This is a genomic window from Paenibacillus sp. 276b (assembly GCF_900107875.1).
GTDB classification, from domain to species: Bacteria; Bacillota; Bacilli; order Paenibacillales; family Paenibacillaceae; genus Paenibacillus; species Paenibacillus marchantiae.
Genome location: NZ_FNRR01000003.1, coordinates 576715 through 692057, shown reverse-complemented (window position 1 = coordinate 692057; position 115343 = coordinate 576715). Strand labels below are relative to the sequence as shown.

The 115343-nt window shown below is 45.2% G+C and carries 99 protein-coding genes and 1 pseudogene (2 of these 100 only partly in view); 71 read left to right on the top strand and 29 right to left on the bottom strand.

Going from position 1 to position 115343, the window contains the following annotated elements; genetic code table 11:
* From BLV50_RS19015 to BLV50_RS18925, 19 genes are all read left to right on the top strand, one after another.
* Nucleotides 1–1412, top strand: partial view of an oligopeptide ABC transporter substrate-binding protein gene (locus tag BLV50_RS19015; RefSeq protein ID WP_063567374.1) — the 3' portion only. 415 nt of this gene lie to the left of the window's left edge; the window shows 1412 of its 1827 coding nt (coding positions 416–1827); its start codon lies beyond the left edge, outside the window; it ends in the stop codon at nt 1410–1412.
* A gap of 251 nt (nt 1413–1663) precedes the next feature.
* The gene (locus BLV50_RS19010) at nt 1664–2554 is read left to right on the top strand and encodes a D-alanyl-D-alanine carboxypeptidase family protein (RefSeq protein WP_090809400.1); all 891 of its coding nucleotides are present in this window, start codon (nt 1664–1666) and stop codon (nt 2552–2554) included.
* Nucleotides 2555–2719: 165 nt separating this feature from the next.
* Complete coding sequence (locus tag BLV50_RS19005; RefSeq protein ID WP_256337998.1) at nt 2720–5140, top strand: S9 family peptidase; 2421 nt, start codon at nt 2720–2722, stop codon at nt 5138–5140.
* 234 nt (nt 5141–5374) lie between these two features.
* Nucleotides 5375–6967, top strand: coding sequence for an MFS transporter (locus BLV50_RS19000; protein WP_090809395.1), 1593 nt, complete (start codon nt 5375–5377; stop codon nt 6965–6967).
* 320 nt (nt 6968–7287) lie between these two features.
* Nucleotides 7288–8322 (top strand): LCP family protein, encoded by a 1035-nt coding sequence (locus BLV50_RS18995; protein ID WP_063567370.1) that lies wholly within the window; start codon nt 7288–7290, stop codon nt 8320–8322.
* 185 nt (nt 8323–8507) lie between these two features.
* On the top strand, nt 8508–8933 hold the full coding sequence (locus BLV50_RS18990) for a CBS domain-containing protein (RefSeq protein WP_063567369.1): 426 nt from the start codon (nt 8508–8510) through the stop codon (nt 8931–8933).
* Between the two features lie 264 nt (nt 8934–9197).
* Nucleotides 9198–9500 carry a MazG-like family protein gene (locus BLV50_RS18985; RefSeq protein WP_024629547.1) on the top strand — a complete coding sequence of 101 codons (303 nt, stop codon included), beginning with the start codon at nt 9198–9200 and terminating at the stop codon, nt 9498–9500.
* A 5-nt stretch (nt 9501–9505) separates the two neighbouring features.
* Nucleotides 9506–10417 (top strand): DUF2232 domain-containing protein, encoded by a 912-nt coding sequence (locus tag BLV50_RS18980; RefSeq protein WP_063567400.1) that lies wholly within the window; start codon nt 9506–9508, stop codon nt 10415–10417.
* Nucleotides 10418–10428: 11 nt separating this feature from the next.
* Nucleotides 10429–12417, top strand: a complete 1989-nt coding sequence (locus BLV50_RS18975) for a DHH family phosphoesterase (protein WP_063567368.1) — start codon at nt 10429–10431, stop codon at nt 12415–12417.
* Nucleotides 12414–12857 carry a 50S ribosomal protein L9 gene (gene rplI, locus BLV50_RS18970; protein ID WP_024629550.1) on the top strand — a complete coding sequence of 148 codons (444 nt, stop codon included), beginning with the start codon at nt 12414–12416 and terminating at the stop codon, nt 12855–12857. The genes BLV50_RS18975 and rplI overlap by 4 nt, the downstream gene beginning before the upstream one ends.
* 1 nt (nt 12858) lies before the next feature.
* Entirely contained in the window at nt 12859–14220 is a 1362-nt protein-coding gene (dnaB, locus tag BLV50_RS18965) for a replicative DNA helicase (protein ID WP_024629551.1), read from the top strand.
* Between the two features lie 444 nt (nt 14221–14664).
* Complete coding sequence (locus BLV50_RS18960) at nt 14665–15951, top strand: adenylosuccinate synthase (protein WP_090809393.1); 1287 nt, start codon at nt 14665–14667, stop codon at nt 15949–15951.
* Nucleotides 15952–16176: 225 nt separating this feature from the next.
* The gene (locus BLV50_RS18955; protein ID WP_072733924.1) at nt 16177–16962 is read left to right on the top strand and encodes a dermokine domain-containing protein; all 786 of its coding nucleotides are present in this window, start codon (nt 16177–16179) and stop codon (nt 16960–16962) included.
* Nucleotides 16963–17568: 606 nt separating this feature from the next.
* Entirely contained in the window at nt 17569–19101 is a 1533-nt protein-coding gene (locus tag BLV50_RS18950) for a peptidoglycan DD-metalloendopeptidase family protein (protein WP_063567365.1), read from the top strand.
* Between the two features lie 261 nt (nt 19102–19362).
* A complete protein-coding gene (gene yycF, locus BLV50_RS18945; RefSeq protein ID WP_062327757.1) occupies nt 19363–20085 on the top strand; it encodes a response regulator YycF in 723 nt (240 codons plus the stop codon).
* Complete coding sequence (gene walK, locus BLV50_RS18940) at nt 20085–21935, top strand: cell wall metabolism sensor histidine kinase WalK (protein ID WP_063567364.1); 1851 nt, start codon at nt 20085–20087, stop codon at nt 21933–21935. Before yycF ends, walK begins: the two co-directional genes overlap by 1 nt.
* Nucleotides 21919–23199 carry a YycH family regulatory protein gene (locus BLV50_RS18935; RefSeq protein ID WP_090809392.1) on the top strand — a complete coding sequence of 427 codons (1281 nt, stop codon included), beginning with the start codon at nt 21919–21921 and terminating at the stop codon, nt 23197–23199. Before walK ends, BLV50_RS18935 begins: the two co-directional genes overlap by 17 nt.
* 223 nt (nt 23200–23422) lie before the next feature.
* Entirely contained in the window at nt 23423–24166 is a 744-nt protein-coding gene (gene yycI / locus BLV50_RS18930) for a two-component system regulatory protein YycI (protein ID WP_090809390.1), read from the top strand.
* Nucleotides 24167–24172: 6 nt separating this feature from the next.
* The gene (locus BLV50_RS18925; RefSeq protein WP_062327768.1) at nt 24173–24979 is read left to right on the top strand and encodes an MBL fold metallo-hydrolase; all 807 of its coding nucleotides are present in this window, start codon (nt 24173–24175) and stop codon (nt 24977–24979) included.
* On the opposite strand, the gene BLV50_RS18920 is transcribed toward BLV50_RS18925, so the two are convergent.
* Complete coding sequence (locus BLV50_RS18920; RefSeq protein ID WP_053781978.1) at nt 24948–25160, bottom strand: hypothetical protein; 213 nt, start codon at nt 25158–25160, stop codon at nt 24948–24950. The two genes, BLV50_RS18925 and BLV50_RS18920, sit on opposite strands and share 32 nt — an antisense overlap.
* 737 nt (nt 25161–25897) lie before the next feature.
* On the opposite strand from BLV50_RS18920, the gene BLV50_RS18915 reads away from it, so the two are divergent.
* The 5 genes from BLV50_RS18915 (at nt 25898) to BLV50_RS18895 (ending at nt 30155) form a co-directional block, all read left to right on the top strand.
* Complete coding sequence (locus BLV50_RS18915; protein ID WP_072733921.1) at nt 25898–27175, top strand: S1C family serine protease; 1278 nt, start codon at nt 25898–25900, stop codon at nt 27173–27175.
* Between the two features lie 299 nt (nt 27176–27474).
* Nucleotides 27475–27996, top strand: a complete 522-nt coding sequence (locus tag BLV50_RS33555; protein ID WP_256337992.1) for a hypothetical protein — start codon at nt 27475–27477, stop codon at nt 27994–27996.
* Between the two features lie 324 nt (nt 27997–28320).
* Nucleotides 28321–28488 (top strand): CxxH/CxxC protein, encoded by a 168-nt coding sequence (locus BLV50_RS18905; RefSeq protein WP_063870633.1) that lies wholly within the window; start codon nt 28321–28323, stop codon nt 28486–28488.
* Between the two features lie 296 nt (nt 28489–28784).
* The gene (gene rlmH / locus BLV50_RS18900; protein WP_072733920.1) at nt 28785–29264 is read left to right on the top strand and encodes a 23S rRNA (pseudouridine(1915)-N(3))-methyltransferase RlmH; all 480 of its coding nucleotides are present in this window, start codon (nt 28785–28787) and stop codon (nt 29262–29264) included.
* Between the two features lie 417 nt (nt 29265–29681).
* Nucleotides 29682–30155 carry an Ig-like domain-containing protein gene (locus BLV50_RS18895; protein ID WP_090809388.1) on the top strand — a complete coding sequence of 158 codons (474 nt, stop codon included), beginning with the start codon at nt 29682–29684 and terminating at the stop codon, nt 30153–30155.
* A gap of 341 nt (nt 30156–30496) precedes the next feature.
* On the opposite strand, the gene BLV50_RS18890 is transcribed toward BLV50_RS18895, so the two are convergent.
* The 5 genes from BLV50_RS18890 to BLV50_RS18870 form a co-directional block, all read right to left on the bottom strand.
* Nucleotides 30497–30949 carry an esterase gene (locus tag BLV50_RS18890; protein WP_079697008.1) on the bottom strand — a complete coding sequence of 151 codons (453 nt, stop codon included), beginning with the start codon at nt 30947–30949 and terminating at the stop codon, nt 30497–30499.
* Nucleotides 30950–31207: 258 nt separating this feature from the next.
* Complete coding sequence (locus tag BLV50_RS18885) at nt 31208–32017, bottom strand: AAC(3) family N-acetyltransferase (protein ID WP_090809386.1); 810 nt, start codon at nt 32015–32017, stop codon at nt 31208–31210.
* 213 nt (nt 32018–32230) lie between these two features.
* Nucleotides 32231–33568, bottom strand: a complete 1338-nt coding sequence (locus tag BLV50_RS18880; RefSeq protein ID WP_090809384.1) for an MFS transporter — start codon at nt 33566–33568, stop codon at nt 32231–32233.
* Nucleotides 33569–33597: 29 nt separating this feature from the next.
* Nucleotides 33598–34314, bottom strand: coding sequence for a purine-nucleoside phosphorylase (deoD, locus tag BLV50_RS18875; protein WP_063565775.1), 717 nt, complete (start codon nt 34312–34314; stop codon nt 33598–33600).
* Between the two features lie 209 nt (nt 34315–34523).
* On the bottom strand, nt 34524–35267 hold the full coding sequence (locus BLV50_RS18870) for a GntR family transcriptional regulator (RefSeq protein WP_090809382.1): 744 nt from the start codon (nt 35265–35267) through the stop codon (nt 34524–34526).
* 257 nt (nt 35268–35524) lie between these two features.
* Between BLV50_RS18870 and BLV50_RS18865 the strand changes: the two genes are divergently transcribed.
* Together BLV50_RS18865 and BLV50_RS18860 are read left to right on the top strand one after the other, a co-directional pair.
* A complete protein-coding gene (locus tag BLV50_RS18865; RefSeq protein ID WP_090809380.1) occupies nt 35525–37648 on the top strand; it encodes a 5'-nucleotidase C-terminal domain-containing protein in 2124 nt (707 codons plus the stop codon).
* A 195-nt stretch (nt 37649–37843) separates the two neighbouring features.
* On the top strand, nt 37844–38182 hold the full coding sequence (locus BLV50_RS18860; RefSeq protein WP_063565778.1) for a hypothetical protein: 339 nt from the start codon (nt 37844–37846) through the stop codon (nt 38180–38182).
* Nucleotides 38183–38273: 91 nt separating this feature from the next.
* Here BLV50_RS18860 and BLV50_RS18855 read toward each other — a convergent pair whose 3' ends face one another.
* Nucleotides 38274–38996: a YheC/YheD family protein gene (locus BLV50_RS18855; RefSeq protein WP_090809378.1), complete on the bottom strand. Its 723-nt coding sequence runs from the start codon at nt 38994–38996 to the stop codon at nt 38274–38276.
* A gap of 226 nt (nt 38997–39222) precedes the next feature.
* Here BLV50_RS18855 and BLV50_RS18850 point away from each other — a divergent pair, with 226 nt between their 5' ends.
* The 5 genes from BLV50_RS18850 to BLV50_RS18830 all read left to right on the top strand — a co-directional run bounded on the left by BLV50_RS18850 (nt 39223) and on the right by BLV50_RS18830 (nt 45876).
* Nucleotides 39223–39756, top strand: coding sequence for a YceI family protein (locus BLV50_RS18850; protein ID WP_072733914.1), 534 nt, complete (start codon nt 39223–39225; stop codon nt 39754–39756).
* Nucleotides 39757–39988: 232 nt separating this feature from the next.
* A complete protein-coding gene (locus BLV50_RS18845) occupies nt 39989–41086 on the top strand; it encodes a bifunctional glycosyltransferase family 2/GtrA family protein (protein ID WP_090809376.1) in 1098 nt (365 codons plus the stop codon).
* Nucleotides 41086–43377 carry a glycosyltransferase family 2 protein gene (locus BLV50_RS18840; RefSeq protein ID WP_177031217.1) on the top strand — a complete coding sequence of 764 codons (2292 nt, stop codon included), beginning with the start codon at nt 41086–41088 and terminating at the stop codon, nt 43375–43377. Before BLV50_RS18845 ends, BLV50_RS18840 begins: the two co-directional genes overlap by 1 nt.
* A gap of 206 nt (nt 43378–43583) precedes the next feature.
* Nucleotides 43584–45242, top strand: a complete 1659-nt coding sequence (locus BLV50_RS18835) for a hypothetical protein (protein ID WP_218135408.1) — start codon at nt 43584–43586, stop codon at nt 45240–45242.
* A gap of 133 nt (nt 45243–45375) precedes the next feature.
* Nucleotides 45376–45876 (top strand): GNAT family N-acetyltransferase, encoded by a 501-nt coding sequence (locus tag BLV50_RS18830; protein WP_079697015.1) that lies wholly within the window; start codon nt 45376–45378, stop codon nt 45874–45876.
* Nucleotides 45877–45974: 98 nt separating this feature from the next.
* On the opposite strand, the gene BLV50_RS18825 is transcribed toward BLV50_RS18830, so the two are convergent.
* Nucleotides 45975–46736, bottom strand: coding sequence for an SDR family oxidoreductase (locus BLV50_RS18825; RefSeq protein WP_079697016.1), 762 nt, complete (start codon nt 46734–46736; stop codon nt 45975–45977).
* A 16-nt stretch (nt 46737–46752) separates the two neighbouring features.
* Nucleotides 46753–47139 (bottom strand): MerR family transcriptional regulator, encoded by a 387-nt coding sequence (locus BLV50_RS18820; RefSeq protein WP_072733908.1) that lies wholly within the window; start codon nt 47137–47139, stop codon nt 46753–46755.
* Between the two features lie 240 nt (nt 47140–47379).
* Between BLV50_RS18820 and BLV50_RS18815 the strand changes: the two genes are divergently transcribed.
* The 3 genes from BLV50_RS18815 to BLV50_RS18805 all read left to right on the top strand — a co-directional run bounded on the left by BLV50_RS18815 (nt 47380) and on the right by BLV50_RS18805 (nt 50851).
* Nucleotides 47380–48519 carry a 5-methyltetrahydropteroyltriglutamate--homocysteine S-methyltransferase gene (locus BLV50_RS18815; RefSeq protein WP_090809370.1) on the top strand — a complete coding sequence of 380 codons (1140 nt, stop codon included), beginning with the start codon at nt 47380–47382 and terminating at the stop codon, nt 48517–48519.
* A 293-nt stretch (nt 48520–48812) separates the two neighbouring features.
* Nucleotides 48813–50024, top strand: a complete 1212-nt coding sequence (locus tag BLV50_RS18810; protein ID WP_256337991.1) for a sensor histidine kinase — start codon at nt 48813–48815, stop codon at nt 50022–50024.
* Between the two features lie 17 nt (nt 50025–50041).
* Nucleotides 50042–50851 carry a GNAT family N-acetyltransferase gene (locus BLV50_RS18805; protein WP_063565789.1) on the top strand — a complete coding sequence of 270 codons (810 nt, stop codon included), beginning with the start codon at nt 50042–50044 and terminating at the stop codon, nt 50849–50851.
* A 111-nt stretch (nt 50852–50962) separates the two neighbouring features.
* Here BLV50_RS18805 and BLV50_RS18800 read toward each other — a convergent pair whose 3' ends face one another.
* Together BLV50_RS18800 and BLV50_RS18795 are read right to left on the bottom strand one after the other, a co-directional pair.
* Complete coding sequence (locus BLV50_RS18800; protein ID WP_079697019.1) at nt 50963–51820, bottom strand: hypothetical protein; 858 nt, start codon at nt 51818–51820, stop codon at nt 50963–50965.
* Nucleotides 51821–51964: 144 nt separating this feature from the next.
* Nucleotides 51965–53434 carry a hypothetical protein gene (locus BLV50_RS18795; protein WP_090809368.1) on the bottom strand — a complete coding sequence of 490 codons (1470 nt, stop codon included), beginning with the start codon at nt 53432–53434 and terminating at the stop codon, nt 51965–51967.
* Between the two features lie 303 nt (nt 53435–53737).
* On the opposite strand from BLV50_RS18795, the gene BLV50_RS18790 reads away from it, so the two are divergent.
* Entirely contained in the window at nt 53738–54187 is a 450-nt protein-coding gene (locus BLV50_RS18790; RefSeq protein WP_064641496.1) for an RrF2 family transcriptional regulator, read from the top strand.
* 114 nt (nt 54188–54301) lie between these two features.
* The gene (locus BLV50_RS18785) at nt 54302–54946 is read left to right on the top strand and encodes a nitroreductase family protein (RefSeq protein ID WP_079697020.1); all 645 of its coding nucleotides are present in this window, start codon (nt 54302–54304) and stop codon (nt 54944–54946) included.
* Nucleotides 54947–55159: 213 nt separating this feature from the next.
* On the opposite strand, the gene BLV50_RS18780 is transcribed toward BLV50_RS18785, so the two are convergent.
* Complete coding sequence (locus BLV50_RS18780) at nt 55160–56251, bottom strand: GntR family transcriptional regulator (RefSeq protein ID WP_072733904.1); 1092 nt, start codon at nt 56249–56251, stop codon at nt 55160–55162.
* Between the two features lie 396 nt (nt 56252–56647).
* On the opposite strand from BLV50_RS18780, the gene BLV50_RS18775 reads away from it, so the two are divergent.
* From BLV50_RS18775 to BLV50_RS18740, 8 genes are all read left to right on the top strand, one after another.
* Nucleotides 56648–58264 (top strand): xylulokinase, encoded by a 1617-nt coding sequence (locus tag BLV50_RS18775; protein ID WP_090809367.1) that lies wholly within the window; start codon nt 56648–56650, stop codon nt 58262–58264.
* A gap of 3 nt (nt 58265–58267) precedes the next feature.
* Complete coding sequence (locus tag BLV50_RS18770; protein ID WP_063565793.1) at nt 58268–58963, top strand: L-ribulose-5-phosphate 4-epimerase; 696 nt, start codon at nt 58268–58270, stop codon at nt 58961–58963.
* Nucleotides 58964–59234: 271 nt separating this feature from the next.
* Nucleotides 59235–60659: an L-arabinose isomerase gene (gene araA, locus BLV50_RS18765; RefSeq protein WP_090809365.1), complete on the top strand. Its 1425-nt coding sequence runs from the start codon at nt 59235–59237 to the stop codon at nt 60657–60659.
* A gap of 193 nt (nt 60660–60852) precedes the next feature.
* A complete protein-coding gene (locus BLV50_RS18760; protein WP_090809452.1) occupies nt 60853–61623 on the top strand; it encodes an AAC(3) family N-acetyltransferase in 771 nt (256 codons plus the stop codon).
* 331 nt (nt 61624–61954) lie between these two features.
* Nucleotides 61955–63649, top strand: a complete 1695-nt coding sequence (locus BLV50_RS18755) for a histidine kinase N-terminal 7TM domain-containing diguanylate cyclase (RefSeq protein WP_090809364.1) — start codon at nt 61955–61957, stop codon at nt 63647–63649.
* Between the two features lie 450 nt (nt 63650–64099).
* On the top strand, nt 64100–64735 hold the full coding sequence (locus tag BLV50_RS18750) for a hypothetical protein (RefSeq protein ID WP_090809363.1): 636 nt from the start codon (nt 64100–64102) through the stop codon (nt 64733–64735).
* On the top strand, nt 64735–65832 hold the full coding sequence (locus BLV50_RS18745; protein ID WP_090809362.1) for a 7-cyano-7-deazaguanine synthase: 1098 nt from the start codon (nt 64735–64737) through the stop codon (nt 65830–65832). Before BLV50_RS18750 ends, BLV50_RS18745 begins: the two co-directional genes overlap by 1 nt.
* Nucleotides 65833–65910: 78 nt before the next feature.
* Nucleotides 65911–66663, top strand: a complete 753-nt coding sequence (locus tag BLV50_RS18740; RefSeq protein WP_256337990.1) for a TatD family hydrolase — start codon at nt 65911–65913, stop codon at nt 66661–66663.
* Between the two features lie 131 nt (nt 66664–66794).
* Here the strand turns inward: BLV50_RS18740 and BLV50_RS18735 are convergent, their stop codons facing one another.
* The 3 genes from BLV50_RS18735 to BLV50_RS18725 form a co-directional block, all read right to left on the bottom strand.
* A complete protein-coding gene (locus tag BLV50_RS18735) occupies nt 66795–67481 on the bottom strand; it encodes a hypothetical protein (RefSeq protein WP_090809358.1) in 687 nt (228 codons plus the stop codon).
* Between the two features lie 11 nt (nt 67482–67492).
* A complete protein-coding gene (dgt, locus tag BLV50_RS18730; protein WP_090809356.1) occupies nt 67493–68929 on the bottom strand; it encodes a dGTP triphosphohydrolase in 1437 nt (478 codons plus the stop codon).
* A gap of 318 nt (nt 68930–69247) precedes the next feature.
* Complete coding sequence (locus BLV50_RS18725) at nt 69248–69589, bottom strand: helix-turn-helix domain-containing protein (protein ID WP_090809354.1); 342 nt, start codon at nt 69587–69589, stop codon at nt 69248–69250.
* A 219-nt stretch (nt 69590–69808) separates the two neighbouring features.
* On the opposite strand from BLV50_RS18725, the gene BLV50_RS18720 reads away from it, so the two are divergent.
* The 4 genes from BLV50_RS18720 (at nt 69809) to BLV50_RS18705 (ending at nt 74202) form a co-directional block, all read left to right on the top strand.
* On the top strand, nt 69809–70612 hold the full coding sequence (locus BLV50_RS18720) for a hypothetical protein (RefSeq protein WP_090809352.1): 804 nt from the start codon (nt 69809–69811) through the stop codon (nt 70610–70612).
* A gap of 185 nt (nt 70613–70797) precedes the next feature.
* The gene (locus BLV50_RS18715) at nt 70798–71955 is read left to right on the top strand and encodes a WXG100 family type VII secretion target (RefSeq protein ID WP_090809350.1); all 1158 of its coding nucleotides are present in this window, start codon (nt 70798–70800) and stop codon (nt 71953–71955) included.
* Between the two features lie 21 nt (nt 71956–71976).
* Nucleotides 71977–72381, top strand: a complete 405-nt coding sequence (locus BLV50_RS18710) for an Imm7 family immunity protein (protein WP_090809349.1) — start codon at nt 71977–71979, stop codon at nt 72379–72381.
* Between the two features lie 315 nt (nt 72382–72696).
* Nucleotides 72697–74202, top strand: a complete 1506-nt coding sequence (locus BLV50_RS18705; protein ID WP_072733897.1) for a malate:quinone oxidoreductase — start codon at nt 72697–72699, stop codon at nt 74200–74202.
* Nucleotides 74203–74287: 85 nt separating this feature from the next.
* Here the strand turns inward: BLV50_RS18705 and BLV50_RS18700 are convergent, their stop codons facing one another.
* The gene (locus BLV50_RS18700) at nt 74288–75367 is read right to left on the bottom strand and encodes a hypothetical protein (RefSeq protein ID WP_072733896.1); all 1080 of its coding nucleotides are present in this window, start codon (nt 75365–75367) and stop codon (nt 74288–74290) included.
* 414 nt (nt 75368–75781) lie between these two features.
* On the opposite strand from BLV50_RS18700, the gene BLV50_RS18695 reads away from it, so the two are divergent.
* Both BLV50_RS18695 and BLV50_RS18690 read left to right on the top strand, forming a co-directional pair.
* Nucleotides 75782–77881 carry a TerD family protein gene (locus tag BLV50_RS18695; RefSeq protein ID WP_090809450.1) on the top strand — a complete coding sequence of 700 codons (2100 nt, stop codon included), beginning with the start codon at nt 75782–75784 and terminating at the stop codon, nt 77879–77881.
* A gap of 293 nt (nt 77882–78174) precedes the next feature.
* Nucleotides 78175–78372 carry a hypothetical protein gene (locus BLV50_RS18690; protein WP_064641520.1) on the top strand — a complete coding sequence of 66 codons (198 nt, stop codon included), beginning with the start codon at nt 78175–78177 and terminating at the stop codon, nt 78370–78372.
* Between the two features lie 126 nt (nt 78373–78498).
* Here the strand turns inward: BLV50_RS18690 and BLV50_RS18685 are convergent, their stop codons facing one another.
* Together BLV50_RS18685 and BLV50_RS18680 are read right to left on the bottom strand one after the other, a co-directional pair.
* Nucleotides 78499–80115 carry an extracellular solute-binding protein gene (locus BLV50_RS18685; RefSeq protein ID WP_090809344.1) on the bottom strand — a complete coding sequence of 539 codons (1617 nt, stop codon included), beginning with the start codon at nt 80113–80115 and terminating at the stop codon, nt 78499–78501.
* A gap of 18 nt (nt 80116–80133) precedes the next feature.
* A complete protein-coding gene (locus BLV50_RS18680) occupies nt 80134–82482 on the bottom strand; it encodes an AraC family transcriptional regulator (protein ID WP_090809342.1) in 2349 nt (782 codons plus the stop codon).
* Nucleotides 82483–82737: 255 nt separating this feature from the next.
* Here BLV50_RS18680 and BLV50_RS18675 point away from each other — a divergent pair, with 255 nt between their 5' ends.
* Together BLV50_RS18675 and BLV50_RS18670 are read left to right on the top strand one after the other, a co-directional pair.
* Nucleotides 82738–85314 (top strand): S-layer homology domain-containing protein, encoded by a 2577-nt coding sequence (locus BLV50_RS18675; protein ID WP_371129270.1) that lies wholly within the window; start codon nt 82738–82740, stop codon nt 85312–85314.
* Nucleotides 85315–85625: 311 nt separating this feature from the next.
* Nucleotides 85626–86243 carry a hypothetical protein gene (locus tag BLV50_RS18670; RefSeq protein WP_072733891.1) on the top strand — a complete coding sequence of 206 codons (618 nt, stop codon included), beginning with the start codon at nt 85626–85628 and terminating at the stop codon, nt 86241–86243.
* Nucleotides 86244–86264: 21 nt separating this feature from the next.
* Here BLV50_RS18670 and BLV50_RS18665 read toward each other — a convergent pair whose 3' ends face one another.
* A complete protein-coding gene (locus tag BLV50_RS18665; protein WP_079697036.1) occupies nt 86265–86732 on the bottom strand; it encodes an anthrone oxygenase family protein in 468 nt (155 codons plus the stop codon).
* A gap of 134 nt (nt 86733–86866) precedes the next feature.
* Between BLV50_RS18665 and BLV50_RS18660 the strand changes: the two genes are divergently transcribed.
* From BLV50_RS18660 to BLV50_RS18630, 7 genes are all read left to right on the top strand, one after another.
* Entirely contained in the window at nt 86867–87397 is a 531-nt protein-coding gene (locus BLV50_RS18660) for a GrpB family protein (RefSeq protein WP_090809340.1), read from the top strand.
* 102 nt (nt 87398–87499) lie between these two features.
* On the top strand, nt 87500–88465 hold the full coding sequence (locus tag BLV50_RS18655) for an SMI1/KNR4 family protein (RefSeq protein ID WP_072733888.1): 966 nt from the start codon (nt 87500–87502) through the stop codon (nt 88463–88465).
* A 535-nt stretch (nt 88466–89000) separates the two neighbouring features.
* On the top strand, nt 89001–90626 hold the full coding sequence (locus BLV50_RS18650; RefSeq protein ID WP_090809338.1) for a rhamnogalacturonan lyase B N-terminal domain-containing protein: 1626 nt from the start codon (nt 89001–89003) through the stop codon (nt 90624–90626).
* A gap of 241 nt (nt 90627–90867) precedes the next feature.
* Nucleotides 90868–91683: an SDR family NAD(P)-dependent oxidoreductase gene (locus tag BLV50_RS18645; RefSeq protein ID WP_090809336.1), complete on the top strand. Its 816-nt coding sequence runs from the start codon at nt 90868–90870 to the stop codon at nt 91681–91683.
* Between the two features lie 40 nt (nt 91684–91723).
* Nucleotides 91724–92458: an SDR family NAD(P)-dependent oxidoreductase gene (locus BLV50_RS18640; protein WP_079697041.1), complete on the top strand. Its 735-nt coding sequence runs from the start codon at nt 91724–91726 to the stop codon at nt 92456–92458.
* Nucleotides 92459–92525: 67 nt separating this feature from the next.
* The gene (locus BLV50_RS18635) at nt 92526–92951 is read left to right on the top strand and encodes a MarR family winged helix-turn-helix transcriptional regulator (protein WP_064641542.1); all 426 of its coding nucleotides are present in this window, start codon (nt 92526–92528) and stop codon (nt 92949–92951) included.
* Between the two features lie 24 nt (nt 92952–92975).
* Nucleotides 92976–93350 carry a winged helix-turn-helix transcriptional regulator gene (locus BLV50_RS18630; protein WP_063565814.1) on the top strand — a complete coding sequence of 125 codons (375 nt, stop codon included), beginning with the start codon at nt 92976–92978 and terminating at the stop codon, nt 93348–93350.
* A 60-nt stretch (nt 93351–93410) separates the two neighbouring features.
* On the opposite strand, the gene BLV50_RS18625 is transcribed toward BLV50_RS18630, so the two are convergent.
* Together BLV50_RS18625 and BLV50_RS18620 are read right to left on the bottom strand one after the other, a co-directional pair.
* Nucleotides 93411–94481 (bottom strand): SDR family oxidoreductase, encoded by a 1071-nt coding sequence (locus tag BLV50_RS18625; RefSeq protein WP_090809334.1) that lies wholly within the window; start codon nt 94479–94481, stop codon nt 93411–93413.
* Between the two features lie 251 nt (nt 94482–94732).
* Entirely contained in the window at nt 94733–95230 is a 498-nt protein-coding gene (locus tag BLV50_RS18620; protein WP_079697042.1) for a DinB family protein, read from the bottom strand.
* A 167-nt stretch (nt 95231–95397) separates the two neighbouring features.
* On the opposite strand from BLV50_RS18620, the gene BLV50_RS18615 reads away from it, so the two are divergent.
* Nucleotides 95398–96753, top strand: coding sequence for a sensor histidine kinase (locus BLV50_RS18615; RefSeq protein ID WP_256337989.1), 1356 nt, complete (start codon nt 95398–95400; stop codon nt 96751–96753).
* 37 nt (nt 96754–96790) lie between these two features.
* Here the strand turns inward: BLV50_RS18615 and BLV50_RS18610 are convergent, their stop codons facing one another.
* A complete protein-coding gene (locus BLV50_RS18610) occupies nt 96791–97549 on the bottom strand; it encodes an MBL fold metallo-hydrolase (RefSeq protein WP_090809330.1) in 759 nt (252 codons plus the stop codon).
* 206 nt (nt 97550–97755) lie between these two features.
* On the opposite strand from BLV50_RS18610, the gene BLV50_RS18605 reads away from it, so the two are divergent.
* From BLV50_RS18605 to BLV50_RS18590, 4 genes are read left to right on the top strand one after another with little or no spacing between them, the layout of a single operon-like run.
* Entirely contained in the window at nt 97756–98352 is a 597-nt protein-coding gene (locus BLV50_RS18605; protein WP_090809328.1) for a TetR/AcrR family transcriptional regulator, read from the top strand.
* Nucleotides 98353–98377: 25 nt separating this feature from the next.
* Nucleotides 98378–98746, top strand: coding sequence for a DUF4180 domain-containing protein (locus BLV50_RS18600; RefSeq protein ID WP_090809326.1), 369 nt, complete (start codon nt 98378–98380; stop codon nt 98744–98746).
* 53 nt (nt 98747–98799) lie between these two features.
* Entirely contained in the window at nt 98800–99282 is a 483-nt protein-coding gene (locus BLV50_RS18595) for an SRPBCC family protein (protein WP_090809324.1), read from the top strand.
* Nucleotides 99283–99332: 50 nt separating this feature from the next.
* Nucleotides 99333–100457 (top strand): SGNH/GDSL hydrolase family protein, encoded by a 1125-nt coding sequence (locus BLV50_RS18590; RefSeq protein ID WP_090809322.1) that lies wholly within the window; start codon nt 99333–99335, stop codon nt 100455–100457.
* Between the two features lie 112 nt (nt 100458–100569).
* On the opposite strand, the gene BLV50_RS18585 is transcribed toward BLV50_RS18590, so the two are convergent.
* Nucleotides 100570–101103: a dihydrofolate reductase family protein gene (locus BLV50_RS18585; RefSeq protein ID WP_371129267.1), complete on the bottom strand. Its 534-nt coding sequence runs from the start codon at nt 101101–101103 to the stop codon at nt 100570–100572.
* Nucleotides 101104–101177: 74 nt separating this feature from the next.
* On the opposite strand from BLV50_RS18585, the gene BLV50_RS18580 reads away from it, so the two are divergent.
* The 5 genes from BLV50_RS18580 to BLV50_RS18560 all read left to right on the top strand — a co-directional run bounded on the left by BLV50_RS18580 (nt 101178) and on the right by BLV50_RS18560 (nt 104717).
* Entirely contained in the window at nt 101178–102077 is a 900-nt protein-coding gene (locus BLV50_RS18580; protein WP_079697048.1) for a helix-turn-helix transcriptional regulator, read from the top strand.
* Between the two features lie 259 nt (nt 102078–102336).
* Nucleotides 102337–102603 (top strand): CD3324 family protein, encoded by a 267-nt coding sequence (locus BLV50_RS18575; RefSeq protein WP_063565824.1) that lies wholly within the window; start codon nt 102337–102339, stop codon nt 102601–102603.
* A 159-nt stretch (nt 102604–102762) separates the two neighbouring features.
* Nucleotides 102763–103308, top strand: coding sequence for a GNAT family N-acetyltransferase (locus BLV50_RS18570; protein ID WP_090809320.1), 546 nt, complete (start codon nt 102763–102765; stop codon nt 103306–103308).
* Between the two features lie 245 nt (nt 103309–103553).
* Nucleotides 103554–104111 carry a class I SAM-dependent methyltransferase gene (locus BLV50_RS18565; RefSeq protein WP_090809318.1) on the top strand — a complete coding sequence of 186 codons (558 nt, stop codon included), beginning with the start codon at nt 103554–103556 and terminating at the stop codon, nt 104109–104111.
* Between the two features lie 27 nt (nt 104112–104138).
* Nucleotides 104139–104717 (top strand): hypothetical protein, encoded by a 579-nt coding sequence (locus BLV50_RS18560; RefSeq protein ID WP_090809316.1) that lies wholly within the window; start codon nt 104139–104141, stop codon nt 104715–104717.
* On the opposite strand, the pseudogene BLV50_RS18555 reads toward BLV50_RS18560, so the two are convergent.
* The 3 genes and pseudogenes from BLV50_RS18555 to BLV50_RS18545 form a co-directional block, all read right to left on the bottom strand.
* Nucleotides 104712–104813 (bottom strand): annotated as a pseudogene (locus tag BLV50_RS18555) (hypothetical protein); the annotation flags it as partial. The gene BLV50_RS18560 and the pseudogene BLV50_RS18555 sit on opposite strands and share 6 nt — an antisense overlap.
* 149 nt (nt 104814–104962) lie before the next feature.
* Nucleotides 104963–106780: an AbfB domain-containing protein gene (locus tag BLV50_RS18550; protein ID WP_256337997.1), complete on the bottom strand. Its 1818-nt coding sequence runs from the start codon at nt 106778–106780 to the stop codon at nt 104963–104965.
* A 287-nt stretch (nt 106781–107067) separates the two neighbouring features.
* Nucleotides 107068–108513, bottom strand: a complete 1446-nt coding sequence (locus BLV50_RS18545) for a DEAD/DEAH box helicase (protein WP_063565829.1) — start codon at nt 108511–108513, stop codon at nt 107068–107070.
* 692 nt (nt 108514–109205) lie between these two features.
* On the opposite strand from BLV50_RS18545, the gene BLV50_RS18540 reads away from it, so the two are divergent.
* Both BLV50_RS18540 and BLV50_RS18535 read left to right on the top strand, forming a co-directional pair.
* The gene (locus BLV50_RS18540) at nt 109206–110144 is read left to right on the top strand and encodes a macrolide 2'-phosphotransferase (RefSeq protein WP_090809312.1); all 939 of its coding nucleotides are present in this window, start codon (nt 109206–109208) and stop codon (nt 110142–110144) included.
* 36 nt (nt 110145–110180) lie between these two features.
* A complete protein-coding gene (locus BLV50_RS18535) occupies nt 110181–110873 on the top strand; it encodes a hypothetical protein (protein WP_090809310.1) in 693 nt (230 codons plus the stop codon).
* Between the two features lie 118 nt (nt 110874–110991).
* On the opposite strand, the gene BLV50_RS18530 is transcribed toward BLV50_RS18535, so the two are convergent.
* The 3 genes from BLV50_RS18530 to BLV50_RS18520 all read right to left on the bottom strand — a co-directional run.
* Nucleotides 110992–113277, bottom strand: a complete 2286-nt coding sequence (locus BLV50_RS18530; RefSeq protein WP_090809308.1) for a 5'-nucleotidase C-terminal domain-containing protein — start codon at nt 113275–113277, stop codon at nt 110992–110994.
* Between the two features lie 179 nt (nt 113278–113456).
* Nucleotides 113457–114500 (bottom strand): NAD(P)/FAD-dependent oxidoreductase, encoded by a 1044-nt coding sequence (locus BLV50_RS18525; RefSeq protein ID WP_064641577.1) that lies wholly within the window; start codon nt 114498–114500, stop codon nt 113457–113459.
* Nucleotides 114501–114534: 34 nt separating this feature from the next.
* Nucleotides 114535–115343, bottom strand: the 3' portion of a protein-coding gene (locus tag BLV50_RS18520; RefSeq protein WP_090809306.1) for an ABC transporter substrate-binding protein. The gene runs 166 nt beyond the window's last position; only the last 809 of its 975 coding nucleotides appear in the window; the start codon falls outside the window, past its right edge — the gene reads right to left on this strand; its stop codon occupies nt 114535–114537.

Sequence of the window (115343 nt, the reverse complement as noted above, 5' to 3'; positions counted from 1 at the left end):
TGACCATTCGTGATAATGTAAACTGGCATGATGGCAAGCCTGTAACGGCTGAAGATTTGCAGTTTGCTTATGAAGTTATCGGTAACAAGGCTTATGATGGTCCACGTTACGATTCCAACTTTACAAGTGTAGTAGGTATGGATGATTATCACGCTGGAAAAGCAAAAACGATCTCTGGGATCAAGGTTCTTAGCGAAAAACAAATCAGCATTACGTACAAGGAATCTACACCTTCCTTGCTGACAGGTGGCGTATGGACATATCCACTGGCTAAACATATCTTCGGTGATATGGATGTAGCGAAAATGTCTTCTTCCAAAGAAGTACGTGAAAAACCAATCGGTTTTGGTGCATTTAAAGTGGAAACAATCACTCCAGGTGAGTCTGTAACTTTCGTTAAAAACGATGACTACTGGCGTGGAGCTCCAAAACTGGACAAAGTGACTTTGAAAGTAATCAACCCAACAACGGTTGTTCAAGAATTGAAATCTGGCGGGGTAGACCTCGTGGATTCATTCCCGACAGATCAATATAAAGACAATGCCAATATGTCCAACGTTGAATTCCTGGGTGCAATCGATCGTGCTTACACCTATATCGGTTTCAAACTGGGCACATGGGATGCTGACAACGGCAAAGTTGTAACAAATGCTGAAGCAAAAATGGGAGATAAGAATCTGCGTAAAGCCATGTGGATGGCTGTAGATAACGATCAAGTGGGCAAACGTTTCTATAACGGTCTGCGTTGGAATGCAACAACATTGATTCCGCCGTCTCACCCAGAATTCCATGATTCTAACAATCCGGGTGTTGCATATGACCCAGAAGCAGCGAAAAAATTGCTGGATGAAGCAGGTTACAAACTGGATGGTGAATTCCGTACGAAACCGGACGGTTCCCCACTTGAAATTAACTTTGTATCGATGACAGGTGGCGACACAGCTGAACCACTGGCACGTTACTACGTTCAATCGTGGGCAGCAATCGGTCTGAAAGTAAACCTGGAAATGGTAGAGTTCAACAATTTCTATGACCGTGTAGGTAACACAGGTAAAGATGATCCAAATATTGATGTATATCAAGCTGCTTGGGGCGTAGGTATTGACGTAGATCCAGCAGGTCTGTATGGCCGTGATGCACTGTATAACTTCTCCAGATTCTCTAGCGAAGAAAATGACAAATTGCTCGCACAAGGTGTATCTGCTGAAGCGTTTGATGTAGACAAGCGTAAAGAGATCTACAACCAATGGCAGCAGTACATGGTTGATGAAGTTCCTGTATTCCCGACATTGTACCGTGCTGTTGTAGCACCGGTTAACAAACGTGTAATGAACTATGCGATTGGTGACGGAACAGGTTTATATCTGAATGACATTCAAGTTAATGCAGATAAAGCGGTTGTAGCAGAGTAATAAAATAGCATTAGCAACAATAAGGATTGGGGTCCTTTTAAGAATTCGGTTGCTAGATCTAATTGAAAAGATTCTTCTAGGTATGAATAGAAAAAGTCTTGTAAAACATGGATTCCGTACACTCTGGCATGGGGGTATGGGGTCCATGTTTTTTTGGTAACAAAAAAATAAAAAAAATTTAACTTTTTTTATAAAAATTGCAGACAAAATGCCTCTTCACTTCGTCTATATCTGTAAGAGGTGATTTTCCGATGAAAAAATGGTGGATACGGGCAGGAATGCTGCTGGCTCTACTGGTTATTATATATTTGGGTGTAAAACCGGACATGCTGGTGGGCAAACCGGGGATTAAAGCTGAATCTGCTGTATTAATGGATATGAACTCTGAGCAGATTCTAATCAACTTTAACGGTTCCGAAGAAATTGCAACGGCAGGAATCAGTAAATTGATGACAGAACTACTTGTAATGGAGGCCGTGATTAACGGAGAGTTGCGTTGGGACGACCCTGTTAATATCAGCTTGTATGCAAGCTCAGTAGGTGGCAGCCACCTGGGTTTGAAACAAGGGGAGCAATTCACTGTGCAGGAGCTATTCCAGATTGTAGCCGTCTATTCCGCGAATGATGCCGCTATTGCTCTGGCTGAACATATCAGTGGGACAGAGCAGACTTTTGCACAAAAGATGAATGAGAAGGCAACCGAGATCGGACTGTCTGACAAGACGGTGTTTACGAATGCAACAGGTTTAAGTGAAAAACTACTTGGTCCGAGTCATCCGAAGGAAATACAAGGGCAGACCGTAATGACCGCCGTAGATGCATGCAAGCTTGCACGTTATCTGCTGAATAACTACCCCGAAATATTGAGAGTTTCCAGCCAAATGCAGGTGTCGATGCACCAAAAAGGAATGTACATGAGCAACACCAACTGGATGCTGTCCTCTATTGGCGGACCCTATGCTTACGATGGAAACGATGGATTGAAGACCGGATATGATGAGGATTCCGGCTATCACTTCGTTGGAACGGCTGAGCGAAATGGCAAGCGACTGATCTCCGTTGTACTGGGTTCGGATAGTCGTGAGGGACGTTTTATCGAGACACGAAAGCTATTCAATTATGGTTTTTCCAGTTCAAAGTAAGGGTTATTCGAAATTTACATGACATGTTACACAATCAATGCTCTGGGATGGAAATTCGAGGGGTGTTCTACGCTGTTAACCTATGGTGGATCATGGTAAAATGATTTACGTATAATTCCAAATTATCGTGTAATTCACTTTAAAGGGGGAAATAACTTGAACGTAGTGAGTAAAAAAGTATATGCTCTCACGCTTACCATGGCGATGTCAATCGCTCTGATTCAACCAGCGGTCCAGGCTGCAGAATCGGTGAAGCCTACGGCGACAGTCGCTGAATCCATTGCTTCGAAAGCAACACAGACACTACAGCAAATGGGATACATAGATGGCACAACAGATGGAATGAAAGAGTCACAAACGCCAATTACTCGTGCTCAGGCCGCAATCATCCTGCAGCGTGTACTTAAACTGGATGCTCCAGCGTCTCTTACAGGTTTTGCAGATGTATTGGCTAAGGATGAAGCTGCTCCTGCCATTTACGCACTGAAGCAAAGTGGTCTTATTCAAGGGCAAGCCAAAGGATATGCACCAGATGCACCTCTCACAAGAGCACAGATGGCATCGTTGTTTACTCGGGCATTTGAACTGAAGGATAATGGCATTCAGGTTGTATACAGTGATATGGCGCAGATTCCAAAGGTACATACGGAGGATGCAATTCGTCTGAAGCAGCATTTTATTATTGAAGGCAGTGCGTTTAACGCCAAAAATTCAGTGACCCATGGTGAGTTTGCTGATGCGCTGTACCTCGCTCTTGGACTTGATGTGCAGTCAGAAGGTCTAACACCTCTGGAAGACTTCTTCAAACAGCCGGCTCAAGCAGGATTCCAGATGTCTCCGGATGGTAAACATCTGGCTTACATGGAGCCTTGGAACAACCGAATGAATATCGTGGTGAAACAGAATGGTCAGGACAAGTCGGTACGTATCACGAGTGAGACTGAACGCAGTATAGCGGGATTTGTATGGGCGACAAAGGATAAGCTGTTGTATGTAAAGGATGAAGCAGGGGATGAGAACTATCATATTTATGTAACGGATATTGATGGTAAGAACAGCAAGGATCTGACGCCATACCCGAATACAAGAGCGATCCTGGTAGACTCCCTGGAGAATATTCCGGATGAAATTCTAGTAGGTATGAACAAACGTGATCCACGGATCTTTGACGTGTACCGGATTAACATCAAGACAGGTGAGGCTGTACTTGCTGCAGAGAACCCGGGCAATATTACTGGATGGCTTACGGACCATGAGGGTAAAATTCGTGTGGCCATATCGAGTGATGGTAATGTCTCTTCGTTAATGTATCGTGAATCAGAAGATAAACCATTTGAGAATTTGATGACCACCAAGCTCGGAGAAACATTTGCTCCAGTGATGTTCACGTATGATAACAAAAACATCTATGCTGTATCCAATTTAGAGCGGGATAAAACAGCGATTGTCGAATATAGCCCAAGCAGCAAAAAAGTAACGAAAACCATCTATGAAAACAAGGATGTGGATGTATCCAGTTTCGTTCCTTCTAAAGAAAAAGGCACAATCCTTGCAGCTGTCTATGAGACGGACAAGGTTAACTATGAATACTTCGACAATGATTTCAAAAAATTGATGCAGGATATCCAGGCGAAAGTTCCGGGTAAAGAAGTAAGCATTTCAAACATAAGTGAAGAAGGTCAGGTTCTGTTCGTTGCGTATAGCGATAAATCCATGGGTACGTATTACTTCTACGATTCCAAGACAGGTAAGCTGGATAAATTAGCTGACGCCGCACCTTGGATTGATGAGAGTAAAATGTCGGATGTAAAACCCATTACGTACAAGTCACGTGACGGTTTAACCCTTCATGGTTATCTGACGCTCCCGCAAGGAGCCGAGGCTTCCCAATTGCCACTGGTTGTTGTTCCGCATGGTGGACCATGGGCCCGAGACTCATGGGGCTTCAATCCCGAAATTCAATTTCTCGCAAGCCGTGGTTATGCCGTACTACAGGTGAATTTCCGTGGCTCTACTGGATACGGTAAGGAATTCCTGGATGCGGGCAACAAAGAGTGGGGTAAAGCGATGCAGGACGATCTCACAGACGGCGTAAATTGGCTGGTTGAAGAGGGAACGGTTGATGCGAAGCGTGTAGCTATCTACGGTGGATCTTATGGTGGATATGCAGCTCTGGCAGGACTGGCATTCACACCAGAAGTCTATGCAGCAGGAATTAGCTATGTTGGACCATCCAATCTGTTCACGCTGCTGGATTCACTGCCACCTTACTGGGAGTCGGAGCGCAACATGTTCTATGAACGTATGGGTGATCCGGAGAAAGACAAGGAGCTGCTGACAGCTGTCTCACCACTGTTCCATATCGACCAGATGAAAGCCCCATTGTTCGTGGTCCAGGGCGCAAATGATCCGCGTGTGAAACAGGCTGAGTCTGATCAGATCGTGGAGGCTCTGCGCAAACGTGGAGTAGATGTGCCATATATGTTAAAAGCCAATGAGGGACATGGCTTCGGCAATGTTGAAAATCAATTGGATTTGTATCGTGCAATTGAGAAATTCCTGAATCGCCACTTGATGCAGCAATAGTAGTTAAGTTCAACAATAAAACCGTCCCACGGGTTCCATCGAACCTGAGGGACGGTTTTATTTGGTGGAGCAGGGAATTGAATGAGGTATCCAAGCATATTAACAAATTGACATATGTAATTATTCTGTTTTAAAATGACCAGTGAGTCATTATTGTTCGGTTCGGTTTAATATATATGTATCATTACAGCCTTACGCTACTGGATTGCAATCTGATCGAGGAGGAAACATGTAATGCAAAAACAAATGAAATGGCCGCTTATCCTATTTGCTATCGGGGTGTTTATGGCTGCGCTGGACAACGGGATTATTACGTCGTCTCTGACGACTTTAAATGCGTCGTTTGGCGTGTCGCCGACGTGGGGAGCATGGACAATCACGCTTTATACGCTCGGACTTGCGGTGAGTGTGCCCATTGCAGGTAAACTCTCCGACCGTTATGGACGCAAGAAGCTGTTTCTTATTGAAGTGGCTTTGTTCGGAATTGGATCTTTGCTCGTTGCACTAAGCACATCGTTTACGTTTTTCCTGATTGCTCGTGTCGTCCAGGCGTTGGGTGGTGGCGGGATTTTTATCATAGCGAGCTCTTATGTATTAAGCAAGTTCCCAGCGGAGCGTCAGGGCACAGCCTTGGGTCTTCTGGGAGGTATGAACGGGGTTGCGGCGATTCTAGGGCCGAATATCGGTGCTTTTATCCTCGACATTACGGGGAATTGGCATTGGTTGTTCTTAATCAATGTACCGATCGCCATTTTGCTGTTTATTGCAGGCATCCGTTATATTCATGAAGAACAGGAGCTGAGCCGTAAGGCGGTGGACTGGAGTGGTATCGCGGTCATGACGCTGGGTGTGCTCAGTCTGATGTACAGCTTTAGCAATCTGGATGGCGTAAATATGCTGCAAAGTCTTGGCTCACCGATGTTCTATGGCTTCTTCCTGGCAGGTGTGGTCATTCTGGTTCTCTTCTACTTTCTTGAAAAAAGGCTGGAAGGATCACAACGTGAACCTGTTGTATCTACACAGCTTCTGGGCATTGCGTCCTTTCGTTGGACGCTGCTGATTGCCTTTTTCTCAGGAGCCATTCTGGCATCCGTGATCTTCATTCCAGGTTTTGTTGAGCAATACCTCGGGGTATCCAACACAGCCTCCGGCTACTGGTTTACACCGCTTGCTCTGGCTTCAGGCATTGGTGCAGGTGGTGGCGGTTATCTGGTTGACCGCAAAGGGCCAATCTGGACGTTATCTGTAGCCGGATTGCTGTCGGCTATCGGCTTCCTGCTCTTCCCGCTGTGGGTAGAGCATATCTGGCAATTCGTGATTGCGAGTGTACTTGTGGGGATTGGCTTCGGTATGATGCTGGGAGCTCCAGTGAACGTGCTCGTTACTGAGCAAGCGGGTGAGAACAACAAGGGCATTGCGGTAGCGACCAGTTCCTTGTTCCGTCAGATGGCTATGGCGATCGCGCCAACCATTTTTGCCGGTTTCCTGGCTCGTGCCTTCTCCAACCTGGGCTCCAATATTCAGCAGGGTCTCACAGATCAGGGCATCCAGGTGCCGCCCGAAGCGCTTCAACAATATGCGTCTGGCGGCGGTGCAGCTTCAGGAAGCGATATTTCCAGATTAACCGAAGGACTATCCCAAATTCCTGATCCGGGCATTCGAGATGTGTTGCTACAGGCTCTTCATCAGACAATCGGCGAGGGTTATAGTGGACTGTTCTGGTCTGCGGTTATTTTCAGTGTACTCACGCTGGTCGCTGCGTTTATTACAGGGCGACAGCGTCATAAAGAGAAGAGGAATCGGGTGGAGACAGCATCAACAAACTGAATGGATGGACATTCCACATGAAGAGAACAGTGCACCTTTTGCCAGTAAAAAAGGAGCACTGTTCTTTTCAATTTAACCGTATTGTAACTTTTCATCATCCAGCAATGATTACAATAGAACGAGCGTGAGCGGCGTTTTCTTTTGAGATAGAGAAAACTTCAGAGAACACCGTGTCACAAGCCATTGCGCACGTTTAATGGTAATTATATAAGTTGAACGGATCATTAACACTGTACCGTTGCGGGGTCAGGATAAGTTAAATTCAACTTATATAGTAGTAGTATCGAATTTCATTTTGACAGTGAAGAAGGAATCGATGGATGACAAGCAGAACTAAAGATAAGAAGAAGAAGAGAAGAAAAGGTCTATATATAACGCTCGTATCGCTCGTTGTTTTGTTAATCGGGGGCTATTTGTTTCGTCAGCAGCTTGCTGTAGCGGCCTTCGATCTGTTTCTCGCTGGTTCAGTTGAAGACCAATTGTCTCGTTCCTATGTCCCTCAGGAGGGCAACAATACGCCTGACCCAACAGTATATCGCAAAGAACCGTTCTCGGTATTGCTGCTAGGCTCAGACAAACGTGCCTATGAGAAAACACGTGGGCGCTCAGACACGGTTATCTATGCCGTTGTTCGTCCGAAAGAATCCCGCGTACTCCTGGTATCCATACCTCGTGACACCTATGTGCAGATTGTTGGACGTGATGCCAACAAGGATGGTGAGGATGATTATGACAAGCTCGCGCATGCCTACGCCTTCGGTGGGGAGAATATGTCTATCAATACGGTGGAGAAATTTCTCGATGCGGATGTAGGTTATTATGCAACGATTAACTTTGACGGGATCAAAAAAGTCGTTGATGCACTTGGTGGCGTGAAGCTGCCGATTGATGAGGACATAGTGAACAAGAACCCGGAACATGTGCAGTTCACAATAGAAGGCGGTAAGCCGATCTATGACGGGCAGGAAGCACTTTACTATGTAAGATACCGTGAGGATAGCGATTTTAATCGCACCAAGCGGCAGCAGATTTTCCTGAATGCCATGGCGAATGAGATGCTTAATCTGAACGCCATCAGCAAAATTCCAGAATTGATTCAGATTATGGGAGACAGTTTCCAGACGGATATGCAGCCTTCATTCATTATTGATCTGGCCAAACAGGTACTGACTCAGGAAAAACCGCAAATCTCAAGCTTCACTATTTTGGGCGAAGGAATGCGGAAAAACGGAATTTATTATGGCAAGGCAGATGAGAAAGACGTCCAATATGCCAAAGAGCTGATTAACAACTGGATGGATGAGTCGACCCCAGCCGGTGAAGTGATGATTCCTGACCGGCAGAAGATCGAATAACCAATTCCATACAGACGTTATGTTTTAGACAAGGATCAGCAGTGCGTTTATTGGCGGGCTGCTGTTTTTTTTACTTTGTAGAAGGAATCATGTCCTTTTGGAACATCTTGCGTTCTAATGCGTACTATGTAAGTTGAATGTAATAAGCTGACTGATGAAATTTCACAAGGAGGATACGTAAGGGTATGAACATCGCATTTTTTTTGCTGCCCAAACAAGAAGTTACGTGCGTAACGTCGGATTCTACTCTGCGGCAGACGTTGGAACGGATGGAATATCATCGGTTCACGGCGGTGCCCATTTTGAATAAGGAAGGCAAGTATATCGGCACGGTTACCGAAGGTGATCTGCTGTGGTATATGAAGAACGCCGAGGGAAAGATTACATTTGAAAACGCTTCAAAATTCCTGCTTAAGGACGTTCCACTTCGGCTGGATATCAAACCGGTATCCATTGAAGCCAACATGGAGGATTTGATTAATCTGGCGAAAGTGCAGAACTTTGTGCCGGTTGTCGATGATATGGAGCGCTTCATCGGGATCGTAAGACGGAGTCAGATTATTGAGTATTGCGAGGGTATTGTAGCCAAGGAATCCATGAAAGTGAAGTAAGTCGAAACAAAATTCGATATTGATGCAACTGCGTGGATAATCACAGCCGTCCGGTATCATGTTAAACTTAAGAAGAGCTGAACAAGAGCGAACTTAAATGAATTTTCGACAAGATAAAATACGAATTCGTTGTACGGGGTCCCCGCAAAGTACCTGAGATAAGTTTCGGAGGACTTCTCCGCTTTTTGGGGTAATTTTGCGGCCCCCCTTTTTATGCTATAATGGAGAATAAAGCTTTTTCGGGGGAGAGTGACTTTCGCCAATATGCCTAAAGAACTGGATGTAGCCAAACGCGCTAAAGTGATTGAATGGCTTAAAACCGAAGTGCTTGATCAGGTATCCCGATTATTCAAAGCGTTATGGGAAGGCAGTACAACCCGAATCGGGGACAGTCTCGCCAGTTTGATGATGAGTAGTTACATATTGGGCCGCAGGCTCGGTATTCCTTTCAAGGATCTGGATGCACTGCTTGTTGAGAAATTGAAAAAGCATAAACAGGAAGGTCACCAGTTGGAAGATTGGTACCAAGATATTTCCGCGCTAGAAGATCACATGCGTAAGAGGTGAATTTGTTGAAATTTAGCTTTAAATCAGCTGTCTGGAGCGTAGTTTATCTGCTCTTGCTACTTTCGCTGTTAACTCCTTTATCGGTTTTGGCCATATTTTTCATGATGATACCTGGAGTTATTTTGTTTGCTTCATTACCGGTAAAATCATTTATATGGCATCTCGTCCCAGTGGCGATCATTTTGGTCATATTTAGTCCGATTTATTTGTTATTACTGCTTTTGTTCACCCTGCCCGCCATTGTTATGGGCAATGCTTACAAGAAAAAGAAATCGGCCCTGTTCGCCCTAATGGCAGGAAGTGGAGCCATGCTGGCCGAGTATCTGTTGCTCCTGTTGATTGGAAGTGTAATCTTCCAATTTGATTTGTCGAGTTATATTGATGATGTGGTCAGATTGACGATTGAACCCCTGACGAATACATCCAGTCAGATGGTAAATGGGTTTGTATGGACACCTGAAATGACTCAGGATGTCGCAAGACAGACGCAGCTTATGATTCCATTCGCCTTGGTGGTCACGTCTCTGGTCATGGCTCTAATCACACATCTCATTGCACGTCCGATTCTAAACGTAATGGGCGTGGTTGTACCGAAATTTCCACCTGCGCGTGAATGGCGTATGCCGCGTGCCCTGATCTGGTATTACTTCCTGGCATTGTTGTTCGAAGTGATATCCAGGCAGAGTGACGGAACGTACTGGACCATGATCGCCATGAACTTGTCGCCTCTAATCAATTTGGGCTTCATGATTCAAGCCATCGGATTCTTCTTCTTTCTCTCACATGCAAAGAAATGGAATCCGGTTGTACCGTATTTGCTGGCGGCAGCAGTCTTCTTCATTGGACCGCTGCGGATTATCGGGATTATCGATCTGGCGTTCCCGCTTCGCGAGGCAATATCGAAACCAAAACGATAGGGTGATGAGTCATGCCTAAATTTCTGAAGAAACGCTGGCACGGCTACTATACCGTATGGGCGTTCATACTGCTGCTTCTGCTTGTTATGTTCGTGACCATCTACAACTGGACGCTTGGTTTGATTAGTCTGATACTGGCTTCGGCGCTGGGAATCGTCATGATTAAGGCGGAGCTCGCATTCCGTCGTGAGCTTAACGACTACATTAATGGCCTTTCCATTCGGATCAAACGAATGGAGGGGGAAGCGGTCAGCATGCTCCCATTCGGTATTGTGCTGTACAGCGAAGATCGTACCGTAGAGTGGCATAATCGCTTCGTCGCGGATATGTTCCAAGAGAAGACGATGGTAGGTAATCCGCTGCAAAATTTGTTTCCCAAACTTCCTCAACCGAAGGAAAAAAAGGATGGGACCAAGGAGCCGTCTAAGGAGCTTCACGACGAATTCCAATTGGATGATCGATATTATGGAGTTATTCATAATCCGCAAGAGCGGTATGTATATGTTTACGAGATTACGGAGCTAGCCATTCTTCGTGATAAATATGAGAATGAACGCATGGCACTGGGCATTCTGGTTCTCGATAACCTGGACGAAGCAGCCCAGGGCATGGACGACCAGCAGCGGACTGCGCTGATTGCCCGTGTAACAAGCGAGATTACGTCTTGGGCGAAACGGTATGAGGTATACCTGCGCCGCCTCTCTTCTGATCGTTATCTCATGATGTTGAATTATAAGTCTTTGCAGGAACTGGAGCAGAGCCGATTTGTCATCCTGGATGAAGTCCGGGAGATGACGGCTGATCTTAAGGTGCCGATGACACTAAGTGTTGGACTGGCATTTGGCTCGGATACCATCAGTGAGATGGGAGAATTGGCTCAGTCCAGTTTGGATATGGCACTTGGCCGTGGTGGTGATCAGGCTGCCGTAAAATCTGGACAGCGGTTGTCCTTTTACGGTGGAAAGTCCAACGCGGTGGAGAAACGTACTCGGGTAAGAGCTCGGGTTATCGCACATGCATTGCGTGATCTGATGCAGGAGAGTGACCGAGTGATTATCATGGGTCACAAAATGCCTGATATGGATGCGATTGGCGCGTCTATTGGGGTATGGAAAGCGGCGAGTCTGTACAATGTGGAGGCACGAATTGTACTGGATGGACCCAACCCTTCCATTGAACGCATGATGGAACAGGTGAATAAGGATGAGAAGCTGTCCAAAGCCTTTGTGTCGCCGGAACAGGCAACCCAGATGATGACGGAGCATACGCTGCTTGTTGTTGTCGATACACATAAGGCATCCATGACAATGGAGCCGAAGCTGGTTCAATCCGCTACGCGTGTCGTGGTTGTGGATCACCACCGTCGGGGTGAAGAATTCATTAACGATGCAGTTCTGATCTATCTGGAACCATATGCTTCTTCGGCAGCAGAATTGGTGACTGAGCTTCTCCAATATATTCATGACAAGGTACAATTCACTCCACTGGAAGCGACGGCGTTATTAGCCGGGATTACGGTGGATACGAAGCATTTTGCACTCCATACGGGATCGAGAACGTTTGAAGCGGCAGGCTTCCTGCGTCGCAGTGGTGCAGACACCATTATGATCCAGCGGCTGATGAAAGAAGATCTGTCAGAATATATTGCTAAGGCAGAAATCATAAAGCATGCTAAAATGGTATACGGGAACATTGCGCTGGCGGTCACGGACCCTGGCAACAAGATTCCACAGATGATGATCGCCCAAGTGGCGGACACATTGCTTAATATGACCGACGTGGTCGCTTCATTTGTCATTAGTGAACGCCCGGATGGACTGATTGGCATCAGCGCGAGATCGCTGGGGCGCATGAATGTTCAGGTGGTCATGGAACGACTGGGCGGTGGCGGACATTTGACGAATGCTGCCGTGCAGCTTGAAGGAACGCTTGGAGAGGCGGAAAAACGGCTGACGAACGTACTGGCTGAAATCGAAAAGGAAGAGGGTTTGTTCGAATGAAAGTCATTTTTATAAAAGATATGAAGGGTCAAGGCAAAAAAGGACAAGTGAAGGAAGTGTCCGAGGGATACGCACAGAACTTCCTTCTGCCACGGGGAATCGCACGTCCAGCAACAGACGGTAACATGAAAACACTGGACAACCAGAAGGCAGCGGAAGACAGACGTAAACAGGAAGAGAAAGCAGAAGCGGAAGCTCTGGCTAAAAAGCTGGAAGCTGAAGTGACTGAACTGAAAGCAAAATCCGGCGAAGGCGGCCGTCTGTTCGGTGCAATCACGAGCAAACAAATCGCAGAAGCTCTGGCAGCGAAAGGTCTGAAAGTCGACAAACGCAAAATTGAACTGGACGAGCCTATTCGCACACTCGGCGTAACGCAAGTCACCGTCAAGGTTCACCCTGAAGTGAAGGCTACCTTGAAAGTACAGGTAACGGAGGAGTAAGATGGGCGGCGAAATGTTATTCGACCGGATTCCCCCACAGAACCTGGAAGCCGAACAGGCCGTGCTGGGTGCAATCCTGTTGCAGGGCGAAGCCCTGATTACAGCGATGGAACGGGTGCAAACCGAGGATTTCTATGATAAACCCCATCAATTAATTTTTGAAGCGATGATCCAGCTCGGCGAGGGAAATCAACCGATTGACCTCGTGACACTGACTTCGCTACTGAAGGATAAAGGCGAGCTTGAGGACATCGGCGGCGTCAGTTATCTGGCGAAGCTGGCTCATGGTGTTCCGACTGCCGCGAACGTGGATTATTACGCTCAGATTATCGAAGAGAAATCCATGCTGCGTCGCCTGATTCGTACAGCTACGCAAATTGTGAGTGAAGGATACACGGGCGGTGAGGATGTCGCGGCTATGCTTGGAGAAGCAGAGCGGCGCATTCTGGAGATTTCCAACCGACGTTCCAGTAGCGGTTTTATAGCCATTCAGGATGTTCTGATGGAAGTATTCGACCGTGTGGAGACGTTGCATCAGAACAAGGGCACCACAACGGGCATTCCGTCCGGGTTCATCGATCTGGACAAGATGACCGCCGGATTCCAGCGGAGTGACTTGATTATTGTAGCGGCACGTCCATCTGTAGGTAAGACCGCCTTCGCCCTGAATATCGCTCAGAATGTAGCCATTCGGGCGCAGGAGACAGTTGCGATATTCAGTCTGGAGATGTCAGCCGCACAGCTCGTACAGCGTATGATCTGTGCAGAGGCCAATCTGGATGCGGGTGTCATGCGTATGGGTGACTTTAAAGGCGATGAAGATTGGCAAAAGCTGACGATGGGCATTGCAGCCTTGAACGAAGCTAATATCTACATTGACGATACACCAGGGATCACCGTAGCTGACATTCGTGCTAAATGCCGTCGTCTCAAGAAAGAGAAAGGCCTTGGCATGATTCTGATCGACTACCTTCAACTGATTAGTGGACGTGGTAAAGCCGGCGAGAACCGTCAACAAGAGGTATCCGAGATCTCACGTACCCTGAAACAGATTGGCCGGGAACTGGAAGTTCCGGTTATTGCCCTGTCTCAGCTGAGCCGGGGTGTAGAGCAACGTCAGGATAAACGTCCGATGATGAGTGACTTGCGGGAATCGGGTTCGATCGAGCAAGATGCCGACATCGTTGCGTTCCTGTACCGGGATGACTACTATAACCAGGAAACCGAGAAGAAAAACATTATCGAGATTATTATCGCCAAACAGCGTAATGGTCCGGTGGGTACGGTGGAACTGGTCTTCCTGAAAAACTTTAATAAATTCGTTAACTACGAGCGGGCACATAATGATGCCTTTGCCATGTAGGGGACAGGCACAGACTGCTTCGATAGGGAAGTGAAATTGTCTGTCCCCGACATCAACCATTAGATCATATGAACTCATAAATACGTTGTGAATACGACATATAGCGTTGGATTTAAACGCGTAGCGTAAAACCGGGGTTAGCCGTCAAGCAAGCTTTGACTGGCTTCGCCGGTTTCTTGCGTCGCAATATGGAGTCAATTCCGAACATTAGAGTTTGACTATATCTAATTGTTCGCCATTTGATTTGACTTTGAAAAAAGGGACTGGTACACTAGTACTGCTGCGTTAAAGCAGCGAAAACCTTCCCTTGGATGTAAACCGAGGGGGATTTTCACTGTCCGTTAGCACGCTTCTCCGCTGGTAATTTCACTTCAAATTCCTGCCGAGATAGAGGACGGACAGACCAATACAAAGGTGCGCAAGGCACCCACGGAGGTATGTACTATGTCAACGGTAGTTGTAGTGGGAACGCAATGGGGAGACGAAGGTAAAGGCAAGATTACGGATTATTTGGCGGAATCCGCAGACGTGGTTGCTCGTTACCAAGGTGGTAACAATGCAGGACACACGATTCTGATCGATAACAAAAAATATAAATTGACGATGATTCCATCGGGTATCTTCTACACAGACAAAGCATGTGTAATTGGTAACGGTATGGTTATCAACCCGAAGGCACTCATCGAAGAAATTAACTATATTCATGACAATGACTTTACGACCAAAAACCTGTCCATCAGCGAACGCGCACACATCATCCTGCCATATCACATGGTATTGGATGCATTGGAAGAAGAGAGCAAAGGCCCGAACAAAATCGGTACAACAGGCAAGGGAATTGGCCCATGTTACATGGACAAATCAGCTCGTATCGGTATTCGTATGGTTGATCTGCTTGATGCGGAAGAGTTCGAACTGAAACTGCGTCATTTGGTAAAAGAAAAAAACCGTATAATCGAGCAAGTCTATGGCGGCGAGCCTGTAGATGTAGAAGAAATTCTGAAAGATTACCTGGGATATGCAGAAATTCTGCGTCCTTATGTGCGTGATACATCAGTAGTGCTCAATGAATACATCGATGAGGACAAAAAAGTATTGTTCGAAGGCGCACAAGGCGTTATGTTGGATCTTGATCAAGGAACTTATCCATTCGTTACTTCATCCAATCCGTCTGCAGGCGGCGTATGTATCGGTTCTGGCGTTGGCCCAGCCCGTATTCAGCAGGTTATCGGTGTGGCTAAAGCCTATACAACACGTGTAGGAGATGGTCCTTTCCCGACAGAATTGCATGATGCAATTGGTGACCAAATTCGTGAGACCGGACATGAGTACGGCACTGTAACTGGACGTCCGCGTCGCGTCGGCTGGTTCGACAGTGTTGTTGTTCGCCACGCTCGTCGTGTTAGCGGAATCACGGGTCTGTCCCTGAACTCCCTGGATGTAATGACCGGTCTGGAAACGGTGAAAATCTGCACAGGATACAAATTCCGCGGCGAGGTTATCACTCACTATCCGGCAAGCCTGAAAATGCTGGCAGAATGTGAAGCGGTATACGAAGAGCTTCCGGGCTGGAGCGAAGATATCACAGCAGCGAAGAAGCTGGAAGACCTGCCTGTGAACACACAGAACTATGTAAAACGTGTTTCCGAACTGACAGGCATTCCAATTGCCATCTTCTCTGTAGGTCGTAACCGTGAGCAAACGAATCAGGTTCTTCCTATCTACGAATAAGCAGCTAGGTTAACTCGGCAATACGAAGTAAACGTTCATCCAAATGATATGCCTATATAGGCATCATAGAGCCCCAGTTATCGCTTAAATAGCGATGGCTGGGGTTTTTCGCACGCCTTCCTGATATAATCCCCGGATTTCCGTCAATACTGGTTAACAGTAGACTCATAGATCCTGAAACATCGAATGTGATATGGGGTCGGAAAACGGAGGGAGAGAACGGGAATGAAGTTGCTTCAATGGTTCATTAAAATATTGCTTACCGTGATGCTGGTCAGTTCACTGACCCTGCTGACAACCGGATTAATCGTTCAGTCATATGTAAAATCGCTGCTGGCGAGTTTCAATATTCAGTGGGAAGGCCAGCCCATGGGGTTAACGGCCATGTTTCAGGGTGCATTAGGTGGTAAGTCCGGTGAAGAGAAGAAGCCGGGAACGGGCACGACAGATCAGCCGGCAGGAGCGGAGGAGGAACACGTTCCAGAAGATGCGATATCTGTCATGGGCAATGGAACAGAAAGTGGAGAAACAGGCGCGAATACAGGCAACAGCTCTGAACAGGGTACGGGAACAGACGATGGTCAAGGAGCAGGCTCAGGAACGGATTCTTCTGCTACGGGATCTAGCCCAGGGGGCAGCTCAGGCACGGGAACAGACGCAGATGCTGGCACAAATGCGGGTAGTGATTCTGGGACAACGCCTGGCAACAGTACAGCATCGGGCAACGGATCAGGTACGAATTCCAATGGCACGCCTTCTTCAGGGAATGATGAGATTGTAGTATCTCCGGATGACATCACAGGCAAGAAGGACAAGCTGCCGTTGGAGGAAAAAGAAAAGATTTTCAGTCTGCTGATGAACAAGCTGCCCCAGAAAGAGATGCAGCAAATCTCAGGCGCCATGGAAGGCGGCCTGACTGAGCAGGAGCTGCGGGATATTGAGCAGGTGATCTCCAAGTATCTGACGAGCGAAGAATACGATAATCTAATGGAAGTCCTTCAGGCGGAATAAACTAAGTTCACATAGGGAATTCCGTAAATCTGCGACCCTTTGCTGAATATTCATAAAGGAATCAGAAAATCGAATCCTGAGCGATAAATTAGAGAAATTTAATTCATTAGGCCATTCTAGAAATGAAATAAAAGCAGAAATTGGTTAGCATATAATCCAGCCAATATGAGGCACTCTATAGCAAGAGTTTAACGAAATCCCTCACCAGAGATGATCTGACGAGGGATTTCAGTTTGTATTTTTATGAAAAAGAAAACACATATCGGTGGGTCTTAGAACCTAGTCTTAAAAAATGATCAAAAGTACATAGTATACCTGAAGTAGAGGCGGTATGGGGGAGAATATTGATCTGCCATCTTATGGATAATACAGGAAAACCAAGCGTGGCGCGGCTTTGCGCTATGACGTGTACAGTTGAAATGAGTGTAAAACCTGTGTTAAAGTATACGGGTGTGATAAAAGGTTAAAATTTTGACACTTTTACGAGCGCAGCTAAAGTCCTGATTTGCGGACACCCGAATACAAATATCGACAAGCATGGGACAGACACAGTGGGTGATGTCTTGACAGAAATGCGAACTGAGAAGTGCTGAAAAGGAGAGAATCATGAAAGGTTTCAGAGGCATACGCCAACCGGGCAAGAACCGGGAACACGAACAATCCGGGGAACACCGGACGGCCGAAGACAAAAACAACATGAGCATGTCCAACTTCAGTAGTAATAAAAAGCGCGTTCTGGCCTCGCGCAAATGGATCATTACAGCAGCATGTGGTTTATTTATCGCTGCATCGATCGGATTCGCAGGCAAACAATACGTTGCTGCAAACACCGTCCCATATTATAAAGTGATGGTTAAAGGAAATGAGATTGGCACCATCACGGATGAGACGCAATTACAGAAATTATTTGCAGACAAAACCGAGGAATTCCAAAATAAATATCCAGAAGCGGAAATGGTGCTGAACACAGATGGCATCACGACCGAAACCATTAAAGCATACAAACCCGTAGTGAACAGCGATGAGACGCTGGACAAGCTCGGCGACATGCTTACCGCCTATGCCAAGGGTGTAGAGCTCAAGGTAGACGGTGAAGTAATCGGCATTGTGAAGGATCAGGCAACAGCAGACGCGATTCTGGAACAAGTGCAGAACAAGTACATATCGGCATCGGCTGTGCGCAGTTCGCTCAAGACGAAGTCGGTATCGGCAAACTCATCGAAGAAAGCCGAGGGGCCGAGTACTACGCTGAAGTCGGTGGGCATCAAGGAAGATGTAGCGACAGATGTGGTGAAGGCTGATCCAAACAAAATATGGGATGTATCCGAGGCGGTTGAAGCTTTAACCGTTGGTAAAGACGCGCCTGTAACTTATGTGGTGCGTGAAGGAGATACGATCTCTTCCATTGCTGCCAAATACGAAATTACGCAAAGTGAGATTCGCAAACATAATCCGGGCATCAAAGAAACGTCGCTGCAAATTGGGGACGAGCTTACACTGACGGTGCCAAAGCCAGCTGTTACCGTTAAATCAGTTGAGCAGGTGGTTGAACAGATCGAGATTAAACCGCAGGTGGAAGTACGCAAAAGTGCTGAGCTCAAAGCAGGCACAACCAAAGTGGTGCGTCCAGGTCAAAGCGGTCTAAAAAGCATGCAATATCGGATAACGAAGGAAAATGGTGAAGTCGTTCAGGAGGAATGGCTTGGCCAGGAAGTCATCAAATCAGCGGTTACTGAAGTAGTTCTGAGTGGAACCAAAGTGGTCGGTGAAGGTACAGGTGAATTTGCTTGGCCGGTATCGAACGCTACGATGAGCAGCAGCTTTGGACAACGATGGGGTCGCCAGCACAAAGGTGTCGATCTTGTCGGTAACCGGGACGTGAAAGCGTCTGATGAGGGCGTGATTACTTTTGCAGGACAGAAGAGTGGTTATGGCAATGTTATTATTATTAACCATCGTAATGGATACGAAACACTTTATGGGCACTTGAACAGCATTGGTGTTAAGGTTGGTCAAGTCGTCGAAAAAGGTGAGAGCATCGGCGTCATGGGTAATACGGGCCGTTCGACCGGAACGCATCTGCATTTCGAGATTATCAAGAACGGAACGGTGGAAAATCCGTTGACATACTTGAACTAGATATATCAATCCAGGGCAAGGTTGGCAGTTGATGCTGACCTTGTTTTTTGCTGCTGTAAAAATTTTTCAGTTTGGGCTGCACATTGGCCCTGATCGGGATGTGACGGTGCTTCAGGTATGTTAAACTATAGACTATAGGCAACAAGCCATATGATATGAACTATATTCAATGAAAACGTAGGAAACACAATTTATATAAGTTGATTAAGAGAGATAGACCGCTAAGGCGGATCAAGCAGGATATAGGGGTGAAGACAGCCGATGCAGGGGAAGATTTTGGTGGTGGACGATGAACAGCCCATTGCGGACATTCTGAAGTTTAATTTGGAAAAAGAGGGGTACGAGGTCATCTGCGCATTTGATGGCATTCGTGCGGTTGAATTGGCGTTATCCGAGAAGCCGGATCTGATGCTGCTGGACCTGATGCTGCCAGGTAAGGATGGTATGGATGTTTGCCGCGAGGTGCGTGCCCATCTGGAGATGCCGATCATTATGCTGACTGCAAAGGATGGCGAGATCGACAAGGTGCTCGGTTTGGAGCTAGGTGCGGATGATTACGTGACGAAGCCATTCAGTACGCGCGAGCTGCTCGCCCGGGTGAAAGCACAGATGCGCAGACGGCAGAAGCCTGCCATTACGGCTGAAGCGCCGGAAGACGAAGAGAAACAGGTCATGCGTTTATTTGATTTGGCGTTTGATATGGACATGTATACAGCTTACAAAGGCGGCGAACCGCTGGATCTGACCCACCGTGAGTACGAACTTCTCTATTATATGGCGAAGCATTCCGGCAAGGTCATGACACGTGAACATCTGCTGCAGGCGGTATGGGGATATGAATATTTCGGGGATGTACGTACCGTTGATGTTACGATTCGTCGTCTGCGTGAGAAGATTGAGGAGAACCCGAGCAAACCGGAAACGATTCTGACTCGCCGCGGGCTGGGTTATCTCGTGCGCAGTCCCAAAAGCGTGGGGATATAATGGGGCGTTTCTCGCGATTTTCGTTCTTTCGAACGATTCAGGCGAAACTGATTATTATCTATGTACTGCTGATTCTGATTGCGATGCAATTGATCGGCGTTTATTTTGTGAGTGCGATGAAGAACTCGCTGACCAGCAACTTCACTGAGGATTTGCAGGCACGGGCTGAGATGCTGTCTGTGCTTGTGGGAGAGACGATGGCTGGTGGAGAAGCCGAGGCTGGCGAGGACAAAACGGAAAACCTGCGTGTGTTGGTAAACAACCTGTTCAACATTAACGGCGCCGAAATTCAGGTGCTGGATGCCAGCGGCAAAGTGCTGACCACCTCGCTAAGTTCCCATTCAGACTATGTTGGACGCAAAAACACCCAGACCGTTGTCAGCCGTGCGCTTCAAGGCATTCGGGACAATGAGGAATATATCGTGGACGAGGATAATGTTCGCAAAAAGGTCGTTGCCAAGCCGGTGCTGTCCGGCGGCAAGATTATCGGCGCGGTCTACATCGCCGCCTCGATGAATGAGTTATATGCCACAATGGAGGGCATTAACAAGATTTTTATCTCCGGCATTTTGATTGCCTTGGTATTAACCGCAGTGCTTGGTGTCATTCTGTCACATACGATAACGCAGCCGATCAAGGAGGTTACCCGAAGGGCGACGGCGGTCGCAGAAGGAAACTTTGATCAGCAGACCCCTGTATTCGGAACGGATGAGATTGGACAGCTTAGCCGGGCATTTAACTATATGACGAGCAGGCTCCGGGATGCACTCTCCCAGAACGAAGAGGAGAAGGAGAAGCTCACGTCCATTCTGACCAACATGAGTGATGGCGTGGTGGCCACGGACGAATATGGCAAAGTCATTCTGGTGAACCGCCGTGCCAGCAGCATTCTGGGCATGCGTCCGGCGGACATTGAAGGAAGGCATTTTGCGGTATTGCTGGGCATTGATCCGGAAGATGCGGAAGCGTTAGCGAGTGGATTTACGGGTTCGACGCTGCTTCAGATTGCGCCTGCGGGACAGGAAGATCCCGTTGTCATCCGCATGACGTTTACACCGGTTCATCGCCGGGAGCTAGGCATTACAGGTACGATCGCTGTGCTTCAGGACGTTACGGAGCAGGAAGAACTGGAAGCTTCACGGCGTGAATTCGTGGCGAATGTCTCTCATGAGCTGCGTACACCGTTGACCACCATCAAGAGCTACGCAGAAGCGCTGGATGATGGAGCTCTGGAAGATCCGCAGCTCGCTGGGAGATTCGTTGGAGTAATCCAGAATGAGACGGAGCGTATGATTCGCTTGGTTACGGATTTGCTGCATCTGTCCAGGCTCGATTCCAAGGAAGCGATGCTGCGCAAACAGCCAACCGACATCATGGAGATGTTGGAAGAAGTGTCGGATCGTTTTTCGTTTCAGATGCATCAGAAGGATATTCAATCTGTGCTTTCTGTAGAGAACGGGATTCCAGCGGTTCCATTGGATCGCGACCAAATTGATCAGGTGCTTGATAATGTTGTGTCCAATGCGCTGAAATACACGCTTGAAGGTGGCACGATTACAATCGCAGCCAGACGCAATGATGATCATACTCTCGCCATATCAGTGACCGATACGGGGATGGGGATTCCACAGCGGGATCTGGACCGCATTTTTGAACGGTTTTATCGGGTAGACAAGGCTCGCTCCCGCAGTATGGGCGGTACAGGGCTCGGATTGTCCATTGCCCGGGAAATTGTGAAGGCCCATGATGGCAATATCTCACTGGAGTCCGAGGTAGACGTGGGGACGACGGTAACGTTCACACTGCCCATGCGTGAGGAAGGGGGTGAGCACCTTGAAAGAGCGGATTAAATCTCTGGTGCTTGCTTCCCTCGTCGTTGCCAGTTTGGTACAAAGTTACTTCTTGATCTATCGTTTGCCCGGTGGGGGCGATTCGATTGTGACGTCAGAGACGAACTATGTGAAAACCGAGAATATGGGCCAGGAGCGCAATATTGAAGATTTAATTTTCCCTGATCAGATGGTTATTCATCTGGGAGAGGACAAACATACGGTGTTTTATCCAGGCAATACATTCTATCAGTTGATCTATTCACGGTTGCAGGGGCGTACGTTTGATGATTTCCAGCGTCGGAGTGTGCAATCGGTCCATTGGGATCAGATTCGTAAGGAGAATCCTGGCTTTGAGCTGTCGTTCAAGGAAGGCATCCCTGTAGCGTTGTTACAGCGCGTGATGCGACTCGGGACAGACTCTCTCTTCCAGGGGGAAACGATTAACCGGATCTCGATCTATACGGCCAAAAATGAAACAAAGGCACACGCACTGTTCTTCAGCGCCAAAGGCGACGTGGTCTACGAGGCGACGCAGGCGGATCTGACAGTACAGGATGTGCAGCAGCATGTCGACTTCGGCAGCAGCTGGACACCTTATACGCTGATGGACGGTGGATATTATATCCCGGCTGAAGCACTGGAAACGATTGAGGCTGACGTGCCTACAGGCCAGTTCACTGTCGAACAAATGCAGCGCAGCCTATTCTTTGATCCAAGCATGACCCGAAACATTCGGGAAAAAGATGGATCGGAGATCTATACAGACAGCAAGCGCAGTCTGCAAGTGAAGCAAGAACAGCGCTGGATTAGCTACACCGATCCAGCGGCGCCGCCTGCGGGACAGATTGACGCAGCGAAGGATGCGCTGTCTGCGGTTGATTTTGTGAATCAGCATGGCGGCTGGAAAGGTCGTTCGCGCATGATGCTGGATACAACCGATACGAAGACGAAGCTTCAGTTCCAGCAATATTACAGCAGCTTCCCGATTATGGACTCGATGCAGTTCAGGTTCGGCACGATCAGCATGGAGATGCAGCAGGAGACGGTATCCAGCTATGAACGTTCGCTCGAATATCTGAACGAAGGCGCGGAGACGAAGAAATCGGTCACCCTGCCCGGTGGGGACAAGCTGAAGGCGCTCATCCAGAAGGTGGCGGGCACCAACCGTAAGGTCGTAGACGTGTATCCGGCGTACCGTCCATCCAGCATTGAGGATGGACTGAAGCTGATACCGGTGTGGGTAATTCGATTTGGAAACGGGGAGGAGACCACCGTTTCTTGATGGGTTATAGGATATGAAGTCATTTGATATCCGGGCGAGGTTTAGAATCACACGTTAACGGAGGGGGCAGAAATAACCTGAAGAAGCGAAGCGCTCGCCTTTATCCCCGGATTTCTCCCTTGGGAAAAGGGAATCAAGAAATCTGGGGATAACAGCGATCGGAAGGTTGTTCTGACCACGGAGTGGTAAGTGTGATAGTAGTCTAATGATGGAGGTGGATGTTTTGGATTGGGGACGGGCGAAAAATGTATTGATCTATGCCTTCCTGCTGCTCAATCTGGTGCTGGGATACCAGATCTGGATGGATGCGCGGGAGACGGCCGGAGCCAATCTGGACTTCACCTCGCTGGCGGATAATACACAACAGGCAATGGAGGAGAAGGGCATTCAAGTGCTGGCTCCTATTCCGAATGAGACGCCGAAGCTGCCGAAGCTGTCGTATGAGTTCATTGAAGATAACAAGACAGGCATTGATGTTGAACTGGAAAACACCGTTGACAGCAAGCTAATCTTCTCGCAAAGCGAGCTGGAGGATGCACTACAGAACGAGATTCCCCAGATCGGTACGTATCGATGGGATCAGCTGATGGCGGAGGATGGGGCATTTGTGCTTCATCCGTTGGTGGATGGCAAATGGCCGCTCTTCAATGTTAGTCTGGAGCTATTCTACAGCGATCAGAAAATTACGGGTTATCGTCAGACTCCGGTGCGGATTACGACAGCGGAGGAAAGCGATCAGCAGGTGCTTCCGGCGTCGAAGGCGCTGGGTACGCTGATCGAGAACTTTTTGCCAAATGATGCGATTGTCAAAGATATTCAGTTGGGCTATTACGGCCAGTTGTTCAATTCAGATATGCAGGTGGCGATGCCGGCATGGCGGTTCGTGCTGGAAAGTGGCGAAGTGTTGTACGTGCAGGGCATCAGTGGGGATGTATTCAGTCCCAAGACAGACAAACCAGGGGAGTAATGCGTTATGGGGATTTATTTTACCGTGTTATCCAGCGGTTCGACAGGGAATGCCACGGTTATACAGCATGGGGGCACATCCCTCATGATTGATGCAGGTCTCAGTGCGAAGCGGCTGGAGGCATTGTTTCTGGAACGGGAGATTTCGGGAACGGAGCTGGACGGGATTCTGGTTACACATGAACATTCCGATCACATTAAAGGACTAGGCGCGATGTCTCGGAAATATAATTTACCAATCTATGCAAATACGAATACGTGGGCGGCACTGGAGAAGTCCGTTGGGGCGATTCCAGAGGAAAACCGGAGGGTATTTGAGACCGGTGAAAAGCATGATTTTGGCTCCCTTCGCGTGGAATCCTTCGGCATCTCCCATGATGCAGCGGAACCGGTAGGGTACACATTCGATGATGGCAGTGAGAAGCTGTCCGTTGCGACGGATCTCGGATATATGAGCGACAAGGTTCGCGATGCGATCTCGGATTCGGATGTACTTGTGCTGGAGGCGAATCATGATGTCGAATTGCTGCGCATGGGGCGGTATCCATGGAACACCAAGCGCCGCATTCTGAGCGACATTGGGCATTTGTCGAACGAAGCGGCGGGAGCTGCGCTTAGTGAACTGATGAACGGACGCATCAAGCGCACGTATCTGGCACATTTGAGCCGGGATCATAATATGATGGACTTGGCGAAAATGACCGTGCGTGATGCGATGGAGAGCCGTGGTTGCTTTTATCGGGATCATGAGTTCAAGCTCTGTGATACGTATTATGATCGGCCTACGCCATGGGATAGGGTGGGTGAGCCATAAAGCTGTCGAGTTCGGTAGCTTTGCGCTCAACTTCCTCGCGGGTCAGAATGCCTTTGTCGACGAGCAGTTCAATAATCGTGCTTAGGGCAAGGGTGTTGCGGTAATGCTCTTCCTTGAGATCGGCCAGCTTGGCCGCCATATGAACTTCATCCATGGCTGTGAGTGTACGCGTGCGATCCATAATGTGAATCCTCCTTCTATGAAGCTTCGAATTGTCTTTTACTATTATTGTAGTCAGGCTTGATGGAAAACATTCCTCTTTTTGCCGCTATAATTACACGTAAGGGACGTGTATGCTGAACCAGGGGCTGCATTTTGCTTAAGAAGATGAAAAAGTTCACGGGAATAGGCAAAATTGCGCTTAGCCAACTGGATTTTGTGGTGATAGATACTAGGGACCTTTATTGTTAAGCGCGTTATAGCGGAAATTTCCGTTAATCTTCGTAAATATGCAACTTTTTAAGATTTGGCGTGTTTAGTATATAAGGAGCTTTTATAGTAGAGGCTGTTTTGCGCGCAAAAAGGCATGTCGTAGAATGCGAGAGCATTTCTGATAGAGTCACAAGCAGAATGGGATGTCCGTTCTGTTGTACATAGACGCTTCATTTCGAGTTAGCGGGAATGGCAGCGATATGCAAAACGATTTTTTATGCAGGAACGCATGGAAGAATGAGTTGGTATTTACGGTACACGCGTAACGGAGGACACAGAACGAAGCTGGAGAAGCGAAGCGTTCGCCTTTATGAACAAATTTTCACCTTATTTAGAGGATAATCAATAAAATTTGTGAGTAACAGCGATCGGAAGCTCGGCTGTGGCCGGAGTGGGGTAACGTAAGGACACAGTCGTTGGCCATGCGACAACGATCGGGCGGCAGTCAGGGTCTTGATGCGTGACAACGAAGGGGAGAGGATCACGATGGGATTGTTTGGAGACGATTTTTATTCAACCAAAGTATCAAGACGCGCCGAACCTGAACAGAAAGGTAAACTTCAGATCATTCGCCCTGGAGGCAGGGGCAGGGGACGGGACCGCTGGCAGAATCCACGCAAGTCACGCTCGGGTTTTAGCTCCACGGTCAAGGTAGCCGTGATCAGTTCGGTAATCAGCTCCATCGTGACCGTTACGCTGTTCAGCTTTATTATGCAGCCTGCATCATTACCTCTAGCGAACGCTGCAGGGAACGGCGGAGGCGGTACACAGACAGCGCAGGCGGCTGATCCGTACGACCGGATTATCCAGGCAGCTGCGAAGGTTCGCCCTTCCGTGGTGAGCATCGTGAACCATAAAACGGGCAGCAGCCTGTCGATGGAAGATTCTGCGCTGGGATCAGGGGTCATTTTCAAAAAGGAAGATGGCAAAGCCTACATCATGACCAACCATCACGTCGTGGAGGGTGCGAGTGATCTGGAGATTGTTACGGTGGACGGGGAAACGCATAAAGCGAAGCTGGTGGGCAAAGACCGGGTTAGTGACATTGCGGTATTGTCTGTGCAAGATGATAAGGGCATCGGTCCAGCCGCAGAGCTTGGTGATTCCAGCAAACTTCAGCGCGGTCAAACGGTGCTGGCGATCGGGAATCCGCTCGGTCTGGGCGGTACGCTGACATCCGGTATTGTCAGTTACACAGATCGGATTCTGCCGGTATCCATTAATCAGGACGGTGTGTATGACTGGGAACAAAACGTGATCCAGACGGATGCGGCGATTAACGAAGGCAACAGTGGCGGGGCACTGGCCGATCTGAACGGCAAACTGGTCGGCATCAACACGATGAAGATCTCGGATACAGGCGTTGAAGGCCTCGGCTTTGCGATTCCGATGAACGAAGTGATGAAAACGGTCGATTCCCTGCTGCTGAATGGCAAAGTATCTCGTCCATATCTGGGCGTATATACCGTCGATCTGAGTAATCCATACGCCCCACTGGATGACGAGCAGCGTAAAGACCTGAAGCTCCCATCCCACGTGGACAGTGGTGTGGTTGTGCTGGAAGCGTCCGGTCCGGCATCCGATGCGGGTATGAAGCTGAATGACGTCATTACGGAATTTGATGGGCAAAAAATTACCTCTACGCTTGATCTGCGGAAATATCTGTACGATAAGAAGAAGATCGGCGATACGATTGAAATCACCTTTTACCGGGATGGCAACGCCGAGAAGGTGTCGGTGAAGCTCACGGATAAACCGGAGTAAAGGGAATTGCTTTCATGTACATGGCACACAGAAATAGGGTAATAAAGGAGAGTCGATCAACTTGTTGATTTGCTCTTTTTTATTGCACTAATCTTGATTTACATATAAACCACATTCATGAGGTTACAGTGGAGATTTTGTCGTTTCCCAATGATAGGTTAGGACCAGAGCCAAAGTCTCTGTTATAAAGGGTTCCAGTTATGGTAAACTGTTGGGAATGTGTTGGTGATGGGCGGCTGTGCGAGTAACATCTGTTTGTCGATCTGTATTCTCAATCTGGAGTGGAAGGGGTTAATTCAATGAAACGGTTGACGAAAACCATGGTGGGGGGAACAAGTCTGGTATCTGCACTGTTTGTTTTGTCCGCATGTACTTCTGAGGTGTCCCCGTCAGGGACTGCTGATGTTAGTGGTTTACAGGAGCAGATTACAGGTCTGGAGAAGAAGCTTGCGGACCAGAGTGAGAAGAATAGTCAACAGAGCAAGAAGATCGCGGATCTGGAGAAAAAGCTGGAGGAGCTGAGCACCACCGTGATTGCGGTGAATGAGCCTGGAGGTAAAGCACCTGTTGGCTCGGGAAACAACGGATCGGCTGGAAAGGGAGATGGGGTGCTGATTACGTTTGCCCAGTACGAAAAGCTAGAGGTTGGCATGGCGGTAGAGGAAGTTATCGAAATCCTTGGCGGTGAAGGTGAGGCATTGAGCGAGGCGGAAAATATGGTGGTTTACAACTATAAGGGCACCGGCGGCTCGGGGGCCAATGCGGTAATCGCATTTCAGGGCGGCAAGTTGCTGACGAAGGCGCAGTCGGGGCTGGAGTAAGATCGATATCCATTGAGGGTAGATTGAATACAATAGGACGATGGCTTTCATATGTGCGGTAATCTGAATATTAACGAATGAGTGGGATAGATTCGGAATTTGGAGAAGTGTTACTTTGGGATGCCAATCGGGTGTCGAGAAGTGATGCTTTTTTAGTTTTTTTTGTGCTGAAATGAGAGGACTGGTGGAAGTTGGACACGATAAATGGGGGCTAGGGGTTTCTTTTCCGCGGCAGGTGTGATAGAACAGAGAAGTGGCTATCCTGTATGGATAAGCGGTTGTGAATCGGGAGCATAGCTGGATACAGAAAGGATGCTTGAACGGATGTACGTTGTATGCAAAGAACACGTGGACATCGCCATCGACATGTTTGTTGATGAGTATGAGGACGCTCCAGATATCGTTGATCTGAAGGAGACGGAATTTGCCGATTGGGACCCGCCTGCGAAGTGCGCCGAGTGCGAACAAAAGGCCGAGTATCTAGTCGTCTAGCGTACTGTGTAGGCATCCGCAGTTGGTGCGTCTGTCATGGATGCACTCGCTCGCCTGCCATCCGGTATGAACATCACAGGCAAGAAGCAAAGAGAGCGTGTCGGAGCGCTCTTTTTGTGTTTTTGGCGTGTTTTGCCTGAAATAGCGTGTCTCAGATTCTTTAGATTTTAAAGGAGCCGAAATGGGGCTAGATAAGGTGTGTGGAGTTCGTTAGCTTTTAATATTGATACAAACGATGTATTGAAGCATCTTACTTATAGATTATTTCGCAGGACGATTAGGAGGAATGGATCTTCATGTTGATTCAGATTATTGGTGTAGGCAAACTGAAGGAAAAATATTTGACGCTGGGCATTCAGGAATATGCCAAGCGGCTCGCCCCGTACATCAAGTTTCAGATGATCGAGGTCGCAGACGAAAAGGCGCCCGACACCCTGAGCGAAGCTGAGGTGCGGGCGGTGAAGGAGCGCGAGGGTGAACGCATCCTCGCGCATGTGAAGAGCGAGGCGCATGTGGTTGCGCTCGCATTGGACGGCCAGCTCTGGAGTTCCGAGGAGCTGGCAACAGAGATCGACAAGCTCGGCACCTATGGGACGAGCCATGTCGTGTTTGTCATCGGAGGAAGCCATGGGCTCTCCGATGAGGTGCTGCGCCGCGCGAAGCAGCGCTTGAGCTTCGGGCGCATGACCCTGCCGCATCAGCTCATGCGGCTGGTGCTGGTGGAGCAGATTTATCGCGCAGTGAAGATTAACCGGAATGAACCGTACCACAAGTAGGACGAAAAATTCTAAGCAACCACTCGTTCCCAATACTCATTTTTCAGCTTATTATATTTCACTGTGCCAGTCATAAAGGAACATATTATTTGATGACCCCCGAGAAAAGAAATAAATCGAAGAAAAACCATGTTTGGCTTGTTAGCCAAAACACGGTTTTTTTCATTGTTCCACGGAACGCTAATCGGCCGTCACAGCAAAATTCGTCTGAGTTTGGAGATTTGGAAGCCAGACTTATTCACATACCTACTATATTTTTGTACATATATCCGGCTATCGTAAGTATTTTTATTAATCATAATTATTATAAAAATGTTTTATTTTGTTATTATATGTAGTATAATGATTTTTTATTACTATTCTATTTTCCGAAAATAATTCGGTATAGTTTAGAAAAAAAATTAAGAGGTACAATTTATGAAACATAAAAAGGAATTATTTGTATTACTTTTAGGAGCAGCATTAATTATAGGTGCAAGTAGTGTTTTTGCGAGCGATCCTTCCACTCCTGTTACTGTTTCTAGTGAAACAATTACTTCTAATGGTAGTTATATTGATGAATTTCAAAAAATTCAACCAAGAAAAAACAATTTAGTTATTAGTGATTCTGGAGTTTCAATGAGCAATGGTACATATCTAAATCTCTGGAACCAACCAGCAGCATGGAGTTATTATAGATTCTCTGTTAAAAACACTACAGCGACATCAGTAACTGTTACTATTCAAGAGCATGGTAACAGTAAAAGTCATACTTTAGCTGCTAATTCAAGTAACACATGGAATGCAGCAGGTGTTCCTGCTGGTGATCATACAATATCTGTAACAACATCTGATGGAAGAAAATTTACAGGGGATGTTGCTGTAAGAATATCCGATGCTTTTCCTTTTTAAAGTAAAATAAAAATCAGTATATAAGACAGACCTCTAAAACAGTGTTTTAGAGGTATTTTTTTACTGTGGAATTACTTCAAAAGCATTAATGATGACACAAATGCTGAAATGTTACTGCATTCATACTTCAAAATGCTAAAGAGTGAGATGAAATCTGGTGACAATCAAAATAATAAGAAATAAAGAAGCCACTCCATTTTTCTGGAGTGGCTTTGTACTCAGCTATTATACGGTGAACGGTATAATAGCGATCGTGATAAAGCAAAGGGTCGGGTTAAAGTTACAGTATTAAATCAGCCCGATGGAGACTGTGAAAGTCTACATTGTAGCCTGCACGGCGGCTATCTTCTACCTAGTGTCTCCCAAATTCCATGGAGCCAGGAATCGAACTCAGCATCTTTGTCGCCCTCGTAAGTATCATAAATATCCACACGTGTCTTTTGCAGTTTTTCCTTAAATTCCTCAAATGTGTGACCTTCAGGAAGGCTTTTTTTAATCCGTAGCAAAATTTTGTTAAGACCTTTAAACAGATCGCCTTTGTTTTTAGCAGGCATTTGTACATCTTCATCCAACTGCTTGAGCTTGAGATATGCGGCTTCGCGCACTTGAAACACTTGATCATTTTTCAAAACATAATGTAGCAACTGTATGGTAGGGACTGTATCCCAGTTTCCCAATTCGTTCACCGCATTCAGTCTGTCTCTCCAGCTTGCCGACCGATTAGCCGCTCGTTTGAGCTCTTCAAAGTTTTCCGGTAGTTCGTTAACTGATCCAATATCATGGTTGTTCGTCAAAGTTCAATCTCCTTAATCATCGCCTTCTCGGCAGAATGATGAATGTTAATCAGGTAAACACCATTATAGCACGAACCTGGCTAAACTACTTCATTAAAGCCGAGGTCGGGTAGACGGGGGAAGCCCCCAGTCTCTCACCGAACAAAACTGAAAGGCTCCCTTGCAGCAAAGTTTATGATATTCATCCGGATATGCCGATTATTGCCTTCGAGTTTGTTCATCATGATACCGCGCCCTCCACGACAGTCTTTTTCTCTGCTATAGATGCACCCTAGTGCGCTCCATCCATGCTGTTGCCCAGTCGATCAACGGTCTTTGTTCCAAGAACCGGACATCAGCGTCTCCAACTTTATGAATCTTCACGTTTTTTTCGGTATCGTAGTGCTGCCCTAATTGAATAAAATCTTCGTCGTTTACGGCTTGGGTCTTGTAAGTGACCCATTCGCGCTTGCCGTTAATCATCATGGCGCTACTTTCCTCGGAGTACTTCTTGCCAGGGAAATTTGCCCTTGTTTCCGCCAAATGCAGCGACGTGTTTTTTTCGTAGCCGACGCCAACCAAAAGCACATGGCCGTTTAACTGGTACAGCTTATCCAACGGGGAGCCATCTCCAAAAATGTTGCTTAAATCATGATTTTCCGTTATATATGACGCATGATTGCCCACCGCTGCTATGGAACGCGCAGGATGGTGTGACCTATGGGCTCCCGGCCACTTGCGAAACATCTCGGCTACGACACCCATACCGATTGCGGGGGTAACCTCCTTATCATAAGCGGGCCAGTGTTCTCTAATGGTAGGCCACCACTCTACGGGCTCCTCCCAATGCACACCTGTGGAAGGGTCGAGATTTTTCCACGTTTGGGATGGCATGATCAGAGTTCCTTTTTCTCCAATGATTTCAAGAAGGGATCGAATGAACGTCTCTGCTCCGCCTATAACAAAACCGAGCTTGCTTAACGAAGTATGAACCATGATGGTTTGTCCCTCCATGAGTCCGCAGCTTTTGAACTTGTGAATGAGGTCTTCTTTGGTTAGGATCGCTCTTGTTTCCTTCATGATCATCATTGGAATCTCCACCTTGTCATTTTAATAAAAAACAAAAAACAACCCGGCTACAAGTAGCGGGGTTGTCTCTAGCAATGCTAGCGAAGCAGTGCCCTAATATTTCATTATATTGTACCAATCCTGTATCTATGCGGCAATAAAATTTACTTTGTTTCAGGAAGGCTGAGAGTGTTTATGGTGATTTTGAGCGTTTTAATCTATGGATACCTTTAATTACTTCGACTCAGTGAGTCGGCCCACAAGCAATCCGTACATCATTAGTGCGAACAAGGTAATGATTGAAAGGATCCATAACACCGTTCCAAAAGATACTACATCCATAAGAGATGCGGTATAGGTGATGCCTATGGAAGCGGATACATTTAACACCAAGTTGTAGAATCCAATGGCTGTTCCTGACTTTTCTGCAGGGATAGAGCGTACACAGGACTCAAGCAAAGGCGCGTACATGAATGCGAATGACCCCGAGAACAGCAGCATGGAGAGAACATATACAGGAATCGAGCCTCCAATAAGGCCGGGTAAAGCCAAGCTGAATACGATTATGCCCATAGCAATGGAAACGGCTTGCTTATTGGTCAATACTTTTGCTATTTTTCCAGACAGCGAACCGACTATTATCGCCGTTACATAGCCTGGTATCAGCAGCAGTGAGATCGTATCGAGCTGAAGATCATACAACTTTTGAAGCAGGAATGGGAAAATAAAGATATAGCCCAGTTGAACGGAATAAATCACAAAGGCTATGGCAAGTACGGATGCAAACCGTTTATTTTGAAAAAAGGAAATCCCAATGAACGCCTTCTTACTCTTACTGATATAGCCAAGAAAAAGTGCTGCAGTGGCTACGAAACTCATAATAAAGATCCAGTTGAAATCCGTTAAATACATCAACACAGAAGTAGTAATGGCCGATATGAGAATCAGACCGATGAGATCAACATGGCTCTTCCGAGATCGTTCCTTCGGCAAATATTTAAGAATGAAGGGAATTAGGAGTAAGGACAGCAGCGGAATTAAGAATAATGTTGACCAACTTAAATAGGTGGACACGTACCCCCCGGTAATGGAACCGATAACAAGAGAAAGTGAATAGCTGCTTGTGCTGAGACCCAGGAACTTCTTCTGTTCATCTTTGGGCAGGTGTTTCATTACATAGATAACATATAAAGTTTCAGCTGCGGCCAGACCTGCAGTCTGGATCATACGAGCAATAACAATGATTAGATAAGAGTCTTGAAAAATATACCCAATAATCGAACCTATGCAGATTAATATAATCCCTGCAACCAACAGCTTTCTGATACTGATGGAGTCGGCCAAAGAGGCATAGATGACGGCGCCAATCCCAATCACAAGTCCCGCTAATGAAGCTTGCAAGCTAACCATAGTTGCCGAGATTCCCAGATCATCGCCTATTGCTACTGAAACCAACTTGAATGAGTTATCGATGATTAAGGCAAAGACGAAAAAGAGCAGAATGACAGGGACTGCCCTTTTCGCTTGAAAGGGCGGGGTATTTTGCGGTGTATGTTCAGTTATTGTAGCCATTCGCCACATTCCTTTCCGGAATCAGATGATCAAGCAAGTTCCAGTGCAATTTCCATCATTTTAGTAAAAGCGGTCTGTCTCTCTTCCGAGGTCGTGGATTCATGTCTGAAAATATGATCGCTGATCGTCAAAATACACAGGGCGTTAACGCCCGCATGTGCTGCGTTCATATACAGGCCAGCAGATTCCATCTCGGCGCATAGAATTCCCATCTCGCTCCATCTCTTCAGCGCCGTTGGGTCCGCATTATAGAAGATGTCACTGGAGAGCACATTGCCTACATGAACCTTCTGCCCCTGCGCATCGGCTATTTTCTTGGCTTTTTCCAAAAGTTCGAATGATGCCGTAATCGAATAGTGACCCGGAAGGTTGTACTGGTGTCCATAATTGGAATCGGTTGCAGAACCCATCGCGAAAACAATGTCATACAGGTTCAAATGATCTTGAATCGCCCCTGCGGAACCAATACGAATGAGATTCTTCACACCGAATACATGAATCAGCTCCCATGAGTACAGACTCATGCTTGGTGTTCCCATTCCAGTACCCATCACTGATATTTTTCTATCCTTGAAAGTTCCCGTATAGCCCAGCATACCGCGAACATTATTGAACTGGACGACATTTTCCAAATAGTTCTCTGCAATAAACTTTGCTCTTAAGGGATCGCCTGGCAATAGAATCGTCTCTGCGATTTCTACTCCTCCAGGTTGAATATGCGGCGTTTCTTTAGGGGATGTGCTCATTTCAAATCTCCTCTTCTTTATAAATTGGTATAGTTGTATAAAAAGTTGTCTAATTGGTATGAGAATAAAGTACCACACATCGCATTCTCTATCAACTAATTTTTTATGGAATAAATTCCCGCATTCTTTCCTGGTAGTCGATCTTGTATGCAAAAGGGCAGTGACCTCTCCTATATGGAGAAGTCACTGCCCTGCAATGATAATAAGTCCTATGGTTTCGAAGCATTAATTACAATCTGGCTAAATTCTTTAGGAATATAATATTTATTGTATACAATAGGGTACTGTTCATTTACATATATACTTTCCAGCAGCAAATCGCACCCCTCGCCGGCATCCAGTTTATATTTTTGAGATGAGGCATTCATCACGGTGGAATGTCTGACCTCTACCGTTGCAGAGTTAGCCAGCTCATATACCTTGTTCTCAAGCATGTCCAGCAATTGTTCTTCATTCTGGAGATCCAGGTTCAATTCTGTTACGGCCTCAATGGCCATAAAGGTAAATCCGTAAGCCACCGCTTGTCCTTTACTCATATACCAACGTTCAATGGCTACTACAGCTGTGGCTTTTCTTTTCAGAACCTCTTTCGTGTAGTCACTCTCAAGGTCCAGTCTGAACTGGATGTCGACATGATCAATGTCCTCTGTATGGCACTTATAAATAGGATTTCCGATTTTCTCCAGCCCAACATTCCTCTGCACCATTCGAGTTCGGGTAACAAAGTTCCCTTTACCATGAATACTCGTCACCAGACCGTCATCTTGCAATAGAGCTAATGCTTGTCTCAACGTCATTCTGCTTACGTCGAACATTTTGGCAAGTTCAGGTTCAGCAGGCAATTGACTATTGGAGGGGAACACACCACTCATGATCTTTTTGAATAGTTCATCGTATACGGTAAGGTATAGCGGTTTTTTTTCTTTGGGTAGATGTCCCGGCTTTATTTCCATCGGTTCACACACCTATTCTCTTAATTCATCAGTTAGAGCATATTATAGCACACCTGTAATCGTTGAGTTTGGGCGAATCTTATGTCCGAAATTTTGTTTAATCCGGTTCTTACGAAGTAGTGACATATAAAAGTAGGTTCCTTCTCTATCAATCTTTAAAATTTTTTACATCCATTTGATATATTCTACGACTTTTATGAATTGAACTATGGTAAAATATTTCAGGATCTATAATTGGAGAGGGGTTTTGTTAATTCATGTATTGGAAAAAAGTTCTGGGCCAAAGCACAATTCGTGTGGCAACTGCTGCACTACTACTCACCCAACTATTGGGCGCAGCAGGTTCTGTCTCTGCCGCAGGCAAAGATGTAGAAGTACACTTGATTGGTATCAATGACTTCCACGGTCAGTTAGATACCACATCGATCGTTAGTGATAAAAAGGCAGGAACGGCTCCAATTCTAGCAACCTACTTAAAAGAAGCTCAAGCAAAATATGAGCATTCCCTACTCTTCCATAATGGAGACTCTGTGGGTGCATCTGCTCCAGTCTCATCTCTCGATCGTGACGAGCCTACCATGGAATGGATGAATATGATGGGCTTTGATGTAGCTTCTCTAGGCAATCATGAATTCGACCAAGGTGTCGCTGCTTTGAAGGCACAAATCTTTGGTGGCCTTGATCCAAAAGAAGGAAAAGTAACTCATGCTGGTGCAAAATTTGATTACGTCAATGCAAACGTCATTGAAACTGCCACTGGCAAAACATTGATTAAGCCGTATGTTATTAAAGAAGTAGGCGGAGTCAAAATCGGATTCATCGGATTAGTGACGAAATCCACACCTGCCAAAGTATCCCCATCTGGGACAGCTGGCGTTCGTTTCTTAAGCGCAGAAGAAGAAGTTGAAGCCGTTAATAAATATGCAAAAGAATTGCAAGATAAAGGTGTAGAAACGATCATCGTATTGGCGCATGATCCAGCAACAACCAAAGAAGGCGTAACCACTGGAGAAGCAGCTGATTTAGCAAAAGCTTTGCCAGCTGATTCCCCTGTTGACGTTATCGTTGCAGGTGACAATCATGCCTTGGCTAACGGTGAAGTGAATGGAAAATTGATCGTTCAAGCGTATTCTTATGGTACGGCATTTGAAGATATTAAATTGATGATTGACCCTGCAACTGGGGATGTAACTGAGAAATCAGCTACAGTTACATCGACTTTCCAAGAGGGTGTAAAAGAAGACCCTGAATCTTTAGCTATTATTAAAAAATCATTAGACAAGCATCCTGAGCTGACTAAGCCAGTAGGTACAACGGATGGTTCTGTTACCCGTACAGATGCTTATAATAACGAAGCCGCTCTGGGCAACCTCATTGCAGATTCAATGCGTGAAGCAGACTTTGGGGATAAGGCAAGTGCTACTGACTTTGCATTTATGAATCCAGGTGGTATTCGTGCGGATCTGCCAAAAGGCGATGTGACCTTTGCTGATCTTGCTAAAATCCAACCTTTTGGTAATACTCTAGTGAAACTGGAGTTGACTGGCGAACAAATTAAAACGTTGTTGCAGCAACAATGGGGTACCAACGCTGATGGTACACCAAACACCAAAACTCTACAGATCTCTGGTCTGAAATATACTGCAGATTTCAATAAACCAGTGGCGGAACGTGTTACTGGTCTCACTCTTGAAGATGGCACACCTATTGATCCTGCAAAAACATATACGGCTGTAGTTAACAACTTTATGGCTGCAGGTGGAGATAACTATAAAGTGCTGGTAGATGCTAAATCATCCTTGGCTGGTCCTATCGATCTGGATGTATTCTACCAGTACATTGTAGATACGTATAAAGGCGCTGACATTGTGGCTAAAACGGAAGGACGTATCACGAATCTAGCTGCATCTAAAGAAGAAACAGAAACACCTGCAACAACAGAATTTATTTCCCGTGCTGAATTTGTTAGTGCTCTAGTAGACCTGTTGAAACTGAACGAAGTAGCTGCAGCACCTGCATTCAAGGATGTTGCTGCTAACGCTTCATATGCAGATGCAATCGCTGAAGCGACTCATGCTGGATTCATTCAAGGCTACGGTGGTAACTTCAATCCTGATCGTGATATCACTCGTGAAGAAGCAGCTACCATTCTTGCTAAATTGGTGAAAGATCAAGCTTCTGACAAAAATGCGGCTACGATTATTGCAGGTTTTGAAGATGGCAAAACCGTTTCTACCTATGCGGTGAAACCTATGGCAAAACTGATTGACAAAGGTATTCTTAGTGCAGCAGAGAAAAATCTGCTTCAACCTAAACAAGGTCTTTCTACTAACGATGCAAAAGCTTTAATTCAAAAAGCTGTTGCAGCAAAAGCTTCATAATTTAAAAAGAATCTATCATTCTCGAACCACCTGTGTAACAACACAGGTGGTTCTTTTTTTGTTTTGAGGAACATCAATATAAGGCTCCCCAGGCCACTGGACAAACGCACTTTTTGTTCCTTGTCCACATTTATACCTTACCAAAACAATTGAAATGCATTTAATAAAACTATCAATAATAAGGAGGTTTTGATAATGGGAAATAGAAGACCAGGAGGACCAAGAGGTGGTTATGACCCCGTTCAGATCTATAACTCTACTTCGTTTAATGCGTCTGGAAAAGTTGAATATGCATCCATCTTTTGTAGTGACGACAATTATAGTGTTTTGCGTGACGAGACTTGGAGAGCTTCCAGCCGTGGAGTCTGCTTGGTAACTAGAATCACCGCAACGGTTAGAACGCCAAGTGGAAATATTGAAGCCGAGCCGTATACTTCTTCCGGCACTTCTTACAGCCAGTTTGCCATTATACAGGTAGGAGTAAATAAATTCCAAGTGACACGTGTTACAAGTGCCACGAGACGCCTCAAGTAATAACTGAAGCGATCATGATCATCATAAGCATCAAAATTTAACCTAAAGAGACGACTGGCCGTAGAAAAAGGCTGGTCGTCTCTTTTTTGCTTTAATGTTTCTTGTACCATAATATTTTGCGATGCATTGAGGAATCTTTCAAAAGCCGGAAAGGCCGTAGATCGGGTTTATAATTACCTTCAATGATCCAAATTCGATGTTTCCTGTCGATACCTATATCGAACCCGACTTGTCTAAGCGTAGGGTAACGCTCTCCCAGTCGTTTGGCAGCTGATAGTGCAATGTGTTCCGCTTTGACAAGCAAGCTCGGATCTTCGATTCGAGCTAATTTGAGAGCCTCCAGCACTGGAATGGTGCGGCTAGTCACATTCGTGACTAGATATCCCTGCGCCGCAACTTTAGCGTAGTAGCCGGTAACGTTCCAATTGGCTGAAGAGCCTTTTTTGCGCTGAACAATGATTCGAATGTCGAACGGCTTGTGCCCAATTTGGGCAAGATACAGACGTTTTTGGACAATGTATCCATGACTTTTGTTTCTTTTGTGCAGCCATTGAAGTACCTTGTCGGTGTCTCTCATGATGACCACATTATTTTCATTTTGAATACGATAGGATTTCCCACCGTTACGTTTGATAAAAATGATATCCCTTCCATAACTTCCGTTACGAGGTTTCAGTACGATGCTTTGATATTGAAGCAGCATCTTCGTTAAAGTGTCCTTTTTAAGTAACTGTGTTTCTGGTAACCGTCCGGCGAGAGAGGATGCATTGCGGAGAATGCGATACTGCAGCCATTTATCTCTTTTGATTAACATTGGAATCACAGCCTTTTTCCAGACTTCTACGGTAATTCTAATTCAAATTAGGGATCAGCATAAGCGGCCATTCGTCTATATTTATGAGAAAATGCTAGAACGTTAAAAGGCTACTGACATCACGTTGTCAGTAGCCTTTTTGTATATTAAGAGCATGCGAATAGCGCAGTGCTTTGGAGATAGGGCGACCTTTCGCATCATATGATTATAGAGGTGGAATTTATTTATGAGCAATGTCAAATGGGAAGTGGATCCGGACCACAGCTCTGTTGAGTTTTCGGTGACGCATTTAATGATTAATAAAATCAAAGGTGTATTCGAGCAGTTCGAAGCGGTTTTAAGTTTTGACCCCAACGATGTAACAACTATGGGTATTCAGGCTTCCATCGACACAAATAGTATCACAACTCGCCAGCGGCAACGAGATGAACACCTGAGGAGCGATGAATTCTTTCATACTGCCAAGTATCCAGCGATTACGTTTCAAAGTACCAACTGCGTTCTTACTGGCGAACGGCAATATGAACTTGCAGGCAATTTAACGCTGCATGGCATAACAAAACCTATCACTTTTCATACCGTTTTTGAAGGGTTTAATAAAGACCCTCGAGGCCGGGAACGTGTGGGATTTCATTCGACTGCCAGTATCGATCGTAATGAATTTGGCTTGAGCTTCAACTCTCCTCTGGAAACGGGTGGAATTGTCGTCGGAAATGAAGTAAGCATCGAGCTTTATATCGAAGCAATTCGAATAGAATAGCATTGTTACATGATATCTGAACATGCACTCGCCATAATTATGGCGAGTTTTTCGTTGTGTATACCACAGTCCTATTTCTAGTATTTTTTGCCTATACATTAATACGAATGTGTATACAACTTTTTTACCAAAATATATACAAGTTGTTCGTTTACTGTATACTCTTTCGATGTTATACTCTCAGTATTCAAAAAGAATTTGTGAAAATATGTCGAATTGAGGCTTAACTAGGATGATTATAGATAAAAGTGAAGACGGCAAAACGATCATCCTTATTCCATCGCTTGAGCCAGATGAGAGACTTCTAGCCTATGTACGGCAATTGCGAGAATATGGCTTGACCCATATTGTCATTGTAGACGACGGATCTGGTGAGGCGTATCAGTCGATTTTCGAAGAGCTGAGTGAGGACGGGTGTGTCTTGCTTCGGCATGCGGAAAATCTAGGAAAGGGTGCTGCACTTAAAACCGGATTTAAGTATATCGGACAGCAGTTCGATGCATCTTCGTTCGTCGTCACTGCGGATTCAGATGGGCAGCATGCAGCAGAGGATGTATACAGACTTGCGAAAGAAGCCAGGCAGCATCCTGATGCATTGGTTCTCGGGGTAAGGAACTTCAGCGAGGGAGGCATACCGCCGAAATCTTTGCTGGGCAATCGGATGACGTCCTTTATTTTTGCTATGCTTTACGGTAAAAAGCTGTCAGATACCCAGACCGGACTTCGAGCTTTTGGCCCCGGACTACTTGCTTTCATGCAAGATGTTCGCGGTATCCGGTTTGAATATGAGCTGCAGATGCTCATCTCGTGTATTCAGTCCGGTATCCCGATTCATACCATGCCGATTCAAGTCATCTATGAGAATGGAAATGCAGGGACACATTTTAAAGCGATTCAGGACAGCGCTCGGGTGATGGGTGTGCTGTTCTCCAACTTCCTGCGGTTTATTTCCTCTTCCGTTGCGAGTTCTGTCGTTGATTTGGGAATTGCATGGTTTTTGATCGACTTTTTGCGGCCTATATTGGGTCAGCAGGATTATCTAAGAATTCTGCTCGCAACCGTGATTGCGAGAATTATTTCTATTGTCGTCAACTATGTACTGAATAGGCACTTTGTATTCCGTAAAGAGGATAGTCAGGGCAGTCTATGGCGCTATTTGACGTTGTGCGGATTCGTGATTGTGCTTTCCAGTACGGGGGTATATTTGTTCCATACGGTTTTCTTCGTGGATGAGAAAATCGCGAAATTTGTCTGTGATGCCTTGCTGTTCCTGCTCAGTTTTCAATTGCAGCGAAGATGGGTATTTGCAGCAAGGAGGAAGCAGCTGTAGTGCAAAACGAAAAAAGGCAACATATTTTCTTTGTCATCACCATGATCTTGATGTCGATTTATTTGCTATGGCGGATGTTCTTTACACTGCCATGGGGCGAAGGCGTTCTGAACGTCATCTTCGGCATGCTCTTAATTGTGGCTGAGACGGTAACCGTACTGACCACCTTTGAATTGTTTTTTCAAAAGATGCAAAAGGAACGTACGCAGCTCGACTTTCCCATCGTCCCTCCCGATTTTTATCCTCATGTGGATGTGTTCATTGCCACCCATAACGAGCCGGTTGATCTTTTGTATAAAACCGTCAATGCTTGTACGTTCATGGATTACCCTGACAAGCAGAAGGTTCACATCTATCTGTGTGACGATGGAGCACGACCTGAGGTGGAGGAGCTTGCGAAGCAGTTTGGCGTAGGATATCTGGGTTTTCCCGGCAACAAGCATGCCAAATCAGGTAACCTGAATAATGCCCTGAGCAAAAGCTCTTCTCCACTCATTGCAACCTTTGATGCAGATATGATCCCGCAACATACCTTTTTGATGAAAACAGTCCCGTATTTCCTGCTCTCCACGTTTATAGAAGAGAACGGGAGATGGCGGCTTCGCCGTGAGGATGAAATAGATAAAAAGTTCAAGCTGGGGTTGGTACAGACCCCTCAAAGCTTCTATAATCCGGATCTGTTCCAGTTTAACTTGTATGCAGAGCAAGGAATTCCGAATGAACAGGATTTCTTCTCCAGAGAAGTGAACATCCTGCGTAATGCCTCTAATGCAGTAGCCTATACCGGAAGTAATACGATTATTTCTCGGCAAGGCATGGAAGACATCGGCGGTTTCCCGCTGAATACAATCACCGAGGACTTTGAGACAAGCATCCGCTTACAGCAGGAAGGCTATATTACCTATGCGACTCAAGAGGTTCAAGCTGCCGGGCAGACAACAACAACAGTCCCGAGCATGATCAAGCAGCGAATTCGCTGGGCAAGGGGGATTATTCAGAGCCTGCAGAATACGCGTGCTCCTATATCCGAGAAGCTTCCTTTCTGGACGAGGGTAACCTATTTAAGCAGTTTCTTATACTGGTGGTCCTTCTTTAACCGGTTGATTTTCATTTTGGCACCTATTTTGTTTGCACTATTCGATTTCAAGATTGTAAACACAACCTTCTGGCAAATCTTAATATTCTGGCTTCCTTCCTATTTCTTCTACAGTGTATCGATGCGTTATCTGTCGAGCAATATTCGGAATCAGCGTTGGAGTCAGGTTATTGATACGATATTTATGCCTTATCTGATATGGCCGGTTCTCCTTGAAACGCTGGGCATTCGCGAGAAAAAATTCAAGGTTACGAATAAAAGCAGAGCGAACGGTCGGAAATGGATGTCTGCTCTGTTATATGCACTTCCGCATATCTTCCTGCTTTTGCTTTCGATTGCGGCTGTGATTCGGTATGTTAACGGTAAATATGGTATCGCACTGTTCTTCAGCAGTATCATTATTTTCTGGCTCATTCATAATATGATTGCGCTGTGTTATGCCCTGTTCTTCATGATCGGCCGTCGTGCATATCGGGAGACAGAGCGGATTCGGGCGCAGGAGGATGTCATGATCCACGATCAGGACACGAATGTGCGCTATGAGGCCAAGACAGTAGATGTATCTGAACAAGGTATTGCCTTTTATGTCCCCTATCCCATTTATCTACCTGAACAGAAGACGATCTCTCTGGTTGTAAAATCCGAGCGGTATGAGGCCAATCTTAAGGCGGTCATCGTTTATGTGAAACAGGATGGAGAAGGCTGGCGTTATTCCGCTACGGTTCAGCCGATGGATGAGACGGATAACCGTCAATACATGCAAATCATCTACGATCGTAAACACTCATTGCCAGAGAAGATGAATCTGTGGGATACGGCTTACGACGATATGCTTCGCAATGTAAAAAAACGTATTGTTCAACCTAGATCGGATCAACGAAAAATGCCGAGGCTTTCCCTTCAGCTTCCAGTTCATTTCACCAATCATGCTGGATGTACGCTGCGCAGCTTTAATTATCGTTTCTTTTCCGCTACGGGTCTTCATGGTGATATTACGGCAGGAGAGGTCGTTACTTTTTATACGAAGAGTAATATTGAAGTCATCTTGCTGCACACAGGGAAAACAACAGCCAATCGTCGCGAAGTACTTCTCTCGGTGGAGAATATTGATGATATCGTGGAGCGCGGTTTGATTGATCAATTGCTGAGTGATTTGACCCATCCACATGCCGATCGTTTCACCAGAGAGGGTTAGGAGAGATAGATATGCTGTATTTGCTTCAATTTGTGATGGGAGTTTTATTGATATTCTCCTTTATGGGTTACATGCAGTTTGTTCGAAAGGCACTATCTATACGTTGGGAGTTCATCCCTGTATTTGTTTTTTCCTCCATAGCATGTATTGTCTTTCTTAGCGGTTTGGCAGGGCAACTTTACATTGGCAGCCTTGTCCTTCTTCTCGTGGGATTACTATTGTACGGAGGAATGGTGTTTCTCGGAATGCGCCGAGGAGCATCCTTTCGCATTTCTTTTTCCTTATTCCAGTTTTCTTTCCTGGCAGGGACGTTCATTTTCTTACTGGTACTCTTCCAAAATCAATTGACGCACTACGATAATTTTTCCCACTGGGCGATTGTCTTGAAGCAGATGCTCAGTACAGATGCTTTTCCGACACCGGATTCGAACCTAATTGATTTTAAGAATTATCCGCTAGGGACCTCGTCGTTTATTTATTACGTCTGTCGATTTATGGGGCATGACCAGTCCGTGATGCTCTTGGCACAAGGTTTGCTGATCTTTTCCTGTTTTTACGCTATGTTTGGCATCGTTTCCGAGAAGAAACGTTTTCTGCTGTATGCGTTTCTCGGACTCGGGTTATCTACACTGTCTTTCTTCAACCTTACGATTCGGATTACCAACCTGCTCGTGGATTTCTTGCTTCCTATCTATGCGCTCTCCATCCTGGCGGTCATATACCAATATCGTCATGATATCAAGCGAGCATGTATCATCATGCTCCCACTTGCAGGTGTGCTGACAGTCATTAAAAGCACAGGCATTATTTTCGCAGCCATCAGCCTGATCTTCCTGGTGTATACATGGCTAAAGCACAAACAAAAGTTCAGTTGGAAAACTGCGCTGGCTGTTATTGGCACCATCTGCGGTTCACTGATTCCATACTTCGGCTGGAGCTGGCGGATGGCAACGGTGTTTCAGGGCGTCGATAACAAATTCGATGTGGCCACTTCCGGAATTCAATCCGGCAAAACGGCGGAGCAGATGCATGAGATTCTGTGGCTGTTCTTAAAATCGAGTACGGATATTACGACACGGCCGGTCATCGGTATTGTCATTTTCGAGATTGTAGCGATTGCGGCTTCGATATTTGCCTATGTGGTGCTCAAGAAGAAGTGGAATTTGTGGAAAGCACTGATTGCACTGGATGTTGTATTGCTGCTGTATTATGCAGGCATTCTGGCGCTGTATCTCTTCTCCATGCCGATGGATGAGGCGATCGTACTGGCAGGTTTTGAGCGTTATGCCTCGAGTATTGTGGTGCTGTTCGCGGGCGGGCTGGTGCTGTGTGCTGCAATCGACCTGGAGCGTTCATTCCACTATCGGATTGGTGAAGTGCCTGATTATCAAGCTTTTAAGACGGTCGAGACGAAGGGGCACTATCAAAAAGGAATCATCGGCTGTATGGCGATTGCGGCGACCATCCTTTTATCGGAATACAACGGGATCGTCTCGATTGCCAAAACCTACGATACAACGCTCCCTTATAAAATCCATGCGGTTACCGGCGATCGCTGGTATAAAGGTGGTCAGGAGGACAACAACAGATATCTGTTCTACGCCTCGGATAGGGATCAGCAGGTCACGAATTATTACATGCAGTATGTCGGGAAGTATTTCTTGTATGCTCCGCATGTGGACGGGATTGTGTTGTTCTATGAGGATAATATGGACAACCTCCTGAGCGGATACGATTATCTGGTCGTCGTGGAGACGGATCGTAACGCAAAGTGGTTGCTGAAAAAGCACTATGGCATTGACATGAAGGAAGGTATCTACAAGATTACCCGTTCCGGAGAACAGATCATTCTTACGCTGACTTGAGATCATTAGAATGGAGTCTGATTTGGTCAAAATTCCTGGTATAATGTAAATAGCCTGGAAATGAAGGGACTGAAATATGCGCAGATATCAATATCTTAAACCTAACTATTAAATCCTAATGGAGGTAAAAGTATTGATTACAGAGTTACACACAGAACGTTTACAATTGAGAAAAATGAAGGTGTCGGATTCTTCGAGCTTGTTCGCCGTTTGGTCTGATCCCGAGGTTACTAAATTTATGAATGTTAGTTGTTTTACTGACGTAGAGCAAGCGAAAGAAATGATCAAACTTCTGGATGATCTCTCTCAAGATCGTAAGGCTATCCGTTTCTCCATAATTAAAAAAGAGTCCAACGAGATTATAGGTTCTTGCGGTTATAATTCTTTGGATTTTGACAACTTAAAAGCAGAAATTGGATATGATATTGCTAAATCATCGTGGGGAAGAGGATATGCTTCAGAGGCGGTCTCTACTTTGGTAGATCATGCATTCTCATCTTTAAAACTGAACCGAGTCGAAGCAAAGGTTGATCCCGAAAATGTGAATTCGATAAAGCTCTTACAGAAGCTCCGTTTCACATTAGAAGGAACATTTAACGATCTCCATATGTATTCAAGATTAGTAGATACATGAGTTTTATATAGAATTTAAAGAGGCCGTTCCGTAGCTGGAATGGTCTCTTTGTTAATATACAGAGAAACGGATGAGTCACACGATGTCTCGTAGGTGAGTTATTCAATAAGGTTTTTCGTTGCGTGATACATGCTTTCTGCATATTTGTCGACTTCATCTCGGGACATGCGTAGGCGGGCAACAGAGGTACCGTATCCAATTTCTTTATGACCTTCTTGTAATCCTTCGAAAATTCCATCTGCAAAGGCATCCAATGGCTCTCCATGCGTATGCAGGCCTGCTCCACCCAGATCTGTACTTACTGCCGGAGGAGCAACTTCAATGACCTCTACAGACGTATCCGAAAGCTGGTGTCTCAGGCTGATTGTAAAGGAGTGAAGTGCGGCTTTGGTTGCTGAATATATCGGAGCAATGGCAAACGGTGTGAAGGCTAATCCAGAGGTAACGTTAATAATTGTGGCTTCTTCTTTGGTTGCAAGATAAGGAGCGAACAGCATGGATAGATGAAAGGGAGCTTCAATATTCGTTGTAATTTCTTTACTGAAATAACTCCAATCACTCTTCGCATCCGCTGTCAGCATATTAAAGCGTTGTTGGATACCAGCATTGTTAACTAACACATTCACTTCCGGATAGTTTACGGTTACCCAATCTAACAACGCTACACGCTCGGATTCAATATTCAGATCATTCACATACGTAATAAGGTCCGGGTGTGTTTCTTTTGCATGTTGAAGTACTGCTTCACGTCGTCCAGTAACAATGACAGTATTTCCAGCTCTTAAGAAACGTTCTGCAAATGCTAATCCGATCCCAGAGCCTCCACCGGTGATGAGTACTGTATTTCCTGAAAGTTTCATTATAGTATCTCTCCTCTTAGGTATCTTTTTGTTCGTTTCTTTCCTCTATTTGACGGGTGTAACGTGTAATTTTAAAATCAATGCCCTTTAGGGATTCCTGCATCAACGAAATTTCATCCAGCACTGCCTGCTTGTGATTTTGCATCATTTCAAGCCTTGCTTCAAGCGTACAGTTCCCTTGGATGATCCAGTCCATATATTGCTTTATTTGACTAATGGGCATATGCGTGTTTTTTAAACAAACAAGGGTTTCCAATAAGGCCATCTGAACTTCTGAAAATAATCTCCTGCCAGCATCATCACGCTCCATCATGGGCAGAAGTCCTTTTTTCTCATAAAAACGTAACGTTGAATCTGGAATATTCAATTGGGCTGAAGCTTCGCTAATGGAAAAATACTTCATGTTGGAGACCTCCAAATAGGTGTTAACTCTGTCGACAGGAATAGCATACGACTTAAACTATGGTTTAAGTCAATAAGGTAAATAAATTTTCTTTTGGATGGGAGATACCTCACGGGTAAAGGAAAGTTGGACTCAGCTATAGCTTATAACTATAACCTGCTATAGCTCTTTCATAGAACAGTAAATCCGATCGGACATGTTATATTTAATCTTATAATTAATTTACGGGGAGATTAAACGATGAGCATTCAAACAGAACCTAAACAGCGGACCGTCACTCCATTTCGATATGATATTGTGGGCAGTTTCTTGCGCCCAAGCGCGTTGAAAGAGGCGAGAGCGAAATACCAAAACGGTGAAATTACTTCTGGGCAACTAGAGGAAGTAGAAAACGCTGAAATTGTGAAGCTCGTGCAAAAACAAAAAGAAGTTGGCCTTCAAGCTGTAACGGACGGGGAATTCCGTCGCTCTTGGTGGCATCTGGACTTCTTCTGGGGACTTGACGGTGTTGACCGGACCATCATTGATCAAGGCTATGAGTTTAACGGTGCCAAATCCAGACCCGAAACAGCACGTCTGACGGGCAAAGTAAGTTTCAGCACTCATCCGTTCGTTTCACATTATGCATTCTTAAAAGGTGTTGCTGGCGATGACGTCGTTGCGCGTCAATCCATTCCTGCTGCTGCACAGTTCCTGTTTGAATTAGACCGGGCAGAAAATAAAGAAAGTACGCAAGCCATTTACCCGAACCGGGGAGAGCTTCTTTCGGATATTGCCAAAGCGTACAAAGAGGCGATCTTGGCCTTGTATGAAGCGGGCTGCCGAAGCGTTCAAATTGACGATTGCACGTGGGGCGCATTGTGCGATCAGCAGTTCATGGCATTCATGGAGCAGATTGGTGTAAATGTAGCCGATTATGCGAACGAACTTGCGAAGTTGAACGAGGAAGTTATATCCGGTTTGCCGGAGGACCTCGTGGTAACGACACATGTATGCCGTGGGAATTACGTATCAACATATGCTGGTGTCGGTGGAGGTTATGAGCCGATTGCGCAAACGCTCTTGAACATTGATAACTACTCCGGCTACTATCTGGAGTTTGATACCGAGCGGGCAGGCGATTTCAAGCCACTTCGTTTCCTGAAAGATAACCAACAGGTCGTGCTTGGTTTGTTCTCTTCCAAATTTGGTGAGCTTGAAAGCAAGGAAGATATTCTGAAGCGTATCGAAGAAGCGAAGCAATATGTGGATCTGGACCGGATTTGCCTGAGCCCGCAATGCGGATTCGCTTCCACGGAAGAAGGCAACCATCTGACAGAAGAGCAGCAATGGCAGAAGCTTGCTTTTATCAAAGAAATTGCTGAAGAGCTCTGGAAATAGTTCATAAGCTAAAAGCATATTTTTACCCAAGAGCAGCCGTACGGACATTGATCCGTACGGCTACTTGGCATTCTAGGCCTTGCATTAGTTTGACTAATGTTGGGTTTATGTTGTTGGGAATCATTTATTTCAAATTTTCATATTGTATAGCTAGTTAAATGAGATACAATGCTATTATAGATAAGGGCATCCAGTGGGATGCCTTTAAATATAGGAATGAAAAGAGCTACATACATACCGAGGTGTCGACATTAATTTAAAGTGGTGAGTGGATGAAAGAATTGTACAGTCAGGTGAACCGAAAAACATATTATATTTCCATGTTAACTCTCATTGCTCTTATGTTATCTGGATTAATCCTATCGACGACAGAATTAAGCGGAATTACAGTGGGGTATGTCATCCATTTTTTTTGTGTGGCCATTCTAGCGGTTTGTTTGTTGATCTACCCGAAGCATGAAACCTATGTTTTCAGAAAGATCATCATCCTGTTTGGCTTTGCTTATTTCTATACCCTGTTCTTCTTATATCCAGAGACCTGGACTACGTACATTCTCATTTGTCTGATTCCCTCACTTGCCATTCTGTTTTTTGATTTAAAACTGTTTTATTTCTCCATCATTCTGAATGGATTTTTAATTTTGATCACATTTGGCTATATCATCCTGATTGATCAAGGTAATATATATTCGTATTTACATCATGACATCCTAGGGAACCTCATTAATATTATAGCGAGTCAGATTTTATTATTTCTCATTTTCCATTTGTCCTTTAGTCGTATGAAAAAGCAACAGCTCTATCATGAACAATTACAACAATCGGAGCGTTTAAAGATGATAGCCCATTTGACGGCTGCTGTGGCGCATGAGATTAGAAATCCAGTCACCGTTGTTCGAGGTTTTTTGCAGTTATACAGAGAAGATCCTGCATTTGATGATCCGGTCAAAAACAAGTTCAAATTGATGATTGATGAGTTGAATACCGTTGAACAGATTACCTCTCAGTTTCTAACCCTTTCCAAGCCGAATAAAGATCAGAAGCCAGAAAAAGTGAATGTGAACGATGCTCTTCAGAGTGTAACAGGTCTGGTTCGTTCCTATGCGATGTTATCTGATAATCAGATGCATATCGAGGCAGAAGAGGATTGCTTCATTTTTATTAATCCCATTGAGTTTAAGCAGTTGATGATGAATTTAATTAAAAACGCATTGGAAGCATCGAATATGGGGAAACCCGTCACTGTGATTGCCAAGAGGAATCAACATTATATTGAGATCAAAATTATGGATGAAGGGAGCGGAATGTCAGAGGATGAGGTGAAGTCGCTCGGGACGCCGTTTTATTCATTAAAAAGTAATGGCACCGGACTAGGATTAATGATCTGTTTTAATATTGTAGAAAAATATGACGGGGAAATTAATTATGAAAGTATAAAAGGTGTTGGAACGACCGTTACGGTACGCTTCTTGGCTACGGATGGGGCTTTTGTGTCTTCTACATGAATAGAGGAGGAATGGGTATGTTGCAGAAGTTTGGTGTAAACGATCAAGTGCTGCATCAGAATATGTTTATGGCCGATGAAGTCCAGTACAATCTTATTCATCGTATATGCGAGTCAGAGCGTTCAACCTGTCTAAAAGCATCTAATGAAACAATGATCTTTGCCCAGACCGAAGGGCACAACGCTTGGTTGTGGATTTCCAAAGAACTTGCAGCTGAACCAAAGAACAAGCTCTTGCAAGAACTTTTAGAATTTCTCAAGGGAAATGAGCTTCCGGGGATATCAGGAGATCAGGCGACTGTTGGACACTTTTCTGAGGTATTCTCAGAGGCTAACGAGGTTCAATCTGTTCCTTATATGATGATGGAATCCTACGTTTGTTCAGAGGTAAGGAAACCAGTTCATGTAGAAGGGACACTGCACCTAGCTACAAGACAGCATTTGGAGACCGTGGCGGAATTTTTAGCTGGTTTCTCAGAAGGGGCTTATGGAGTTAAAGTTGAACCATCTAGTCAACTCTCAGCAGCAGAGTCGGCTATAGAAACAGGTAATCTGTATCTATGGCTGGTAGATGGTTACCCTGTGTCCATGGCTAATATTGCACATCGCTCTCCAAGACATGCGAGAATTAATGCAGTATATACACCATCTGCCTTTCGTAAGAAAGGATATGCAAGTGCAGTTGTAGCAGAATTATGTTCTATCCTCATATCAGAGGGTTTAGATCCGATGCTATATGCTGATTTGAAGAACCCTGATGCGAATAAGGTTTATCAAAATATAGGTTTTGTTGAAAGTGGCCAAGTGGCTGACATTAAATTCAAATAAAGAAAAGTGGTGTAGGGCATGACATCACTGAGAATCAATTTAGGTATGTATAACATTCTTATCTTGATTCTCAGTGGCATGCTTGTCACTCATGTTGGTGAATCTTCTCCATTATCCATTGGATTTCGGGATTGCCAAGGTTCGTATAAATGCTTCTATATTGTCTGTCAGAAAATCGCTATTTACTAATCCAGCATGAGCGATCATGTTCTTGATATCTTGGGCAAACTCAGACAAGCTGGAAGTAGAGGCTTTTTCGAATCTGTTCTCCCCAGCGATATTCCCCGTAGATTTGGCTACGTCCTCTTTGTATTCCTTCAACCAGTCCTGATTAGTCGATACATTTTTGGCGAAGCTTTGAAGAATCCTGTTCCAGTCTTTTCCGTTCACAATTGCATCCTGGAGCTTATCCAGCGTTTTGGGTTCAAATTTCTTCATCATATAGGTTAGATCGATATAATCATCTGGAGCGCCAACAGGTCTCTGAGGAGGAGTCTCATAATGGATTTCTTTCGTCTCAGGATCTACCGTTCTGGTTGTGGAGATGGCGGCGATTTGACGAATCGTATCCATGAATTCCGTCGCTTTATCCCCTTTCATATAGTTATCGGCGATATACTTTGCTTGTGTGAGACCCAATTCCAGCAATGCTGATCTGTCCTCTTCCTCGGTTATGTTAGTAATGAGGTTAGCTTGAATGATGCCATAGACAGCCTCCTTCACCTCCGAGGGTTGATCTGTGAGTAGGCGATTTAAGGAATCATTGATTTGAACGGTTCCAAAATATGTAGCGGAATGATTTACAATATCGGATGCTGCCAACTGCCTGGAAGCCGGACTAATCTCCACTGTGTCGTTGTTATGCGACAGTTCGGGTATCGTGCCAGTGACTAAAGAGGGCTTATCCGCGCGTTGTTTCGATTGAATGTAGGTATTGAGGTCAAACTGAGTCGTACTTTGAACCTTCATAAATACACACTCCTATTCGATTAATGTATTCCAATAATTCACTTCTCTTCATACTATCGGAATAATATTCCATATTTTTAATATGATTGGACAAAAAAGCAACAGGCATGTTGACGAATCGCCCATTGCTTTTTCTTGATCTGTTTAACCTCCGTAAATACTGTAGGCAAAGTGATACACAATATCTGTATCATTTGCACTCGGACGATTCGTTACCTTCGCCAGCACACCACAAATATCATAGTAGTGAGTGAAGCTTATAGCTCCTGGCAAGTATTGACTTATGCTCCCGGTTGAAGGAGGCAGGGATAACGTAGCAGTGAATTGGCCGCTGCTGTTTGTCATAACCTTTGAACTCCGATATCTGTTGTTACTGCCTTCCGTCCAATAATCATTCTCCCAAAGGACTTCTACTTCCGCATTGGCTACCGCATAGTTATCTGAAGTCGCGGCAACGCCAGTCACCGTAAAACTGGTTCCCGTAATCCGGTAGTAGCGTCCATAGGCATATGTGGGGTAGTCATTCGGACCGCCATTAGAATTATAACCTGTGATCACGACTTTATCCGCTCTTAACACTGGTTGAAGGTGTAATGAATAGTTGTTATCCGAATAGTTACTTGCTGTATACACTCGCAAATAATATGTGCCCGTGCCTAGAGACACATTGCCGTTGGTGGAGGGCATTAGTGCCATACGATTGTTGCTTAATGCACCATACAATTCCGCCTTATAGCCATTACCTACAGAGGCTTGATCCAGATCGATATGCATGGCATCGTAATTTCTGCTTTCGGGAACCGTGATCTTATACCAATCCTGATCGACCTCCGAATTAATGGAGCGGCTTGAAAGAGTAGAGCCACCAGTCGCAACCGTGAAAGGATAAGCATGAAGTGCATTTTCATCTGTCTCGTATGAATCATAGGTTGAGCTAGTTGAAACGGTTAGGGTGAATGCTTCATTGATGCTGCCTCCAACTGCGCCGTAGGCTTCAATTAAGTAGGCTTTGGAACTGGCGGTGCTATTTTTCGTGCCGACATTTTCAGACAAGGTTCTTGATCCGTTTCCGTAGTTATTCAGATACGTTCCATATATTGAATAATCAATTGGAGTTGGGTTCAAATCACCAGTGGACATGTCAAATTCGTAGAGATATAGATCGTAATCTAGCTGCGTCGATGCCGGATTATCCATTTGTACTTGCAGTATGCTTCCCGGTTGTACATAAATAGGGTATAAAAAGCTGGACGTACCTTCTTGTTGGATGTAGCCCGTGTATGTATTAGTCTCTGCTGTGGCTGTAGCGATAATCGATTGCGGAGCCGAAATGAGTCCCTTTTGTAATTCTGAAGACGCGGTAGCCGATTCCAAGTTTACAGGTACTTTTACCCGATGATTCTTCAGTTTGGACGAATCCAACTCAGAAACATCCTTAGTAAGTGTGGATATCATTTCCTCACTTGGCTGCATTACCTGTTCTGCGACATGGGCATCAGGGTGAACTCCCGATTCGGCCATGTCATCGTCTGCAAACGCTTGAAAGCCGAAGGCAAAACTGAGAAATAGATTCATGACGACAACCATAGAAAGCGTCTTTTTCAAGTTTAAAATCCCCTCTCGAAATATAATAAAATTTTGCTACAATTGTATAATATACCAGTTTTAATGGTTTGTTAAGAGGTTATTATATGATGTTTTGAAGTTTATTTGAACAAAATAGTTATATTGCTTGCCTGCTGTGTCAGGAGTAGAGGATTTGATTGTTTTGGAAGCTTCCCTTATTTTATTTCTTGGGCGTGTACCTTCTGTTTAAAGTAGCAAGCTGCTGTCTGTAAACCTCGATGGCGTGTTGAATGGTAGTTGGCGGTTTGCTATAATTCACACAGGACGCAACGAAGAAGGGAGCCCTGTACGATGAAAAAGGCCAAACATACCTGTCCCTCCAATAGCAAGGCATTCGGCTTGGCATTGCAGGCCCTTGTGTTCATGTCTAATAGTTCTAACCGCTATCCAAGTAACAATATCGCCGATCAATTATGCTCAGAAGCAACATTGATTCGCCGAATATTGGCGAAACTCGCTCAGGAGAACATTCTAGAGGTTCGTGAAGGACGCGATGGAGGTTATCGCATGAAGCAGCCGCCGGAATCAGTGACACTGGCCGATATATATCTTTCGCTTCAGACCGAGGCATCGCTGTGTGAAGGAATGCTGGATTCCACAGGCGATCATTCCTTTGGTATGCAGATGCATGACATGTTCAACGATATTACGGGGGAAATTAATCATAGCGTGTTGGAAATTCTGCGAAAATACACCATTGCCGACATGGCCAAACGAATGAGTCCGATAATGGAGAATTGACAACATACCCATCCACAGATATACTGTGCTTATATTAGCACAGTTAAGTGGTTTATTTTTTTATCTTTAACTGTGTTAAATAATACACAGTATATAAATGGGAGGCAAAATGGGATGGAGAGCGTAAAACAAGAGCAAAGCTTCATGGAAGTGGTAAAGGAAAGACGTTCTGTACGGCATTACGATCCTGCGGTCAACATTTCAGAGGAGGAATTGAAAGATATTCTGACTGAAGCAGCCCTTGCTCCATCTGGCGCGAATATGCAGCCATGGAAATTCATTGTCTTTAATGATCAGACTCTGAAAGAACAATTGCTTCCCATCGCGAATAACCAGCAGCAGGTAGTAGATGCCTCGGCCGTTATTGCGGTGCTGGGTGATTTGGAGTATATCAAACAGGTGGATTCCGTTTACGACGCTTCTGTAGAAGCTGGTTATATGACGAAGGAAGTTAAGGATTCGTTGGTTACCAACATGAAGGGAATGCTGGGAAGCATGGATTCTCAATATATCAAGGACGGCGTAATATTTGATTGTGGTCTATTATCGATGCAATTCATGCTCGCCGCCAAAGCGCGTGGTTATGATACCGTTCCAATGGCTGGATACGATAAAAATAAATTCATTGAAGCGTTCGATATTCCCGATCGTTATGTTCCAACCATTCTCATTTCCATCGGCAAAGCCTCGCAACCGGGACATCCGACGACTCGACTGCCCGTTGACGAGCTGACGTTCTGGAATGGTATCACAAAATAATGCAGGCCTCTTCATTGGAAGAGACACTCCTTATGAGTTAGTTCCCGTTCTAGCTAAAAAGAATGACTAAAGCAAAACATCTTAGGCTGCCATTATGGCAGCCTCTTCGTATTTCAGCAAGAACATGGTGTCGACGAACAAAAGGCGGGTGGTTGAGGTTGTAATTACCCCTTTTATAGAGCAATCCCCATTAACCAAACCTCGGTCCCAATACTATTCCAACTCAATCTCTTTTACTGTCTCGCCCTCAACCAGCACGGGCTGGTAATAGGTGTTGGTGGGCAGATCCTTTTTGCCTTGCAGTTTCTTGATGACCCAATCCGCAGCGTCACGGCCCATTTGCTCTTGGGGATGAGTTAATGTCGTGAGTTTGATGTTGGCGTTCTTGGCGATATAAGAATTGTCCTGGCCGATAATGGATAACTCGTCAGGAATGGAAATGCCCAGCTTTCTACATGCATGTACGACTTCTAGCCCCACCTCATCGTTGTAACAGACAAGGGATGTTAGCGCATCTTTGTTTTCCTCCAGAAACACCTCCAGATTGGTGGAGAGGTCCGGCTTCGATGCCGTATCGAACGACAGCACTTGCTCGGGATGAAACCGTAACTTGGCTTCGCCCAGCGCTTTGATATATCCCTTCATCCGATACTTCCCTTGTAAATCATCCATTTTCGCGATAATGCCGATCTGGCTATGTCCTTTGGCGATCAGTTCCCGGGTAGCTAGATAGCTGGACTGCACGTCATCCAGACAGAAGAAAGGCACCTCCAGCTCTTCATAAAAGGCATTGATCATTGTAAACGGTACATCCTGTTCCTTAAAGGAAAGATAGTACGCTATGTTGGGGTTGTACAAGTTGCTCTTGGTCGGTTCGACGATCAGGCCATCCACACCGTAGGACAGCATCATCTCGAGCGCCTTTTTCTCTTGTTCAACATCGTTATTGGTGCTGGCTAACAGCAACGAATAATTGTCCTCATTCAATCGGCCTTCAATACCGCGGATAATGGAGGGGAAGATGTAATCGGAGATGTACGTCGTGATGACGCCGATTGTTTTTTTCATCGTGTTCCCGCCGGTTCTGGATCGATACAGATTGCTTACATAGGTGCCGGAACCCTTCTCACTTCTCAAAAAGCCCTCGTTCGAAAGCTCCAAAATGGCCTTTCGTACCGTCTGGCGGCTCACGTTGTAGCTGTCCTGCAGTGCGGATTCGGTAGGGATTTGTTCGCCTACGCTATAGGTTCCCGATAGGATATTGCTTTTGATATCGTCAATGATGACCTGATACTTTGGCTTCACGCAGTCCACTTCTTTCATCGTTACTTATCTATAAAAAAACATCGTCATATTCATAGTTGTACGTACATATTTTATCATGATTCGAATGGAATGGCTATGTAACAGCCAGTTTTACAAAATAAACCGTACAATTCCCATCCTTAAACAGAAATGTGTACCCTACAAAATAACCTTTTAAGCACAGAAATGAGATCGTTTAGACGTTATATCTCAACTAATGTAAGTATAACTATTATATATTATTGACAAATGTACGTACAAAAAATATACTAAGGCTGTCAGAAAAGGAAAGCGCATTCTTTTCAATAAACCGAAATATGAATCCAATTCAATCATCTTTAAGCCAATTATATTTTTACTTTTACCTAATGTGGTCAGAGAGGGGACTACGTGATCATGAGTCATGTGGATATGAAAGAAGCGATTACCAAGGGAGCCACTTCACTAGGCATCGAATTTGGATCGACGCGGATCAAGGCGGTGCTGATTGACGAACGTTTTGAGACCATCGCGTCAGGCAGTTATGAATGGGAGAACCTCCTGAAAGACGGATATTGGACGTACAACCAAGAGGATATTATCACAGGTCTTCAGACTGCGTATCGTGAGATGAAGCAAGACGTAGAGCGGAAATACGGGATCACGTTGCAAACGGTAGGTTCCATCGGATTCTCCGCCATGATGCATGGATATATCGCTTTGGATAGCGCGGGAGAACTGCTGGTACCGTTTCGGACGTGGCGTAATGCGACCACCGGGAGGGCTGCGAGGGAGCTGACGGATCTTCTACAGTTCAATATCCCGGAACGTTGGAGCATCGCTCATTTGTACCAAGCGATCTTGAACGAAGAGACCCATGTGCCTCGCATCGATCACCTGACAACTTTGGCTGGTTACATACACTTGCTGCTGACGGGCAATAAAGCCATCGGTATCGGCGATGCTTCGGGCATTTTCCCAATCGACGAGTCTACGCATAACTATCACCCGTCCATGATCAAGCAGTTCGATGAACTGATCACAAGTAAAGGTTATCCGTGGAAGGTCGAAGACCTTCTTCCCAAAGTGTATCTCGCTGGTGAGAATGCTGGTGAGTTAACCGAAGCGGGAGCCAAGCTACTCGATCCTTCGAATGATTTGCAGTCAGGCATTCCACTCTGTCCGCCAGAAGGCGATGCCGGAACGGGCATGGTAGCAACGAATAGCGTGAGGAAGCGTACGGGCAACATCTCCGTCGGCACATCCGTGTTCGCGATGATCGTCTTGGAGAAGGAATTGTCCAAAGTGTATCCCGAGATCGATATGGTTACGACCCCGGACGGCAGTCCGGTAGGCATGGTGCATGCCAACAACTGCTCCAGTGACATCAACGCCTGGCTTGGATTGTTCCGTGAATTCTCCGAGGCGATGGGATACGAAGTCGACACCGGCAAATTGTTCAGCGTGATGTTCAATAAAGCGTTGGAAGCCGACCCGGATGGTGGTGGTTTGCTGAGCTACGGTTATTACTCGGGTGAAAACATTACCGGCATCGACAAAGGCCGTCCATTGTTCGTCCGCTCACCGGAAAGCAACTTCAATCTGGCGAACTTCATGCGTACACATCTGTTCACCGCGTTTGGTGCCCTCAAGCTCGGCATGGACATTTTGACGAAGAACGAGCATGTGGCGATTGACAGCATTTTGGCTCATGGTGGTCTGTTCAAGACTCCTGTCGTCGGACAGCGGATTGTAGCCGCAGCGATGAACGTGCCGGTGTCAGTCATGTCTACAGCGGGTGAAGGCGGCGCATGGGGTATGGCGCTTCTGGCCTCGTACATGATCAACAAGGATCAGCAGGAGAGTCTGGATGTGTTCCTAGAGCAGAAGGTTTTTATCGATGTCCAGGGCGAGGAAGTTGCGCCGGATGCATCGGATGTCAAAGGGTTTGAAGCATTTATCGAACGTTATCTGAAGGGCCTCGCAATTGAGCAGGCGGCGGTAGATCATCTGGTAGAGAACGGGAGGGACTAACACATGTTAGAACAACTGAAAGAAGAGGTCTATGAGGCGAATCTCGAGCTGCCGAAGCACGGACTTGTGAAGTTCACATGGGGTAATGTCAGCGCGATGGATCGGGAAAGTGGTCTGTTTGTCATCAAACCGAGCGGTGTCAGCTACGACAAGATGAAAGCGAGCGACATGGTAGTGGTGGATTTGGACGGCAATGTAGTAGAGGGGGACATGAGGCCTTCTTCGGATACTGCGACACATGCTGTGCTATACAAACATTACCCGGAAATCGGCGGCATTGTGCATACTCATTCCACTTGGGCGACCATCTGGGCACAAGCCGGATTGGACGTACCTGTGATGGGAACAACGCATGCTGACACCTTCTATGGCGCCGTACCTTGTGCCCGTTTCTTGAACCAGGATGAAGTTGATCGCGGATACGAAGCGGAGACGGGCCGTCTCATTATTGAAACATTTGAACAGCGCGGGCTGGATGTGATGGCAATCCCGGCAGTTCTGCTTCATGGTCATGCACCGTTCACGTGGGGTAAAGACGCCAAGTCGGCGGTAGTGAACAGCGTCGTGCTGGAGGAAGTGTGCAAAATGAACCTGTATGCGCGGCAATTGAATAACTTTGCAAAAGAACTGCCGCAAGGCATTTTGGATAAACATTATTTGCGGAAACACGGAAAAGACGCCTACTACGGACAGAAGTAATTTGGTTATGTAGCGATCGGTTGATAATAATTCAAGCGAATAAGTTGTTTGTTACTACTACCAATGAAGTTGTATCAAACTTTTACACGATAACGGAGAGTGCAGTACCAATCTGTAGAAGCGAAGCGCTCGCCTTTATAACCGGATATCATCCTTATTAAAATTGATCAAAGAAACCCGGGGATAACCAGCGATCGGAAGATGGTACTGCAATCGGAGTGGTAAGTGTAACCCATTTGTTCAACTATAAAAATGAAATGAGGATGATTACATGTCAGCAACAGCAGCTAAACAGTTTTGGTTCGTCGTAGGTTCGCAGCATCTGTACGGGGAAGAAGCGCTGGGTGAGGTTAAAGCCAACGCACAGAAAATTACGGATGCCCTTAATGCAAGTGGCGTTCTGCCATACCCGCTCGTATTGCAGGATTTGGCCGTAAGCGCAGATAAAATCACGAGCATTATGAAAGAAGTGAACTATCGCGACGAAGTGGCGGGTGTGATCACCTGGATGCATACGTTCTCGCCTGCAAAAATGTGGATTCGGGGTACGAAATTGCTGCAAAAACCGTTGCTTCATCTCGCGACACAATTCAATGAAAGCATTCCATGGGCGACCATCGACATGGACTTCATGAACCTGAACCAAGCGGCTCACGGTGATCGCGAATATGGCTTCATCAATGCACGTCTGAGAAAACAAAATAAAATCGTTGTTGGTTACTGGGAACGCCCAGAAGTGCAACAGCAGGTTGCTGACTGGATGGACGTAGCGGTAGCTTATAATGAAAGCTTTAACATCAAGGTTGCTCGTTTTGGCGACAATATGCGTAACGTGGGCGTGACCGAAGGCGATAAAGTAGAAGCACAGATCCAATTCGGATGGACAGTCGATTATTTCGGCATTGGCGACCTCGTGCAATATGTGAACGCTGTAACAGAGCAGGAAATCGACGATCTGATCGCTCAGTACGCAGACCTGTATGAATTCGATTATGGCACGAACAGCAAAGAAGCTTGGGAAGCTAGCGTACGTGTACAAGCAAGTTATGAAATTGCGATCAAACGTTTTCTGGACGAGGGTGAATACAGTGCCTTTACCACTAACTTCGAAGATCTGCATGGCATGAAGCAGCTTCCGGGTCTGGCTGTTCAACGCCTGATGGCCCAAGGATACGGCTTTGCTGGAGAGGGTGACTGGAAAACGGCTGCACTCGATCGCCTGCTCAAAGTCATGGCCCATAACGAGAACACGGGCTTCATGGAGGATTACACGTACGAGATGGCAGCTGGTCAAGAGGCTATCCTTCAATCCCACATGCTTGAAGTTGACCCGACACTCGCCAGCAACAAACCTAAAATCATCGTGTCCCCACTGGGTATTGGCGATCGTGAAGATCCTGCACGTCTCGTATTCGATGGCAAAGCAGGAGAAGGCGTCGTGGTTTCCATGGCGGACTTGGGAACGCATTACAAACTGTTGATCAACGAAGTATCCGCATTCGAGCCAACGGTTCCAGCACCTAATCTGCCGGTAGCACGTGTATTGTGGAATGTGAAGCCTAACTTCCAGGAGGGGGTTAGAGCTTGGATTGAGAATGGCGGCGGTCACCATACCGTAGTATCTTTGAACCTGACTACTGATCAAATCGTGACTTATGCGAAATTGGTGAACCTGGAGTACGTTGTGATTAAATAGTTTTGTTATTCAGGAACTTATACAAATTCTTTCCTTATGGCCGGGGGGTTCCCCGGCCCTTTGTCTTGCCGTGAGGCGCATGGTGTATGGCCTGAAACAGGTCTCGTGCTCTCTCCAATACAAAGGATAACGTTAGTACCGTCGTCTACGCTCTATTTTGCTATAATAGCCCAAAGGAGGTTATCTATTAATGATACATACGCAAGAAAGTTTGCTCCACCAACTGCGTCAGCTCGGTATTGACGACCAAGGGACGCTGCTCGTTCACTCTTCCATGAAAAGCATGGGCGAAGTCGAAGGCGGTGCGGATACGGTGTTGGATGCATTCACCGAGTATATGAAGGACGGACTGCTGGTATTGCCAACGCATACATGGTCCACGATCAATGCGGACAATCCGATGTTCCACGTGGAATCCTCACCATGCTGTGTCGGCATTCTGCCTGAGCTATTTCGCAAACGACCTGAAGTAGTACGTTCTTGGCACCCTACACATTCGGTAGCTGCTCTGGGACGCGACGCCGAAGCATTTACGAAGGACGATCATCTTTTCGATACACCATGCGCACGAGGCTCAGCCTGGGGCAAACTGCTTGATCGGAAGGCCACGATCCTTTTGGTCGGCGTTGATCTGAAACGGAATACGTTTATCCATGGTATCGAAGAATGGGTCGACATCCCGGGCAGATTAACGGATGAGCCTGAGATGTTACGCACGGTTTTATCCGATGGAACCGAAATTTCGGTGCCTTCCCGGAGACATTGCGGATTATCGTGGTCAGAGCATTTTTGGAAAGTGGATGACGTTCTAGAACGTAAAGGTGCGATGCATAAAGGGTATCTTGGCGATGCAGTTGTCAGAGTGTGTGATGCGGCCTTGTTGACGGAAGTAATCACGAGCATGCTCCAAGATAATCCGGATTTGTTCTCAGACAATTTGCCTTTGGCTACTGTATACGAATGAGGAGAGGGCCGTCCGGTGACGGAGGGCTCTACATATGTACCTACTTGCCTCTTACGACAGCTAACAAGGTCTTCTTTCCTCCCGGTTTACATCTAAACGTTCAATTTCATTCACAAAAACGCAAAAATTGCGCAAAATTCAAACAGAGGTTGGTTGGTTTGCCATTGTATGGGCTACTCACTCCATTAGCGGTGTGATAAGATGTGGTTAAATTAACCAATAGCAATAATATAGGAATATCTTTTATAGGTTTATCGAAGATTCACATAGCGTTAAGGAATAACCCAGTTCAATACTATCCTCGTTGTCGCATGCAAAAAGGAGAAGATTCGTGAGCCCATTAGTATGGTATGATCTCTTTCTATTCGTCCTATTGTTTGGTGTATACGTATATGTTTTTGCTACGGTTAGAATTACGAACTTACATAAGGTTTACTTTTTGTTTCATGGGTTGATGATGCTCTGGCCATTCTGTCAATTTGCGAGTACGTTGACGAAAGATCCAGGCTTGCAGTTGTTCTATGTTACGTTATCTTTTGTTGCCGTTTCCTTACTCGGGAGTGGTTGGCTGCTGCTTACAATCTTCATTACGGGTGAGGCGGAGCGATTAGGCCCAAAAAAATCCTTCCTATTGTTCATCCCTGCGGTTATTGGAGCGGTTGGCGTGATCCTGAACCCGTGGGGCTGGTTTGTAACTCCGCTGGAAGGCGGTTATATCGAGCGGGAATATGGACACTGGTTCTGGGTTGTCATGGCTATACTCGTGAGTTACTTTGTAACGTCCCTCTTTATTTTGTTCCGGGCACTTTATTCTTCTCGAACGTCCTCCATGATTAAAAATCAGGTGAATGTTACGCTCTGGGGCATATTCGTGCTGGCTGCTTTTGCAACAATCGACGCTCTGCTTAATGTGGTTCTAAGAGCGTATTTACCGTTCATTATTCCCGGACTGACTTCGCTGGGGATTTTCGTGTCCGACCTTTTCTTCGTCTATGTCATTAAAAGATACAATGTGTTCGATCTGGTTTCCATCGCCCATGAGGATGTAATCAATACCATTCCTTACGGCATCCTTGTACTGGATGAGAATGAGATGATTATTGAATTGAACAAAGCCTCCCGATCCTTCATGGATCTGCATGTGGGGGATTCTTTTGATATGGAGGCATTCCTGGGTTCTGTTCGTGTTGAGGGCAGCCGCCAGAAGTTTCTGGATGAGTATAAGCAAAAGGACAATACCTTGTCTCAAATTGAAGTACTCGTGGGGCGGGATGACATCCGTCACTATATCCTCCAAGCGTCTCCCATTGTTGATGCTGCTCGCGCGCCCATTGGTCATATCCTTACATTCCAGGATGTCTCTCAAGAGCGCTTCTATGTTAAAGAAATGAATCGGCAGAACGAGACGCTTCAGGAGCGTAATCATGCCCTGGATCGCATTCGTCTGGAGTTGTCCGAGGCCAATCGCAAGCTGGAAGAACTCGCCCTGACGGACAGTCTAACCAACTGCTATAACCGTCGTTATCTGACCCAACATCTGAATCACGAGGTTATCACCAACATTCAATATAAAACGCCGTTTTCACTCATACTGCTGGATATTGATTACTTCAAAGCGATCAATGATCGCTACGGACATGTCATCGGGGATGAAGTGCTGCATCGCACGGCTCAGGCTGTCAAAGAATCCATTCGGAGTACCGATATTCTAACGCGATATGGCGGGGAGGAATTTATGATCTACCTTCCGCACACGGAGCATGACGTGGCTAATCAAATTGCAGAACGCGTGAGATTGTCGGTAGAGTCCAACCGCATTGTAGTGGATCACGAGATTGAACAGGTGTCCATTACGATCAGTATAGGCATTTTGTCCATTGAGGATTTTGAATTGGAGCATGTACCGGATAACCCGGAGGGGTATCTGATTCAACTGTTCGCTGCGGTGGATAAGGCATTGTATCAGGCGAAGCAGAATGGGCGGAACAGGATTGAGTTTGCGGAGTTTGAGCGGGGAGTTGTTTGAAAAGGGAAATAGATGTGTGTTCTTATTACTAAAGTATCTCGTAGAAGCATAAAATAGCTTTCTTAAAGAAAGCTATTTTATGCTTCTGACTATATGAAAGTATTACAAAAAAATATTTTAAAGATCGTAAGTGGAATAAATTACAATCGGGCTAAAAACAACTGGAAAGTATAAGGGGATATTGTTAATATAGAGATAGTGTTATATTCTTTTCCTTCTTATGTATTATTGAAAATTCCAGACAAACTGGTCACAGTTGTGTGCATCAATGATAGCTAGCTTGGCATAGGCATTGCTCTACAAACCTGAAATTGCAATATTTGTACTAGTCTACACTACGCTTCATTTAACAATGTATTATAGTGTTTTTTTGAATGGAAAGTATTATTTTTAAATGAGATAATAAGAATTTTTTAAATTAAGAAAGAATAATATATGGGGGATTTATGTATGGGAACTTCAAAAAGAAAGTTATCAAGTGAAATCAAAAAAATGTTAAAAAACAAGAGTTTGACCAATTTAAACGAAACTGCGCCTGAGATTAGTAAAAAAATTCTAAGTGAAAAAATCCTTAATGAAAAATTTGATAAGAGTGATATAATCGATAATTCTATAAGAATAATACATAGACAATTCTTGTCATTACAGTCTTCGGGTTTCAAGGGGAAATCAAAAGAAGAATTGTTACTAGACTCCATAACTCAACAAGAGTTTCTCGAAATGATTTTAGATTTGATCGAAAATGATACTACAATAAATTCTAAAATATTAGAGAAATCTCTTAAAATAGTTATGTGTAAGTTTTTTGAGATTGATGAATTTGAGATATATGAGTTTGCTCAAGTATTATTTTATGAAATAGTTTATCAGATTCTACTTGGTGAACTTAATGATAATATCAAAGATATTTATGATGAACTTAATTATGAATTAATTCAAAAAATGGTTAAAAATATGACTGACCGAATTATGAATAATAATGTTTATGATAAAGTTAATGAGTTTATTGATCGTAAAATCTCACTGAGGAAAGTTTTAAATGAGATATCTATCCAAACCACTAACGCAAGTTTCGGTGAATTTTAATGAAGTCAGAAATATCCTTATCTAACATTTATGAGATTCTACTTAAAGATGTGAATTATAATTATTCACATCAAGGAACGTTAATTATTGATCTTGTGACTGTTATGGGGTCTATTTATATTAAAGATGTGGAGACTCATAAAAATAATGATAAACCGAGGTCAATCAAGATAAATATCCCAGTTTTCAACTACAATCTTTGGTCTCAAACCAACATTATTGAGCTTGTTGAGAAAATAGCCAATTGGGTTTCAGAAGATCAATATAAAATAAAATTTGAGCATAATAGAACTCATGCTGATCCTTTTTTCATCAATGGAATTGGAACTTCGATGAATAGTGTAACCCTATTCTCAGGTGGACTAGACTCTTTCGCTGGTGCATTTTTTAATTATAAGAATAATGTGAAAAGTGATTATTTAGGTTTTATCAACAAAAGTGAGGAGAGAACGAAACAAGTAGAAGTCTCAAAATTTTATAGACAGATTTTTGATAGTGCCACTGAGATAGTATTGATTGAAAAACCAATTGTTAAGAAAAGAACTTATATTCAATCTACGAGATCTTTATTATATTTGGCATTAGCTATAGCAAAAGCATATTTTAATACCGCAAGTGATGTATATTTATTCGAGAACGGAATACTTTCCCTTAATCCCGAATTGAATAATAGGTATACAACCAAGACCACACATCCTAAAACAATATATATGTATAGGTCTTTATTAGGTGAATTAAACATAGCAATAAATATCAATCACCCATTCTTGTTTTATACAAAGGGTCAGATTGTTGACAATATGAATGGGGAATTTAAGAATGTCATAAAGGATACATTTACTTGTGGTCAAGGAAGATCACATCCTGAAAGGACTCATTCCGGACAGTGTGGTATATGTGTTCCATGTCTTTTAAGGAAAATTTCACTTGCTGCTTATGATAATGAAAAATATGATGTCAATTACCAACACCCATACAACTTAAAGGTCAAAATGATTAAAGAAGATGCTTATAGGAAAGACTATGAGAGTAATTTAAACTATTTTAAAAATTATTATGAGTTGATTAGGAGTAAAAAATTTTCACAGAAGTACTAATAAGAAAAAAATATTATGAAGAAAATTCTAATTTTAGAATGAGCAATGAAACGATGTTTAGCACATTTGCTCAGGAATATGAAAGGTTTATGGAGAAATATGACCCTTATTGATACACATGTTCATATTGATTTTTATCCGGAACCTCAATTAGTCGCGCAACAGTATGAGTCTATGAAAATTTATACAATGTTTGTAACGAATTTACCTGAACTCTTCGAGAAGCATTATAAATCATTTCAAAACTTCAAATATGTGAGGTTATGCTTAGGCTATCATCCGCAGGTTGCTAGTAAATATAGTTTTAATGAAGTTTTGTTCAACAAATGGGTTAATAAAACTAAATACATAGGGGAAGTTGGTTTAGATTACAATGGCGAACATCTTGAAATTAAAAATAGACAGATCGATGCCTTTGAATACATTACTTCACCAAAATTTAATAAAGGGAGAGTATATACAATCCACTCGAGACTTAGTGAAGATATGGTACTTGATATACTTGAGAAGAACAAGGTTAAGCATGCAATTTTTCACTGGTATAGTGGTAAGTTATCGACTCTAGAAAAGATATATGAGAGGGGATATTATTTTTCTTTAAATCCTAAAATGTTAGTAAGTAAAGGAGGGAAAAAGATAATTGAGAAATTGCCATTAAACCGATTACTTTTTGAAACAGATGGTCCATTTGCTAAGTATAATAAACAAATCATTATTCCTTCTATGTTGCCAACAATCTACTCTGATTTCGAAAAAGTTATTCCTGCATTTGAAGAAACAGTATACAAGAATTTCAAACGTCTGTTGATAGAAAAAGATTTGTATCAATAATATTAATCAGAGAGGAATGTCTTTAAAGGGCTATGTATTTTATTATCTGTTAGATAATTTCTCTCAACAGAAAGCAGCTCTAACACATGTGTTAGAGCTGCTTTCTGTTGTCATATTGGTGGTTGTGAAAATTATAAGCTTAACCGGTATTTATTTTGGTCAGTGGCTCTTCCATAATGCTTAAGTTCTGCTTTTTGTAATACCTCATACGGACTGGCTGTAGTTTCAAACCATTCTGATATATACCTGGATACTCTGTTAGAGAAATTTAGGCCCCACTCTTCTCGAATATTAAATGCTCGAACTATATTGACTTCTGGGGTTGGATTCAAGGGAATAAAGTCTTCTTCCAGAGTAATGTCTAGCATTTTATTATTAAGAGTCTGAATAAAAATATCAGCATCTAACTGAAGTGTAGTGAGGTTAAGGGCTATGGCATCAAAATTGTAAAAAGTACCTTTTGAGATATTTGAAAATTTCGAATTGTGTATTCCTTCCTTGAAGGCCCAATTGTCATTAATTGACCAGATATCAAATTCGATACTGGAAATAATGAGTTTATATCCTCCGAATCTATTTCTGTAACAATCAAATTCTTTTAAAGCATCATTGAAGTCTTCGGGTGAATCACTATCAATAATAATATCAATATCACGAGGAGCATCATCCAAAGCAAAGTCTCGCAAGGCCCCACCAACAATAATAATGTCTCCAATTTTACTTAAAGAATCAAATAAATCCTCTATTTCTTTAGACTCACACTTTAATTTATCAATTCTTTGTAACGAATTATTAAAAATGAGTTCGTTCTTTATCACAAGAACTCCTCCTATAATGTAATACCTTTTAGTCTCCTGTACAATTCGAGAGCATAAGAATCTGTCATTCCACAAACAAAATCAGTTACCAGAAGCAACCGATCATATATACTTGGTTGATCCCCAACCCTCTCAAAACAATATTTTTTCATTATATCTTTATAATTATCTGAGATCAATAAATAGAGTTTTCCTTCTTCCGTTTTTGTGTCATCTCGATTATCGGAGAGGACAGCCTCTACAAACATTTCAAGAAGTCCTTGAATTACCTTTCCCCCAGCATACTCTCGAAGTACTATTTCCTTACTATCAAATATAATGTAGGAAAGTTTCTTCATTGCTTTACGAACATTTTGAGCTTCAGAAGCCATGATGATATCTTTGTCATATACACCATTCAAAATATCATCATGGTTTAATATAAATTCTTTAATAACAGACTTAATCATGAAACCCTGAGCTTTAATTCTAAGATTTTGTACTGCGTTATCTAATCTATCTGAACGTTCTTCCTTCAGATTATACTCGTAAGTGGTAACAAATGAATGAAGCAAATCTTGTTCTTCCTCTGTTCCATCTGAAAGATATTCTTGAAGAGTCTTCTTAATTATTTCGTAATCAAGAACTCTTTTTTTACATCCATCCTCTATATCTGCAGCTGCATATGCAATATCATCTGCGGCTTCTAATAAGAATGTAATAGGGTGTCTTGATTCACCTATATTTGTATGAAGTTTTACTGCATCAAACCTTTCTGCCTCAGCTTGTAAATAACCGAATTTCTTATAACTAATTCCCAACTGATCATCTCTTCTATCACTGTCAGATTTATTTCCTTCAGTTGAGGAGCGGGGGTATTTTAAAATACTTGCCAGTGAAGCAACTGATAAATTGAAGCCATATTCATCAAAAAGATTATTTAATTTAGAAGCTAATCTAAAGGTTTGTGCATTACCTTCAAAATTTATAAAATCAGCATATTTTTGCTCTCCTAAATTTTCTTTAAACTTCGCTCCTTTGTTTTCAAACCACAATTTAAAGAATTTTTGAATTGCAGCTTCTCCAAAGTGTCCGTAAGGTGGATTGCCTAAGTCATGCAAAAGACCAGCAACAGCTAATAAAGAGCTGAGTTTTCCTTTATGATCTTTATTTAATTTTCCATCTTCAATAAGTAAACTTTCAATACTTATCCCTAGCGATCTTCCTATGGTTGATACTTCGTGTGAATGTGTCAATCTTGTTCTTACAAAATCACTATTATCTAGTGGGAAAACCTGCGCCTTATCTTGAAGTCGTCTAACGGCGGAACTATGGATAAGTCTTGAGTAATCATCATCAAAATCATTTCTTAAGTCATATTCATTATGTACAGTTCTATCTTTTACTTTACCATCCCTTAGTCTTATTCCACTAAGAAGTTGATCCCAATTCATTTTTGTTTTCCTCATAACTATAACTCCTTTTCTAGTTCTTAATTGTCTGTAGATTCACTATATAACTTCTCGAAAATAGTAAAAAAACCTTTTTCTCATAAAAATAAATCTATTTAGAATTATTTCATGTAGATTCATGAAATAAAATGAAGATTTTCAAGAATCTACATAAGGGAAGAATAAAAATGGTATATAAATAAAGTGTATCTAGAGATCCTTATACTGGTAAGTGATTAATCAAAAAGTATTGATTGGATGAAAAAAATGATGGTTAATAATAAAAAAATGCTATCGAGTTATTCTTTAGCGTTTTTTTAATTTATTATTACTATTTTAGTCAAAGGCTCGTCGCAATTCTTTTAAAATGTTTTTAACAATTACTATCTCTTTTGTTTTAAGATTGTTAATTATTTCAGAATATTCATCTAAAGCATTACGACGTAGCATACTTTCTTTGTCATTATCAATACTCATTATCAAATCTTGTACGGGTACATTCAAAGCTACAACAATTTTCTCCAGCGTATCAATTGAAAAATTGCGCTCTCCTCTTTCCAATGAACCAACATATGCATCATCCAATCCTGAAAGTTCTGCAAGTTGCTGTTGTGTTAAACCCTTCGCCTTACGAATTGCTCTAATCCGTTCTCCTACCGAATTCCGTAATTTTGTCATATTAACCACCTCTCCTAAAGGTTAGGAGAGTATTGAAGTAATTAGCAGGGTTATAAAGACAGTAAAACATATTGAAAAAACTGCGATTAAGTACTATATTAGGTTTATTGTACTACTTCTTTGGAGTTTCTAAAAGAAAATAGATAGGATACTTTATTCAAGGCATAAATGACTTGGTTTAATAGCCTAACGTAACCTATATAGAAGGAGGATCTTCTTTTGCGATCATCTATCCTAAAATCACTCAAACCAGACATCATTGTTGAAATGTTGGACATGGCTGTGGCTTTTGAAAATTGGAACAAGGTGATGGAGAGGGCAGACATGTTATATCAATGTGTGCAGTGCATTCATGAAGAGCGACAGGAGCACCGTACCAAGGGATTACCTTTACCGTACATCCATACTGAGCATCCGTTGATCTATTATCACGGGTTCAGCCTCCAGATGCGGGGCGTGGCTCACCAGAAGATGGGACAGGTGGATCAGGCGCGGGCGTGTATCGAACAGTATACAGAGCTGGGGTGGATGGAGGAGCTGGATGAGGCAGATATGCAGGTAGTGCAGGAGTTTAGGCATCGTGCACAGGTGAATCGGTATGCTCTTGAGATTGAAGACGGGCAGGTGCAACTGCTGGAGGAGTTTGTGAACTTTTTGCTTGAGCACCCGGAGGAATGGCTAACAGGTCTGAAAGTGATTACGGAAGCAGCAGTGCGGTATAGGTGGAAGATTGATCGGGTTTTACATATGTTTGGGGATCAGATACAGGGCGACGGCAGAGAGATGGATTCTTCAAACAACGATGATATGTACCATTACTGTTATCAGCGGGCTTTGTATGAACAGTGGATGGGAAGACCACAGGAGGCCGTGGAGTTCATTTTGCAGGCGATTCGGTTAGCGTATAAGCTTGAGATGGATCGGTATTTTATAAGGTGCACGGCATTGTTGGAATCATTGCGGGAAGAGGCGACAGGGGAGCAGATCGTGCGGTATAGGATGATGTTGGAGGAAATGAAGTAGGAAAGGTATTTACTGAAAATGGTAGGATATGCCTTGAAGTGGGTATATGCATATAGGACCATAGCACCGATGAGGAGCACAGCTTGTGTTTTTACCATGGTGAAATCAGGATGTTAGCTGGATAGTTTACATATTACACTTCTGCTAACATAGGTTAATCCTATTTTAAATGAGCGGAGAAACGTATGAGTACAATCAAAGTTACCCCTGAACAACTACATCACGTATCGAATCAGGTGGATCAAGCCAGACAACAGTTGGAGAGTATACGTGGTGATCTGACGAGACAGATCATGTTCATTCAGACAATGTGGATGGGTGCGACGCAGGAGCGGTTTTTCTATGAGTTTGAGCAATCACGCCCTATACTGGATAAAGCGCTGGAGAGTATGGTGAATACATCGAAGGAATTGAAGGACATCGCTACGCGCTTCCAGTATGCAGATGCTCAGTTGGTAAGTCTGGGTGGTGCAACTGGAGCAGTCGGTGCCGCAGCAATCATGACCAATTCAGCAGGTGATTCAAGGTCGGGTGATAAGGGATATCGGATGGCACGAATCAATATGTTTGGAAAGTGGGTGTGGATGCCTGTCAACGAGGATGGTGATGCGGATCAGGCTGCCCTTCAGGCATATGAGAAGGATCATGGACATCTGGATGTTAATCGCATGGAAGGTGTGAAGGTTGAACCACCTGGGGATGATATATTTTCACTACAGATCAAGGCATTCCAGAACGGAATACATCCCTATACAGGAGAAAAAGTCTCTGATTCTTATGCTCGAACCATGGTTACCTCTCTAAAGTTTGCCCAACTGTTTATGGCGATTCAGATGGTTCGCGGGAGCTTTCCAGGACGTTCAGGACCGTTTCGAACATCGTCATCCGGTTTGGCAGCAAAAATTAAGAATAATATAAAGAATGCTGAATCAAAAGCAGAGACGACAAAAGTGAAAATATCTGATGTACAGAGCAAATCCATAGCAACAAACACTGGACAATACTCTGGTGGATTAGTTAAGGTTCCAAAAGAAGATAAAGCAGCTGATATGTTAGCAGAAAAACTCAGTGGTGAGTCTAGAGTTAAATTTAATAATGATCCTAATGGGCGTGAATTTGACACAGTAAGTGATCAGTATATTGCTCAAACGAAGCCACCATTAAATAGCTTAGATAAACAATTTAGAAAACAGGCTAAAGCTACAATAGAAGCAGCCATTGAGACAGGGAGAAAAGCTTATTTTCATTTTGAGGGCAAACCTGACGATAGAGTGATAAGACAATTAAATGAATATGCTGATAGATACAAAGTAGAAATAATCATCGATACTAAACCCCTTTAATTATGAGAGGATGGATAGAATATGTACGAGTATCATGGATGGGCAACAATTAGAGAGAGTGCCTCGTTTGAAGAAGATGAGGATCAATATGAATTGGTTATTCAACAGCTTAAAGAATATGTGCAAGAGTTAGAGTGGCCTTCAGGCGTTTTAGACTTAAGAGCAGTAAATGGTGATTTTCAACTTTGGATAGCGGGTCTCAATAATCACAAGCCTGTATCAAAGTATGATCCAACCGAAGTGTTGAAAAAGGTAGGGGAAATAGCTCCTGGTTCTTATGGCGTTCTTTATGTAAGAGATAGTGATGATTTGGAATTTTCCAATCAATTTAAGGTGTATTCATTAATTCGGGGCGGGATCACGGAACATCATGACACTTTTCTCTCGCCATTTATACCCAAGTTAGAGGATGACTACGAAGAGTAGATATAAAATTAAGACCCAAAAACCAACTTTCAGAGACAATTCAGGCTACGCAAGCAGAATTGTCTCTTTTTATTGAACAAATTAATCTTTCAGCCCTATAACCGGGTTATCTATCTGACATAAACTAGCGTATACTGATGGAATAGCAAATATCTTCAAATTGCATATTTAAATTGACCCATATTATTGATACACTAGATCAAGGTTATATCATTCAGAGAAGGGGCGGGCCTGTTCAAGAATGGGGCTTGCTGCAATGCCAAATCGATAACGCTTACATCCTTTTGGCAAATATAGGATATAAGGACGGTAGACATGAGCCAGGGACAAACGAGTACAGATGTTATCTTGATTGGTGCCGGAATTATGAGTGCAACTTTGGGAACTTTGCTTAAACAATTGGCACCAGACTGGAATATTAAGGTTTTTGAGAAGCTCGCCAGTGCGGGGGAGGAAAGCTCCAACGAATGGAATAATGCCGGAACCGGGCATTCAGCATTGTGCGAACTTAACTATACCGTTGAACGACCAGACGGATCCGTAGATATTAGCAAAGCGATTAAGGTGAATGAGCATTTTCAAATCTCAAGGCAATTTTGGTCCTATCTCGTCAAAAGCAATCTGATTCGTAATCCACGGGACTTCATTATGCCGCTTCCTCATTTGAGTTATGTACATGGAGAGCAGAATGTCCTGTTTCTAAAAAGACGCTTTGAAGCGTTATCGAAACATCCGTTATTCGTTGGCATGGAATTCTCGGATAATAAGAAAAAACTGGCGGAATGGATTCCGCTGATGATGAAAAACCGCACGGGCAATGAACCGATTGCAGCCACCAAAATTGACTCCGGTACGGACGTTAACTTTGGTGCTTTAACGCGTATGCTAATGGAACACTTAAAGAGCCAAAACGTGGATATCCACTACCAACATAGCGTGAAGAATATGAAACGCACAAGCAATGGATCTTGGGAATTAACAGTGAAAGATCTGGGCAGTGGTGCAGTCAAGCGCCATACGGCGAAATTTGTGTTTATCGGGGCAGGGGGCGGCAGCTTACATTTGTTGCAAAAATCCGGCATTCCTGAAGGTAAACATATTGGCGGTTTCCCGGTTAGCGGCATCTTTATGGTGTGCAAAAATCCGAAAGTCGTGGAACAGCATCATGCCAAAGTATATGGAAAAGCTTCGGTGGGTGCTCCGCCAATGTCTGTTCCGCATTTGGATACCCGATTTATTGAGAATCAGAAGTCGCTGCTATTTGGACCGTTTGCCGGGTTCTCGCCAAAATTCTTAAAAACAGGCTCCAATGCCGATCTGATTACGTCCGTGAAGCTGCACAATTTGCTCACGATGCTCGCGGCAGGCGTCAAAGAAATTTCACTAACCAAATACCTGATCCAACAACTCATGTTATCCAAGGAACAACGCATGGCCGAATTGCGGGACTTTGTTCCAGATGCCAAGAGCGAGGATTGGGATATGGTACTGGCGGGCCAGCGTGTGCAGGTGATTAAGGACACGGCTCAAGGCGGCAAAGGAACCCTTCAATTCGGCACGGAGGTAGTTACTGCGGCGGATGGCTCGATTGCAGCATTGCTCGGAGCTTCACCGGGGGCTTCAACCGCTGTTCACGTGATGCTGGAGATTCTCCAGAAGTGCTTCCCGCAGCATATGGATGCCTGGGAACCAAAGATCAAGGAAATGGTTCCTTCCTATGGCGAATCACTGGTTGACAATCTTAGTCTTCTAAACCAAGTACATGCTTCAACCGCTCGGGTGCTTGGACTGACGGCTGAGAAATCAGTCGTTCGTATGTAACGAGCTGTATGTAACCTGTTTACCATGCGGGTGATAAAGAGCTAAGCCGGCTAAAAACCGTGCTTAGCTCTTTTTTTATTCCGAATTACAGATAAAACTTTCTCGATTCCTCGTTAAAGAACTCCATGACATCCGGATAATCTGTAATCTCAATAGCGTTCTTCCTCATAATCTTATGAGTAAAGATGGCATCCGTAAAGATTTTATTGATGACGATCCCGCACCATTCTGGCGTGTCTCTGAAATCATCCACCAACGCATGAATCTCATCAAAGTTAAAACACAGAATATATGAAACATAGTTCTGAAGCAGCGTAGTGAAGCAATGATCCCGATAGGGGCTGGTACGGGGGTCAGCGAGAAAGTCTCTCATGACATCAAACAGCAAAGTCTTATTTTTCACGTACATATGCAGCATTTGATCCACGTTATTAATTAATTCTACTACAGCCTCTAATCCTTCTTCCATGGGCATGATTAGCTTGGGAGATTTACCCTCGATGGTTCGTATCAGCTCCAGTGTAAGATGTTTGCAAGCCTGTATTTCATGTGGGGAGATGAGGATTTGCTCTCCATATTTATCTAGTTTTGCGATGTAGTAGTCGTGAAACGCCGAGAAGTAGTGCTCCAGCTTGATATCGGTTTTGGTATGTATAAGGTCCTTCCCGCTAAACGAACAGGCGTAAAGGGTTTCCTCGTTAACCGGATGCGTATAAAGATAAAAAAAGAAGAAAAAGTCTCTCAATTCACGCTTCTGTTGATCCTTTAAGCTGGACAGTCCATTCAGTTGGGCGAGCTGAAAGAAGCTATAGTTTTTCATAAAATCATTCATCGCGCTGTAGGAGTTATGCGTATGAATGGACAGGGTGGTATTTAAGGTAAAGAGCAGATAATACAAAACGAGTTCGTCGTATACATCCAATTGGTTAAAAACTTCAGCGAGAACGGGCTTCCCAATTGGTTTGCTGCCATAGTATGGATCTTCTGGACGGAGCTCGCTCATCCAGTTCGTAAAGGTTTCTTCAGAATGACCGGAAAGGAATAAGCCTGCGCTATCGTCTTCATATAAACCATATTCAAAAGGCTCCGAATGGACAGGCGTTAGCCCTCTTTTCCACTTTATATTGAGATAATCGTTATATAGGGTTTGAAGTTTTGCCTTCATTTTCTTATCCATCCTCTAATCGTATTTTAGATTCCTGAACGTCTGTTACAGATCTCTCTTCCAACTATTCGACGCATAGCTGAGCAATCCCCCTTAACGGTGGTGTTCAGCAACGAGCTAACAGGATCTTGTAAACACATAATTTATTTCGCGATTAAGGCAGTCGTAATACTTTCGCCCTGTTGGGAGATCGTGGAATCTGAGATGATGGGTTTATCAAAGGTTCGGGTCACAAGCTTCGGACTTTTGGCCTTCAGGCTATGGCGATCCTTCCTTCTAACTTCATTGGCGAACTTAGGGTCGCCGCTTTCCTGAAGATCTCAATTCAGAGAGGAGGCGTCCAGGCTATCATATTCCTTCCTTCTACAGCAGACCACCAATTGTAGGGATATGGCTTTCCTGGACTCTTTTATCATGAACAATACCATCTATTTGCGCAGAGCGAAGAAACTCATGATCGAGCAAGAACAAGGGGAGAAACAGCTGCCGAAAGTTTATTTGGCGACTGCCCTTAAAAATATAGAAACGCTTGGATACACCTTCTCCGATGAATTGATGCAAGCCGTGCGAACATTATCCAAGGAACAATTTGAAGCATTGATGGCCCAGGTTGTGGATGATCTGAGAATCATGGTCGGTGCATATGTGGACTACAAACCGATGTACCCTGGATTCCCGGCGCAGGTGATGGAGGAAGATGAGGTGGAACTCTACCTGAATGCCATCCTTCATTATCTGACCTTGGTATATCCGAATCATGAACCCGTGGAAAGAGTACCTTTACTGAATAAAATAAATCTAAAAGTCATTGACCTTGGAAACAAGGCAGACTTTCAGACGCTCATGTGCCAACTGATCGAAGCGAAGGGCTCCATCTCGGAGACAGACAAAGCAGATATCGATACGGTGCTGGAACATGCGGAACCGGATGAAGTAGATGCGCTGTTGCCAGCCGAGATTCCTTTTAAGGAAAATGTGGGGTTCGTAGTAGCTTTCTTATTAAAGTATGAAAAGGCCAATATCGACCGAATCGGCCCGTATTTCAGAACGGCAACGGATGTCCTTCGTCTTGCTGTGGCCTGGTCGGATGGTGATGTCAGTCTGGCTCTAGCTTCGCCTTTCCGTAAATTCAAGCGGCGTGAGAGACGCCTGTTGCTTGGTCTTCTGGAGCAATGCGGTTCAATTACGGAAGACATGCTTCGTTACAAGGATCGCTGGATTCGACTGGGCGAAATTCTGCATCCATCTGAATATAAGCTGCGGTACCCCCGATGCGAGGAAGCTTTTGATATCTTGCGTAATAACAAATCGTTTACGACCTTTAACGGAAGTGTGGAGCTTGCCTTCCAATACCAGAATGTGTGGAGTTTGATTGAGCTGTTGAAGCAGCGCCCTGGTGAATTTGCGAGAAGATTGGATCACATGTTGCGCTCTACAACGGATAAGGAATATGTATTGCTGGCGTTCGGAGAAATTCTGGAGCACGTATCGACCCCGGTTTTGTTGCAGGTAAAGCAGCATTTTGCCCGGCGTAATGAACCGCAGGATCTGCGTGTATTTTTCCCGAAAGGCAATGTAGCGAAGGCTTTCGCCATTCCGAATCAGCTTCCCGAGATGGATGATGACACATGTCACGAAGTTGTGCAAATGTGTGAACAGGCGCTGGTGCAGCGTTTCGCCGCCCTTCCTTCACTTGGGAAGACATATGTCGACCCACAGCTCCATGATTATCTGGTTCCCTTTTCGCAAAGATCGGCGAGCAAAGCCCTTCATACGATTGTTCGGGGAAGCCGGGTGCCGATGGCCGAGGGAGATACGATTCGTTTCTTCAACTGGTGGAAGGAAGGGAACGTGAATAGTCAAGCAACGGGGCGTGTAGATATCGATCTGTCTGCGGTGATGTACGATGAGAATTGGAACTATGTGGAGCATATTTCCTATACAAATCTGCGTTCATCCAACTACAAGGCCGTTCACAGCGGGGATATCGTGACAGCGCCTCATGGTGCGAGCGAGTTCATTGACCTGCATATACCGTCAATTGTTGCTTATGGCGGACGTTATGTGGTGGCGAGTCTGCTTTCCTTTACGAGTCATCCATATTGCGATTTGCCGGAATGCTTTGTGGGCTGGATGATGCGGAAGAAGCCGGGTTCTGGTGAGATTTTCGAACCGTCCACGGTCGCTAACAAGATTGACATCACGGCAGATACACAGATTGCCATTCCCGTCATTATGGATCTAGTGGAGCGTACGGTCATTTGGACGGATCTGGCACTGACTAGACACCCGGAATATTACAATAATGTCGAGGGTAATCAAAAAGGGATGGTCCTGATGGGCAAAGCCCTGACAAAATTGCGTAAACCGGATCTCTACGACTTGTTCACGCTTCATGCCAAGGCCAGAGGTGAACTAGTGGACACGATGGATCAGGCCGATACGATCTATTCGGTGGATCAAGGAATTACCCCGTTTGATGTCGAGCAGATTATGGCGAAATATTTGGCTTAAGTCCATCACATGTGAATATGGGCGGAAATAGGAAAGAGCAGCGGTGAGCTGCTCTTTTTTGGTTCATGAATGGCGGGATGACCTTGCGATTATGAAATCAAATGATTAAAACGTAGACATGGTTGTAGGATAATAGACCGATTATGAGTGCTGATAGATGTAATTAACAGTAAAGTTAGGATGTCAGAAGGATATGTTGAGAACTGAATTTTTGATAACATAGGTGTTTCCAACTTCACAGGACATCTGAATTCGAAGGCTAAATTACTTATTAAAATGAGAGGTTTTGAATGATGACTATTACACCTTTAATTCTTGTAGTTGTTGCTATATTTAGTTATGTATTTGTATATTTTTTTTCAAAAGTTATCAACCCGCAAGCTTCAAAAAAATATGTAACGTTAGCCAGTATTAGTTTTACAATTCTTGTGGTTATTTTGTTTAGTATGTTCTTGGTGTTTTTTAGTGAACTTGCTCAAATAAACAAATAAACAACATGATTATAAAACTGTATATTATTCGGCGCGAAAAGGCTTCGGTTTATATGAAGCCTTTTTCGCGTTTTGTTTACTGCATGTAACTCAAAATCCTTATATCTTGTTTCGTTTCATAATCACTCACTCATTCGCTTCGCTTAGTACTTCCGCGCCGCCTGCGGCCATGAATTCCTCCACGAAATCATCAAATTCGCTCAGCGGTCTCTCGCCTGTAATGAAGGAGATGTAGGCCTTGTTCTTCAGCTTGATCAGCTCTGCTCCGTTTTTGGCAAGGGAGGGGGTTGCTACCTCAAGTGAGTTGTAAATGCCGTCCTGGTCCAGGCCGAGGGTCGAAGCCCATTGCTCTCGTCGTCCGGTCTGCTTCAGGGGCACGGTCATGCCCAGATTGGCGCCAATTCCGTTCTGATAACTGAACATCTTATCGTACGGAGGAAGAATGACCGTGTTCTGCGGAAACGTATCAGTCCAAGTCCAGTGCTTGCCCTTCACGCCGAAGGCCAGGGTAGCTGCCTCGTTCGGATCAGGGTTTGCGCTGACATCATCCAGAATTCGAAGGATTGTCGCAAGCTTGCCCGGTTCCTTGACGGCCTCGGCGCCGATGGCGGTGAAGCTCATTAACATATCGTATCCCTTGGAGCCGCGCTGCCCGTATGGTCCGGTAAAAGGTCTGCCGAACACCACCCGGGCCTCCGGGTTCTTTGCGGTCAGCTCCTTCACGTTAAAGGTTGATTGCACCGGAGTCTCTACGGCATGTCCATTCGAGCCATAACTCCAGTCCAGGTAATCACCATCCTGAATCCAGTGATAATAATTGCCCATAGAGGTCATTCCGATCCTGCCGTTAATAAAGGCGTGTGACAGGTGTTTATAGCTGCCCTTATTCTCCCCGGTAATAAACTCGGGATCGATCACGCCGTCCCGGTACCATTTGCGTAAATATTGCAGTGCTTCTTTCATTTCGGGCTGAAGGGCACCGATGACCTGCTCTCCATCCTTCATGCTGAAGTAAAGCTGATCCGCGAAAACAATTTGCCCAAAGGCGCCAAATACAACGTTCATGCCTTCGCTGGACAGGCCATAGGTATCCTTGATCCCATTGCCGTCAGGATCATCGTTGGTGAAGGAATAGATTACCTTCTCAAAATCAGCCAGCGTTTGCGGAACCGACAGACCGAGCTTGTCCAGCCAGTCCTGCCGGAAAACGACCGGGGTGCGATAGATGTTGGTCGGATTAATGACGGGAATACCATAATAGGCTCCGTCAATCCTTCCGGCATTTTCGTAAGCAGGCGCATTTTCCCGGATGATCCGCATCAGGTTTGGGGCGTATGTGTTGAGCATATCAACAGGAATTTCGGCCAGTACACCTTGCTGCTGGTACTTCAGCAGGTCCTGCGGCTGGCGGATACGGAACAGATCGGGAATGGCACCCTGGGCCAGCTTCATGTCGAGAAGGGATTCATATTTGTTATTTTCAAGATTCCACACATCGAGATCCACATCGAATTTGTCCTCCACGTACTTGAGCATCTCCGCATCCTCCGGCACCGGATAATTTTGATGTATCGTCCATGAAATGTGGTAGCGCGGATTGGGGGAAGCCGAATCGGCTTCTTGCTTATCCGTTGTGGTCTTCTGCCCGAGTGGCAGATCGCAGCCGCTGAGGGTACTGATCATGCCTACCGGAATCAGCATTGCGAGAAGCGCTGCAACGCGCAGCCATCCCTTTTTTTTCATCCGCAACCCTTCCTCACCTTAAGATCCAGCATCCGCGATTCCTGCCGAAGCAGTCTTGCGTAAATAATGGCCCGGCGTACAGCCGTACATTTCCTTGAACCGTTTAATGAAATAGGCAGTGGTTCCATAGCCAACGGAGCTTGCGATCCGTTCAATAGTCATGTTGTTGTTCTCAATCAGTACTTTGGCCCGTTCCATCCGCCGGGAGGTGACATAGTCAGTATAGGTAACGCCAAGCTCCTCTTTAAAAAGCTTGCTCAAATATTTGGAACTGATGAACACCTGCGCTCCTACGGCCTCCAGTGACAGATCTTCGGACAGATGCTCCTCAATATATTGTTTTGCGAGCCCAATGGTAGAAACGGCCCGGTCGCTGTTCCGTTTCTCCGTTTCAGCGATAAATACATTGATCGACTCCACGAGCCAGTCGCGATATGCCACGATATTGGCGATACTGATGTACTCATGATACAGATCGGGATGACCGAGCTGAATGGGATGCTTGTAACGGGCATTTTTCACAACATCCGAGTAGACGAATACCGCATTCGCCAGCATAAAATGGCAATAGTCTGCGGGATATAATCCTTCCCTCATCGTGGCAATGAACTGGTCAACGGCGGCAACGGCCTCATCCGGCTGCCTGGCATGAAGCTTGTCCCTGAACTTGGCAAGCATGGCCTGCGGAATTTCGTCCATATTGTGCTCCCGCTGGAGAATGCTGCGGTCCTTCAGGATATGGAGCTCGGGCAGGAAATACGCGTATTTCATCAACGCCTGGGCCTCGCTGAAGCTTCTATGCACATCGGCCAGCTCTTGCACCCAGGAGCCTGACGATAGCTGGATATCAAGCTGGAACTGCTGTCGTGCCTCTGACAATAGAAGCTGGGACAGCTTGTCCAGGAGCGGTTCAGACGCTATATCCGTACACAGAATAACCGCCAGCTTCTTGTCCGGCAGCTCCTCGGCAATCAGGCGGCTATCTGGCAAGGGTAGCGACTCCAGCCCATGGATAAATCTCGATATGACGGATGGCAGATTCTCCGAGCTAAGTCCCATATGGGCTACCCCGGTATTCAAAAGCAAGCAGATGTATGTGTGATATGGATGTGAGATGCCTAGTGCAGTCCGTTCTTCTGCCCACTGTTCTCGGCTATAGCTGCCCTGCAGCAGATTCAGTACAGCGTTATGCTTGATTGCCGGACTGTTCGCCAGCAGTGTTTCCTCAAGGCTGCTCACCTTATCGTTTAATTGCATGAAGGCACTGTCGATCAGCCGGTATTCATTCGTAATATGCGTTGTTGCCGGTCCGGATAGGTCCTTAATCCGGCTGACGAGGCGTTTGATCGGGCTGTAATTCGCTCTGAGCAAAACTGCTGACAGCGCCAGACCGATTACGATGGCGATCATGCAGATGCCGAGGATGAGCTTCTGTACCATGATCGACTGCTCATAATAGAAGCTGGCCGGCATTGCGCTATAGATAGTCCATCCTGTCGAAGGCAGGGTCTGGTAGGACACAACAACCGATGTATTGTCGATCTTGTCGTCAAAGCTGCCCTTCGCGTTTCCAGACTGTAGTGCTTTCTTGATGCTCGCACCGTATTCGCCTGGCTGCCCCAGAGTGTCGGTATTGGCATTACTAATGGTGTTACCCATATGGTTAACGATAAATGTGCTTTTGTATTGTGAGGGCATCATATTCTCTATGATGCTGATAATCGCGCTTTCTTTTACATCTATTGCAATATAGACATCACCGGTTTCGCCTGTGGACTGAAAAGGATAGCTGTGCGTGTACGTCAACAGGGCGTTGCTACTGTCAGCTGTGCCACCTGGCACGCTGGAGAAAATGTCCTGCGGTACCTGACGTGAAGCCGTCCACAGGCTATTTTGCTTGCTGGCCCGCATATCCTGAAGCCAATCTGAATAATAAGCCGAGCCTTCCCCTTGATCGGCGTTATAGCGCAGGCCGTATAGCGACGATAGCATGATGTTTTGTCCAGGATAATAAAGATGTATGGCCTGAATCATGTCCGCGTTGCCGGCAACCTTGGACTTAAGTAACTCCTGGAGGTCAATGACGCTGTCTAGCCCGCTTCGAGTAGATGGTTCCGCGAACAGTCGAATATCCGCAGACTTGTCGAGTGACAAGTCCAGGTAGATCTGCTGCACCCTTTGCAGGATCGTTCCTTCAATGGTTCGTGTTGTATTTTCAAGAATCAGCTGATTCTTGTTCTGCAATTCCTCATTGTAACTGCGCGAGAAATAGATATAGAAGAAAGAGCATATAAGCAGCACAATGACGACCACGATGGAACCGTACGAAATCGCCAAACCCGCCCATGCGGAGCTCCATTTTTTCATGAGGCATTCCTCCCGGCGACGATTATACACTACCTGATTCCACCAAAGTTCACGATTTATATGAAGGGAATGTTAAATGTCGAAAACAGGCGATATTGCTCCGAAATTGATACAATGGCGAAATTGTTTTATTGCTGGTTAAACGTGCCGGGTGCTACATTGAGACCGATTCGAGACCAACTACCAAACGATGGGAGTCGAAAAGATTTGAAAACGAAAGCCAACAAAAACAAAAAGAAAATGTTGACCGCTGCTATGGGTGTCGTGCTCATATCCAATTCAATTGCATCAACTGCTGTGCTTGCGGCACCAAGTGATTCGCAAGTTCCATTACCGCAGGAGCCGGCTTGGGGTTATTTTGTAGATACGTATAAGAATAATAACTCATCGAACACTACACTTGAGACCAACCCGGCCCTTGGCACATTGTCCAAGTTCCTGGATCTCTGGACACCAGGTTCTTCCTGGAACAATGGCACTAAGGTTCAACCCGACATACTGGACTATAACATTCAATATGTAGCGGATATCGCAGCAAACCGCACTCAAGCGGAGGAGGACGCCGCGTACTATACCGATCGTACAAATCAAACTTACGGTGCAACCGAGGGTCTGGGTTCACTGGCTGATGTATATCGTGAAAAATCAGGAACATATACGACCATTACGAGCATCCCGGACGATGCCACAACGAAGAAGTATGACGACGGTAATACAACGAACAAAGCCGGAAATTCCGATTCCGATCTAGGTAAAATGGTTGATCTGGTCGGAGCCCTGCGCGGTAATGCGGCGTCAACTAACCCTTCCAAAAATTTCTTCAGTTATATGCGTCCGTTCCGCTGGTTGAATACTCATGAGGTTGTCGTGCCAACGCTGAGACCAGCAATTAAAGATGAGGCAGAGGCGGCCTCGGACGGCGGCTTCCCGAGCGGGCATACCAATGCGTCCTACCTTGCCGCAATTGCATTCGCTTATGCCGTGCCTGAACGTTTTCAGGAGTTGGTAACCCGTGCTTCGGAAATGGGCAACAACCGAGTTGTTGCCGGAATGCACTCCCCATTGGATGTCATGGGCGGTCGTGTACTTGCAACTGCCCTCGCAGCAGGTGCTCTGAATGATCCGGAGAATGCTGAACTGAAGCAGGCAGCTTACGATCAAGCGCATAATGTACTGCTGAAGGAGACCGGAACAGCAGAAGACCGATTTACCGACTACGAGAAAAACAAGGCCGAGTATACCCAACGTCTGACTTATGGCTTCCCGCAGATCGGTTCCACAACGGAGCCTATGCCAGTCCCTAAAGGAGCAGAGGTGCTGCTTGAGACCAGACAGCCTTATCTTAGTGCGGATCAGCGTCGTGCTGTACTGGCGACAACCGGAATTACATCCGGCTACCCTGTATTGGATGATCCCGAAGGCTGGGGACGCCTCAATCTGTTCGCTGCGGCAGACGGATATGGCGCATTCAACAGTGATGTAACGGTAGTGATGGATGCCAGCAAGGGTGGTTTTAACACGGTGGATGTTTGGCGGAACAACATCTCCGGTACCGGCAAGCTGACGAAGGAAGGCAGCGGTACATTGAAACTGCGGGGGGCTAATACGTACTCCGGAGGTACTCAGGTTAGCGCGGGCACATTGGAAGGTGATACAGCTACTGCGTTCGGTAGTGGCGATGTGGTCAACAACGGGGGGACGGTTACGGAGAGCGTAACTGGCAAATGGAACATTGAAGGCAACTTCGTGCAGGCTGCTGACGGTACGCTGGAGCTCAACGTGGCTTCCGCAAATGACGTGCTCGACGTTAAAGGTACGGTGAACTCCGCCGGAGCACTGCATGTGAATTTTGCCAGCAGCTATGTACCTGGTGCGGGTGAGATTACGCTTGTAAGCCATGGCGCCAATCAGCAAAGCGGAAAGTTCGCCTCTGTTCAGGTGGATGGCCTGCCAAGCAAATATAATGCCCAGGTGAAATATGAGAGCAACCGCATTGCACTGGCGATTACGGATACAACAAATCCGGGGACTACGCCAACAACGCCGACTTCACCTGGTACAGGTGGTGGCTCCGTCACTACACCAACACCATCCACACCATCCACACCATCAACAGGTTCTGGAACAGATTCGGGTACGGTTACCACACCTCCTACAACAGAACCAACGGTACCGCCAGCAACACAGGTTAATCCGTTCAAATCAGGTGTTGTGAGCCAGGAAACGGTACTGAAGACAGTTAATGAAGCCATAGCGGCAACGAAAAATGAACAAAAGACATTCAGCGATATTTCTGGTCACTGGGCCAACCGAAGTATTGGTGCTGCCGTGAAATTACGCATGGTGGATGGTTACGAGAATGGTTCGTTCCGGCCTAATGCGTCCGTCACCCGAGCTGAATTTACCGCAATGATTGCCCGGGCATTTGGCCTTGGCAAGAATTCGGCTTCGGCTAGCTTCAAAGATACGAAGTCTAGCTGGGCAGCCGGATATATCAGCGCTCTGGCTGACAAGGGAGTCATTACCGGCTATGCAGACGGCAACTTCAAACCTAATGCGACGATCTCCCGCGCTGAGATGGTGACGATTATTGCTCGTGTGCTTAATCTGAATGCACTTGCAACTAGTGCTCCGACCAGCTTCAGTGATGTGGACAGCAGTAACTGGGCAGCGGCGGCAATTGCCCAGGCTTCATCCGCCAATCTGGTGCAAGGGCTATCCTCTTCCGTGTTCTCGCCGAGCGGCAAAGCTACACGTGCTGAAGCTGTGACGATTATCATCCGTGCACTGGAGAGTGACAGCTCAATCAAGGCACTGATCGAAGGTTTGTAAACATAGTGGTTGAAAGAATGTGTATGCTCTGAGCGAGAGTGGAAGACTCGGTTGAAGAGAATAGCATTTCTTAATAAATTCGAAAGGGCGAAAATGGTTCGTGTAATGCGAACCGTTTTTGCCCTTTTACTTTTACTTATGGAGAATGTCCTGTGTTCCGATACAAACACTCATCCTAGGGTAAGGGAGGAATAGAGCTTCCTTAGCAGGATAATATGTTGAAATTGTGGAAGTAGGTATCAAACTGCATCCTAGATTTGACGTTGCAAACGAGATCGGTTTTTATAAGTCTATATTTGGCGGTGAGCTAATTGGATCGATTAAAACACAGTGGATTTTATAAACTGAAATTTTTCATAACACCGGATGAATTCAAAAGCTTGTTGGCACTTTTTGAGCAGAAACGAGCAAAGTTTATCCGTCCTAGTTATGATCAGACTCAATATGATACGAATCAGGTGCTTGAAGGATATGAGCAATTTTATCATTTTTTTACCGCGGCAGAGAAAAGGGAGGGGTATCACCCATATCTCGCCTATTCAGTATTGATTACGCTGGATCAGCACAATTCCGGATTTTTCGTCAAAAACGAAGGAATTCACTTCCCCTATGTTGGACAATGGGCTGAGGATGAATTACCGTGCATTACCCTGTCGCTCCCCAAAGGTTTTCAGATCAATTTGGAGGATGAGAAGGGGAAATACTATATATACGAAGATATTCGAGAGCATTTGCCGTTAACCTATGCGTTTTATGAAGAGGTGGCGAGCGGAGTTAAAAAATTCACCAACCTGCTGCGTTTCTCCGCACCTGGAGTAGATGCCATGCAAGAGCAGAAGCCATCCGTTCGTGTCAGCCAACGTGCTGTAAACGAGTTGAAGGACTCCTGGATTTTCAATAAGTATTCTCTTGTTATGAATACAAAATAAGAATAGGCAGCTAGGCCCGCTTTAATTCCCGACTAACTGCAGCGCCACTGCCGTCAAGAAGAACACAAAAGCCAAAATTGCCGCCGAAGAACGAACCACATCTAATCGCTCCCATCTTCTCACTAACTGCTTCCAATTGCGTGGTGGTGCATCGGGATTCCAGGCGAGCGCACCTTTGTTAATAGGCACGGTACCGATAAGTGTAGTCAAAATAAATATAAGTAAAGCAAGAACGCCTGCCAAGCGGAAGCCGAATCCGGGTTCGGAACCACTCATTATGAGTACTGCAACGCCTGAAATGGCCGTGGGTAGAAAAATGGCAGGTACAAGTAAACGCAATTTTAGTATTAGTGCTTGGCGAACCCGAATCTGCGAAGGTTCATCCAGCTTAGCCAGGGACACATGCACTCCATACCGTACCACAAACTCTTCACCAGCCAGGATGCCGGCTAGAAAGATACTTACAAACTCAATAATGATCTGATACATAAGGAATATCCTCCTCGTGAATGTTGACGACTGTAGTTGAAGTATTGTTTAACGGTAATACACAATTGTGAATTCAACATGAACGAGGGGAGATAATGGATAACGAATACCATGGATTTAGGGAGGGGATCATCATGGTCGAAAAAACACCTATTATTGAGGTCGTTCCATACGATCCGCAATGGAAAGTCGCTTTTGAACAGATAAAAGGAATGATAATTAGATATATTGGTGACTTAATTCTAAGAGTAGAGCATGTGGGCAGTACATCGGTTGAGGGTTTATCAGCTAAACCCGTTATCGATCTGGATGTTGTCATTGATAGCTATGATGTACTCCCAGAGATTATTAAGCGGTTGGCACTAGAAGGGTACGAATACCAAGGGAATCTCGGCATTGAGGGAAGAGAAGCCTTTCAAAGGACATATCAAGATGAACATATGAAGTATCATTTATATGTTTGTCCTAAGGATGGAAAAGGGTATCTGGAACATATCGCGTTAAGAGACTATTTAAGAGATAATGAGACGGCGCGCAATGAATACCAACAATTAAAAATCAGGTTAGCAGCGCAGTATCGATCTGATATCGATCGTTATTGTGACAATAAAACCGCGTTCGTCACAAAGATATTAAATGAGACACTCTATCGTCCCGAAAGTTGAACATTTCATCTGGAGCTAAGTTGGTGGAAATCGCCTTTTTTGGAGTGGGCAGCGCCTAAATGATATAATTTCTACAACGAATAAGACAGGGAGGCAAGATCAATGAATGATGAACTCTTGGAACGGCTAGAGGATTGGCATGAACAGGATGATTATGAAGAGATTATAGATGCGATTACAGAGGTTCCGGAAGAGGAGCGGAATTATATTCTGGTCAACCATCTGGGTAGAGCGTTGAATAATATGGAGCGTTACCAGGAGGCAGTGGAGCAATTCCTGTCGGTTGAAGCAGAGGGACAAAATGACCCGCTTTGGCATTACCGCATTGGTCTGGCGTATTATTATTTGGAGCAATATGAGAACGCGCGTGAAGCTTTCGAAGCAGCGGACCGATTGGAGCCGGGAGATGAGGATACACAGGAGTTCCTGGAATGGATTCGGAATAAAACAGCAGACAAGCTTACAGAAGAAGTGGTAGAGGAGCCCGTGGATACAGTCCACTCGGTGACTGAAATCACCATCGAAGCTGCGCCTGGTATCCATGCCGAATCGACGAGCTTCTGGAATGACAGTCCAGCAAACGTCGATCAATATGTGTTGTCCCCACCTACTGAAGAGCAAATTGAAGCAGTGGAGGATCAATTGGTGTTCAAGCTGCCGACATTCTATGTGAACATGATGAAACTACATAATGGTGGTGTTCCCCACTATCGTTATTTTCCGGTTAGTCAGGCGGAGAATGATGGGAAGATTCAAGTTGAAATATCGAATATCCTGGGTATTGGACGGGAAAAGGCACATTCACTGTGTGGAGAAGCTGGAAGCCGGGTGATCATCGAACAAGGGGGGTACCCCGAAATCGGTGTCATTCTGTGTGAGTGCCCTTCCGATTCAGAGGTCGTGATGCTGGATTATCGTGAATCCGGCAATGCCGGTGAGCCCGAGGTTGTCCATGTAAATAAAGCAGAAGGCTACAAGATCACTTGGCTTGCGCCCAATGTTGAGACCTTTATTCAAGGTCTGGTGAATGAGGGAAATCAACCTGCAAACCTTGAGGGTTCACTGTAAAGAAGGTTGTAGCTTCCTGTTATACAAAATATTGAAGAGCTGCATCCGTCACAAAGGATGCAGCTTTTTCAGTTGAAATCCTCTCATTCCATGCGGTAGAAGAAGGACGTAATGTTGATGGTGAGATCACCGTATGTATTGTTTAGCTGCGTTCAGGCAGCTCAGCCATAATCCACATTGCCCGTAAGGAGTATAAGATACAAAAAACATAGAGAGATTACGGCAGGCTGATAGCTATTTTCATTGCCACTTTATGTAACATAATGGTATTATTTTAATGATATTACCAGTAAGTTAGTTGCAGATTATTCCTATACAGGAGGTGTTGTCATAAGAGGACGATAGGGAAGAAAGATGACCCGCAGGGATATGCCGCATGCAGCAAGAATACCGGGATGAGACATAGGCTCGTTTGTCATACATTATAATGTAAGCGCTTTACTTTTAGTTCAGCTATCTCATATACGATATTTAAATATCTGATTTTGGCCCATTACGAAAACGTTAAAAAACGATTCCAGGGAGGGATTAGCTCGTGAGCAGACGTTTAGTGAAGAAGGGATTCAGTTCGTTTCTATTACTGGTGATGATGGCAGCAGCGGTATTATATCCAACATCCACCGGACACGCAGCCACCATCAATGTTACGGATAACGGGTCGAGGATTGAAGTAAACACAGGAGCAGGTCTGGTATACACGGTGAATAAAACCAATGGCGATATCATATCTGCCAAAATGAACGGAACAGAGCTGAACGGCTCCAGCAAGGGGTCCCATATCAGCTCTGGTTTGGGCTCTGCCAATGTAACCTGGAACACATCTCCTTCGGGATCAACCCTATTGATCACCGTCTCAACCAGCACGCTTACCCAATACTATGCATCACGTGGCGGTGAGAACATTATCTATATGGCAACGTATGTCACAGCAGAACCGTCTGTGGGGGAATTGCGCTATATTTTCCGGGGTAACGGCAGCGTGTTAACAGGGGTTCCGGCCAACTCGAATAATCGGAATAACACCGGCGCGATTGAGAGCGAGGATGTTTTTGGTTACGCCAACGGACAGAGTACCTCGAAGTATTACGGCAACGACCAGGCCAAGGATCTGACCATTCGAGGCGTTACTGGGAATGGTGTGGGCGTGTTTATGGCCTATGGCGACCGAGAGAAGAGCTCGGGAGGTCCGTTCTTCCGTGATATTCAGTTCCAGAGTGGTGGAGATACGGAGGTCTACAATTACATGAATTCAGGACATGCCCAGACAGAAAATTGGCGTATGGGCCTGCATGGGCCGTATGCCTTGATTTTCACCACCGGTGCAACGCCAAGCGTACCTAATTTTAGCTGGATGTCGAGTCTAAACCTGACAGGTTGGGTGTCCAGCCGAGGTAATGTCGTGCTTAACGGGCTCTCTGGCATGGATACGGGTTATGCATATACGGTTGGTTTTGCCAACAGCAACGCCCAATATTGGGTGAATGCCTCTTCGAGCGGGGCAGCTGCCAAATACAGCATGATTCCAGGTACATACACCATGACGGTGTATAAGGGGGAACTGGCCGTCTATACCGAAAGTGTGAACGTCACTGGAGGATCAACGACAACGCTGAATACGCGTACGATTAACAATGATCCAAGTAAAGCATCCAGCATCTGGCGCATTGGGAATTGGGATGGTACACCGTCAGAGTTCCTGAACGGCCAGACAATTCCGATCCGTCATCCTTCCGATAGCCGTAATCCAAGCTGGGGCCCTGTCAGTTATGCCACCGGCAGTGCAACCAACAAGTTCCCTGCGATTCAGTTCCGGGGACAAAACTCGCCCACAACCGTTACCTTTAGCCTGAACTCTTCCCAAGCGGCATCTTCGCATGTACTTAACATCGGTATTACGGCAGCATACAACAATGGAAGACCCAGCGTAACGATTAACGGTCAGACGTTAACCAATCCGGCAGCCTCCTCCCAACCGAACTCTCGTAGCTTTACGATTGGGACCTACCGAGGCAACAATACAACCTTTTCCTGGAATATACCGGCATCCTATTTTGTTAATGGGTCCAACACGGTAACCATTACGCCAATTAGCGGCTCCAGCGACTTGGGCAATTGGTTAAGTGCCGGGTGGGTGTATGACTGTGTTGAATTGTTGAATTAAAAATGGATCAACTACATGATCAAATTAAGCCAACCGGATAAGGTTATTCTTATCCGGTTTTTCCATTCCCATTTTAAACACTTCACTTGCTTCGCTGAAGATATCCAAAATAAGGATACAGGGCCGTATGCATTGCAGAACGACCATTCCTCTGCTATTATTTAGACATCTAATATTTAGTCATCTAAATAATAGAGCTGTTATTTATTTTCGGTTTCTTTATGAAAGGAGCTTGAGAACCATGTTGAGAATGAAAGACAAAGTAGCCCTTGTAACTGGAGGCGCTTCTGGAATAGGATTGTCCGCAGCCCAATTGATGGCGAGAGAAGGAGCAAAAGTCGTTATTGCTGATTTCAATGTCAATGGGGCAAAAGAAGCGGCAGCGGATATTCAGGCTCAAGGCGGAGAGGCAGTGGCCGTTTTTGTTGATGCCGGAGATGAATTTTCGATTAAGGAAGCTGTGGATTTTACGGTGCAGCAATATGGTAAGCTCACGAGTCTGTTCAACAACGTTGGCCTGACTAACCTGAAGAAGGATTTGGACGTGGTTAACGTAGATCTGGACGAGTGGGATCGGCTGATGAACGTGAACCTGAAAAGCGTGCTGCTCGGCTGTAGATTCGCCATCCCTCATATGATTGAAGCGGGTGAGGGTTCCATCATTAATACGGCCTCCATGGCTGGCTTTACAGGCGATGCGGTGCGGGTTGCTTACGGTGCCTCAAAAGCAGGAGTAGTGAATCTAACAAGGTATATTGCCACCCAATATGGCAAACATAACATTCGTTGCAATGCTGTCGCACCTGGATTGATCTTGACCCCGGCAGCCCAGAATAATATGCCTCCGGATGTATTGGATATGTTCGCGAAATATAACGCACTGCCTTATCACGGGGAACCCGATGATATTGGATACACCGTCGTATTCCTGGCCTCAGATGAGTCCAAATTCATTACCGGACAGACCATCCAGGTTGAAGGCGGCCATTATATTGCCAACCCAACCGTTCCGGATTTTGAACAGTTTATGAAATCACACCATACGCCTAGCAACTAAAGCAGCGTCGTATAAATAAATCACGTTAGGAGCGTTTCATATGGGAAGATTAGATAATAAAGTAGCTATCATTACAGGTGGAGCATCAGGAATTGGTGAAGGCATGGTTGATCTCTTTGCAAAGGAAGGCGCCATCGTTATTGCCGCAGACATTAATGAGGAAGCACTGGAGAAAGCGAGCCAAAAAGAGAATGTGTACGGAATGAAGTTGAATGTTTCCTCCGATGAAGATTGGGAGATTTTAGCCAAAGTAGTTAACGAACGTTTTGGTAAAATCGATATTCTGGTTAACAATGCAGGCATTTCTTCAGAGAAGCCGTTTGAGGAAATCAATGCGCAGGATTGGCAGAAAATGCTCTCCATTAATGGCTTTGGCCCATTTGCTGGTATGAAACATGTAGCTCCGTATATGGCAGCACAAAAGAAAGGTTCCATCGTCAATATTTCTTCATACACCGCATTGATTGGACAAGGCTTTAACCACTATTCGGCATCCAAAGGCGCGGTACGCGCATTATCCAAAGCGGCAGCGACAACCTTTGGTCGTCAAGGTGTTCGGGTGAATGCTCTCTTCCCGGGGATCATTGAAACACCAATGACGCAAGCCTTGAACACATCGAAGGAACTGCTTGACCGACTCATTCAGGCAACGCCTCTGCAACGTCTGGGGCAGGCTATCGATATTGCCAACGCTGCACTGTTCCTGGCTTCGGATGATTCTTCGTACATTACAGGATCTGAGCTGGTTATCGATGGTGGATACTCAGCCCAATAGCGTGTAAAATGATGACAGCCCTTAAGTTGAATAAGGGCTGTTGTTTTATTTTTGCGAGGAGGAACACATGGAAGAACAGAACATTTTTGAGCTCATACACAACATGGACAATTTCACCAATAAATTGATTATACAGTGGAACAAATCGTTTAATGAGGACCTCGGCGTCTCTCATGTGCTTGTACTCAGTCATCTCAATCAAAATGGAAAAAGCCGACCTTCGGATATTGCCAAACTATTGGGCCTGACCCCGCCTACGCTCAGCTATTTAGCTGATAAGCTGGTTGCCAAGAAATTAGCCGTCAGAATGGTAGATGAAGCTGACCGCCGTATTATATATTTGAACATTACTGACAAAGGGATCGAAGTCCTCGAAAGAGCAATATTGGAGGGGCAGAAGCTGCGTAAAAATTTATTCCAGAAACTGACTGAAGAAGATCGTGCCCAATTAGTAAACATTTTTGAGAAGATGAATCGGGAGATTGAAAAATAGCCTGGAAGGGAGACAGAGGGTGATATGGAGGAACCGCTCAAAGTATATAACACCGCAGTTGAAGCTTTTCTTGAAGTGATCGGGGGAAAGTGGAAGCCCGTTATTCTATTCCATCTTACCTTTGGCAAGAAACGTAATGGTGAGCTGATGAAGCTGATTCCTGCAATCACCCAGAAAGTGTTGACTCAGCAACTTGGTGAACTAACGGAGGCGGGGGTCATTGTCCGTATTTCCCATCACCAGGTCCCGCCTAAAGTGGAGTATGAATTAACAGAGTATGGGTGGAGTCTTAAAGAGATTCTTCATCTGATGTGTAGGTGGGGCGATATACACGTGGAGAATGTTTATGGTGATCGAGGAAAAATTCTGTTTAAGCCGCCAACTACTACGGACCGTTGAGGAACTTATATAAGCCGATTCTGGAATTCACGAATCGGCTTATTATGCATTTTATTTACTTTACGGAAGGATCTTGCGCTCACGTAGATTTCTGAAAATATCCATAAACATAGCCTCAGTGTCAATAAAATCATGAAATCCGAAGCGGCGAGCTTTGGAACCATCTGCGAAGAAGTCATAATCCCACGAGAAGACAAAGTCACCAAATACCCAGGAAGAGACATCATCATAAGGGGTGTTTACCAAACCATACTTTTCAATCATGGATTTCCAAAGATCTTCTTTATCTGCCATCACTGTTGCAAGTGAGAGGGGGAGTGGAGGTGCGGTTTCCAATTCGAAAAATGCAGCGATTCTGGGCCATAGCTCATTCCAGCGAAACAGATCGCCATTGGTGATATTAAATGCCTGATTGGCACAGCGAGGTTCGGTTGCTGCCCATACAGTTGCATGAGCCAGCAATGTGGCATCAGTCATTTCAAGAAGCGAATGATACGCTCCTGGTTTCCCAGGGAATCGAAGTGGCAAGCCAAGCTCCTTGGAGATAGACGCATAAACGCCAATAACCATGGCAAGGTTCATTGGATTACCCAGGGCAAATCCACATACAACGGACGGGCGCAGGGCTGACCAGGTCCAGCTACTTCCGGGTTGCCGATTCTCGAGAAACATTTGCTGATCGACATTGAATTCAGGGGGCATATGATGTGCATCTGTTTCTTTGGCAGGTGTTTTGAATGGACCCAGATGTGCACCGTACACTTTATAACCTTGCATTAGGCTAATATGTTGGAGATTTGGAGCGATCGGTTCTATGGTATTCACCACATTGACGAGCATGGCCAAGTTGGGCTGTACCAATTCGGCCCAGGTTGGGCGATCCTGATACGCGGCGTAGAAAATATGCGTAACGGTCGTTAAATGACTCAGTTTGTCTTGTGTGTCTGCTTCGTTCAGTAAATCAGCTGATATATAACGTAACTTGGGGGCATTTTCTCCTCCGCGGCGAGATACACCAATGATATCCCATTGCGGAAGTGTCATCAGATAATCGATGAGGTTTCTTCCAATGACACCTCCAGCACCGATGACAAGCGCGGTGTAACGGGTAACCAATTGTTCGGTTTTCAATGGACATGCTCCTCTCTTCTTCTGTTCATATTGTGGGTCAGAAAAAGAAGGATGAGAAGTACGCACCTCAAAGTCATATACGTACTTTGAAGTAATATATGAGCCTGGAGCAGGATATGAGCGTTATAATCTGCACTTCAATGGATGTCACTTGCCTATAACCACAAGAAGCTGTAAAAGGAACAATCGTCCTTTCAGAGCTTAGATGTATGTGTCTGTAAATTCGTCCAATTGATCGGATGTAAATAGGGTTACGCTGGGAAACCGCCTCCTGGTGGTGGCCATGCCCCGTAGAAGCGACGCAGCAGCACAATCTCGCCCAGATGGTACGAGTTATGAGATGCGATGTTGCGCAAAAGTCCGGCTTTGGTTTCGCCGGGGAAATACGGCAGTGAATCATCCAACTGCACCGTTTCGGCAATCGTTACTGCTCGATCTACCCCGTCCAGGAAGGCCTGAATATCTGCCTCCCACGCTGCTTCATCCTGAGGACCCGTATCTTCTGGCCAACTCTCCATCACATTCGCTGGAAGCTGCGGCTTTCTTCCTTCCAAATGCTCCAACATAAATTGTTGCCAGTAATGCATATGTTTCACCAATTGATAGATACTGTATGGCATATGTTCATGTTTGCGACTAGCTAGTTCTACGCTAATGTCCGGTAGAGCGCGTGCAATACGAATATGTCCGCGTTCTCCGACTAGTGATTTGACTAGGGCTTGTCCGAACAGTTGATTGGTTTCCGACATGTGAAATCATCCTCTCTTTGTTCATCTGGTTGAGCTTAATGGATGTGTAATTAATAGTATACAATTAAATTTTGCCAAATCAAAATGTTTAACTATTTTAAGCTACAGGATTTCTAAAGGATTCTTCATATGTTAGTATTTTTAAAATCAGAAGTGCGAATGAAGCTTTGGCGCTTAATTGGGATTATGGTGGGTGGGATAAGATGCGCAATTGGGTTCGTAATGAAAATGTGCAAATGACTGCAGTTGCTTTTGCTACAGCTGTGGGAGCGCTTTTTAAAATAAATCCTTTTCGAGAAGATTACTTCCGGATTGGTCTGGGTGTAAGTATACTTTTATTTTTGCTGATGCTTATGCCGCATCTGTCTTATGTGAAGACGGGGATTTTGGCGGGGATTGCGAACTTCATTTTTCAATCGGCTGACTTACTGAATCATGTGAATTCGATCTCGATCATCGAAAGCATGCAGGATAATCTGGGCGCGGGAATGTATTATGTCGTGTTCACCTATGGCCTCAGCAAACTCAAGAACAGATTCCATGAGATACCGCCTCTTGTACTAGGTGGATTGATTACGTGCATTGATTTTTCCTCGAATCTCGTGGAGCTATTCATTCGCGGTGTGTTGAGTGGGACCAATATCTTTTATATGAAAGAATGGCTTTATTTGCTGGTGCTCGGTGGTTTGCGAAGCTACTTTATCATCGGGCTGTATAACAGCTTTGCGGTGAGGCAGATGCGATTGCTGCATGCTGAGCAGGAGAAGCGGATGGAGCAGATGCTGAGCGTTAACTCAGGTCTGTACGGTGAAGTCTTTTATCTGAAAAAAGCCATGAATACGATTGAAGGCATTGCCGTGGACAGCTACGACCTTTATCGCGATCTCAGAGAGAAGGACTTGAACCAATACAGCCAGCGGACGCTCGGCATTGCTCAACAGATTCATGAGGTCAAAAAAGACTCCCAACGTATCCTTGCAGGTCTGTTGAAATTGTACGATAGTGAAAAATCAGTGAATATGGGCCTTTCCGAGGTACTGAACTTTGCGACCAAGGGAAATCGGAAATATAGTGAAATGTTGAACAAAAAGATTGAAATCCATATCGAGCAACAATATGATTGCGACTCCCCTTACTATGTTCCTCTCTTAACTGTAATGAATAATCTGATCGCCAATGCCGTGGAAGCTATTAAGAACGACGGAACGATTCGGATTCGAGTATTGGAAGAGGGAGCCGATGTGCAATTTGTAGTCATCGATTCTGGGAAAGGTGTACCCGAGGCAAAGCGAGACGTGATCTTCGAACCGGGTTATACAACCAAATTCAATGAAGTGGGCATTGCAGCAACCGGAATTGGCCTGTCCCATGTACGTGATATCGTTCAGTCTCTGGAAGGCCGAATTAGCGTGAAATCGGCGCCGCAAGGCGAAAAGGGCTCCGCGTTTGTTGTATCCATTCCTAAAGCGAATCTTATTAATGAGGACGGTGCAGACTACGCTTTCTATCCAGATCGTGGGTGATGAATACAGGGCGTTATTTTGTGCCAGTCTTTATATTTCAAAAGTAAATGTATTCTCCATCCTCAGGAATCACGACTGAATCTAATAACTGCTGCTGTTCTATATACTGTAATAGATCCTTTCTTGATGAAGTGCAATGTCGGATGGCATCCATATGTACAGCAACAACTTTGGTGGAAGGTGAAATCTTCAGGATTGTACCGATATCCTCGGGTATCATTGTAATAATGGAACCAAATAACAGTTGAGCGTTGGGTGCATTGACGATGCATATCCGGGGTTTGTGCTGCTCGAACACGTGCTTAATCTGATCTGTAAGGACACAATCACCCACAATATACAACGATCCGTCGTCAGGTGACTTCAGGATAAACCCGGATACGGGGCCAAGCAGTTTGGAGATGTTCCCTTTTGCGTGCTGACCACGAATTCTTGTAAAATCAATACCCTCCCAGTGTCTGAACTGCTCGATAGGGAATACATTCTCGAACCCCCACGATATAATGCGTTGTTGATCCTCCGGCTGGCAAAGTACAGGTATCTTTTTATTGAGTATCTTCTTTGCCGTTTTGTCAAAGTGGTCAACATGCAAATGTGTAACGAGGATCGCATCAATGTGTTCGAAAGTTTCTAGAGGCACAGATATGGGGACGGTTGGGTTTCTACGAATATGACGTGTGAAGGGAATAGGCGGAAGTTCTCCCGCATCACTTAACATTGGATCGAGCAGAATCGTTTTCCCTTGTATGGTGATCAGGGAGGTGGCATGGCGGATATGTTGAATGGTTAGCGTCATGGCGGAAATTCTCCTTAGATATAACATGTATTTGCTAAAATAATACCGACCGGTCTGTTTTAAAATAACATAAACCGTGCTTCTCATGCAACATCCTTGATTTTTTGTTTTCATGTACAGCATACGTATGAATGCGTGCTTGTATTAAGCCATAGGCGTATGATATTTTAAGACCAATCGGTATGAATGGAAACGGAGGGAGCATTGTGCGCAAAGGCCAAATCACCAAAGAACATATTATTCGTGAATCGGCAGCACTTTTTAACACGAAGGGATATACCGGTGCCTCCCTGTCTGAAATTATAGAACGTTGCGGCGTTCGCAAGGGCGGGATTTATAATCATTTTGAAAGTAAAGATGAGATAGCACTGGCTGCTTTTGATTACTCGGTATCACAGATGCTGCAATTCCACTCACAGGCTCTTAAAGGCGTCACAAGTTCCAAAGACAAACTACTAGCCATATGCGGCGTTTATATTGATATGATGGAAAACAATACGCTGGAAGGGGGATGCCCCCTACTAAATACTGCGGTTGAAAGTGATGATGCACACCCTTTGCTGAAAGAAAGGGCACAGCATGCCATGACCAATCTGCTGAATGAGCTGACACAGGTCCTTATTCAGGGTACGGAGCAAAAGGAATTCAGGGCAGATATTGCACTGGAGGAAGTGAGCAGCAACATCATCGCCATTATTGAGGGAGGCGTTATGTTAAGCAAGCTTTATGAAGATAGCAAGTATATCCGGCATGCCGTACTTCATATCACTCAATTTATGGATGACCGAATATTAATCCAATAATGTAATAAGGGGAAGGTGGGTTAAAATGAATATAATCATTGATCAACAGGGCAGCTCCAAGGTTGCCATCATCGAAAGTAATGACGTCGTTATTAACAATGTTCAAGACGCTCTTGATCTGATGGCCTCCGTGAACTACACAGATGACGCTCATAAAATCTTGATTGATAAATCCAACCTCACCGAAGATTTCTTCGAATTGAAGACCAAACTTGCAGGTGATATTTTGCAGAAATATGTGAATTACCAGGTTAAACTTGCCATAGTCGGAGATTTTGACGGATACAACAGCAAAAGCCTCAGAGACTTCATCTATGAGTGTAACCATGGCAAGCATGTTTTCTTTTTGAAAAACAAAGAGGAAGCACTTCAGGCTTTGCATAATATCGATTAATTTCATATTTAGAGTGGTAAGTCATGATCTATCTTTATGGAGGGGGTACCATTATGATTGCAGATTTGAAGCGAGTACCGAATGGCACCCTGGCTTGTTTTGAACGTCATTGGAAGCACGCTGCGGAGGATGTATGGTCCTTTTTGACGGAAAACGAAAAGCTTGCAAAATGGTTCTCCGAACTCGAAGTAACGGATCTTCGGGAAGGGGGAAGCATCCAGTTTAATATGCCGGATGGTACCTTTAAGGAACTCAACATTATCGAGCTTATCCCTGGCTCTGTTCTCGAATATACCTGGGCAGAAGACCGGGTTCGGTTTGAGCTATATCCAGAGCCGAATGGATGTCGTCTGCTGCTGCTCGAAACCCTCCATCACATCACAAGCCATACACCTAAGGATTTAGCGGGGTGGCATGTCTGCCTGAACGTCATTGAGGCATTACTGGATGGTCGTACCTTGGAATCTCGTGAAGCAGAATGGAAAATCTGGTACGAGCAATACCAGAAGCATGTAGACCATTTTCTCAAAATCTAGTCATATGAGACTGCCCTTTGGGGCAATAATCATGCGGGAGGAAATACATCGTGAAGGCTAATGAGAAATTACAAACGTACGCATTGTCTGATGTCAGCAATCTTAAAGTACATGGCAGAACGACAAGACAACGGTCGCCCTTAACCTTATTTTGGACTGGAAGCGCGGTTGAACTTCATGTAAAAGGCTCTGAGTTGTGGGTAGAAATCGAGTCTGATTATGACCTGTATGAGCCTTGGATCAGCATTCTGATTAACGGAGTCCCGGTGAGCAGACAGATGTTAATAGCAGGAAGGTATTGGGTCTGCATATTCCGAGGAATGAACGAGAATGTGGTGAAAAATGTACGCATCGTCAAAGATGTACAGGCCATGAATGGAGATCCGGGCTGTTCCTTGCAGATTCATGCGGTGAAATCAGATGGTGTCTTCGTGCCTGTAGAGGAAAAACCGTACAAGATTGAATTTATCGGCGACAGTATTACATCTGGAGAAGGTGCGATCGGGGCCAAAGCGGAAGAGGATTGGATTCCGATGTGGTTCAGTGCCATACATAATTATACGGCCATGACAGCAGAAGCGCTGAATGCAGAATACCGCGTCATCTCCCAGAGCGGCTGGGGTGTGCTGACGAGTTGGGATAACAATCCGAATGCCAATATCCCTGCTTATTACGAGCAAATCTGTGGATTGGTGACCGGAGATAAGAACGCAGCGCTTGGGGCAGGGGACAAGCATGATTTTAACGCCTGGCAGCCAGATGTAGTGGTGATTAACCTGGGAAGCAATGATGGAGGAGCTTTTCAAACTCCGGCATGGAAGGACCCCGCTACCGGAAAGGTGTACAAGCAACGCCTGAACGAAGACGGGACTTACCATGAAGAGGATCTTGCTGCTTTTGAGAATGCCGTGACCCGCTTCCTAATTCAACTTCGAAAAAACAATCCTGAGGCGCATCTCTTATGGGCATACGGTATGCTTGGGTTCCCGATGATGCCAGCGATTTATCGTGCTGTTGACGCGTATACGAAACAGGCTGGAGATACAAAAGTTACGGTTATACAGCTTCCCAATACGACCGAGGAGACGGTAGGCGCCAGAAGCCATCCGGGTGAGTTATCTCATCGAAGAACTGCTGATGCGTTATCGGAATATCTAAAGGAAATTTTAAAATAAATTTTAATTTACATTTGAAATCGGAAGAGCCAGACCTCTCTTAGTTAGAGAGGCCTGGCTCTTCTTTTAGTACACCTTATACATCGAAAGGGATGTGTTAACTACGCTAAAGTTACTTCCCTTGTACCTGATAGCGGATCGAAATGATCTGCCCCAACGTCTGCGTATGAGCCATTTTGAAATGGGTTGGTACCGTTCCTGTTGGAAAGAGGGGGATTCCATCACCAAGAATTTTCGGAATAATGGCAATCTCAACCTCATCGAGCAGTTGTTGTTCCAGAACGGCTTGCACCAGCTGGCCTCCGCCAACAATCCAAATGTCACCGCTGGAGTCCTGCTTCAAGCGAGGAATCAGGTTCTCCACAGCCTCGTCCGTAAATTGTACATGTGGTGCAGGGGCTTGTTTGGAACGGGAAAGTACATACGTCGGGCGATCCGCATAGGGGAAATCCTCTGACAGCTTGAGCACCTCTTCATACGTAAGACGTCCCATAACCACCGATCCAATCGTTGAATAGAACTCGCCATACCCGTTATCGCCACCATCGCCTTCCACATCAAACAGCCAATCCACCGAACCATCCGGTCTTGCAATGTACCCATCCAGACTCATCGCAATATATAACACAACTTTATTGTTAGACATATCAATCGCTCCCTTCTGAAATGTATGATACACTCCATCTATGACAAATGTTGACGTAGTTAGGTGGGGTGAACATGAATAATCGAAAACTCGCATTGATGCGACTCATGGATTCGAGAAAGAAATTTACGGCTCGTGAATTGGCGGAGCGTTTTCAGGTGTCGATTCGTACGATCCAGCGAGATCTGAATGATCTGCAGGAGTTGGGCTTTCCTTTGTATACGGAGGTCGGAGTGAACGGGGGTTACCGAGTGCTTCCTAATCGGATTTTGCCACCTCTTCAACTTACACAGCATGAGGCTTTGGGGTTGTTTATGATGATTGAATATTTGGAGAACGTCCCGGATTTTCCGTATGGATCGATTCGTGAGCATCTGGCCGAGGAATATTATTCAACTTTGCCTCAGGATGTACAGGATCTGATTACACGGATGAGGCAGCACATTACGTTCCTTCAACATCATGCTGTACAGGTCGAGGCAGTAACAACAGAGATATTAGGCGCGGCAGTAGATCAAAGAGAGATTGAATTTATATATCATTCCCGGCAGGGACATAAAAAAGTACAGGTCTTCCCCATCGGCATCTATTACGATCACGGGTATTGGTATATGCCGGCCAGTAGGAAGGATCGGGTGCTGTTGTATCGGGTGGATCGCATGCAGGAGCTGGTTATGCTGGATTCTATCGACGAGTCGGTTCCTAGTTTGAAAGAGTGGCTGAATTATAAGGAAAATAGAAAAAGCGTAGAAGTGGTGCTGCAATTCACGGATTTTGGGGCGAGACTGGCAGGATCAGATGTACTGTTCAAGTCGGTTGGAGGGAATGAGTGGAGAGGACTTGTCCCGCCTGAGGAGTTTCCTTTTACAGCGCGGAAGCTGCTCTCCTATGGGCCTGAAGTGAAGGTAATTGAGCCTCTGGAGCTGCAACAACAAGTGAGAGAGATGCTGGAACGGAGTTTGAATCAGTATTGAATGTTGTAAAAGGATATCGTGTTCTCATATGGAACATATAAGAGTACCATGAAAGTAACTTAGAATGGGGGGCTACCATGATTCAATTTATAAGAAGTTTCACGATCCGCTCTATGCAGAGTCCATGCGATGAACAACGGCGGTTGTTTTTATAGAGCTTGAAATCTATTTCCGCCACACCACTATAATGCGTATAACAAGTGTTCATCGGTTGACTCTGCTGCCTTAAAGATCTTAACTTTTAAGGAGCGGAGCAAATATGAAATATATTAACGCAGACACGATCTTTCCGGAATCCTTGCTAAAGGAGATCCAGCGTCATATCCCTGGTGGAATGGTGTACATCCCCAAACCCAAGGAAACCCATCAAAAGTGGGGCGAGAATTCGGGCAGCCGGATGATTTTGAAGCAAAGGAACGATGAGATCCGCCAGCTATTTGCTGCGGGCATGTCCATCGACCAACTCACAGAACAATTTTGTTTGTCCATCGATAGTATCAAGAAAATTGTATATTCCAAAAAGTGATTTAAGGGTTAGAGCTGCATTCGAGAAATCGAATGTGGCTTTTTGTGCAGGGATTAGTTTAAATGGTTTGCTGCCTATATTGTGCGAAAGAAGACCCATACAATGAGAATATAGAACGGTTACTAACAAAACATTACGTCAGCTGTGGGGGGAGCCAAAATGAAAATTGACTTACAGTTAGCGCATAACAATGAGGCATATATCATCAAAAACATGTATCCTCTCTACCTTCATGATTTATCCGGACATTATGGGCTGAAAGCAGAACACACTCCGAATCAACATGGGATATTTGAAATGGGTGATGATTACAAAACGTTGCAAGATCAATATGATGTCCAGAACATATGGTGGGAAAAACCGAACGTCCTCTATGCATTTTTGATTAGAGTAGATGGTGTACCAGCAGGTTTTGTATTTGTGGCTACTGCGCCTCATTGTTCAGCAGACACGGATTTCTTTGTACATGAATTCTTTCTAATGCAGCCATTCAGAGGTGTGGGGATCGCAGAGCACGCTGCAAAAGAGGTATTCCAGAGATATCGGGGCCGATGGGAGTTGTTCACGAATCCTTCGGAGAAAAATAAAGTAGGTCAACACTTTTGGCGAAAGACTGTATCGAACTATACCCAGGGCAATTATAAGGAGCTTCAGGACCAAACGCATGATGGAGAAAAGTTGATATTCAGATTTTCAAACCGTTAATCGTTATTTTAGATATTTTATTTTGATTATATTTAAGGGCCTAAGGAGTAATCCGGTAGGCTCTTTTTTTGTTTGTGGATATTTCTACGCATTTAACCGGCAGCATTCGCAAGGTTTGTCCTTCCGGAATATGATATAGCATGCCAAGGTCGCAAATCTTCATTATTCTTCTTAGTTTCATCGACTGCTTCTACAGATTTGAATTCTATACTGATCTCAGAAATCAACTTAGGGGGTCGGACAGCATGGAGTGGTTATCTTTTTTGAAGCAATACATCCAGGGTCCCAGATGGATTGGGGCGATTGCCCCCAGCTCAAAATATCTAGCAGCGAAAATGGTGAAAGACATCGAATTTGACCGTGCATCATGCATTGTGGAGTATGGGCCGGGCACGGGGGTGTTTACGGAAATGCTGCTTGCGAACATACAGCCAGGGACGGTCCTGATTCTGATTGAAAACAACGCCCGCTTCTGCCGGCTGCTTCGCAAAAAGTACGGTCATCTTCCGAATTTACACATCATTCACGATTCTGCCGTGCATGTCGATCAGCAATTGCAACAATATGGACTGGACAAGGTTGATTACATTGTATCCGGACTGCCTTTTGCGAGTCTGCCTGCGGAGGTATCACTGGACATTTTAGCTAAATCAAGGCAATATTTGAAGAAAGATGGAAAGTTCATTACTTTTCAATACACGTTACTCAAACGGGGATTGCTCAAGCAATTTTTCGAAAACGTAAGCATGACAAGGGTGTACCGTAACCTGCCGCCCGCTTATGTATTCAGCTGTAGTCGATAACAAGAACGCACAGGATGGAGGATGATTTTGCGTAAATTAAATTATATCATCGGAACAGTTACTCTGATGTCTATCATAATGATGGGGTGTAACGAGTCCCCAAAAACCGAAAATATTCAAGAGCCAGCTCCATCTTCAACTAGTCAGTTGAGTATATTGACGAACCAAAAGGCATCGGCCCAGGAAGAGCAGCAGGCTCTTGAAATGACCTTGGATTATAAAAAGGCGGAGTTTGCAGTGGATAACACGAAGGGTGAAGAATTATTAACCGTAGAAAATGTGCTAGCCAAGAAAGAGATTTTGAAGCCCTTCCTGACTGAACGGAATCTTGAAAGAAATAGTGTGGGTTTGCCATTCCAGTTGGCAGACAAAGAAGATGCGTCACTGCATGCTGAAGATATAAAAGCGAAGATGAAAGAAAGTAAAACTGATTGGATGCTCGTGGAGTACACGCTAAATTTGGTATTTACGAATTATGATGGAGAAGATAAGAAGACCATTCCGTTAGAAGGGGAGATTACCTTTTTACAAGAACAAGGGGAATGGCGCATTCAGGACGACACATACAATATGAAGGCATTCTTGGAGATCATCAATAAGTCATAGTAATTCATTTAGAGTCTGTGAGTCCGGTACGTTGTGTACTCCCCATTTGCATATTTCCTCGAGAATCGGCATCAGGCTTTGCCCCCTGAGTGTTAAGGAATAATTTACCTAGATAGGCCCCTTCAAGTAGGTACACACCAATCATAAATTTTATACAGCAAAAGAGGCCACGTCTTCAGTATGAGTTCTGAAGAAGCGGCCTTTTTTCGAGATGTGGATGCTCATTCTCATCTCCGATCGCTAAACTAAAAATCGGTTCGCCCAAACGTGGCGTCACCCTTCACCGTTGTGCTGCTGGAAGCATTGATGGCATCCAGCTGCAATACGTAGTCGTAATGTCGGATGTAATATCCGGGCTGGCTGTACGACTGGAGGGATAATTTGGAGCTGTCAGCCCAGCCGGGGCTGCTCAGGAATGTGGCATCTCCTTTATAGGCGGCGGTATCCGTGTATGCCTCAAGTACGATTTTGTTGCTGGCGTTGCGCTTCAGGAAGTAGCCAGGAAAGTTGATAGACTCCAGTGAGATACCTGTAGAGCTGGCCAAGCCGGGTACGACGCGGAACTGGGAATCCAGTAAAGGTGAGACGTTGGTGTCGATCCGTGCAGTGAAGTTGGAATGACGGATGTACCGATCCGGATAATTGAAGGAGCTGAAACGGCTGTAATTCGTCGCATCAGGTGTTGCTGGGCCTAACATTTTGACCTCATGCAGGGTTGGGGTGTACCAGTTACCCGGATTGTTCCACAGGACAGCGTTGACCATATTGATACGTACATACCGGGCGGTAAAATGTACAGCGTCGGTCGTAAACCCATAGGTGGTGTTGCTGGTTCGATCCAGCGTGGAGTAGTTGACGCCATCGTTGCTGATCTCAATTTTGTACTTATAATAGCCTTCCGATCCTTTATACATAAACCAGGAGATATCGATCTCTGTGATGGTCTTCGGTGCACCGAAATCGACCTGCCACCAAGCTGGCCAAGTACTGGACGATGCTGCCCAAGAAGTCTGATAGTTGCCGTCATTGACATTGGATGCAGATGAGCCGGAGGCTGTGGAGATGGCGGTAGCTGTTTTGCCTTGGGCGTGATTAACAAGAGAAGGTGGCGTTACCGTGCCTGTTACAGCATCGATATTCCACTCTTTGTACCATTCCAGTGAGGCGGTTCCGTTTGAATCGTTCAAGGTTAAAGGAAGCCAGATATGTTTATGTTCACCAAGATTAAGTGGATTCCAGCGGTCGCCCATATAAATATAGGATGTGGTGTTGCTGCCTGTAATGGTGGCAATATCATGGATCTGGGAGCCGAAGGCCGATGGATTGCCATAAGGTGTAAGAGCGGACCACGTGCCTGTCATGGACGATGCGGTTGCATACGCTCCCTGATTCGGATACCAGCCAGCAGCCTGGGAGGTGAAGAGGTAGTAACGATTTCCTTTTTTCACAACGGCAGGAGCTTCGCGATAGGCATTCTCGAATTGCCAACCCACAAAGGAATCCACACCGGTATAGCTGGCGTTCATTTTGAAAATAGCCATGGTATCATTGGCCCCGCCATTCTTGCGGGATGCTGTGATCAGATAACCTGTACCGTCTGTATCTACGAAAACAGTCATGTCGCGTGACTCGTAATCCAAAGGTCGAAAACTTCCCTCATACGTGAATTTTCCGTTCGGTGTACTGCTGGTCGCTACCGCAACCCGCCCCAGATTGTAATCATTACCGTTCTCGTAATGCGCCCATAGCACATACTGTTTCGTGGAGGCATTGTAGATGACTTTGGGACGTTCAATTTTGCTGGAGGCTAGCTCGGTGGCCGAATCCTTGGTCAGTATGGCATTGCTGAACGTCCAGTTCTTCAGATCGGTTGAAGTATAGACATTAACGCTGTCAAACTTACCGCTGACCGCATGCTCTCCGTACCAATAATACGTGCTGCCGACTTTCAGAATGTTTCCGCTATTGGCCTGAATGGGGTTGCCTGCGGTATCCAGCCAATCGGAACCGTTGGTGATGGTCACGCTTGCCGCGCTGGTCCGTTCTGGAAGAACACCAAACATGGTTAGCGTGAGCGCGAAGACCAGAAACCAGACTGCTTTCCTGTTGCCCATTACGTACACCTCCTAATATCGGTCCTTTGTGAAGCGTTTACATATTTAGTGTAATAAAAATGGAATCTTGTACAAGTGAACAATGTGTACCCTGATGAACAAATGGAACTTTATCCTGAATATAGCGGCGATAGCGAGTAATTTACCTCATTCAATATATAAAAAAGGGATCGTAGACTTATAAAATAAGCTACTATCCCTTTTTGAATAACACTCTATTTAAACAGATTCAAAATCTATTTATGACCTTTGCGAACCTTGAGCTGCATCTTCTTAATCGTTGTATTCTGCATGAGCTCCAGTACGAGTGGGCCTTTGCCGTTCAGGATCTCTACATCCGTCACATTATCCAGAATCGTAATGATCCCGATGTCGTCTGCAGTGACGCCTTCAAGCTTGGCGATGGTGCCTACAAAGTCTACCGCACGGAGTTTCTTTTTCTTACCTCCGTTGAAGTTCAACTTCATGATCTGTTGGTTCAACTGTTCACGCTTGTCCTTTTTGCGTTCAGGCACGATCTTCAAACGCTTCTCGAACTCTTCCCGACGACGGTCAACAGCTTCCTCGGAAGGAGCTTTCACGACAGGAATGGCAAATCCGATATACGATTCGATCTCGGCTAGACGTCTGCCATCCTTCGGGGTAACCAAGGTAAAGGCTTTACCTGTTTTACCAGCGCGACCCGTACGACCTGTACGGTGCACATAGCCTTCTTTTTCCAAAGGAATATCGTAGTTGATGACATGGGTAATATTCGTGATATCAATCCCGCGTGCGGCTACATCCGTTGCAATCAGATAACGGAATTGTCCTCTTCTGAATGCATTCATTACTTCGATGCGCTCATCTTGTTCCATGCCTCCGTGGATGCGATCCGCTGGATAATCGAGGTCAGCCATAACACGGAACAGTTTATCCACGTTCTCCTGCGTACGACAGAACACGATACAGCTATCTGGGTTCTCAACAATAAACAGGTCCTGAAGCAGCGCCGTTTTGTTCACCTCTGGCACGTGAATTACTGCATGTTCAATCGTAGCTGTTGTAAGACCACTTGCTTTGATCTCAATCTCGACCGGATTGTTCATGTATTTGCGCGACAGCTTGGCTACATCTTCAGGGAACGTCGCGGAAAATAACATCGTCACTCGCTCACTAGGCAGTGCTTGAATAATGGATTGTACCGTCTCGATGAAGCCCATATTCAGCATCTCATCCGCTTCGTCAATGACAAGGTATGAGATCCGATCCAGCGGCAGGGTGCCACGTTCGATATGGTCCAATACCCGTCCGGGTGTGCCTACAGCGACATGCGTTCTTTGTTTTAACTCAGCTTTCTGAACATGAAAAGGGGACTGACCGTATAATGCGGTTGCTTTAATACGCTTAAAGCGTCCGATATTGGTAATGTCTTCGTTCACTTGCAAAGCCAGCTCGCGGGTTGGCGTGAGAATCAAAGCCTGCGGTTTATTTTCGTTCCAATCTACCAGCTCACAGACTGGAATGCCGTAGGCGGCTGTTTTCCCGCTGCCTGTTTGGGATTTGACCACAAGATCTTTATTTTCAAGGGCTACTGGAATAACTTTGGTTTGAACCTCCGTTGGGGTTTCATAGCCCAGGCTATCCAGCGCTTTTACGATTTCTTCGCCAAGTCCATAATCTTTAAATTGTTGCTTACTCATCGTTAACCTCTTTTACGTTAGTTTTGAATACAAGAGCATATTGCATAATTCCTTAAAGCGACTTGTACACGGGAGCGTTTGGAATCGAATTATGCAATATGCTTATATACAAGCATTGCACCGTACATTTATCGTATACCTCTTCATTATACTCTATATGCAGGTGGGTTAACGGAGTAATTCACAATGATGTTTAAATCGTATGATGCAAACCAACTCTTTCTGAACTCCAGTCCCATAATTCTACGGCACGTTCGGGGCTGTAGGATTCCTCGGAAGAAGGCTCCATCCAAAGGGACAGTTACGGTTTCTGAGTCAACAAAGTTCCTACACATCGCTGAAAAAAAACAAAAAACCACCATTTAAGCTGGAATCAAAAAATGGAATATGTTAACATATTGGTAACTTACGGAACGGAGGGATACGTGTGGCAAATTTTATCCGATGGAGATAGTATGGCGAAACGTTTGTTTGCGCTTGCTGTGTTTCTGCCTGTGTGCAGCTCATCGGGATCGGTTTGCCTATTTACACGTATGCCGCTAGTACATTAAAGAAACACTCGTTTAGAGTGGTTCTTTAATGTACTACTATTTTTCTGCGAGCATTCAGGTACACCCAATATCCGAAATGAACTGCACAGGCATGGATGTCTGTGTTTTTTTATTTTATTGAGGTAAAGGGGAAATCCTGAAATGACAAAATCGAACGTGAATGAGCAGTTTGAATTTCAAAAGGAACTAAAATCTTTAGCTGCACAGAACGGGCTTCATATTGCTGAGGAATCCATGAAAATTAACGAGTCAGGTATGGACTTTCGGGTAGCGTTTGCCACCGATGGACAGGGACAACAGTGGATACTACGCCAGCCACGGCGTGAGGATGTATGGGAGCGGGCTGAAAATGAGCGCAAGGTGCTGGAGGTTGTAAAAAGCCATCTTCCGGTAGAGGTACCGGAGTGGCGGATTTGTACGCCGGAACTGATCGCTTATCCTTTACTTGATGGAGAACCGATTGCGGTCGTAGATCCGGCAGGGGGAGGGTACGCATGGCGATTTCCACAGGAAAGCTTATCCGATGATTTCTTCGATTCGCTCGCTGCTACCCTTGCCGCATTGCACAACATTGATCCTGATGAGGCGGTAAAGGGCGGAGTGCGCAGCAAGACGACTACAGAAGCTCGTAAAGCTTTTGCAGCCAATATTGAAGAGATTAAACAGAGCTTTGAGGTGCCAGATCAACTGGCCAGTCGGTGGGAAGCGTGGCTGACAACGGACAGCTATTGGCCTGAGCACTCCACGTTCAACCACGGTGATCTGCATCCGCCGCACATTATCGTCGACGATGCCCAGCGTGTTACTGGACTTATTGATTGGACTGAGGCGGAGATTGCCGATCCCGGCAAGGATTTTGTTATCTATTATGCACTCTTCGAAGAGGAAGGCTTGCGGGATTTGCTCAATCGCTATGAGAAGGCAGGGGGAAGGGTGTGGCCTCGGATGTTGGAGCATATTCGAGAACAGTGGGCGGCATACCCGGCAATTGTGGCACAGTTTGCGTTAATCACTGGGGAAGAATCCAATATGGAAATGGCGAGAGGCATGCTTGCAAGCTGGGATGTCAAGAGGGATTAATATAAGGTGAGAAAACGCTAGGGAGGAGAAGGATGCGTGACACAACTTCGTGTAATGTGTTGGTTGTTTGCAATCACGTTAACAGTCGGTCTATTGGGTTGCTCGGCCCCTTTTTCTAACTCGAATGATGAATCAGATTTTTTAGATGTTCTCTCCCCAGAACGGTTACAGGAACTGAGGGAGGACTACCCATTATCGCCACAGTCTCTCGTGACTCCATGGATGAAAAAAGTGACCTTTAGAGAAATCATGGACTTCTCAGATGCAGTTGTTGTGGCAGAGGTTGTGAACGTCCTGCCGAATCTCAGTATGGTGTTGACCACTGAATCAGATACACCTGAACGCAAAATGGCAGAAAAGCAGGAGAATACGGGAATGACTCCCTACGAAGCTGAGTTCGTCTCTTACAAAGTAAAGGTGCACGAAGTGATTACAGGAGGAGATGTAGCCAAGGAAACATTACTGTTCTATAACGCTGCGTTTGCAGCGCTTGAGCCTAAACTTATGCCTGGTCAGAGAATAGTTACAGCGATCAAAAAGGGAGTAGGGTCCGAGCAACATGGAGGTTATTTCTTCTCTCGTTATGGTATGTACTATATCGTCGATGGGGATTATGTCCTTTCTGCCTATGAGGGGTTCTCCAACGAGGCGCTTGAATTCACCAAACAAACGAATGGTACCAGGCTGGAGCAGTTTGTGAAAAGGGTGCGAAGCTTAGCGCAGGAGTAAGTGAACACGTAACATACGGCTCTAAAATCCAAAAAAAGTAAAAGACCTCTTCCACATGCATTGTGGAGGAGGTCTTTCTTATGAATAGATTAATTACCTAAAGTCGTCAATTGGAAGTCTATTTCAGCATAGTTACGTATTTTCCGTAGACATAAGCTACGCGTCCATCCAGTTTCACTTTGACCCAGCCATACTTATCTGTACTGATTACTTCAAGGACGGTGCCTTTCGGTACGGCAGTAACTACTTTGGCTTTGGATGAAGCGCTGGAGCGCATGTTCAGGTAGGCCGCAGTAACCTTGGCTTGTTTACCTTTAACGACTGTACCCGGTTTACTTGTACCTGGTGATGTCGATGGTTTTCCAGGTTTCGATGTGTCTGGTTTCGGTACTGTTGGTGTCGTCGGCTTCTCAGGTGTAGTAGTCTCTTCCTCACCACTGCCAGTGGACGCCTTACGAGCTTTATTCAGCTCTTGATAGAACTCACCTTTGGTTTTCACGCCAGAGAATTTCGCGATACTTACGTTCGCTTTGGAGGCAAGTGCGGTCATTTCTTCTTGAGTCACCGTATCCAAAATGTTAATGGACGCAATATTGGTATACTTGCCATCTTCCGTTGTAGGAACAGACATGATGCCAGCATTAATCAGCTCTACGATATCTGCACGTGCAGGTGCTGTCAGGTCCACACCAGTGATTTTCCAGTTGTGCTGGATTTTCGGTTCGTAAACGCCCTTCATCACGTCTTTGAGATAAGCAATGGACAGATTACGGATCGTACCTTGAATCTCGCCAAATGCTGAAGCATCCTTGGAGGACCATAATTGCTTGAACTTACGTCCTTCCAGTGCCCCACCTTTGGCAATCAGGGCTTCCATCCGGTAGGCATTCATGCCGAGCTTGAGCGTATCGTCTTCTTTAACCACTTTGCCATTACTGTATTTTAGGTTCGTAATCCGACTGCCGTAAGGCTTGGTCAGGTCAATCTCATACGTCACTCCGCCGAAGAAATCGTCGGTGCTGTATTTGGAAGCACGTCGTTTCGGATCAAAACTGATCGTCACATCACCAGGACGTGTGGAGTTAAAATAACCCGCAGACCATTCCATGTAATCCTTCAGATCACGTCCGGTCACTTCATATACCGTTACTTCACCAAAGGTATATTGGTAGTTGAACGCGATATCCTTTTTCTTGATCGGTCCGACATCCAACTTGGCCTTATCGTTATCAATCTGGTGCGCGACAACGTCGGCATCGCTATAATGCAGCATGACTTCAGTGAAGAAGTCTGAGAGTGGTGTCTCCTGAATCTGCACAGCAGGAATACCTTTGATCTCATCTGCTGGCACCAGGTTGGTTCCTTTTAGTTCAGCTACTTCAATGTTGGCATCAGCACGAGCGAACTCATGAAACGGGTGCAGTGTATCTTCCAGTCCGGGATCGGACACTTCATAAGAGCCATCAGCTGCTTTTACAGCGAGTGCTTGTGCTTCCTTACTTTTCAGTACAACCTTGTCGCCTTCTTTGGCAAACGTGAGGTCAATCCGTGAAATGTGTGAACCATATTTGTTCGGCTCGGAGATTAATACGCCGTTAACCGTTTGGGATTCAATCAGGGTATGCATGTGTCCGGCAAAAATGGCAGCCAGCTCCGGGTTGGCATTGGCGATATCCGTGACCCCGGTGCCCGGGTTCCCGTTCTCGTTATCCAGTCCCATATGCATGAGTCCAACCATGACATCCACTTTGCCTTTCAGCTCAGCGATGGCCTTCTTGGTCTCTTCTACAGGATCTTTGACAATGAGGCCATTCAGGTGATCCGTACCTTTCTCGAACTCCGTAATCATAGGTGTGTTCATTCCGATGACACCAACCTTGATACCGTCTTTCTCAATAATCGTATAAGCAGGCATGTAGCGGTCGCCGTTTTCTTTGAAAATGTTACCTACCAAGGGTTGTCCCTTGAACTGTGAGGAAATCTTCTCTAATACGTCCAATCCAAAGTTAAATTCATGATTTCCCATAACCCATGCGTCATATTTCATTTCGTTCATTGCGACCATCATGGGAGATTGAGGTTGATCGTTGAACAGTTCAGCCGAGTTGTCCTGAATCATGTCGCCTGCATCCAGCAGAATCGTATTCGGATTCTCAGCACGTACTTTTTTTACAATCGTGTACAACTGCGTCATGCTGCCTGTCGGATTCGGACCGTCCAGGGCATAGTCCCACGGCATAAATCGGCCATGAATGTCTGATGTTCCCAGCAACGTAATCTTGGTTTCCTTGTCTGCTTCAGCAGCCTGAGCCGGAGTGGAGGCAAAAGGTGCGAAGAGGATGGAGGCACATAAGAGGAATGATAAGGGCCATCCGGCGTAACGTTTCGGCGAAAATTTGCGCATGTTGTAATCTCCCTTGTTATCTAGTGTTATGTAAAGATATGTGTTATTGGAGTTAATACTAGATAAACATTTGGTAAATGTAAACCACAAAATGACAAATAAAAGAGACCACTCTGGATCATTCCATGGAAATTCCATAGGGAGTGATCAGAGTGGTCTCTACGCGTATCTCTATATGTTTAAACTTCTTCCTCAACCATACCCAAAGCCCGGTTTTTCTCTTTGAACAGCTCATTGTGTGAAGATACATATGCCATTAGTGAAGCATCTGGTTGTATATATCGCTTAGCACTGTTTAGTGCGAGAATACCGCTGGTAAAAGTGCCTGCCAGTAATTCAACTTTACTATCATAGGCTACAAAATCGCCTGCAGCGAATACACCGGGAACGTTGGTCGTCATCTCGGCTCCCACCTCCAGGTTCCACTCACCGAGATCCAGACCCCAATTCCGGATGGAACCATAATTGCACTTCATGCCGTGATTGACGATGACCGCATCAACCTCCAACTGCTCTCGCTCTGACGTCTCAGTATGGAGGAGGGATACACGATCAATTTGTGTCCCGTCGCTGCTGTGGAGCGCTTCAATGGTATAGGGTGTCCGAACCTGGACGGAGGAGTTCTTCATCATCGTAACACTTCGCTCCAGACCGCCAAAATGATCCCGGCGATGAACGATCGTTACGCTGCTGGCAATGGACTGTAACTCATTGGCCCAGTCCACAGCGGAATCTCCTCCACCCGAAATTAGTACCCGCTGATCCCGGAATCGTTCTAACTCCTGAACCGTGTAGTGCAGGTTGGTCACCTCGAAGCGATCTGCTCCTTCAATCTCAAGCTTGACGTTCTGGCGCTCGCCATAGCCAATGGCCAGAATAACGGTCCTGGTCAGATGTTGCTGACCGTGATCAGCGGTGAGCAGGATGGTTCCATCTTCCTGACGCTCCATGCCGACAATCCGCTGGCCGAGCACAATCGTCGGATCAAATGTGTGGGCTTGTCCAATCAACTGGGCAATAAGTTGTTCCCCACGAATTGGGGGCATGGCCCCAACATCCCATATCATTTTCTCAGGATAGGTCAGGACTCTTCCGCCCAGTTCATCCTGTGCTTCTATGACCTTGGTCTTCAGTTCTCTCATTCCGCTATAAAAAGCCGTGTATAACCCGGCGGGTCCTCCGCCGATGATGGTCACATCATATCGTTCAAGTGAATCTTTCATCGCTAACCTCCATGATTCGTTGGGCAGAAACCCTTTATTTTTTGAGCATCACAGGAAGTTGTTTGATCAGTTCTTCCCTCGCCAGCGGATCTGTTGATATACCTAGCCCACCATTCACGAAATATACTTTACCGGCTTTGATAGCGGGTAGTTGGCTCCATACGGGACCCTTGGTCATGTTCTCAACTTCCTTCAATTCTTCGTCACTGTAATACACAATGAAAATTCGGTCTCCAGCAATTTCGGGCAGCTGTTCGGTGGAAATATCGGCATAGCCATAGTCATCCGGGTTATCAATCATTTTCTGAATCGCTGTGGTTGGCTTGAATCCATCCTTGTTATAGACAAAACCGGTCAGGTAACTGGTCGTGTACACACTCAATCTTTTCTGGCCAATCATGTATTGAAATACGGATGCCGTCTCGTCCTTCTGAATGGTGCCATCCTGCTGCAGTGCGGTCCACATCTTCACAATCTCAGCTTCATGACGTGCGAGAAATTCTTCAGGCAGTTGCTTGTTGCCGAGCCACTCGCCCAGTCGCTTGATCCGATCAGGCATAGGGTCCCATTCATTGGTCAGGATAACCGGAGCGATCTTGGAGAGCGTCTCATTCTGCTTTTGGTCGGGAGTTGATGTAATAATCAGATCGGGCTGAAGTTCCACAATCTTCTCCGGACTTGGCGGCCAGCCGATATCTGCAACATCTTTCAGTTCGTCTTTATACGTCGCGTATTGCAGACCTTGCTGTACCACACCTACAGGCTTGATACCAAAAATTAATAGATCCCCAACGGTGTTGTCTGTATATACGATACGTTTGGGCGCTATGGGAATCTCCACCT

Coding starts and splice junctions, on each gene's coding strand:
- BLV50_RS18960 (WP_090809393.1), top strand. CDS start 14,665: ATGTCAACGGTAGTTGTAGTGGGAACGCAATGGGGAGACGAAGGTAAA.
- BLV50_RS18645 (WP_090809336.1), top strand. CDS start 90,868: ATGTTGAGAATGAAAGACAAAGTAGCCCTTGTAACTGGAGGCGCTTCT.
- BLV50_RS18865 (WP_090809380.1), top strand. CDS start 35,525: ATGTATTGGAAAAAAGTTCTGGGCCAAAGCACAATTCGTGTGGCAACT.
- BLV50_RS18655 (WP_072733888.1), top strand. CDS start 87,500: ATGAATGATGAACTCTTGGAACGGCTAGAGGATTGGCATGAACAGGAT.
- BLV50_RS18685 (WP_090809344.1), bottom strand. CDS start 80,115: ATGAAAAAAAAGGGATGGCTGCGCGTTGCAGCGCTTCTCGCAATGCTG.
- araA (WP_090809365.1), top strand. CDS start 59,235: ATGTCAGCAACAGCAGCTAAACAGTTTTGGTTCGTCGTAGGTTCGCAG.
- BLV50_RS18640 (WP_079697041.1), top strand. CDS start 91,724: ATGGGAAGATTAGATAATAAAGTAGCTATCATTACAGGTGGAGCATCA.
- BLV50_RS18675 (WP_371129270.1), top strand. CDS start 82,738: ATGGGTGTCGTGCTCATATCCAATTCAATTGCATCAACTGCTGTGCTT.
- BLV50_RS18565 (WP_090809318.1), top strand. CDS start 103,554: ATGGAGTGGTTATCTTTTTTGAAGCAATACATCCAGGGTCCCAGATGG.
- BLV50_RS18805 (WP_063565789.1), top strand. CDS start 50,042: ATGTTGCAGAAGTTTGGTGTAAACGATCAAGTGCTGCATCAGAATATG.
- BLV50_RS18585 (WP_371129267.1), bottom strand. CDS start 101,103: ATGTCTAACAATAAAGTTGTGTTATATATTGCGATGAGTCTGGATGGG.
- BLV50_RS18770 (WP_063565793.1), top strand. CDS start 58,268: ATGTTAGAACAACTGAAAGAAGAGGTCTATGAGGCGAATCTCGAGCTG.
- BLV50_RS18985 (WP_024629547.1), top strand. CDS start 9,198: ATGCCTAAAGAACTGGATGTAGCCAAACGCGCTAAAGTGATTGAATGG.
- BLV50_RS18785 (WP_079697020.1), top strand. CDS start 54,302: ATGGAGAGCGTAAAACAAGAGCAAAGCTTCATGGAAGTGGTAAAGGAA.
- BLV50_RS18820 (WP_072733908.1), bottom strand. CDS start 47,139: ATGAAGTATTTTTCCATTAGCGAAGCTTCAGCCCAATTGAATATTCCA.
- BLV50_RS18825 (WP_079697016.1), bottom strand. CDS start 46,736: ATGAAACTTTCAGGAAATACAGTACTCATCACCGGTGGAGGCTCTGGG.
- BLV50_RS18660 (WP_090809340.1), top strand. CDS start 86,867: ATGGTCGAAAAAACACCTATTATTGAGGTCGTTCCATACGATCCGCAA.
- BLV50_RS18530 (WP_090809308.1), bottom strand. CDS start 113,277: ATGCGCAAATTTTCGCCGAAACGTTACGCCGGATGGCCCTTATCATTC.
- BLV50_RS18905 (WP_063870633.1), top strand. CDS start 28,321: ATGTACGTTGTATGCAAAGAACACGTGGACATCGCCATCGACATGTTT.
- BLV50_RS18690 (WP_064641520.1), top strand. CDS start 78,175: ATGACTATTACACCTTTAATTCTTGTAGTTGTTGCTATATTTAGTTAT.
- BLV50_RS18870 (WP_090809382.1), bottom strand. CDS start 35,267: ATGGAAATAAAGCCGGGACATCTACCCAAAGAAAAAAAACCGCTATAC.
- BLV50_RS18955 (WP_072733924.1), top strand. CDS start 16,177: ATGAAGTTGCTTCAATGGTTCATTAAAATATTGCTTACCGTGATGCTG.
- BLV50_RS19010 (WP_090809400.1), top strand. CDS start 1,664: ATGAAAAAATGGTGGATACGGGCAGGAATGCTGCTGGCTCTACTGGTT.
- BLV50_RS19000 (WP_090809395.1), top strand. CDS start 5,375: ATGCAAAAACAAATGAAATGGCCGCTTATCCTATTTGCTATCGGGGTG.
- BLV50_RS18525 (WP_064641577.1), bottom strand. CDS start 114,500: ATGAAAGATTCACTTGAACGATATGATGTGACCATCATCGGCGGAGGA.
- BLV50_RS18855 (WP_090809378.1), bottom strand. CDS start 38,996: ATGTTAATCAAAAGAGATAAATGGCTGCAGTATCGCATTCTCCGCAAT.
- BLV50_RS18595 (WP_090809324.1), top strand. CDS start 98,800: ATGATTGCAGATTTGAAGCGAGTACCGAATGGCACCCTGGCTTGTTTT.
- BLV50_RS18610 (WP_090809330.1), bottom strand. CDS start 97,549: ATGACGCTAACCATTCAACATATCCGCCATGCCACCTCCCTGATCACC.
- BLV50_RS18545 (WP_063565829.1), bottom strand. CDS start 108,513: ATGAGTAAGCAACAATTTAAAGATTATGGACTTGGCGAAGAAATCGTA.
- BLV50_RS18790 (WP_064641496.1), top strand. CDS start 53,738: ATGAAAAAGGCCAAACATACCTGTCCCTCCAATAGCAAGGCATTCGGC.
- BLV50_RS18705 (WP_072733897.1), top strand. CDS start 72,697: ATGAGCCAGGGACAAACGAGTACAGATGTTATCTTGATTGGTGCCGGA.
- BLV50_RS18740 (WP_256337990.1), top strand. CDS start 65,911: ATGAAAGGTTTATGGAGAAATATGACCCTTATTGATACACATGTTCAT.
- BLV50_RS18725 (WP_090809354.1), bottom strand. CDS start 69,589: ATGACAAAATTACGGAATTCGGTAGGAGAACGGATTAGAGCAATTCGT.
- BLV50_RS18860 (WP_063565778.1), top strand. CDS start 37,844: ATGGGAAATAGAAGACCAGGAGGACCAAGAGGTGGTTATGACCCCGTT.
- BLV50_RS18620 (WP_079697042.1), bottom strand. CDS start 95,230: ATGTCGGAAACCAATCAACTGTTCGGACAAGCCCTAGTCAAATCACTA.
- BLV50_RS18715 (WP_090809350.1), top strand. CDS start 70,798: ATGAGTACAATCAAAGTTACCCCTGAACAACTACATCACGTATCGAAT.
- rlmH (WP_072733920.1), top strand. CDS start 28,785: ATGTTGATTCAGATTATTGGTGTAGGCAAACTGAAGGAAAAATATTTG.
- BLV50_RS18550 (WP_256337997.1), bottom strand. CDS start 106,780: ATGTTTGGTGTTCTTCCAGAACGGACCAGCGCGGCAAGCGTGACCATC.
- walK (WP_063567364.1), top strand. CDS start 20,085: ATGGGGCGTTTCTCGCGATTTTCGTTCTTTCGAACGATTCAGGCGAAA.
- BLV50_RS18895 (WP_090809388.1), top strand. CDS start 29,682: ATGAAACATAAAAAGGAATTATTTGTATTACTTTTAGGAGCAGCATTA.
- BLV50_RS18850 (WP_072733914.1), top strand. CDS start 39,223: ATGAGCAATGTCAAATGGGAAGTGGATCCGGACCACAGCTCTGTTGAG.
- rplI (WP_024629550.1), top strand. CDS start 12,414: ATGAAAGTCATTTTTATAAAAGATATGAAGGGTCAAGGCAAAAAAGGA.
- BLV50_RS18915 (WP_072733921.1), top strand. CDS start 25,898: ATGGGATTGTTTGGAGACGATTTTTATTCAACCAAAGTATCAAGACGC.
- dnaB (WP_024629551.1), top strand. CDS start 12,859: ATGGGCGGCGAAATGTTATTCGACCGGATTCCCCCACAGAACCTGGAA.
- BLV50_RS18540 (WP_090809312.1), top strand. CDS start 109,206: ATGACAAAATCGAACGTGAATGAGCAGTTTGAATTTCAAAAGGAACTA.
- dgt (WP_090809356.1), bottom strand. CDS start 68,929: ATGAGGAAAACAAAAATGAATTGGGATCAACTTCTTAGTGGAATAAGA.
- BLV50_RS18630 (WP_063565814.1), top strand. CDS start 92,976: ATGGAGGAACCGCTCAAAGTATATAACACCGCAGTTGAAGCTTTTCTT.
- BLV50_RS18885 (WP_090809386.1), bottom strand. CDS start 32,017: ATGATGATCATGAAGGAAACAAGAGCGATCCTAACCAAAGAAGACCTC.
- BLV50_RS18750 (WP_090809363.1), top strand. CDS start 64,100: ATGGGAACTTCAAAAAGAAAGTTATCAAGTGAAATCAAAAAAATGTTA.
- BLV50_RS18975 (WP_063567368.1), top strand. CDS start 10,429: ATGCCTAAATTTCTGAAGAAACGCTGGCACGGCTACTATACCGTATGG.
- BLV50_RS18990 (WP_063567369.1), top strand. CDS start 8,508: ATGAACATCGCATTTTTTTTGCTGCCCAAACAAGAAGTTACGTGCGTA.
- BLV50_RS18710 (WP_090809349.1), top strand. CDS start 71,977: ATGTACGAGTATCATGGATGGGCAACAATTAGAGAGAGTGCCTCGTTT.
- BLV50_RS18665 (WP_079697036.1), bottom strand. CDS start 86,732: ATGTATCAGATCATTATTGAGTTTGTAAGTATCTTTCTAGCCGGCATC.
- BLV50_RS18600 (WP_090809326.1), top strand. CDS start 98,378: ATGAATATAATCATTGATCAACAGGGCAGCTCCAAGGTTGCCATCATC.
- BLV50_RS18680 (WP_090809342.1), bottom strand. CDS start 82,482: ATGAAAAAATGGAGCTCCGCATGGGCGGGTTTGGCGATTTCGTACGGT.
- BLV50_RS18575 (WP_063565824.1), top strand. CDS start 102,337: ATGAAATATATTAACGCAGACACGATCTTTCCGGAATCCTTGCTAAAG.
- BLV50_RS18920 (WP_053781978.1), bottom strand. CDS start 25,160: ATGGATCGCACGCGTACACTCACAGCCATGGATGAAGTTCATATGGCG.
- BLV50_RS18635 (WP_064641542.1), top strand. CDS start 92,526: ATGGAAGAACAGAACATTTTTGAGCTCATACACAACATGGACAATTTC.
- BLV50_RS18775 (WP_090809367.1), top strand. CDS start 56,648: ATGAGTCATGTGGATATGAAAGAAGCGATTACCAAGGGAGCCACTTCA.
- BLV50_RS18880 (WP_090809384.1), bottom strand. CDS start 33,568: ATGGCTACAATAACTGAACATACACCGCAAAATACCCCGCCCTTTCAA.
- BLV50_RS33555 (WP_256337992.1), top strand. CDS start 27,475: ATGAAACGGTTGACGAAAACCATGGTGGGGGGAACAAGTCTGGTATCT.
- BLV50_RS18995 (WP_063567370.1), top strand. CDS start 7,288: ATGACAAGCAGAACTAAAGATAAGAAGAAGAAGAGAAGAAAAGGTCTA.
- BLV50_RS18695 (WP_090809450.1), top strand. CDS start 75,782: ATGAACAATACCATCTATTTGCGCAGAGCGAAGAAACTCATGATCGAG.
- BLV50_RS18700 (WP_072733896.1), bottom strand. CDS start 75,367: ATGAAGGCAAAACTTCAAACCCTATATAACGATTATCTCAATATAAAG.
- BLV50_RS18800 (WP_079697019.1), bottom strand. CDS start 51,820: ATGAAGGTTCAAAGTACGACTCAGTTTGACCTCAATACCTACATTCAA.
- BLV50_RS18845 (WP_090809376.1), top strand. CDS start 39,989: ATGATTATAGATAAAAGTGAAGACGGCAAAACGATCATCCTTATTCCA.
- BLV50_RS18925 (WP_062327768.1), top strand. CDS start 24,173: ATGGGGATTTATTTTACCGTGTTATCCAGCGGTTCGACAGGGAATGCC.
- deoD (WP_063565775.1), bottom strand. CDS start 34,314: ATGAGCACATCCCCTAAAGAAACGCCGCATATTCAACCTGGAGGAGTA.
- BLV50_RS18570 (WP_090809320.1), top strand. CDS start 102,763: ATGAAAATTGACTTACAGTTAGCGCATAACAATGAGGCATATATCATC.
- yycF (WP_062327757.1), top strand. CDS start 19,363: ATGCAGGGGAAGATTTTGGTGGTGGACGATGAACAGCCCATTGCGGAC.
- BLV50_RS18745 (WP_090809362.1), top strand. CDS start 64,735: ATGAAGTCAGAAATATCCTTATCTAACATTTATGAGATTCTACTTAAA.
- BLV50_RS18580 (WP_079697048.1), top strand. CDS start 101,178: ATGAATAATCGAAAACTCGCATTGATGCGACTCATGGATTCGAGAAAG.
- BLV50_RS18815 (WP_090809370.1), top strand. CDS start 47,380: ATGAGCATTCAAACAGAACCTAAACAGCGGACCGTCACTCCATTTCGA.
- BLV50_RS18950 (WP_063567365.1), top strand. CDS start 17,569: ATGAAAGGTTTCAGAGGCATACGCCAACCGGGCAAGAACCGGGAACAC.